Origin of the sequence: Mycobacterium decipiens (genome assembly GCF_963853665.1) — a bacterium.
Classification (GTDB): Bacteria; Actinomycetota; Actinomycetes; order Mycobacteriales; family Mycobacteriaceae; genus Mycobacterium; species Mycobacterium decipiens.
The window spans coordinates 3,912,799-4,028,141 of record NZ_OY970459.1; the positions used below are offsets into that span (position 1 = coordinate 3,912,799).

Genomic DNA, 115,343 nt, shown 5'->3' on the forward strand with positions numbered 1-115,343 from the left:
CTACGACGAGACGCTGTTCCTCGTCCTAAAGACCGTCAATTACGTCCCGCACGAATCGGTGGTGTTGGCCCGCGAGATCGTCGAAACCGGTGAAATCATGATCTTCGTCGGCAAGGACTTTGTGGTCACCGTCCGCCACGGCGAACACGGCGGGCTGTCCGACGTGCGCAAGCGGATGGATGCCGACGCCGAGCATCTGCGGTTGGGACCGTATGCGGTGATGCACGCCATCGCCGACTACGTCGTGGACCACTACCTCGAGGTGACCAACCTGATGGAGACCGATATCGACAGCATCGAGGAAGTGGCTTTCGCGCCGGGCCGCAAGCTCGACGTCGAACCGATCTATCTGCTCAAACGGGAAGTGGTCGAGCTGCGCCGATGCGTGAACCCGCTGTCGACCGCATTCCAGCGAATGCAGACCGAGAACAAAGACCTCATTTCGAAAGAAGTGCGCCGCTACCTGCGCGACGTCGCCGACCACCAGACCGAAGCCGCCGACCAGATCGCCAGCTACGACGACATGCTCAACTCGCTGGTGCAGGCGGCGCTGGCCCGGGTCGGCATGCAGCAGAACATGGACATGCGCAAGATATCGGCGTGGGCGGGTATCATCGCGGTCCCCACCATGATCGCGGGCATCTACGGCATGAACTTCCACTTCATGCCCGAGCTGGACTCGAGGTGGGGTTATCCGGCGGTGATCGGCAGCATGGTCGTCGTCTGCTTGTTCCTGTATGGCGTTTTCCGTAACCGAAACTGGCTTTAGCTCGATCTGGCTCCGGCGGGGCCTAGCGAGGTTGTGCGGCCGGCCGATACGGATCCAGCACATCGACGCGATCGTTCTGCCACGCCTCTCGCATCGCGTCCACACCCTTGAGCCGCACCCAGGCCGCCTCGGTCGCTGTGATGGGCGTCGCGGACAGAAAGCGCACCGGGTCACCCGGTGGTTGCAGCGCTAGCTCAGGAATATCGCTGCGGCCCAACAACACCGCGGTGAACGGCACCCGGCCCGAGTGCCGTGCCCAGAGCGGGGAGCCCAGGTCGATCAGCGCGTCCGGTGCTAGCACCACGCCATCGACGGCCGGTGTCGCCGCCAGTACCGCCAGGCTGCGCGCCAGCCCGGTGACCGGCCCGGGACTGCGTAGGCACAGCACAACCTCAGCACGGGGGCCACGTGCCCGGTCGGGGAGCATCTGGGTGGGATCGAGCATCGGGTGACGCGAGCAGCCCAGCGATACGTAGTGCACCAATCCGTCTGGCGCGGAGCGGAATCGCAGCACCTCGATGGTTTCGGCACCCAGGAAGGTCACGCTAGCGGACTCGGGCTCGGTGCCGAAGTGGTCGCGCAGGTGTGCGCGTACTTGGTCGACGGTCTGCGTCACTTCGGGGTGGGCGCAGCAACCGTCAGGTTTACGCCGGAGTCGGCGTCGAACACCGCAAGTTTGGCGGTGTCAAAAGCCAACTCGATCGATTGCCCGATGGCTGCCCTCGATTCAGCGGAAACCCGCGCCACGAACTGATTCTCGTGCGCCTCCGACTCCCCGTCCACACCAGCCAGTTCGTCCAACTGCGCGGCATGCACGGCACAACCCGCGGTGGTGAAGTACACGTATTTGTCGGAGCCCAGCGATTCGACCAGGTTGACCTTCACCTGGAAGACCAGCGCCCTGATGCGCTGGTACGCGTCGATCAATGCTGCGTCCTGGATACGCTCCGGCCGCACCCCGACGATGACGTTTTCCGGTTTCGGGTGCCCGGCGATCACCTCCCGGATTTCCGGCGCCAACGTCACCTCGCCGAACGGCAGGTTCAGTCCGATCGAGTTCAGCGTGGCTGGGAAGAAATTCATGGCCGGCGAGCCGATAAAGCCCGCGACGAATAGATTGGCGGGCCGCTCGTAAAGCTCTTCAGGCGTGCCGATCTGCTGTGCGACACCCCCGTGCATCACCACCACGCGATCACCCAACGTCATTGCCTCGGTCTGGTCGTGAGTGACGTAGACGGTGGTGGTGCCCAGTCTCCGCTGCAGCTGGGCAATCTCGCCGCGCATCTGTACCCGCAGTTTTGCGTCCAGGTTGGACAGCGGCTCGTCCATCAGAAACGCCTTGGGATGGCGCACGATAGCCCTGCCCATCGCGACCCGCTGTCGCTGGCCACCCGACAATTGCGAGGGCTTGCGGTCCAAAAGAGCGGTCAGGTCGAGGATTTTTGCAGTCTCGGAGACCTTCTGCGCAATATCAGCCTTCTTCATCTTCGCCAAGGTCAGCGGGAACGCGATGTTCTGCCGCACCGTCATATGCGGGTACAGCGCGTACGACTGGAACACCATTGCGATGTCGCGGTCCTTTGGCGCCTTCTCGTTTACCCGCTCGCCGCCGATCCGCAGTTCTCCCGACGAGATATCTTCAAGTCCAGCAATCATATTCAGTGTCGTGGTCTTGCCACAGCCGGAAGGGCCAACCAGGATCAGGAATTCGCCGTCGGCGATGGTGATGTTGAGGTCGCGCACCGCTGAGTGACCGTCGGGGTAACTCTTGTTGACGTGCTCAAGCACAATTTCGGCCATCGCGCTATCCCTTCACAGCGCCAGAGGTCAACCCGGCGACAATCCGTCGTTGGAAGATTAAAACGAAGACGATGATCGGGATCGTAATCACGATCGCACCGGCCGCAATCGATCCGGTCGGCTCCTCGAATTGCGAACTGCCGGTGAAGTTGGCGATGGCCACCGGCGCGGTGATCGCCGCCTTGGTGGCGGTCAGCGATAACGCAAGCAGCAGGTCGTTCCAGGCGAAAATGAACACCAGGATCGCGGCGGTCACCAAGCCCGGCGCCGCCAGCGGCGCAATGACCCTACGGAAGGCCTGACCGGGCGTCGCGCCGTCCATCTTGGCCGCCCTCTCCAAATCCCACGGGATTTCCCGGAAGAACGCCGACAGCGTGTAGATCGCGAGTGGCAGCGCAAAGGTGATGTACGGCAAGATCAGCCCAGGCCAGGTGTCGAACAGGCCGATGGCACGTTCGATGTTGAACAACGGTGTGACCAACGAGATCGCCGGAAACATCGTGATCAGCAGGGTGGTGCCGATCAGTAGCCGCTTGCCCGGAAACTCCAGCCGGGCAACCGGGTAGGCCGCCATCGCGCCGAGCACCACCGCGATCAGGGTTGTGATCAGACCGATGCCGATGGAGTTGATCAACGCCGAGCTGAACAATTCGCCCCGGAAGATGCCGCGGTAGTTGTCGAAAGTTACCGTCGACGGAATCAGCTTGCCGTCTTTGACCGTTGACGTCGGCTTGAGTGACAGGCTGAAAATCCACAGCACCGGGAGCAACGCGTACGCCACGATCAGGGTGTCGACAACGGCCCAGTATGTGACGCGTCGCGCGCCTGCCTGCTCAGCGCCCATTTGCCGCACCTCCGGGCGCCGCAGCGCCGAACAGCTTGATGAAGATGAACGCAATGATGGCGACACAGCCGAAGATCAGCACGCTGATCGCCGAACCAAGGCCCACATTGAACCCCTTGAACAGGTTGTCATAGCCCAGGATCGACACTGACTGGGTGCTGTTGTTGCCCCCGGTCAGCACATAGATGTTGTCAAAGATCCGGAATGCGTCCAGAGTCCTGAAGAGCAGAGCAACGACGATCGCCGGCTTGATCATCGGCAAGATGATCTTCGTCAAGCGTCGCCAAGCGCCGGCCCCGTCGACCTGCGCGGCCTTCAGCAGGTCCTCGGGGACCAGCGCCAACCCCGCCAAAAGCAGCAGCGACATGAATGGCGTCGTTTTCCAGACCTCGGCGATCACGACAATGCCCAACGACGGGATCTGTTGCGTCAGTGGCGCGCTACCTTGCGGCAGCAGGTTGGCGAGATACCCGGTGCCAGGCGTCCAGGCGTAGTACCAGCTGTACGACGCGACCACCGTGACGATCCCGTACGGAATGAGCACCGCGGTGCGCACCAACCCCTTCCCGATCAGCGTGCGGTGCATCGCCAGCGCGAGCGCCAGGCCCAATACGAACTCGATCGTCACCGAAACCACCGTGATCGCCAGCGTCACCGCTAGCGCCGTCCACCAATACCGGTCGGTCAGGATCGTTTGATAGTTGTTCAGGCCGATGAACGCGGTGTCGTTCGGGGTGGCCAGGTTGTTGCGCTGCAGGCTCAGCCACAGCGCGTAACCGATCGGATAGGCCGTCACCGCCAGCATCAAGATCACCGCGGGTGCGACCAGAATGAACGCCAGTCGCCTTTCGGCCCTGCGGTTCCCGGTGCGGGAAAGGACCGGGATAGCGGTCCGCTGTCCAACGGAGGTCACGGAAGCAGGCCCCTGCCGTCGATGGCTTTCTGCGCCTGTGCGGCGAGTTTGTCCGCCGTGGACTCCGGGTCGATCGCGGTGATCGGGCTCAGCGCCGCCGCAAGCCGGATGGACAACGCCTGGTACACCGGCGTCGCCGGCCGCACCGCGGCGTCGGTGAGCTGCCGCCGAATGACGGAGTGCATCGGATATTTCGCCTGGAATTGCGGATCGGAGTAGAGCGATCCCCGCACCGGGGGCAAACCCCCTTCGAGCGCGACGTACTTCTGATTCCGCAGGTCACGCAGGCAGCGCACCGCCTCGAATGCCTCCGCTCGATGGCGGCTCGTCTTGGCCACCGCCAGGTTCAACCCCCCGATCGTCACCTTGGCCGGCTGGCCCGGCTGCACACCCGGATAGGGCGCGAAACCGAACACCTTCCGGCTGGCCGCATACGCGATGCGGAACTGCTCGTCGCTTGGGGTGAACGTCCCGACGTCGTTGATGCTGTCGGCTAGCTCCGGAATCCGGTTGAGCGGCAGGAAGGGCACACCGCCCTTCACCGCGTTCTCGAGCATGGACGCCAGCACGAACGGCCAGTTGACTTCGAGCGCGGCCTTACCCTGTTCGAAGGCCAACCGCGCGCTGCCCTCTTCGGTCCGGGTGATCGACGGGTCGGCTCCAGGCGCGGTGGCCACCGACTTCAGGATCTGCAGTGCGCCGACCGTCGCCGCCCGGTGTGCGGGGGTATCGGTCAAGGTGACGTGCCGGCCATCCTCAGAGAGGACCGCTCCACCAGCGCTCACCAGCAGCGTGTTGAACCACACCACCAGGCCCTCGCCCTGACTGCCCTGTACCCCGAGCCAGCTGGGCTTTCCCGCCGCGTGCAGCCGGGCCGCCTCAGCGACCATGCCGTTCCAGTCGGTTGGCGGGTCATTCAACAAATCTGGCCGGTACCAGAGCAATTGAGTATTCGTGGTGACGGGTGCCCCGTACAGCTTGTGCTTCCAGCGGGCCGTCGCAAGCGGGCCCGGCAGGGTATCGGCGGTGGCGTCACTCTCGGCCAGCCCCGCTGGGTCGTCCGACAGCGGCAGCGCCCACCCCGCTTCGGCGAATTCCGCCGTCCACACCACATCCAGGGCCATCACGTCAAGGGTGTGGTCATTGCCGGTCAGCCGCCGGGCCAGTTGCAGCCGCTGCTCATTGGGAGCTCTGGGCAAACTGACCTGCTTAACCGTGAACCGGCCACCGAACTGCTGGTTGCAACGCTGGGCAACTGCGGTGAACGCCGCGCCCTCGTTGGCGGGCGTGTAGAAGCTAATCACCAGCCCGTGGCCGCGGGACCCGCACGCCGACGACACCACCGCAGTAGTCAACGCGGCCAGCACGACAGCGCTCAGCCGCCGCATCGGCCCGCGACTCATGACCACACTTGCCTCTCGTCCGGCGTCAGATCGCCAGTCGTGCCAGCAGATCCCGCGCCTTTTCCGCGTTTTGCGGATCACAGAGTACGTCGTAGCGACCGGCGACCAACTGCATGGTCGAACTGAAATCCCTTGTGCCGCGGGCCATTGCGTACGGCACCGCGGAAGTGATCAGCCCGAAGAACACCCCGGCGACCAGACCGGTGACCAACGCGGACCATGGATTGGGGCTGAAGAACCCGAGCACCAAACCGATGAACAGGCCCAACCAGGCGCCGCTCAGCACACCACCGCTAAGCACCTTGGGCCATGTCAGCCGGCCCGTAACCCGCTCCACCTGCATGAGGTCAACGCCAACAATGGTCACCTGTTGGACCGGGAACTGCTGTTCGGAAAGATAGTCGACCGCGCGCTGCGCCTCGGCGTAGGTGGGATACGACCCGACCGGCCAACCTTTCGGCGGGGTGGGCAGTCCGGGCACACCACGGCGACCCGCGCCTGCGGCTGCGGATGTTGAACCAGGAACCTGTCCGGGCTGGAATGGGCTAGTCATCGGTTGTAATTCTCCTCCGCCCTTATTTCGAGGGCCATCGTTTCATGTCCGGTCAGGTCCAGCTACTTCCGTCACACTATCGACGCAACCCGCAAGCAACCGAGGCGTGGTGGATTGCCCACCTCCTCAGCCCGCCGTCCGGCACGCATCGTCGGCGGGCTAGACCCAATTGCCCACCTCCTCAGCCCGCCGTCCGGCACGCATCGTCGGCGGGCTAGACCCAATTGCCCACCTCCTCAGCCCGCCGTCCGGCACGCATCGTCGGCGGGCTAGACCCAATTGCCCACCTCCTCAGCCCGCCGTCCGGCACGCATCGTCGGCGGGCTAGACCCAATTGCCCACCTCCTCAGCCCGCCGTCCGGCACGCATCGTCGGCGGGCTAGGTTGATCAGCATGACTGCTCCCGGCGGCTCCTCCGGCGAGAGTGCGCACGATGCCGCGGCCACACCGCGTCCAGCCGGTGAGCAACCCCCCGAACAGCCACTTTCTGACGCTCCCTGGGCGCCGCCGGCATCTTCGCCGGTGGCCGATTACCCGCCGTCCGGCTCCCCGCCTAGCTACCAGCCGGGGTATCCGCCCGACTATCCAACACCGATGCCACCCGGCGGCTACGCACCGCACGGATACCAGCCCTCTGCCGCGTCTTCAGAGGGCTACGGTGGTGCACCGTTTCCGCCCATGCCGCCGCCATATGGGGGATCGCCGGGCGGCTACGGACCTGCCTCCTATCCGGATCCGGGCGCATATTCCGGCGGCTACTACCCGGGACCCGAATATCCGGGCGGCTACGGGCCATCGCAGCCCGGCATGAACACCATGGCGATCGTCTCGCTGATCTCGGCGTTCGTCGGCGTGTTCTGCTGCGTCGGCTCGATCGTCGGCATCGTGTTGGGCGCGATCGCCATCAACCAGATCAAGCGGACTCGTGAAGACGGCTACGGCCTGGCGGTGACCGGCATCGTGATTGGCATCGCGACCCTGCTGGTCTATTTGATCGTGGGGATCTTTACCATCCCTTCGCATTAGCGACGTTGGGTAACCGTCGGTTGATCCGGCAGGCAGCTGCCTAGGCTCTCAACCATGGGATCGGTCAACAGGGTGTACCTGGCGCGGCTCTCGCGGATGGTGGTGTTGGGACCGCTCGGCGAATCGTTCGGACGCGTTCGCGACATCGTGATCAGCATCAGCATCGTCCGCCAGCAACCGCGAGTGCTCGGGCTGGTGGTCGATTTGGCGACCCGCCGCAAGATTTTCGTACCGATCCTGCGGGTCGCCGCGATCGAGCCCGATGCGGTGACGCTGCGCACCGGTAACGTGTCACTGCGGCATTTCGAGCAGCGGCCGGGCGAAGCGCTGGCTCTGGGCCAAGTGCTCGACACTCCGGTGAAAATCAACGATCCCGAACTGCCGGAGCTGGCCGGCGTCGAGGTCGTGATCACCGACCTCGGTATCGAGCAAACCCGAACTCGCGACTGGATGGTGACCAGGGTCGCCGTCCGTACGCAGCGTCGGCTGGGACGGCGCGGTCCGGTGCGCGTCGTGGACTGGCACGACGTGCAAGGATTGACGCCCTCGGCCTTGGCGATGCCGGGTCAAGATGTGGCACAGCTGCTGGACCAGTTCGAGGGGTGGAAGGCGGTGGACGTAGCCGACGCCATCCGCGGGCTACCGCCGAAGCGCCGCCACGAGGTGTTCAAAGCGCTCGGCGACGAGCGCCTGGCCGACGTCCTGCAGGAGCTGCCCGAGCAGGATCAGGCCGAGGTGTTGTCGCAACTGGGCACCGAACGCGCGGCCGACGTGCTGGAGGAGATGGATCCGGACGACGCCGCCGACCTGCTGGGGGTCTTGAACCCGACCGATGCCGAGCTGTTGTTGACCCGGATGGACCCCGGTGACTCCGGGCGGGTACGACGGCTGCTGACGCACTCTCCCGACACAGCGGGCGGTTTGATGACTTCCGATCCGGTGGTCCTGACCCCGGACACCTCGATTGCCGAGGCGCTGGCCCGGGTACGCGATCCCGATCTCACCCCAGCGCTGGCGTCGATGGTGTTCGTCGCGCGCCCGCCGACGGCCACGCCCACCGGGCGCTACCTCGGCTGTGTGCAATTGCAGCGGCTGCTTCGCGACCCGCCGGCCGAGCTGGTCGGCGGAATCGTGGACACCGACCTGCTCACCCTGACTCCGGAGACCCCGCTGGCCGCGGTGACTCGCTATTTTGCCGCCTACAACCTGGTCTGCGGTCCGGTGGTCGACGATGAGAACCACCTGTTGGGAGCGGTGACCGTCGACGACCTACTCGACCACCTGCTGCCGCATGACTGGCGCGTGGATATGCAGGAGCTCGACCCCGTCGGCAGACAGGACAGACCCGGAGGATCACTGTGAGCAAAACCTTCGCGCCGCGCCGTCTGTACACCCCACGAACATCGCGCGCGCTCGGCCCGCGGCTGGACCCCGAGGCCGTCGGGCGGACGACCGAATCCATCGCACGGTTCTTCGGAACCGGTCGTTACCTGCTGGTGCAGACGCTTTTCGTGTTGACGTGGATCATGCTGAACCTGTTCGCGGTCAGCCTGCGCTGGGACCCGTACCCCTTCATCCTGCTCAACTTGGCTTTCTCCACTCAAGCCTCCTACGCCGCCCCGCTGATTCTGCTCGCCCAGAACCGCCAGGAAAACCGTGACCGCACGGTGTTCGAAGAGGATCGCCGGCGGGCCGCACAGACCAAGGCCGACACCGAGTACCTAGCCCGCGAGTTGGCCGCGCTGCGGCTGTCCATCGGCGAGGTCCCGACACGCGACTACCTGCGTCACGAACTGGACAGCCTGCGCACCTTGTTGGCTGATCTACAGCCGATAGATCTGGGTGCGGGGCAGCCGCGGGCGGCTGACGAGGCGGAGCGGCGCCCAAAGAAATCGGGCTGATTACCGACTCCGCCCATTGCGCTACTCCCGTGACAAGAGTTATGTATGGTGATCTAGTTCACGAAGCTAAGAAAGAAGCTAGGTAGACGTAAGTTCCCGACAGCTCACACACTGAGGACGGTCGAGTGCGCATAGGGGGACGCTGGGGTGCACGCCCGGCCGTCGCAGCGGTGCGGCAGGGAGCACGTCGCGTAACGCGGACGCCGGCATTCGGCGTGGCTGCGATCGCTCCATTGGTATTCGCCAGTGCTGTCGGCGGCGCGGCTCCCTCGTTCCCCCGACGAACTCCGCCGGTGCACGCTGCCATCACCCCGGTGGCCGCGGTCGCCCCGTCGGATACTGATCTGTCCGGTCCGACCGTTATCGCCATGAAGCGCCCGCCGACCAGCTTCCGGGTCGCGGTGGCAACCCTATCGGCGCCGCCACCACCGATGATCGTGAATTCACCTGGTGCGCTGGGGATTCCGGCCATGGCACTGTCCGCCTACCGCAACGCCGAACTGAAGATGGCCGTTGCTGCCCCCGGCTGTGGCGTCAGTTGGAACTTGCTGGCCGGGATCGGGCGCATCGAGTCGATGCATGCGAACGGCGGTGCCACCGACGCGCGTGGCACCGCGATACAGCCGATCTACGGCCCAGCGCTGGACGGCACCCTGCCGGGCAACGAGATCATCATCCAAAGCAGCGTCGGCAATCGCGTCACCTACGCCCGCGCGATGGGACCAATGCAGTTCTTGCCCGGCACTTGGGCTCGGTACGCCGTCGACGGCGACGGTGACGGCATAGCCGACCCGCAGAACCTGTTCGACTCCACGCTGGCCGCAGCCCGCTACTTGTGCAGCGGTGGACTTAACCTGCGCGACCCGGCCCAGGTCATGGCCGCGCTCCTGCGCTACAACAACTCGATGCCCTATGCCCAGAACGTGCTGGGCTGGGCTGCCGGCTATGCCACCGGGGTGTTCCCGGTCGACCTGCCCCCGATCACCGGGCCGCCACCGCCCCTCGGCGACGCGCACCTCGAGAATCCGGAGGGACTCGGCCCAGGTTTGCCGATGAACATCAACGGCCTGACCGTCGATGGCCCCATGGCACACATGCCGCTGATCGACTTGAGCCCACCCCCGGCCGTCCTCAATCCACCGCCGATGTTCCCGTGGATGGCACCCCCTCCATCGGCGCCGATGCCCGGCTGCACGCTGATCTGCGTTGGTTCACCGACCCCGCCGGTGGGCGGGCTGCCCTTCGCGCCGGCCGCTCCCCCGGCGCCGTTCCCGCCGGCCGCTCCCCCGCCGCCGTTCCCGCCGGCCGCTCCCCCGCCGCCGTTCCCGCCGGCCGCTCCCCCGCCGCCCGATCCACTGGCCGGCCCGTCGGCAACCAACGCACCGGTGACCAACGGCCCGGCGCCCGCTCCGGCTGGCTGACCACGCGGGCGGCCCGCCCGGCCGAGAGCCGAGCCGCCTACACTCGGCGGTGATGTCCGCAACTCGTGATGGCGACCTGACCGCGGCGATTCGCACCGCGCTGGCGAAGGTTATCGACCCCGAACTGCGACGCCCCATCACCGAACTGGGCATGGTCAAAAGCATCGAGGTCGGCTCCGACGGGAGCGTGCACGTCGAGATCTACCTGACCATCGCCAGCTGTCCGAAGAAGTCCGAAATCAGCGAGCGGGTCACCCAGGCGGTAGCCGACGTGCCCGGTACCGGAGCGGTGCAGGTCAGTCTGGACGTGATGAACGACGAGCAACGCACCGAACTGCGCAAGCAGTTGCGCGGTGACGCCCGTGAACCCGTCATCCCGTTCGCCCAACCCAACTCACTGACCCGGGTGTACGCGGTCGCCTCCGGCAAGGGCGGGGTCGGAAAGTCCACCGTCACGGTCAACCTGGCCGCGGCGATGGCCGCCCGCGGCCTGTCGGTCGGGGTGCTGGACGCGGATATCCACGGCCACTCCATCCCGCGGATGATGGGCACCACCGACCGGCCGACCCAGGTCGAGTCGATGATCCTGCCGCCCATCGCCCACGAGGTGAAGGTCATCTCGATCGCCCAGTTCACCCAGGGCAACACCCCGGTGGTGTGGCGCGGCCCGATGCTGCACCGGGCATTGCAGCAGTTCCTGGCCGACGTGTACTGGGGCGATCTGGACGTGCTCCTGCTCGACCTGCCGCCCGGCACGGGCGACATCGCCATCTCGGTGGCTCAGCTGATTCCCAATGCGGAAATCCTCGTGGTGACCACGCCGCAGCTGGCCGCCGCCGAAGTGGCCGAACGCGCCGGCAGCATCGCGCTGCAGACCCGCCAGCGCATCGTCGGCGTGGTGGAAAACATGTCGGGTCTGATCCTGCCGGACGGGACAACGCTGCAGGTATTCGGCGAGGGCGGCGGCCCGCAGGTCGCCGAACGGCTGTCCCGCGCCGTCGGCGCCGACGTGCCGCTGCTGGGTCAGATTCCGCTGGACCCCGCGCTGGTCGCCGCCGGGGATTCGGGCCACCCCATCGTGTTGAGCGCGCCCGACTCGGAGGTGGGTAAAGAACTGCTCAGCATCGCCGACAGCTTGTCCGCAAAACGGCGCGGGCTGGCCGGCATGTCTCTGGGTCTCGACACCACGCGGCACTAGGCTCGCGCACCTCGACCCCGACCGCGTGTTCGGTTTCCGTTGGGCCATGCTCAGATGATGGGACGTGCAACCGGCCCGACGGAAAGCCAGCTCGCACTCGCCGAACCGGCGCACCCACCCAGCAGCCAGGCGCCACTGATGTGGGCGCTGTCCGCGTTGCTGAGTTGGGTCATCCCGGTGATCGCACAAGTGGTGTGGTGGGCGGTGTATGCCCGGCCGCTGTGGCCACACCTCGTGGTGGCCGCTGCCACCGCGGCGCTGATGGTATTGCACATCGCGGTGGTCCCACTGTGGCGCTATCGGGTACACCGCTGGGAGATCAGCCCGCAGGCCGTTTTCACCCGCACCGGGTGGTTCGTACAGGAGCGCCGCATCGCGCCGATCTCCCGCGTGCAGACCGTCGACACCTTCCGCGGCCCGTTGGACCGGCTGTTCGGGCTGGCCAACGTCACAGTCACGACGGCCTCGTCGGCGGGGGCCGTGCACATCGAGGCCCTCGACAGCGACGTCGCCGATCGAGTGGTGGCCCAGCTGACCGACATCGCCGCGCTGCGTGGCGAGGACGCGACATGATCGAGCGGCCGGAAGAATGGCACCGTCTTAGCCCCCGCATGTTGCTCGTGCATCCGGTTCACGAGATGCTGCGCCAGCTGCCGGTGCTCGTCGGCTCCGTCGTACTGGGCTCGGCAACCGGCAACGCGGCCTGGCCGTTGGCGGCGCTCGGGGTGACGGTCGTGTTCGGCGTGCTGCGTTGGTTTTTCACCACCTACCGCATTGACGACCAGAACGTGTCGCTGCACACCGGTGTGGTGCAGCGCCGTCAGATTGCGGTACCGCGCAACCGGATTCGCTCGGTGCAGACCGAGGCGCGGCCACTGCATCGGCTGCTTGGGCTGACGGTGCTGCGGGTGGGTACCGGTCAGGAGGCGCGGGGTGAAGCTGCCTTCGTTCTGGACGCGGTCGAATCGGCACTGGTACCGCAGCTGCGTGCGTCGCTGCTGGCCGGGTCGCCAACCCCGGCGGACGCGGACGCTGGAGACACGGCGCCCGGCGGCCGGGTGCTGGCCCGCTGGCAGCCGTCCTGGTTGCGGTACGCGCCGCTGAGCTTTTCGGGCCTGGTGATGATGGGAACGGTGATCGCACTGGGCTATCAAACAGGGCTGGCCGTCGGACTGCCGAATTCCGGCTTCACCAGGTCCGCGGTGGACGCTGCGCAACGCACCGGGGTGGTGCTGACAGCGATGATTGTGGTGGGGTTGGTGGTCGCAGCGGCGGCGCTGTTGGCGGTGCTGTTCTCCTGGCTAACCTATGGCAATTTTCTCTTGCGCCACGACACCGGCCCACAAGGAGGGGTGCTGCACTTGCGGCACGGGTTGCTACGGATCCGCGAGCACACCTTCGACATGCGCCGGCTGCGCGGCGGCACGTTGCGGGAACCACTGCTAGTGCGGGCACTGCGCGGCGCCCGCCTCGATGCGGTGATGACCGGGATACACGGCGAGGGTGAGTCGGCAGTCCTGCTGCCGCCATGCCCGTCGGGGACCGCGGTGGCCGTGTTGGCGGACCTGATCGGCAACCGTGCCGCCGCGACGGGCCCGCTAAGGCGGCATGGCCCGGCCGCCACCCGCCGCCGGTGGACCCGAGCGCTTCTGCTGCCAGCGGTGGCCGGATTTGGGTTGGTTGCAGCGGCGTCGACGGTCGGCACGCCGAGTTGGGTGTGGCCAGTGTGGGCGGCACTGACCGCGTGCTGTACCGGCCTGGCCGTCGATCGCGCCCGATCGCTTGGCCACCGCGTCGCCGACGGCTGGCTGGTTGCCCGCGCCGGCAGCCTTCAACGTCGCCGTGATTGCGTCGCGTGCGTCGGGGTGATCGGCTGGACGGTACGCCAGACGCTCTTCCAGCGCCGGGCAGGCGTGGCGACCCTCGTTGCGGCCACGGCCGCGGGCCGCAAGGGTTACCGGCTGATCGATGTGCCCGCGGAGCTGGCGTGGTCGCTGGCTGGTGCCGCGTCGCCCTGGGTGACCGACAGCATCTGGGCGCGCCGCGCGGTGGCGCCATGACGCCGTCGGGCGTGCTGTTCGACATCGATGGTGTCCTGGTGCTGTCGTGGCGGGCCATTCCCGGCGCGGCCGAGACCGTGCAACAACTGGCCGATCGGCGCATCGCCTGCGCGTATCTGACCAACACCACCACCCGCACCCGCCGGCAGATCGCCGATGCGCTGGGCGCCGCGGGGATCACCGTCGCCGCCGACGACGTGATCACGGCGGGGGCGCTGACGGCCGAGTACCTGCGGGGCAGCTATCCCGGCGGGCGGTGCTTCCTGGTCAACAGCGGCGACATCAGCGAGGACATGCCCGGCATCGACCTCGCCCTATCGACCGACTTCGGACCGGACGACCGCCCCGATACACCCGACGTCGTGGTCCTCGGCGGCGCCGGCCCGGAGTTCGACCACCGCACGCTGAGCCGGGTCTACGAGTGGATGGTCGACGGTGTGCCCGTGGTCGCGATGCACCGCAGCACGACGTGGGCCACCGACAACGGCATCCGCATCGACACCGGTATGTATCTGATCGGGCTGGAGGACGCGTCCGGGCGCACGGCCATCGCCGTCGGCAAGCCGTCGGCCGCTGGGTTCCTGGCGGCCGCGGGCAGCATCGGGGTCGACCCGCAGCGGATGGTCATGATCGGCGACGACTTGCACAACGATGTGCTGGCCGCCCAGGCGGTGGGCATGACCGGGGTGCTGGTGCGCACGGGCAAGTTCCGTCAGGACACGCTGGACCACTGGCTGACCGGCGCCGACGCGACGCGGCCCGATCACGTGATCGACACGGTGGCCGAACTGCCCCAGCTGCTCGGGCTCTAGCTGTCGCGACGACGGGCTACCGGCACTCGCACGTCGCTAGGTCGCGTCGCTGTCAAAAGGGGTCGGACCGTCGGGGAACTGTCCACCGGCCGGCTCCACCGGTTTGGTAGGGGTTGCGGGATTGCCGGCGGCCGGCTTGTCGAAGTTTCCGGTGAACAGGGAGTCATCGCCGTCGAGTAGGTGCTTGGTCAGAGCCGCACGCGGAGTCATCCCCCGCAGCTTGTGCAGCTCGCTCAGCTGTCCACGCAGATCGTCGAACTCGGGTCCGATGTCCTCGCGCAGCTGGCCAGTCACCCCACTGAGGTAGTCGCGTGCCTGCCGCAGGGCGCCCGCCGTCCAGCGGATGGCACCCGGGAGCCGCTCCGGGCCAAGCACTACCAGCCCGACCATCACGAGGACGAGCATTTCCCCCCAACCGATGTTGGCGAACACCTAGCTGGTATCGGGGTCGGGTTTCACGGTCAACGTGACGTGGCGGCCCTCGCGGACCACCTCGATCGGGGCGTCCTGGCCGATGGTCAGTTGGCGCACGGCGACGACGAACTCGTCGGAGTCGGCGACCGTGCGGTTACCGACCTTGACGATCACATCGTTTTCCAGGATTCCACCCTTCTGCGCGGGACTTCCCGCCTTCACATTGGCCACCTGCGCGCCCGACGCGATCGCATTGCTTACCGACCGGGTACTGATGCCCAACGTCGGGTGCACAATCTTTCCGTCTTTGATCAGGGAGTTTGCGACCACTTTCATCTCGTTGACCGGGATCGCAAAGCCCAGCCCGCTCGCGCTGTCGGACAGTGACTTGCCGGCGGTATTGATGCCGATCACCTGGGAATCCATGTCGATGAGCGGACCACCGGAGTTGCCGTGGTTGATCGAGGCGTCGGTCTGGATCGCGTCGATGACGGTGTCGGTGTCCGAGCCCTCCCCCGACAACGGGACCGGGCGGTGCAGCGCGCTGACGATGCCCTGGGTCACCGTGCTGCGCAGCCCCAGCGGGGCACCTACCGCGAGGACCTCGTCACCGACCCGTACCTTGGCGGAATCACCGAGTCGGGCCACGGTCAGATTGTCCACGTTGTCGACCTTGAGCACGGCCAGATCGGTCTTGGGGTCACGGCCCACCAGGTTGGCGGGCACCTCCTTGCCGTCGTTGAACACCACGGTCGTCTTGAACTGGCTGGGATTGTTGGCCGCCTCGGAAATCACGTGATTGTTGGTGACGATGTAGCCGCGGCCGTCGACGATGACGCCGGAACCCTGCATGCCCTCCTGGTCACTGACCGACTCGATGGTCACCACGGAATCGGCTACCGCGGCCGCCACCTTGGTGAACCTGCCGGCCGGCTCCTGGGCATTACCACTGGTCGACAGGGTCACCTTCGACGTGGTGAACGCATCGACGACTTCGGCAGTCTTGCGGCCGATCACACCGCCGATACCGCCGATCACCAGTGCGATCAGGACCAGGATGCCCAGCGCCAAGTAGGACACCTTGCCGCCGAACAGCACGTCGCGCACACCGAGTTTGCCGCTGCCGGCCAGCCCGCTGCGCGGAACCGGCGGGGCCAGCGCCGGGTTCCCCAGCCCGGCCGCGGCCGCGGGGTCGCGCCACGGATCGTCGGGTTCGTCCCGGTCGGCACCATCTTTCTCGGCTGCCAACGCTCCGGCATCGATGGGGTGGCGCTGCAGCGATTCGGCACCGGCGAAGGGACGGCCGAACGCCTCCTCCAACACCGGATCGGCAGGCTGATCGGCGTGTCTGAAGTCAGCCTGGTCCTGATACTTCTGCGGGCGGACGCGCTCCGCCACAAAGGACCCTTGGACCCCGGACGGACGTCCGAACGCTTGACGCGATGCGGGGTCGACCGGTGGCCGAGAAACTGGGCGCGGCGCCAGCCGGTCTCCGCCGTTAGGGCCGCCGTTGTTGCCTTGGTCGGAGGTCACGTCATCCTCTTCTGAATCCTGTTCTGAGCGCTAGAGACACGGCCTTGTGCAGGCCGACATGCGGGCATCGGATTGTCTGTGTCCACCCTAGTATCCACGGATCCCGATCGGTCGGCATGAACTCTCACACAGCAACCGACCCGCCATGCGCTCCAGCAGGCAGGTGGCAAGCTAGCGACGCTTCCCCGGGTTACCAGCGTCGCCGTCGGCGAACCGGTCGGAGAGGGCCGCCGCCGCGTCGTCGGGCCGGCCCTCCGGTGGGCCTTCAACAGGACACCGTGGGATTTCGGATAGCAATCCGAGCAGTGAGCTGGGGATGCGGATCGGGTGGGAGTCGCGGAGCGCGGAGCGCGCCCGGCTCTGGTCGTCCACTTCGGCCGCGCATTGGGGGCACAGCGAAAGGTGATGCGCGGCCCGCAGGTGTGCGTTCATCCGCAGCTCACCATCGACGAAGGCCGCGATGGCCTCGATGGACAGATGCTCGGTGGAACGGAACTGCCGCGGCGCACCGACCGGCGCGTCATTCTGAGAGGCAAATTGTGCGGGGAGCCACGAGAACGCGCGCCGGAACACATGTCCTCGGTCGGCCATCACCAGCTCCTCTCGCGCCTTCCAAGATCTTTCGAGCGTCTTGTCGAGGGTCTTTTAAGCCACCCGGTAACTCGAATGTAGCGCGGCGCGGTGCCTGATAACCATCGCTAGCCGGTAAAGCCCCAGGATTTGGGACCGATTGGCAACCATCCGGTAGCCGAACCGACTGGTTCGGCCCCGGCAAGCTCAGCTGGCGGAGCTGACGTGCAATGCGCGCTCACCATGTTCGGGGTGCGCGGCCAGATAGTCCCGCAGTGCCTGGCGTCCGCGGTGTATCCGGCTGCGAACGGTCCCAAGCTTCACGCCCAGGGTGGCACCGATCTCCTCGTACGACAGACCCTCGATGTCACACAGCACAACCGCGGCACGAAACTCCGGCGGCAGCGAATCCAGCGCAGCCTGCAGATCAGGCCCCAACCGGGAGTCGTGGTAGATCTGCTCGGGGTTGGGCTCGTCGGCGGGCACCCGGTCATAGTCCTCTGGCAACGCTTCCATCCGGATCCGGGCCCGGCGGCGGACCATGTCGAGGAACAAGTTGGTGGTGATGCGGTGCAACCAACCCTCGAAGGTTCCCGGCTGGTAATTCTGCACCGACCGGAACACCCTGATGAAGGTTTCCTGGGTCAGGTCTTCGGCGTCATGCTGGTTGCCGGAGAGCCGATAGGCCAGCCGGTACACGCGATCGGCGTGCTGACGGACCAACTCATCCCACGACGGCATGGTGGCCTTGTCGCCGGTGGCGTCGAATATGGCCGTGCCCTGCAATTTGTCAGACGGTTCCACCCACTGGTCGTCGGGGACCTGTTGGGGATGCGACATGCTGGTCGGACACAAGGTCGTGATGGTCGTGATGGCGAGATCCTTCGGATTTGCACTGCTATCAAGGGTGGGCTTGTCGTCACAGGCGGCAACGCGAAGTTGCGATTCGGTATTCCCTGTGTTCCCGGTGCGGCGTCCTCCGAGGAGTTCCATGGGGATAACCGTCGCGTACCGGCGTATGGGGCATATATGAGCAATCTGAGCTTTGGCTGAGAAACAATACCGTTACCGGCGTTGTCCAGGGAATATCTATTTGGGGTGAACTTCGTCGCGTCCCGCGCGCCGGGCGTGTCGCTTCCGACCGCGTTGCGCCGTCGCTGCGCTTGGGCTTGGTAGTTCGAACCAGGCGCGCCTGCCCAACGACGTCGCAAATTGGACATACGCTGCGGGCATGAGCGGCACCCCTGATCACGAGGCCACCCCTGGCCAGCAGGCCCCCAGTCGAGCCGAATCACTCTGGGCACACGCCGAGACGTCGATATCCGAAGACGCGATCCTGGCGAGCGCCCGCGAACGCGCAACGGACATCGGGGCTGGGGCGGTAACTCCCGCGGTGGGGGCGCTGCTGAGCCTGCTGGCCAAGCTCAGCGGAGGCAAGGCGGTCGCTGAGGTGGGTACCGGGGCCGGCGTCAGCGGACTGTGGCTGTTGTCGGGCATGAGCGACGACGGCGTCTTGACCACCATCGATATCGAGCCCGAACATCTACGGCTGGCCAAGCAGGCCTTCGCCGAGGCGGGCATCGGGCCGTCGCGCACCAGGTTGATCAGCGGCCGCGCCCAAGAGGTGCTAACCCGGCTCGCCGACGATTCGTATGACTTGGTGTTCATCGACGCCGACCCGATCGACCAGCCGGATTACGTCGTCGAGGGGGTGCGGTTGCTGCGATCCGGCGGAGTCATCGTCGTGCACCGGGCGGCCCTGGGGGGACGGGCCGGCGATCCCGCGGCGCGGGACGCCGAGGTGACTGCGGTCCGCGAGGCGGCCCGGCTCATCGCCGAGGACGAACGGCTCACTCCGGCGCTGGTGCCGCTGGGTGACGGCGTGCTGGCAGCCGTCCGGGACTAGTTGCGGCCAAGTTCAGCTCCCGCGTTGCGCCGGGCGTCTCTTGACCCCGACTGAACGTACGTTTAGCATCCTGAACATGCGTTCAGTTGACCTGACCGCAGCCGCCCGAATCAGAGACGCGGCCATCGAGCAGTTCGGTCAGCACGGCTTCAATGTTGGGCTGCGTACCATCGCCGAGGCCGCGGGGGTGAGCGCCGCCCTGGTGATCCACCACTTCGGCTCCAAACACGGTCTGCGCCGAGCCTGCGACGACTACCTCGCCGAGGAAATCCGCAGCAGCAAGTCCGAAGCACTCAAATCCAACGATCCGGCCACCTGGTTCGCACAAATGGCTGAAATCGAGTCCTACGCACCACTGATGGCCTATCTGGTGCGCAGTATGCAATCCGGCGGCGAACTAGCGAAGATGTTGTGGCAGAAGATGATCGACAACGCCGATGAGTACCTCGAGGAGGGGGTAAGAGCCGGCACCATTAAACCCAGCCGCGATCCGCACGCCAGGGCCCGGTATCTGGCAATCACCGGGGGCGGGGGCTTTCTGCTCTACCTGCAAATGCATGAAACCCCAACCGATCTGCGTGCCGTACTACGCGACTATTCGCGCGAAATGATGCTGCCTTCCCTCGAGGTCTACACCGAAGGCCTGCTGGCGGACCGCACCATGTACGAGGCCTTCCTGGCCGAAGATAACCAAGGAGAATTCCATGCCAGCTGACAACCACCAGGCGCCCATCGAAATTCGCGGTCTGACCAAGAACTTCGGTGCAGTGCGTGCGCTCGATGGTCTCGAGCTGACGGTGCACGAAGGAGAGGTGCACGGCTTTTTGGGACCGAACGGAGCCGGAAAGTCGACGACCATCCGCATCCTGTTGGGACTGGTGAAGGCCGATAGTGGAAGCGTGCGGTTGCTGGGTGGCGACCCGTGGACCGACGCGGTCGACCTGCACCGCCAGATCGCCTATGTGCCAGGCGATGTCACACTTTGGCCATCACTGACCGGCGGCGAGACCATCGACCTGCTGGCCCGCATGCGCGGCAGTATCGACCAGAAACGTCGGGCGGAGCTGGTCGAGCGCTTCGACCTGGACCCGCACAAGAAGTCGCGCACTTGCTCGAAGGGAAACCGGCAGAAGGTCTCCCTGATTTCGGCCTTCTCGTCGCACGCCGGACTTCTGCTCTTGGACGAGCCGAGCAGCGGCCTGGACCCGCTGATGGAGAACGTGTTTCGGCAATGCATCGGCGAAGCACGAGACCGGGGCGTGACGGTGCTGTTGTCTAGCCACATTCTGGCCGAAACCGAAGCGCTGTGCGAACGGGTGACCATCATCCGGGCCGGCAAAACCGTCGAAAGCGGCTCGCTGGACTCCATGCGTCACCTCAGCCGCACCTCGATCAAGGCCGAGATGATCGGTGACCCAGGGGATCTCACCCGGATCAAGGGAGTAGAGGACGTCAGTATCGAGGGCACCACCCTGCGCGCCCAGGTCGACAGCGAAAGCCTTGGCGAGCTCATCCGGGTGCTCGGCCACGCAGGCGTCCGCAGCCTGGTCAGCCAACCGCCCTCGCTCGAGGAGCTGTTCCTTCGCCACTACCGCATTAGCAGCGACGCCGGGACCGGCGACCGCAGCCAGACGGGTGTAGCGGCGAGATGAGCACCACAGTCCTGGATCGCCCTAGTCCCACACCTCACCACGGGCCGCAACGCGGTTCGAATTTCGCCGGCACGTTCGGGTTGTTGCGGCTGTACCTGCGCCGCGACCGCGTGGTGTTGCCGCTGTGGGTGTTGCTGCTATCGGTGCCGTTAGCCACCGTGTACGTCGGCAGTGTCGAATCGGTCTACCCCACCGACGCCGATCGCGCCGGGTTGGCGGCCTCCATCATGGCCAGCCCAGCCCAGCGTGCGCTGTTCGGGCAGATCTACAACGACAGCCTCGGCGCGATCGGAATCTGGAAGGCCGGGATATTCCATGCACTCATCGCGGTGGCGGTCATCCTCACGGTGATCCGCCACACCCGCGGAGACGAGGAGACCGGACGTGCTGAACTGATCGACTCCACCGTGGTCGGCCGGTACGCAAACCTCACCGCTGCGCTGCTGTTGTCCTTCGGTGCGTCGGTCGCCACCGGCGCAATCGGCGCGGCGGGACTACTCACCACCGATGTGGCCCCGCCCGGATCGGTCGCGTTCGGCGCGGCGCTGACCGCCTCCGGTCTGGTCTTCACCGCCGTGGCCGCCGTAGCCGCGCAGCTGTCGCCGAGCGCTCGGTTCGCCCGCGGCGTCGCGTTCGCCGTCCTGGCCACCGCGTTCACCTTGCGCGCCATCGGTGATGCCGGCTCCGGCGCATTGTCCTGGCTCTCGCCGCTGGGGTGGTCGCTGCAGGTCAGGCCGTATGCTGGCGAGCGCTGGTGGGTGCTGCTGTTGCATCTGGCGACGGCGGCCGTAGTCAGCCTGCTGGCCTATCGACTGCGTGCCGGCCGCGATATCGGCGCCGGACTCATCGCCGAACGCGCCGGCCGCGGCACCGCCGCGCCTTCGCTGGGCAACGTATTCGGGCTGGCATGGCGGCTTGACCGCGGCGCGCTGCTGCTGTGGACCATAGGCCTGTGTCTCTACGCCTTGGTAATGGGCAGCGTGGTGCACGGCATCGACGACCAGGTGGGCGACAGCCCCGCGGTACGTGACATCGTCGCGCGGATGGGAGGCGCCGGTGCACTGGAACACGCCTTCATTGTCTTGGCCTTCACCATGATTGGAATGGTTGCCGCCGCATTCGCCATCTCGCTGTCCCTACGACCACACCAGGAAGAGACGGGGCACCGAGCCGAAACCCTGCTCGCCGGGGCGGTTTCACGGACACGTTGGCTGTCAAGCCATCTGGTGATCGCCCTGGCCGGATCGGCGCTGGCCAACCTGATCTCCGGGGTGGTGGCCGGACTCGCCTACGGCATGGCCGTCGGCGACGTTGGCGGCAAGCTGCCGACCGTTGTCGGCACCGCGGCGGTGCAACTACCCGCCATCTGGCTGCCCGCCGCGGTGACCGTCGCATTGTTCGGCCTGGTACCGCGATTCACCCCGGTGGCGTGGGGCGTGCTGGTCGCATTCGTCGCCTTGTACCTGCTTGGTTCGTTGGCGGGATTCCCGCAATGGTTGCTCAATCTGGAGCCGTTTTCACACATCCCACACATCGACGACTTCAGCGTCGTGCCGTTGCTGTGGCTGCTTGCCATCGATGCTGTGTTGATCATCCTGGGCGCCATGGCTTTCCGACGACGCGATGTGCGGTGCTGACTCAGCCGCTGGCGAACGTAAGGAGGGGCGATGAGAACTGGTTCGCGAGCAACGGTGTCGACCGTAGCCGGACTTGTCGTGCTCGGCTTGATCCTTTTCGTGCCGGCCGGCACACTGAACTATTGGCAGGCATGGGTTTTCATCACCGTTGCCACCCTCGCGACGATCATCCCGAGTATCTACTTGGCACGGACGGACCCGGCGGCCCTGCGGCGACGCATGCGTGGCGGCCCACGGGCGGAGGCCAGAACGGTTCAAAAGTTCATCATCGTCGGAGCCTTTCTCGGGCTGTTCGCGATGCTGGTACTGAGCGCACTCGACCATCGTCTTGGTTGGTCATCGGTGCCGGCCGGGGTGTCGCTGCTCGGCGATGTCCTGATAGCGGCGGGAATCGGTATGGCCATGCTCGTGGTCGTCCAGAACAGCTATGCGGCCGCCACGGTCACGGTTGAGACGGGCCAGAAAGTGGCCACCACCGGCCTCTACAGCTGGGTGCGGCACCCGATGTACGCCGCAAACGTGATCATGATGTTGGGCATACCGTTGGCGCTCGGCTCCTACTGGGGGCTTCTGCTCGTTCCCGCGGCTTTGCTCGTGCTTGTCTTCCGTATCCTCGACGAGGAACAGCTGCTCAGCCAGGAGCTGGACGGATATCCTCAATACATGCAGCGGGTTCGCTATCGGTTGGTTCCGCATGTGTGGTAAGCCCCGATAGGCGCGTTCTAGGGTATCGGCGTGGCTCGAAACCCGACACCCGCCCTGGACCGGCCGTGGCGGCGTCCCGGCGCCCTCCGATACGCACTGGAGCGGGTTCGCGCCGTCGCCAAGCCGCCGATAACGGTCACCGACCCACCGTCCGACATCGTCGTGCAGCGTGACGTCGAGGTGCCAACGCGCGACGGAACGGTGTTGCGGGTCAACATTTTTCGTAGGGCTGATGATGAGTCCCGGCCCGTTATCGTGTGCATCCACCCCTACGGCAAGGACGCTCTGCCGCGTCGGCGGGGCGGGCGGTGGACGTTCTCACCGCAGTACCGGGTCATGCGCCAGCCCAACCCGCTGACCTTCTCGGCACTGACCGGCTGGGAGGCACCCGACCCGGCCTGGTGGACGGCACAGGGCTTTGCAGTGGTCAACGCCGACTCGCGCGGCTGCGGCCGTTCCGAGGGCACCGGCAAGCTGTTGTCGCACCAGGAGGCCGAAGATACTTACGACCTGGTGCAGTGGTTGGCCGGCCAGCCGTTCAGCGACGGCCGGGTCGTCATGCTGGGAGTGTCATACCTGGCTATCAGCCAGTACGCCGTCGCCGCCCTGCAACCGCCGGCGCTGCGGGCGATCTGCCCGTGGGAGGGCTTCACCGATGCGTATCGCGACCTGACGTTTCCGGGTGGAATTCGGGAGTCCGGCTTCACCCGGCTCTGGTCACTGATTGTGAATCGCCGATCGCGGCAGACCTACGCCCTCGGGCCGATGCAAGAGGAACACCCGCTACGAGACGACTTCTGGCGCTCGCTGACACCCGACCTGTCGGCAATCAAGGTGCCGATGCTGGTCTGCGGCAGCTTCTCGGACAACAACCTGCACAGCCGCGGGTCGTTTCGGGCTTTCACACGTGCCGGCTCCACCCACGCCCGCCTCTACACCCATCGCGGCGGCAAGTGGGACACCTTCTACTCCGAAGCCGCGCTGGCCGAACAGCTCACGTTCTTCCGCGGTGTCCTGGACGGCGATCCCGGTTCCCGCAGCGTTCGCCTTGAGGTGCGCGAGGATCGCGAAACCATCACCGCGGTACGCGAAGAAGGCCAATGGCCCCTCACCGGCACGCGTTGGCGGCCACTGTATCTCGCCGGGCCCGGAACGCTGGCCACTCAGCAGCCAGCCACCGCGGGCAGCACGACGTTCGAAACTCATTCTCGTGCAGCGGCATTCACTTGGAACATACCGGACAACATCGAGCTGACCGGCCCGATGGTCGCCCGGCTTTGGGTGCAACTGGACGGGTGCGACGACGCCAACTTGTTTGTCGGCGTGGAGAAGTGGCGCGATGGACGGTACGTCGGATTCGAAGGCTCCTACGGCTACGGCCGCGACCGAGTGAGTACCGGGTGGCAGCGGGTGTCGCTACGCGAACTTGACCCCGAGCTCTCCCAGCCGTGGGAGCCGGTCCCGGCAGCCATCCAGCCGCAGCCGGTGCCCGTCGGCGAGGCGGTCGCGGTAGATGTTGCGCTGGGCCCCTCGGCGACCCTGTTCCGCGCCCGCGAGCAGCTGCGGCTGGTGATCGGCGGGCGCTGGCTATGCCCACGCAACCCGCTTACCGGCCAGTTCCCGGCAGCCTACCCACGCCCGCCGCGCGGTCGCGTCACCCTGCGTTGGGGCCCGCATTGCGACGCGCATCTGCTGATCCCGGAGATCCCCGGCTGATCAGGTGCCACACAGACGCCACCGGGTGAATAGCGACCCGTCAGCGGTCCCTCCGAAACAGGTGGATCTGGCGAACATCGGCTCGACACTGTGCACTGCCACGTCGGCCGCGGCGGCCCCGACCACCGCGGTGCTGGCGGCCGGTGCCGATGAAGTGTCGGCGGCGGTGGCGTCGCTGTTTTCCGGGCACGCCCAGGCCTATCAGGCGCTCGGTGCCCAGGCGACGGCGTTTCGTCAGCAGTTCGTGTACGCCCTGACCAGTGCTGGCGGGGTCTATGCGGCCGCCGAGGCGGCCAACGCCTCGGCGGCGCAGAGCGTGCAGTAAGGCGTGCTGGCTGCGATCAATGCGCCTACCCAGGCGCTGTTGGGCCGCCCATTGATCGGCAACGGAGCCGACGGCGGCCCCGGACAAAGCGGTGCGGCAGGCGGATTGTTATTCGGCGGCGGCGGTAACGGCGGGGCCAGCACGACCGCCGGGGTGGCCGGCGGCAACGGTGGCGATGCTGGGCTGATCGGCAACGGCGGGGCCGGCGGTGGGGGCGGGGCCGGCGCGGCCGGCGGTCGCGGCGGCGCGGGCGGGTGGCTGTTTGGCGATGGCGGTGCCGGCGGGGCCGGCGGGGACGCCGGGCTGTGGGGGGCCGGTGGCGCCGGCGGGCTCGGCGGCAACGGCGCAGCGGGAACGGCCGGCCTGGTCGGCGGCGGCGACGGCGACGGCGGCACCGGCGGCACCGCCGGCCACGGCGGCGCTGGCGGGCAGCTGTTCGGCCAACCCGGGACGCCAGAGCCCTAGCCGGCGGGCCCCACCGCGCCGAGCAGACACAGAATCGCCCATTTCGGCACGAAGTTGGGCGATTCTGTGTCTGCTCGCGCCACTAGCCGGACCTAGATCCAGACGCCCTTGCCCACCGCAACCACCCCGCCGGCGCTCAGCGCGAAGCGTTCCCGGTCCTTCTCTAGATCCACCCCGACCATTTCGCCGGGCCCAACGACGACGTTCTTGTCCAGGATCGCGTGGCGTACCACCGCACCGCGACCGACCCGAGCGCCCGGCATGATGACGCTGCCCTCCACGATCGCGCCGTCGTCGACGACCACGTTCGACGAGAGCACCGAGTTGCGCACGGAGGCCGCCGAGATGATGCTGCCGGCACCGACCACCGACTCCTGTGCGGAGCCGCCGTTGACGAACTTGGCCGGCGCCAGGTTCTCCGACTCGCCGCGGATCGGCCAGCGCTTGTTGTACAAGTTGAACACCGGATGCACCGATACCAGGTCCATGTGCGCGTCGTAGAACGCATCCAACGTCCCCACATCACGCCAGTAGCCGCGGTCGCGCTCGGTAGCGCCGGGCACCTCGTTGTCGCTGAAGTCGTAGACCGCGGCCATTCCGTCGTCCACCAGCCGCGGAATGATGTCACCGCCCATGTCGTGGTCGGAGTGGTCATCGTCGGCGTCGGCGCGAATCGCGTCGATAAGCACCTTCGTGGTGAAGATGTAATTGCCCATGGAGACGAACGTGGTGTCGGGGTCGTCGGGGGTTCCGGGCGGCTCCAGCGGCTTCTCCAGGAAGCCTCGGATCCGGCCGGACTCGTCGGCGTCGATGCAACCGAACGCGGTCGCATCGGCACGTGGCACCCGGATGCCGGCTACCGTCGCGCCGGCGCCGGTGTCGATGTGGAACCGGACCATCTGTTCGGGATCCATGCGGTACACGTGATCGGCACCGAAAACGACTATGTAGTCAGGATCTTCGTCGTAAATCAAGTTCAGCGACTGATAGATCGCATCGGCGGAGCCGGTGTACCAGCGCGGGCCGAGACGCTGCTGCGCCGGCACCGGGGTGATGTACTCGCCGGCCAGGCCGGACAACCGCCAGTTCTGCGAAATATGGCGGTCCAGTGAATGCGACTTGTATTGGGTGAGGACACAGATCCTCAGGTACCGGGCATTGACGAGATTGGAAAGTACGAAATCGATCAACCGATAGGCGCCGCCGAAAGGAACCGCCGGTTTGGCCCGGTCCGCGGTCAGCGGATATAGCCGCTTACCCTCACCGCCGGCCAAGACTATGCCCAGCACGTGCGGCGCTTCCCTCATGGCTCAAACCTATCGGCAGCCGCAAACCGCTGCTAGGGGGAATCCCCACTGGCCACTGTGCTGACGGGCTGTCCGTCAAGGTATTTGACCCGTTGGACAGGGACCTTGCGCCGCTTCCCGCCGGCTCCTCCCGGCCCGACAGACGGGCCGCATCGTCGCCGAACTACGGTGCGGGGTATGCGGGTGGCGATGTTGACTCGGGAATACCCACCGGAGGTCTATGGCGGGGCCGGAGTACATGTCACCGAGCTGGTTTCCCACCTACGCCGACGGTGCGCGGTCGACGTGCACTGCATGGGCGCACCCCGCCCGGGCGCGCTCGCCCATCTGCCCGACCCGCGGCTGCACAACGCCAACGCAGCGCTGTCCACCTTGTCCGCAGACCTGGTGATGGCCCACGCCGTCAACACGGCCACCGTCGTACATTCACACACCTGGTACACCGGCCTGGCCGGGCATCTGGCCGCGATGCTCTACGACATCCCGCACGTTCTTACCGCGCATTCGCTTGAGCCGCTGCGGCCGTGGAAGAAGGAGCAACTCGGCGGCGGCTACCAGGTGTCGACCTGGGTGGAGCGGACGGCAGTGTTGGCCGCCAACGCTGTCATCGCGGTCAGCTCTGGGATGCGCGACGACATGTTGCGGGTCTACCCCGCCCTGGATCCGAGCCTGGTGCATGTCATCCGGAGCGGGATCGACACCGAGCTGTGGTATCCGGAGGCGCCCGTCCATAGCGGGTCGGTGCTCGGCGAGCTCGGGGTCGATCCGAACCGGCCCATGGTGGCGTTCGTGGGGCGGATCACCCGGCAAAAAGGAGTCGTCCACCTGGTGGCAGCCGCGCACCAGTTCAGCCCGGACGTGCAGCTGGTGCTCTGCGCCGGCGCTCCCGATACTCCGGAGATAGCCGACGAAATGCGGGCCGCGGTAGCCGAACTGGCCCACGATCGCACCGGCGTGTTTTGGATCCGAGACCAGCTTCCCATCGGAAAGCTACGAGAAATACTTTCGGCAGCAACAGTTTTCGTTTGCCCGTCGGTGTACGAGCCGTTGGGGATCGTAAATCTGGAAGCGATGGCCTGCGCAACCGCCGTGGTAGCCTCCGACGTCGGCGGGATTCCCGAAGTGGTCGCCGACGGGATCACCGGGTCGCTGGTGCATTACGACGCCGACGACGCAGCCAGTTATCAGGCCGAGTTGGCCGAGGCGGTCAATGTCCTGGTCGCCGACCCCGCCACAGCCCAGCGTTACGGTCAGGCAGGACGCCAGCGATGTATCCAGGAATTCTCGTGGGCCTACATCGCCGAGCAGATCCTGGACATCTACCGGAAGGTGTGCGCATAACGCCGACCATTGGCCGTTCGGCTGGTCTTAGCTAGTAACACCTTTGAGTTCGTCACCCAGTGCGGCGGCTTCGTCGGGCGTCAGCTCGACGACGAGGCGACCGCCACCCTCAAGTGGTACCCGCATCACGATGCCGCGCCCCTCCTTAGTCGCTTCCAGAGGACCGTCACCGGTCCGGGGCTTCATCGCCGCCATTAAGTGCTCCCTCCAGATTCGGGCTGGCTCGCTTCCGCGAGCCTGGTCGGCGCCGAGCACGCCCCGCCAATGGAATTCCAGCCATACCCGACATTGAACTGCCAAATCACCCCCCTATTGTTCCCTATTCGGGCCAACTGGGTGCACAAGACCCGGCTCTGAGGCCTCACCGGCCCGCTGTTTCACCGCCCGGCTTCGCAATGGGCCGCTCTGCAGGCACCCAGCAGGCTTGGATGTGGTCGTCGACCATGCCGGTCGCCTGCATCAACGCGTAGGCAGTGGTTGGCCCGACGAAGCGGAACCCGCGCCGCTTCAATTCACCCGCCATAGACTTCGATTCCGCACTGGCTGAAGGGATTTCGGATCCGTCGATGGGCCGGGGCCGGGGCGGTGGAGCGAACGACCACAGCAGCTCGGACAGGTCTTCATGCGATCCCAGGTCTTCAGCCGCCCGCGCATTGGCGATCGTCGCCTCAATCTTGGCCCGGTTTCGGACGATTCCGTCATCGGCGAGCAGCCGTTGCACATCGGCATCGGTGAAGCGCGCGACCTTGTCGATGTCGAACCCGCAGAACGCCCGTCGGAAATTCTCTCGCTTGCGCAGGATGATCAACCAGGACAGGCCGCTCTGGAAGGTCTCCAGGCTCAGCCGCTCGAACAGAGCCTGCCGTCCATGCAGCGGTCGTCCCCACTCGTTGTCGTGATAGTTGCGGTACAGCTCGGCATCGGGCCCGGGGCGAACTTCCGCCCACGAGCAACGAACCAGCTCGTCGCCGCTCACGCGGGGTCCCAACGCTGGTGCGCGTCGCTCTGGCCGTCCGGAGGGCTTGACGCATCGGACTCGGCCTCAGCGGCCGGCGAGGCGTGGATCGCCGCGAGCTGACTGCGCAACGCCTCGAGCTCGCGGCCGAGCCGGTCCAGCACCCAATCCACCTCGCTGGTCTTGTACCCGCGCAGCACCTGCGTGAACTTGACCGCGTCGACGTCGGCGCCGGTGACCCCGGACGCGGGCAGCACCGTCGCCGTCGTCGCCCGCGGCAGGGGCGGTAGCTGCTCGCCACGGCCGAACAGCAGGCTCGCCGCGCCAAACAACACAATCGCCACCAGGACCAGCACCACCAGGTACAGCAATACCAACGCCACGTGGTCGATATTGCCCTATCGCATCGACACTCCGGTGATCAGCGTGGCCTGAGCACGTTCATCGGCGGCCGGTCTACCAGCGACACCGGCCAAGTCTGCTGGGTGTATCCAGTTCCGTCGGGCCCGGCGGCGCAGAACTGGGTCAACCCGACGCCGGAGTCGGGGATTCCGCAGCGGGACAGCAGGGTCGCGATGACCTGGCGGCTCATCGCACCGAGCTCGTCCAGCGGTCGGTTACGGTGCGCCCGCACACCCAAGTTGACCTGGGCGATCGCGTCCAGGCCCAACCGGTCGAGGGTGTCTACCAACAGGCCGATCTCCACGCCGTAGCCCGGGGCGAACGGCAGCGATGTCAGCAGCTCCCGGCGCGCCGCATACTCGCCGCTCAGCGGTTGCAGCACATTGCCTAGCTCGGGCCGCAGCGCGGCTAACAGCGGCCGCGCCACCAGCTCGGTGACCCGCCCGCCGCCGGTGGCGCCCGCCCCGCCATTCACGTCACTGACCTTGAGCGGCCGTCGGTAGAAGCTCTTGACCAGATGAATGCCGTCCCCGGTGAGCAGCGGACCGAGAAGCCACGGCACGAACATCGGGTGCGGGTTGATCAAGTCGGAGTCGACGAACACCACGATGTCGCCGCTGGTGGCCGCCAGCGAACGCCACAACGCCTCACCTTTGCCGGGCCGGGTCTGCACCTCGGGCAACGCCTGTTCGCGGCTGACGACGCGGGCGCCGGCGGCGATGGCCCGGATCTCGGTGTCGTCGGTTGAGCCGGAGTCCAGCACGATAAGTTCGTCGACCAGGCCATCGACCAGCGGGGAAATGCTGTCGATCACCGATTCGATGGTTTTCTCCTCGTTGAGGGCCGGCAGCACCACCGAAATCGTCCGTCCGGCCTTGGCCGCTTCCAACTCCCCAATCGTCCAACTGGGACGGTGCCAAGTGCGGGTGTCTCCGGGCAGCGCGGCGCGGACCCCGTCACTGGTGAGATCGCCGGCGACCAGCTCCGATGCTGTCATGCGAGTCCTCTCACCGTGCGCGTCGGCGGGCGGAGCCCCTGGATCGAGGCCACCATTTCCAGCACCCGCCGGGTGGCGGCGACCTCATGCACCCGAAACACGCGCGCTCCGGCGGCCGCCGCCCATGCGGTGGCTGCCAGTGTTCCCTCAAGCCGTTCGGTCAAATCCACGCCCAGAGTCTCCCCGACAAGATCCTTGTTACTCAAAGCCATCAACACGGGCCACCCGGTCATAACAAGATCGGCCACGTGTCGCAACAGGAGCAGCCCATGGAAGGTGTTTTTGCCGAAATCGTGGGCCGGGTCGATCAGCACCCGGTCGCGGGCCACTCCGGCCGCGACTGCCCGCTCAGCGGCGTCCGTGACCTGGCGAATCGCGTCATCCACCACACCGCGGGTAGTCGTGCCGTAACTGACCCTGAAGGGTCGCGTGCGGGGCAGCGCGCCGCCGGTGTGCGCGCACACCAGGCCCGCGCCGAATTCAGCGGCCACCTCGGGCATCGCCGGGTCGACGCCACCCCAGGTGTCGTTGATCAGCTCCGCGCCCGCCATGCAGGCCTCCCTGGCCACCTTTGCGCGCCAGGTGTCAACGCTGATCAGCTGGTCCGGGTAGGCCCCGCGCAGCCATTCGATGAACGGCACCAGCCGCGCGATCTCGGTGTCGACATCCACGCTTTCGCCCGGGCCGGCCTTAACGCCGCCGACGTCGATGACATCCGCACCATCGGCGACGGCCCGGTGGACCGCGTCCCTGGCAGCCGCGTCGCCAAACGTCGCACCCTTGTCATAGAACGAATCCGGGGTGCGGTTGATGATCGCCATGATCAGCGGGCGATCAGCTGCGACCGGGCGGCCGCACAGCGTTGAAGGGCCGGCTGACGCCGGCGGTGTTGCACGCACGTATCCATAGTGCCTGGTTACCGCCCAGCCCCCGGTGCGGGTATCGAGACCGCTTTCAGGGCTGCCCGACGTTCGGGCGGACGCACGCTGCGCGCCGTTTCGACGCCATCGGCGCAGACTCGATGAAACCGAGCCCGGTGGGGAGGCGGAAAGCCGCTCCCCGGGGCCGCTCCCCCAGGACCGCTAGCCCTGCGGTCGCTTGCCGGTCGCTACCTCCTCGGGGTAGTCGGCGTAGTAGGGCACATATCCTTCGTCGCGGCCGGCCAGTACGTACAGCGGGTCCTCGACGTCGGCGCCATAGGCCTGGTTGCGCAGGTCCACCTTGCGGCTCTTGAATGTCGTGGTGTGCGCCAACGACTCCACTACCCGCACGAAGAGCGGAAGCGCATAGCCGGGCAGCTGACCATAGACCGTGCGGGCCAGCGCCTGGCCGTCAAACTCGGCGCCGTCACGCAACTTGATGGCGGCCATCCCAGCGCGGCCGCCGGTGCGTGGAATCTGGACGCCGTAGACCGTGCACTCCTCGACGACCGCTACGGCCGCCAGAGCCGCTTCGACCTGCGTGGTCGCGACATTCTCGCCCTTCCAGCGGAAGGTGTCGCCCAGCCGGTCGACGAACGCGGCATGACCCATGCCCTGCGGGCTCATCACGTCACCGGTGTTGAACCAACAATCGCCGTCCCGAAAAGCGTTGCGCACCAACTTCTTTTCGCTGGCAGCCGAGTCGGTATAGCCGTCGAACGGCTGCAGCCGGTTGACCCGGCTGAGCAACAGGCCGGGCTCTCCGTCGGGTACCCGACGCACCCGCCCGCTCTCGTCCCGCAGCGGTTCGCCGGTGTCCGGGTCGTACTCCACATAGGCAAGCGGCATCGGCGATACCCCGGCGGTCCTGGGCACATTGAAGATGTTGATAAACGCCGAATTGCCTTCGCTGGCGGCGTAGAACTCGCACACCCGCGCGATCCCGAAGCGGGCAGTGAACTCATCCCAGATCTCCGGCCGCAGCCCGTTGCCACAGATCACCCGCACCTGGTGGGCTCGGTCGGTCGGCTTGGGCGGCTGGTTGAGCAGATACCGGCAGATCTCGCCTATGTAGATGAACGCGGTGGCCCGATTGGCGATCACCTCGTCCCAGAACCGCGACGCCGAGAACGACTTGCCCAGCGCCAGGGTCGCCCCGGAATTGATCACCGACGACAACGCGACCGTCAACGCGTTGTTGTGGTACAGCGGCAGGCAGCTGTAGAGCGTGTCGGATCCCTTCAGCCGCAGCCCCATCCCGCCGAAGGTGGCCAGTGCCCGCAACCACCGCTGATGCGTCATCACGCTGGCCTTGGGAAATCCGGTCGTGCCCGAGGTGAAGATATAGAAGGCCGTACTCTTGGCCTGCACCGCCGACACCGACGCCGGGTTGGTGGCGGGCGCGGTCGTGGCGAATCGCTCCAAGTCTTCGACGGTGAGCACGTCGCCCGCTATGGGGACCGCCGAGGCGCCACATTCGGCCACGGCGCTGACCAGGTCGGACTCCGCGATCAGCACCTTTGCGTCCAGCAGACCCAGGCTGTGGGCCAGCACCTCGCCGCGCTGGTGGTAGTTGAGCATGCCGGCGATGGCGCCGCACTTGACCGTGGCCAGCATTGCCAGCACGGTGTTGGGCGAGTTGCGCATCATGATCCCAACGACGTCGCCGGGGCCGACACCGCGGGCGGCCAGCACCGCGGCGTACCGGTTGGCGGTGGCGTTGGCGTCGCGGTAGGTCAGCTGCTGGTCGCCGAACTTCAGGAAGACTCGGTCGCCGTAGCGGGCGGCCCGGTCCTGGAACACCGTGCCAATCGACGCCCTGGAGTTCGGCCCGGCCAGCAGCCCGGTCATCGCCCCGCGCACGATCGACGGCGTGTCGGCCAACACTCGCGGCACCCGAGCTGCGAGATCGGTCAGCCTGACCGTCGTGCGTGCGCCACCGTCATGATCGGACACTTAGCCCTCGATTCGTTCGGAAAAGTCGAATTGGTTGCCAACCAACCTCAGGCCGGTGCGCAGGCCCGAAGCGCGTCATCAACGTTATCGACCACCACCAAGCGCTCCATCGCCGCATCTGAGACATAGCCGGTGTCGTTCAGCCGGCACAGCCATGCCCGAAATCCGTCGTAATGCCCCCAAGGATCCAACAACACGATGGGTTTCTCATGCACCCCGAGGTATCCCTCGGTCCACGCGTTCAACAGCTCGTCCAGGGTGCCGACACCACCTGGCAGCGTAATGAACGCGTTGGCGCGATCCTCCATAATCTGCTTGCGCTCCCACATCGTGTCGGTGACGATCAACTCGTCGGCGTCGTGGTCGGCCAGTTCGCGGTAGACCAGCATCTTGGGGATCACGCCGACGGTCCAGCCGCCGCGGGCCCGGGCACCAGAGGCAACCGCCCCCATCGCGGAAACGTGACCACCGCCCCACACCAGCGTCCAGCCACGCTCGGCAATGGCCTCGCCGAGCGTAGCGGCGAGTTCCAGTAGTTCCGGATGCGTCGGCGCGGCCGCGCAGTACACAGCCACAGTCCAATCACCAGTCAAGTCGCTCGTCGCCGACATACACCAGAACGTAGACCAACGGCGCGGACGCCGTACACATTTGCCCATCGCTCCGCCCAAATGTCCCTGGGCCGAAGCGCGCCATAAAATCCGGCGATGCGCTGGGTAGCTGCTCCGAACGAAGCCGTCGTGAACCGAGTGGAGGCCGCCGTCGAGAGTCCGGACTGGTCCGGGGTGGTGCTCGTCGGGCCGGACGGCGTCGGCAAGACGCTGCTGGCACAACTTGTTTCCGAGCGGGTCATGGCCAGGGTCGGCCGGGCTCGCTGGGTCGCGGGCACCGCGCCAGGGCGGGCCATCCCGTTCGGCGCCTTCCGCCATTTGATTGGCCTGCCCTCTTCCGGGACCGATATCGGGCGGCCCGCTGCCCTGCTGCGGGCGGCGCGCAAACACCTGACCGGCGACGCTGGCGATCTGCTCCTGATGATCGACGACGCACACGACCTGGACACACTGTCGGCCACCTTGATATACCAGCTGGCGCGGGCACGAGCGGCGCGGCTGGTGGTCACCGTGCGGTCGGGGGCCAAGCTACCCGACGCAGTCGCCGCGCTGTGGTCTGACTATCTGCTCACCCGGGTCGACATCGAACAGCTCGATAGGGCCCAGACCACGGCGTTGGTGGAGTCAGCGCTGGACGTGACGCTGAACGTCGCCAATGCCGACGAGGTCTTCCGGCGCAGTCTGGGCAACCCGTTGTATTTGCGGCATCTCGTCGTCGGCGGCGGTTTGGAGTACGTCGACGGCCAGTGGCGCTGTCGGGGCGAGGATCGGCTACCGCTATCCGGCCTAGTCGACGAATACCTAACCGCCCTGTCCGAACCGGCCCGCACCGTCGTCGACTACCTCGCCATCGCCGGACCATTGCCGCGCGCCGACCTGGTTGCCCTGGTTGGTGGCGGGGGCTTGGACGCGCTCGGGCAAGCCGAAGCCGCGGGTGCCGTGCGCTCCGCTCCCAACGGCGAAACCAGCGACATCTTTGTTGGCCATCCGCTGTACGCCGATCGCTCCCGCGGCATGCTCACCGCCGACAGGGCACGTGCGCTGCGCACATCGGTGGTCACCCAGCTGGCCAAGCACCCGTGCGACCATGTCAGCGATCAATTGCGACTGTCCGTGCTGGCCACCGATACCCCAGCCATCCCCGCGCCGGACACGGTCGCGGATGCGGTGACAGCGGCCGCGCAGGCACTGCGGCTTGGCGACGTGCAGCTCGCCGAGCGGTTGGCCCGAGCGGCGCTGGACCGATCGGACACGCTGGCGGCACGCCTACCCTTGGCGTACGCGCTCGCTTGGCAGGGCCGTGGTCGCGAAGCCGGTGCGGTGCTAGCGGCGGTGGATCCCGCCACATTGACCGAGACCGAGCTGATGGCCTGGGCGATACCGCGGGCGGCGAATCAGTTCTGGATGCTCGACGAGCCCGAGCGCGCCACCGCGTTTCTGCAGACGACCCGAAACCGCGTTACCGAACCCACAGCCCGCAGCACCCTCGACGCCCTGACGGCCACGTTCGCCATGAACTCCGCAAACTTGCCGCGGGCCATCAGACTGGCCAGTGACGTGCTGTCCGGACCGGGCGCCGGGGACATGGCCGTGGCTTGGGCCGCCAGCGCCGCCGCCTTGTCCTCGGCGCGAATGGGCCGGTTCGGCGACGTCGACCGGCTGGCCGAACAGGCGGCGGCCGCCGAACATCCGGGGCTGCTGCGGTTTACCGTGGGCCTGGCTCAGGTCACGTCGTTGCTGATGGCAGGCGACGTCGCGCAGGCGCACACGCTGGCCCAGCGGTTCACCGACTTCGCCGAGCTGCAGCAACCCGGCCGGGCCATCGGTGAAGTGCTACTGGCCTACGTGCTGATCGTCAAAGGCGAATTCGGCGTCGCGGCATCGATGCTGGAGCCGGCCGCCGCCACGCTGGAACGAACCGGCTACTCGTGGGGTCCGCTGTCGCTGATGCTGTTGGCGACGGCTATCGCACAGCAAGGCGACATCGCCGAGTCCGCAAAAGCGTTGCGACGCGCTGAAACTCGGCACGGAACCAAGTCCGCGTTGTTCGCGCCCGAGCTCGGTCTGGCTAGGGCCTGGACCAGAGCGGCCGCCCGGGACACGACGGGGGCGATCGCGGCGGCCCGTGAGGCGGCCCGCACAGCCGCGCGTGCCGGGCAGTCGGCAATAGCGCTGCGCGCCTGGCATGACGCCGTTCGGTTGGGCGACATCCGCGCAGTGGACCCGGTGACCCATCTGGCCACCGAAATGGACTGCACGGTAGGAAATGTCGTCGTCAAGCATGCCCGTGGCCTAGCCGACGGAGATGCGGCCGCCCTGACGGCGGTGGCTGCCGAGCTGGCTGGGATCGGGATGGCTGCCGCGGCAGCCGACGCGACAGAGGCGGCCGCGCGGTTCGGGCGACGGGAGCGCTAGCCGCCCAAGTAGCGGCGCAGCACGTCGACGGCCGCGGTAATCTTGCCGATCGGCACTCGTTCGTCGCGGCAGTGCGCCAGATTGGGATCACCCGGCCCGTAATTGACCGCCGGAATGCCCAAGGCGGCGAATCGCGACACGTCGGTCCAGCCGAATTTGGCCCGCACCTGCCCGCCGGCGGCCTCCACCAAGGCCTTCGCCGCGGGCTGGGACAGACCGGGCAGCGCACCCGCCGCGGCGTCCGTCTGTTCGATCCGCACGTCGAGCCCGTCGAACACGTCATGGACATGTTGCAATGCCGCGGCCACCGACCGGTCCGGGGCAAAACGGTAGTTGACCGTGACCGAGGCCGCATCGGGAATCACGTTGCCGGCGACGCCACCTGCTACACGCACCGCCGAAAGGCCCTCACGGTACGTGCAACCGTCGATGTCAACGCTGCGCGCCCGGTAGGCCGCCAACCGGTCCAGCACAGCGCCCAGTTTGTGGATCGCGTTGTCGCCCAACCAAGAACGCGCCGAATGCGCGCGAGTTCCGGTCGCGCTGAGGACGACACGCAATGTGCCCTGGCAGCCGGCCTCGATGCAGCCGGCGGTGGGCTCGCCCAAGATGGCGACGTCCGCGGCCAGCCAGTCCGGCAGCTCGCGCTCAATACGGCCCAAACCGTTTGCCGCCGAATCGATTTCCTCGCAGTCGTAGAACACCAGCGTCAGATCGTGCGCCGGCTCGGCCACCGTGGCGGCCAGATGAAGGAAGACCGCGTCGCCGGATTTCATGTCAGCCGCACCGCAGCCATGCAGCTCGTCATTCTCCCGCCGGCTGGGCAGGTTGTCGGCCGCCGGCACGGTGTCCAGGTGTCCGGCCAGCAGCACCCGAGAGGGCCGGTTCAGCCGGGTCCGCGCCAGCACGGCGTTGCCGTTGCGAATGACCTCGAACCCCGACGCCTGAACGCGCAACGCAGCTTCCACTTCGTCGGCGATGCGCGCCTCATTCCTCGACTCGCTAGGAATATCAACGAGCGCCGCCGTCAGCTCAACGGGATCCCCGCGCAAGTCCAGCACAACACCAACCCTAGTTCGCCGAGCAGACACGGAATCGCACCACCGGAAGCTTTGGGATGCGATTCCGTGTCTGCTCGGCGACCAAAGTAACCTGACCGTCGTGACTGGAGCTGCAGGCATCGGGCTGGCGACCCTCGCCTCTGACGGGTCGGTCCTCGACGCCTGGTTTCCCACCCCCGAGCTGACCGCATCGGGCACCGGCGCGACATCGCGACTGGCTCTATCCGACGTTCCCGCCGAGCTGACCGCGCTGATCGGCCGCGACGACGACCGAAGCACCGAGACCATTGCGGTCCACACGGTCATCGGCTCGCTCGATGATGTCGCCGCCGACGCTTACGACGCCTACCTGCGGCTCCACCTCCTGTCCCATCGCCTGGTCGCGCCGCATGGGCTGAACGCCGACGGCTTGTTCGGCGTATTGACCAATGTGGTGTGGACCAATCACGGACCCTGCGCCATCGACGGTTTCGAGGCGGTGCGGGCGCGGCTGCGCCGCCGCGGACCGGTGACGGTATATGGCGTCGACAAGTTTCCCCGGATGGTCGACTACGTGGTACCCACCGGCGTCCGCATCGCCGACGCCGACCGGGTGCGGTTGGGCGCTCATCTGGCTCCGGGCACCACCGTGATGCACGAGGGCTTCGTCAACTACAACGCCGGCACCCTGGGCGCCTCGATGGTGGAGGGCCGCATCTCGGCGGGCGTGGTGGTGGGTGACGGCTCCGATGTCGGCGGCGGAGCGTCGATCATGGGTACGCTGTCCGGCGGCGGGACGCAGGTCATTTCGATCGGCAAGCGCTGTCTGCTCGGCGCCAATTCCGGCCTCGGCATCTCACTGGGTGATGACTGCGTGGTGGAGGCCGGGCTCTACGTCACCGCCGGCACCAGGATCACCACGCCCGACGGCAGCTCGGTCAAGGCGCGTGAGCTCTCCGGGAGCAGCAATCTGCTGTTCCGCCGCAATTCGATGACCGGTGCGGTCGAGGTGGTGGCCCGCGACGGTCGGGGTATCGCCCTCAACGAGGATCTGCACGCCAACTAACCCAAGGTTGGCGACGGGTTCTGACCCGTCGCACTGGCTGATTCCATTGCCGACCGACGGCACCTTTGCCGGACATCGGCCAATAAAACCAGGGTGAACAAAACTCCCCGACCTCCTGCGCCGGCTGACGGTGGTAGGTCCATCGCGGCTTGCGCGAAGCGCGGGTCGGCATCATGGTCATGATTTTGGGAAGTTCGCCGCGCCGCCGATGGTAGCGAACAGGCTTGCCGGTGCCGTTCCACGATGAGCCCGTAGAAGCCGCTGGTCCCGGTGGCCGGTAGGCGGTGCAGCGCCAAGTCGGTGGCGATGTGCAGCTTCCCGCGGTGCAGTTTGCACATCCCGGCTTCGTATCTGCCGTCCAGCGGTTGCTCGGCTTCCCGAACTCATTGTCGAACGGGCTTGCCGAACGCAAGACCAGACCCGTCAACCATCGATTCGGCCGGGCATGGCCTGCCGACTGCCAATATTCTTACCGCCTGCAACTGTTGCCGTTACCTACTCTCGTAGGCTGCAACTCCCGCGCGGGGCAGTTCTTGCAAGCGACAGCTCTATTCGATGACTAGGTAGGCCGGTGAGCATCAATCCGTTTGACGACGACAGCCGCTTCCTCGGTTTGCTCAACAAGGAGGAACAGCACATCCCAGGCGAGCCGGCTCGCGCTGGGTGCCTGGACTATATCGAGCGGAACTGGGCCGACATTCGGCCGCAGCGTCTGCGCGAGAAGCTGGCGCAACACCGGGCTTGCGACGCCTAGACCGTCTGGGTTGTAGCGGCCGGATGAAGCTTGACGAGGGGGCGCTGGCGCTGACGCGTGGGCAACTGGGCATATGGTTTTCGCAGGAAACTGGTTATTCGGAGACGGACTGGCAGCTTTGCTGGTTCGTGGTGATCAGGGGTGCGGTAGATCCCGATCTGATTGAGCGAGCGATCCGCCACGTGGTGGGTGAGGCCGAACCACTTAGGGCCGGCTTCTATGAGGTGGATGGTCAGGTTTTCCAAAGGAAAATTGATGACCCGAATGTTGAGATTGCCCGCTATGACCTCAGGTGCTCGCAGGATCCCGTCCGGGAGGCCTATCAGCTGGCCTCATCGATGCAACGCACGCCGATGCCGTGGGCCGGTCCACTGATTAGATTCGCGTTGTTTCGCACGCGACCAGCTGAATTCCGCTTGTTCATATGCGCCCACCATATAGTCATCGACGGGTTCGGCTCTGCGCTAATCACCAATCGGATCGCCGCTGTCTACTCTGCGATTGTTTCGGATGCACCGGTACCCCCTGCCTTCTTCGGCTCACTACAGGACCTGATTTCCTGCGAGTCAGAATACGAGGCATCCAGCGATTATTGGGAAGACCGCGCGTATTGGAGCGAGAACCTTCCGCTGGAAACCGGTCCGGATTATCGGTTGGCGCAAGTCGCGCCGGGGCGTGATTCGTTTTCGGCTGCTGCGCCAGTTCAGTTGGACCCTTCGCTGGTGGGTCAAGTCGACGCGTTGTGCCAGGTGTTGGGGGTGCGTCGATCGTCAGTGATTGCCGCGGCGTGCGCGCTATTGGTACGTGGGTGGTGTGCTGGCGGGTCAGAGGTGGTGCTGGATTTCCCGGTCAGTAGGCGCATCAATGCGCAGTTAAAGACGTTTCCCGGGATGGTTACCGGGATCGTGCCGCTGGTGTTGACGGCGTCGCCGGGGTCGACGGTCACCGGCTTTTGTGAGCACGTTGACACGCGGATACGAGAAGTTCTGCGGCATCAGAGGTTTCCCGTCCAAGCCTTGGAGAACAACGGCGGCCGGCGAGGCGCACGGCAACCGACGGGTAGGGTCGCGGTCAATTTGTTCCCGTCGATCACTATTTCGCCTTTCGATACCGCTCCAGCATCGGTGGTCTACACGACTTTTGGCCGTGTGGACCACTTTGGCCTGTTCTTCATTAGAGACGGTGATCAACTATTTCTGAGCACCGCGGGCGCCGGTCAGCCTTTTTCGGATTTTGATACCTCCGATTTAGCGCGACGACTGCAGAAACTGTTGGTGGCGATGACAGCCGATCCTGGGCAGCGGTTGTCCTCGATCGATGTGCTCGATACCGCCGAGCACACCCACCTGGACAGGATCGGTAACCGGGCGGTGCTGCGCGCTAGCCAGCCAGCATCGGCATCGATACCGCAGCTGTTCGCCGCCCAGGTCACGCGCACGCCCGAGGCGATCGCGGTGACGTTCAACGGTGAACAGATCAGCTACCGCGATCTCGACTCGGCCGCCAACCAGCTCGCGCAGCTGCTGGCCGGTCATGGTGTGGGCCCCGGCGATGTGGTGGCGCTGCTGGTGCAGCGCTCCATCCAGGCCATCACCGCGATCCTGGCGGTACTCAAGACCGGGGCCGCCTACCTGCCGATCGACCCCACCCACTCCGCCGCCCGGATCGCGTTTATCGTCCACGACGCCGCCCCGGTGGCCGCGGTCACCACCACCGACCTGGCCGAGCGGCTGGCCGACCACCAACTACCGGTACTCGCCGTCGATGACCCAATCCTCGACACCTACCCAAGCGCAGCACTGCCCCATCCCACACCCGAGCACCTCGCCTACATCCTCTACACCTCGGGCACCACCGGAGTCCCCAAGGGCGTGGGGATCACCCACCACAACGTCACCCAACTATTCGCATCGCTTGACACCAGCCTGGTCCCGACAACCGGGCAGGTGTGGAGCCAATGTCATTCCTATGCATTCGATTTCTCGGTCTGGGAGATCTGGGGCGCACTGCTACACGGCGGACGCCTGGTAGTGGTCCCCGAAGCCGTCGTGCGCTCACCGGAAGAGCTACACACCCTGCTCGTCTGCGAACACGTCGACGTCTTAAGCCAAACCCCATCGGCGTTTTATGCGCTGCAAACCGCCGATGCGCTGCGACCCGAGCTGGCACGTCGGCTGAAACTTCAGACCGTGGTGTTTGGCGGCGAAGCGCTAGAACCCCACCGCCTTCGTGCTTGGCTGCACAACCACCCGGGGTCACCGCGCCTGGTCAACATGTATGGCATCACCGAGACCACCGTGCATGTCTCCGTTCGCGAGATCCTCGAGCGCGACACCCGCAGCAGCGCCAGCCCAATCGGGGAACCATTGGCCAATGTTGGCTTGTTTGTGCTGGATGGGTGGCTACGACCGGTCCCGGCCGGGGTGGCCGGCGAATTGTATGTGGCCGGCGCCGGGGTGGGGTGTGGGTACTGGCACCGACCGGGGTTGACCGCAACACGGTTTGTGGCATGTCCATTCGGCGGGACCGCAACCCGCATGTATCGCACCGGAGACGTGGTGCGCTGGCGCACCGATGACCAGTTGGAATTCCTCGGACGCACCGATGACCAAGTCAAAATCCGCGGCTATCGCATCGAACCCGCCGAAGTGGCCGCCGCACTAACCCAGTTAGACGGAATCGACCAGGCCGTGGTCATCGCCCGCCAGGACCGCCCCGGCGACAAACGCCTCGTCGGCTACATCACCGGCACCGCCGATCCAGCCACCGCCCGCGCCCAACTAGCAGACCGACTACCCAGCTACATGATCCCAGCCGCGCTGGTAACCATGCAGCAACTACCACTAACAATCAACGGCAAACTCGACACCCGCGCCCTACCCACCCCCGAATACCGCGACACCGACCGATACCGACCCCCCACCACCCCCACCGAAGAAATCCTGGCCACCATCTACGCCCACGTACTGGGCACCGACCACGTCGGCATCGACAACTCATTTTTCGACCTCGGCGGCGACTCACTATCGGCGATGCAGGTCATCGCCGCAGCGAACAAGTCCCTGAATACCCACCTGAGCGTGCGCGCCTTGTTCGACTCGCCCACGGTGAGCCAGCTGGTCACCCATATCGGAAGGGGTGATGGCGCGCGTGCGCCGTTGGCGCCGGTTGATGCCCGACCCGCGGTGATCCCGCTGTCGTTTGCCCAAAGCCGGTTGTGGTTCATCGACCAGCTTGACGGACCCTCCGCGGTCTACAACGTACCGGTGGCGCTGCGGTTGAGCGGGGAGTTGGATGTCGAGGCGTTGCGCCGGGCGTTGGTTGATGTGGTGGGCCGTCATGAAAGCCTGCGCACGGTGTTTGTGGCGGTCGAGGGAATACCGCAGCAAGTGGTCGTGCCTGCTGAACAGGCAGACATGGGATGGAGCGCGCTCAACGCGGCCGGATGGTCACCCACCCAGCTGGACGAAGCACTCACCGCCGCGGCACGCTACACGTTCGATTTGGCATCCGAAATCCCGTTTCGTGCACAACTTTTCATCGTTGGTGAGCACCAACACCTGCTAGTGCTCACCATGCATCACATCGCCGCTGACGGTTGGTCGTTGGCCCCGCTGGCCGCCGATCTGGGCGCGGCCTACGCCAGCCGATGCGCCGGACACGCCCCCGACTGGGCCGAATTAACGGTCCAGTATGTCGATTACACGTTGTGGCAGCGCCAGCAGCTAGGCGATCTAGCCGATCCAAACAGCGGCATCGCCGGCCAACTGACGTATTGGCACAACACCCTGGCCGGGATGGCTGAACGCCTGCAGTTGCCCACCGATCGGCCCTATCCCCAGCTGGCCGACTATCGCGGCGCCAGTGTTGCGGTCCAGTGGCCGGCAGAGCTGCAACAGCGGGTGACGCGGATGGCCCGCGAACATCATGCGACCAACTTCATGGTGGTCCAGGCGGCCCTAAGCGTGTTGCTATCGAAGATCAGCGCCAGTTCCGATGTGGCGGTCGGGATCCCGATCGCCGGCCGTGCCGACCCCGCCCTGGATGAGTTGGTGGGCTTTTTCGTCAACACCGTGGTGTTGCGGGTCGAGGTGGTCGGCGACCCCAGTTTCGCCGAGCTGTTGGCCCAGGTCCGAGCGCGCAGCGTGGAGGCTTTCGAGCATCAGGACGTGCCATTTGAGGTGGTGGTAGATCGGCTCAACCCAGCCCGGTCATTGACCCATCACCCCCTGGTCCAGGTGGCGCTGGCCTGGCAAAACACCAGCCCAGCCGCGCCGGTGCTGGGTGATCTACACATCACAACCCTGCCCATGCACACCCAAACCGCCCGCATGGACCTAACGTTTTCTTTGGCCGAACGCTTCACCGACACCGATGAACCCGCCGGCATCGGCGGCGCGGTGGAGTATCGCACCGACGTGTTCGACCAGGCCAGTATCCACACCCTCATCGACCGGCTAGAGCGGGTACTGGTGGCGATGACAGCCGATCCTGGGCAGCGGTTGTCCTCGATCGATGTGCTCGATACCGCCGAGCACACCCACCTGGACAGGATCGGTAACCGGGCGGTGCTGCGCGCTAGCCAGCCAGCATCGGCATCGATACCGCAGCTGTTCGCCGCCCAGGTCACGCGCACGCCCGAGGCGATCGCGGTGACGTTCAACGGTGAACAGATCGGGTCAGCGGGTCGCCGCCCAGGTCACGCGCACGCCCGAGGCGATCGCGGTGACGTTCAACGGTGAACAGATCAGCTACCGCGATCTCGACTCGGCCGCCAACCAGCTCGCGCAGCTGCTGGCCGGTCATGGTGTGGGCCCCGGCGATGTGGTGGCGCTGCTGGTGCAGCGCTCCATCCAGGCCATCACCGCGATCCTGGCGGTACTCAAGACCGGGGCCGCCTACCTGCCGATCGACCCCACCCACTCCGCCGCCCGGATCGCGTTTATCGTCCACGACGCCGCCCCGGTGGCCGCGGTCACCACCACCGACCTGGCCGAGCGGCTGGCCGACCACCAACTACCGGTACTCGCCGTCGATGACCCAATCCTCGACACCTACCCAAGCGCAGCACTGCCCCATCCCACACCCGAGCACCTCGCCTACATCCTCTACACCTCGGGCACCACCGGAGTCCCCAAGGGCGTGGGGATCACCCACCACAACGTCACCCAACTATTCGCATCGCTTGACACCAGCCTGGTCCCGACAACCGGGCAGGTGTGGAGCCAATGTCATTCCTATGCATTCGATTTCTCGGTCTGGGAGATCTGGGGCGCACTACTACACGGCGGACGCCTCGTAGTGGTCCCCGAAGCCGTCGTGCGCTCACCGGAAGAGCTACACACCCTGCTCGTCTGCGAACACGTCGACGTCTTAAGCCAAACCCCATCGGCGCTGGCAATGTTGTCGCCGAACGGGCTGGGATCGGCGACGCTGATCGTGGGCGGTGAGGCCTGCCCCGCCGAGGTAGTGGACCGATGGGCGCACCAGCGCGCGATGGTCAACCAATACGGCCCAACCGAAACCACGATGTATGTGGCGATGAGCGCCCCGCTACGACCGGGGTCGGGCATTGCCCCGATCGGCTCCCCAGTGCCAAGGGCAGCATTGTTTGTGCTGGATGGGTGGCTACGACCGGTCCCGGCCGGGGTGGCCGGCGAATTGTATGTGGCCGGCGCCGGGGTGGGGTGTGGGTACTGGCACCGACCGGGGTTGACCGCAACACGGTTTGTGGCATGTCCATTCGGCGGGACCGCAACCCGCATGTATCGCACCGGAGACGTGGTGCGCTGGCGCACCGATGACCAGTTGGAATTCCTCGGACGCACCGATGACCAAGTCAAAATCCGCGGCTATCGCATCGAACCCGCCGAAGTGGCCGCCGCACTAACCCAGTTAGACGGAATCGACCAGGCCGTGGTCATCGCCCGCCAGGACCGCCCCGGCGACAAACGCCTCGTCGGCTACATCACCGGCACCGCCGATCCAGCCACCGCCCGCGCCCAACTAGCAGACCGACTACCCAGCTACATGATCCCAGCCGCGCTGGTAACCATGCAGCAACTACCACTAACAATCAACGGCAAACTCGACACCCGCGCCCTACCCACCCCCGAATACCGCGACACCGACCGATACCGACCCCCCACCACCCCCACCGAAGAAATCCTGGCCACCATCTACGCCCACGTACTGGGCACCGACCACGTCGGCATCGACAACTCATTTTTCGACCTCGGCGGCGACTCACTATCGGCGATGCAGGTCGTGGCGCGGGCCCGCGCTGCCGGTGTGGTGTGTCGCCCGCGCGACATTTTCGTCGAGCGGTCCGTGGCTGGGGTGGCCCGGGTAGCCACCTTTGCCGGTGCCGGGGATGGTCTGGTTGATGAGGGTGTCGGCGAGGTGGTGGCCACACCGATCATGTGCTGGCTGCGAAGTGTTGACTGCGCCGTGGAGCAGTTCAACCAGACGATGGTGTTGCGGGCTCCGGCGGGGGTGACCGACGCCGACGTGGTGCAGTTGGTGCAGGCGCTGTTGGATCGGCATGCCATGTTGCGGTCGCGGGTCATCGATAATGCCGCGATTGGCGGGGATTGGTTGCTGTATGTGCCGGAACCGGGTTCGGTGCAGGCGCACGACTGTGTGCGGTGTGTGGCGGTGCCCTCCGATGATGCATTGGTGGCCGCCCGCCACCGATTGGACCCCGCAGCGGGGCTGATGGTCAGCGCGGTGTGGGTGTCCTCGACGGCTGAGCTGGTGTTGGTGATTCATCATTTGGCCGTTGACGGGGTCTCGTGGCGGATTTTGGTTGATGACCTGAATACTGCGTGGCAGCAGCGGCAGGCAGGACAGCCGATAGCGTTGCCGGTGGAGGGGACGTCGTTTCGCTCCTGGGCCGCGACGCTAGCTGAGCACGCGCGCAGCCCCGCGGTGGTCGATCAGTTGGCGGCGTGGCAGCGCATTGAGGCGGCCGCGGCGGTGACCGAAGTTCTGGCGCCGGTCGAGTCGACGGTGGATACGTATGTCACCGCCGGGCATCTGTCGGTGACGTTGGATGTCGACACCACACGCCTGCTGCTGGGCGAGGTGCCTGCGGCGTTTCACGCCGGGGTGCACGACATTCTGTTGATCGCATTCGGACTGGCGTGGACGGAATTCCTGGGTTGCGCCGGTGCTCCGATCGGCATCGATGTGGAGGGTCATGGCCGCCAGGAGGATCTGGACCCCAACATTGACCTGTCGTCCACGGTGGGGTGGTTTACCAGCAAATACCCGGTTGCGGTGGTGGTGGATGGACCCAATTGGCAGCAGGTGCACCATGGCGCGCCGGCGTTGGGGGCGGTGGTCAAAGACGTCAAAGAACAGCTCCGAGCCGTTCCTGACGGCCTGAGTTATGGCTTGCTGCGTTATTTGAACACCGAGGTGGATCTGGCCGGACCTGATCCGTTGATCGGTTTCAACTATCTGGGTCGTCTGGGCGTTGTGGCTGATCCGGCGGTGCCCGGCACTGCGTGGCAGATCGCGGGCGAGGCGACGGTGTTCAGTGATCCGGCGCGCACCGCGATACCTGTGTCGCTGATGCATACCGTCGACCTCAACGCGGTCACGATCGACACCGCAATCGGTCCGCGGCTGCACGCCAACTGGACGTGGGCGTCCGCCAAGCTTGATCGTGTCCAGATCGCCCGGGTTAACCAGCTCTGGTTCGAGGCCCTAGCCGGCATCTGTGCCCATGTGCAACGTGGTGGGGGCGGGTTGACCCCCAGCGATGTCGCCGGCACCGGGCTGAACCAACAACAGATCGACGAACTCGAAGCACAACACGACATCGCCGACATCTTGCCGCTGACCTCACTGCAGCACGGCTTGCTGTTTCACACCAGCCACACGGATGAGTACGGAAAGGGCGCTGCCGATCCGTACGTGGTGCAGAGCAGCATCGGGCTGGCCGGCCGGCTTGACCCCCACCGTTTGCGTGCTGCCGTACAGACGGTCATCAACCGTCACCCCAATCTTGCGGCTCGATTCGTTGTCGATCATCTCCACCAACCGGTGCAGGTTATTCTGGCCGATCCGGCGTTGCCGTGGCGCTATATCGACCTAGCCGACGATCCGGGACAGGCCGGCGGTCAAATCGAACAAATTTGCGCTGATGAGCGCGCTGCGCTGAGCGAGCTTGCGCGCGCCTGTCCGCTGCGGGCGGCCCTCGTCCGCACCGCAGCAAACCGATATCGGCTGGTGCTGACCAAGCATCACATAGTGTGTGATGGCTGGTCGCTGCAGATCCTGCTGCGGGAGATATTCGCCAGCTACGACGGGCTGCCGTTGCCCGCCCCTGCACCGTATCGCAGTTTTATGTCCTGGCTTGCCACCCAAGACCACGCCTGCTCCCACACCGCCTGGCGCCGTGTGCTGCGCGGCGTGAAGACACCAACTCTGGTGAGTAGGCGTGACCCGTTCGAGCTGACCGGCAAAGACGTCGCATCCTTTGTGCTGCCCGAAGCAGTGACGGACGCGCTCACCCGACTGGCGCGTCAACACCACACCACCGTCAGCACCGTGCTGCAAGCCGCGTGGGCCTGCCTATTGAGCTGGCAAACCGGTCAACACGACGTGGTGTTCGGAACGACGGTCTCTGGGCGGCCGGCCGATCTGGCCGGGGCGCAAACAATGGTGGGTCTGTTCATCAATACCGTGCCGGTGCGTGCCACGCTGACGGTCGCTACCACCACGGCACAGCTGCTCGACCAACTGCAAAACGCCCACAACATCACCCTGGAACACCAACACCTACCGCTTACCGATATCCACCGCATCACCGGCCTCGACAGGCTGTTCGACACCCTGTTCATCTACCAGAACTATCCCGCTGACACCGCCCCCCTGGACAACCAAGGCCCGGCGATTACCGAGATCTCCGGCTACGAATTCACCCACTACCCGTTGGCCTTGACCGTCGTACCAGGCCGAGAACTGGAACTTCGCGTCGAATTCGCCACGAATGCTTTCGATGCCGCCAGCATCCGCGCGCTGGTCGACCGGGTGCAGCTGCTGCTGGAAGCGATGACAGCTGACCCTGGTCGGCGGTTGTCGTCGATCGATGTGCTCGACAAGGCTGACCACGCCCTTCTGGACCTGGTTGGTAACCGTGCCGTACTGGCGGCCGCCCCAGCGGCGGTGGGGGTGTCAGTTCTGCAGTTGTTCGCCGCCCAGGTGGTGCGCACACCCGAGGCGATCGCGGTGGTGTTCAACGGTGAGCAGACGACATATCGCGGGCTGGACGAGGCAGCAACCCGGCTGGCTAACCTGCTGGTTGGTTATGGCGTGCGGCCCGGGGATGTGGTGGGGCTGTTGGTGGAGCGCTCGGCTCAGGCCATTGCCGCGATCCTGGCCGTGCTCAAGACGGGCGCCGCGTACTTACCCATCGATCCAGCCCACCCCGACGCCCGGATCGCGTTCCTGCTCAACGATGCCGCCCCGGTCGTGGTGGTGGCCACCACCGGGTTGCGTTCTCGGCTGGACGGTCAAGACGTGGTGGTCATCGATGTCAATGATCCGGCCCTTGAGCGCTGCGATCCGGATTACCCCTTGCCCTACCCGCACGCCGACGACCTGGCCTACATCCTGTACACCTCGGGCACCACCGGGGCCCCGAAAGGGGTGGGGATCACCCACCACAACATCACCCAGCTTCTGGCAGCACCGACTTCGTTCACGCCTACGGCGGGGCAGGCAGTTACCCAGGTTCATTCGTATGGCTTCGACTTCTCGGTGTGGGAGATCTGGAGCGCGTTGTTGCATGGTGGACGGCTGGTGGTGGTGTCCGAAACCGTGGCCCGCTCCCCGGCAGATCTGCATGCGTTGCTGGTCGCCGAACGGGTCGACGTCTTGACCCAAACCCCGTCGGCGGTGGGGGGGTTGTCGGCGCAGGGGTTGGAGTCAACGACTCTCGTGCTTCTCGGCGAGCCGTGTCCGGTCGAGCTGGTAGACCGGTGGGCGCCTGGGCGGGCGATGATCAACTCCTATGGCCCGACCGAGGCCACGATATTTGTGACGGTGAGTGCGCCGTTGCGACCGGGTAAGGGGATTGCGCCAATCGGCTCGCCGGTGCCGGGGGCGGCGTTGTTTGTGCTGGATGGGTGGCTACGACCGGTCCCGGCCGGGGTGGCCGGCGAGTTGTATGTGGCCGGCGCCGGGGTGGGGTGTGGGTACTGGCACCGACCGGGGTTGACCGCAACACGGTTTGTGGCATGTCCATTCGGCGGGACCGCAACCCGCATGTATCGCACCGGAGACGTGGTGCGCTGGCGCACCGATGACCAGTTGGAATTCCTCGGACGCACCGATGACCAAGTCAAAATCCGCGGCTATCGCATCGAACCCGCCGAAGTGGCCGCCGCACTAACCCAGTTAGACGGAATCGACCAGGCCGTGGTCATCGCCCGCCAGGACCGCCCCGGCGACAAACGCCTCGTCGGCTACATCACCGGCACCGCCGACTCGGCTGGCGCGCGCGCGTTATTAGCCACTCAGCTGCCCGGCTATATGGTGCCGGCCGCCGTAGTGGCGGTTCCTGAGCTGCCGTTGACGGTCAACGGCAAACTCGACGTTCGTGCCTTGCCGGCCCCTGAGTATGGCCACGTTGACCGGTATCGGGCCCCGACCACGCCCACCGAGGAAATCCTGGCCGGCATCTATGCCCAGGTGCTCGATGTCGAGCGTGTCGGAGTCGACGATTCGTTTTTTGACCTGGGTGGTGATTCTTTGTCGGCGATGCGGGTCATCGCCGCGGTGAACGCGGCCCTGGCGACTGACCTGAGCGTGCGCGCGTTGTTCGAGGCGCCGTCCGTGAGCGGCCTCAGCTCGCTCATGCGGGAACCCAGCCCAGCGGCCCCATCAAGCCATGCGGGTATGGTCGCCCCCGTTGAGGTGCTTCACCACGGTTCTGGATCTCCCCTGTTTTGCATCCATCCCGCCGGCGGCGTTAGCTGGCCGTATCGCATTCTGGGTTCCTATGTGGGTTGTCCGATTGTCGGTATTCAGCAGGCCACTCGAAATGGCGGTCAGGAGCCCGAATCGATTCGCGCCCTGGCAATGAATTACGCCCAGCGGATCGAAGAGTTTCACCCCGGAGGCGCATATAACCTTCTTGGCTGGTCCTTCGGGGGAAATGTGGCCCACGAGCTCGCCATTGAGCTCGCTCGTCGTGGGCACGTGGTCCAACGTCTGATAATTTTGGACGCCGCACCTAGCCACGATGATGCGTTAGCCATTTATGGTGAAAATGCCATTGACGAAGCTTTGGCGCTAAACGACTACCTAAAACAAGCGTTGCGATACGATGACTTCACCATCCCCGAACAATCTGATTCAGAAACTCATCAGCGGGCATCGGTATTGATCAAACAGCTAAACGCACCCGACACCCTTCCGTTCACCGACCTGCTAGAGGTTATCGTAAAAAACGCCGACGCCAATATGCAATGTGGTTCGGAACACAAAGCTGGGGTTTTCAATGGTGATATGACCATATTCTCCGCGGTCCGGAGCGCGGCGAGTGGAGCACTTGCACAGAGCTGGCGTCCATATGTCACGGGTGAGATCACCGACCATCCGGTTGATTGTGCCCATCACGAAATGTTGACCCCCGAAGCGGTTGAACTGTTTGGCGACCGACTCAAGGCGGTATTAGAAAGCTGAAATAGAACGACCGTGAGGTTTTTCCACCCGCCGTGGGGTTCGGAAAGCGATTTTGTCTGAGTTGGAGGAGGCATCCATGAAGGTCGGGGTCATTGGGGCCGGCCCATCCGGGCTGACGACCATTAAGCAGCTGCGCGACGAGGGACACGACGTCGTGTGCTTTGAGAAAAGCGCCGACATCGGCGGCATCTGGTATCGCCACGCCAACGATGGCGACTCCATGAAAGCCTTCGATGAAATGTACCTCACCATCTCCATGAAGCTCATGTCCTTCTCGGATTTCATGGTGGAGGACCGAGTCTTCGCGGATCGTGAAGGCTACCTTCGATACTTGCAGACCTACGCCGACAAGTTCAATTTGCGGCAATGCATCATCTTCAATTCGACGGTCGAATCCGTAGCGAGAATTGGCGACGATTGGCAGGTTTCGGTTACCACGAACGGGCAACAAGAGCACCACACGTTCCAAGCACTGGCCATCTGCAGCGGTCCCTTCCGGACGCCGGCGACCAACATCTCCTACCTCGACCGGTTCTCCGGTGAAGTGATCCATTCCTCTCGGTACAGGAACAACCGCGAGTTTCGCGGCAAGCGCGTGCTCGTTATCGGCCTCGCCGAATCTGGCGCCGATATCGTCAGGCAGATCTCGGGGGTCTCGGCCGAATGCACGCTGGCCATCCGCTCGCGTTCCTTTCTGGTCCCTCGTCTTCATGACGGACGATATTCGACAGACAGCCAGACGGTCCGAGCTCATCACTATGAAATGTATGCCCGCTCGTCGGAGCAGCCCTTCCGCATGCGGGCATTCTTCCACGACGAGACAATGTCAAAAGCCTCCTTCATGGACGCCGTCCGATACCATGGCATGCAGGCGGCAATGACGAAGACTGCAAGCTTGTTCGATCTAGAATCTTTCGGAACGAATCTCTTGAGCGACGCCAGCAAAAATCCCGCAACCGCTGTATCCGATGCGGTAGCCAAGGCGATACTTGCGGCGCCGACGGCCGGCGCCGACGACCTCGACCCAAGGAACAGCCTGGGCCAGCCTTTATATCCTCCGAAACTTGATTTGTTCACCGAGGCAACGAAGGAGACATTCGATTACATCACCGAGTGGAATCGGAAGTCTCACAAGGGACAAGATTCTTACTCCCAACGCGTCATCTTTTGCAAGAACGTCTCATTTGTACCCAACGTCCTGAACGGGAAGATTCAGGTAAACGACAGCGGCATCGAGACCATCGAAGGCAACACGGTGTACTTCAAGGATCACACAGTGAAGGAATTCGATTGCATAGTTCTCTGTACCGGGTTCGAGCACGATTTCTCACTCCTGCGCGGTGTGGAGATCCAAGACAATAACGTTCGTCATCTCTACAAGCACGCATTCCATCCCGACCACGGCGGGCGACTTGCGCTAATCGGGTTCGTTAGACCATTCAGCGGTGGGATTCCTATCTGCGCCGAGATGCAGGCTCGGTACTTCGCCCTCCTGTGCAGCGACAAGCTCGAGTTGCCCGCAGACATCCATGCCCGAATCCGAGAGGACAAAGCGTGGGAGGAGAAGTGGACCGAGCTGAGTCCACGCCACTACGAGGCGGTGCCGTCGCTGCTCTTTTTTCTCGACTCGATCGCCAAAGAGATAGGGTGCCTGCCCACCTGCAAAGAACTAGTTGAAGAACCGGAGCTCTTGGTGACGCTCTGGTTTCATTCATTCAACCAGTTGTGCTACCGCCTCATCGGCCCCCACAGCATGCACGATGACGCGAGGAAATCTCTCATGAACGAACAGCTGCCGGGCGGCAGCCTGCTCAGCATGTTCTACTTCATGGCGAGCTCGCTGTGGCCACACGGTACGCGCCCCAAAGATTTGCCGTTGAACCCAAATCTGTGGAAGACGTCAACCTAGCGCGAGCGGTTGTTGGATTCTGACTCAGTCGCGAGCAGGGCTATGCCGGTGGTTTCGGGCAGCCGATAGGTGCATACCAGGCTGGTCAGCGCGAGGCTGGCCAGCATGGCGCCCATCGCCCAGCTGCCATAGGTTGCCAGCAGCGTGCCGGCAATCAGCGGCGGCACAGCGCCGCCGGCGATGCCGGCGAGGTTCACCGCCAACGCGGTGCCCGTGTATCTGTAGCGAGTAACGAACAGTTCTGGGATGAACGATGCCATAGGTCCGAAGGCGAACGCGGCGACCGCATACATGCCGATGACAGCGATCGCGAACAGACTGGGATTGCCGGAATCGATCAGCGGCATGACCAAGAGCGCCCACGGAAGAGCCGCCGTCCACCCAACCAAAATGAGGCGCCGGCGACCGAATTGATCAGAAAGACCGGCCGAAAATGCCGTGAACGCGATGGACGTCAACCCGCCCAGCACACCGTCGAACAAGATGCTGCCGCGCGAATACCCCAGGTGGGTGTGGGCGTAGGTGGCGAAATAGGTGCTGGCCAGATAGACGAAGCCGAAGCAGGTGACCGAGCTGCCCGCGGCCAGGATTATCTCGCGCCGCTGCCGGCGCAATACTTCGGCGATCGGCGTTCTGGTTGCCCCGGAAGAGGCCGTTTCAGCTGCCCTTTCCCTGGCGAACACCGGGGTCTCGTCGATGTTGAGCCGCACATACAGGGCAATGGCGATCAACCCCGCACTGATCAGAAACGGTATGCGCCACCCCCACTGCAGAAACAAGGGGCTGCTCTCGCCGATGGTGTAGTTCACGCCCAGAAAGGTCAGGCTGCTGAAGACCAGGGCGATGCCGCCGCCGACGATGGTGAACATGCCGTACCGGCCACGTTTGGCGACCGGCGCGCATTCCGCGCTCAGCAGCGCTGACCCGGCCCACTCCCCTCCGACGGCAAACCCTTGCAGCAGCCGCATGGCCGTCAGGATCAGTGGCGCAGCGGCACCGATGGCCGTCGCGGTGGGAACCAGCCCGACCGTGACCGTTGACAGGGCCATGATCAGCAGCGTGGCCACCAGGGTCTTCTTGCGGCCGAGGCGGTCGCCGAAGTACCCGAAGACGGCCGCGCCGAGCGGCCGGGACACAAACGCGGCGGCAAATGTACCCATCGAGGCGACCGTGGCCACCGCCGGATCGAGGTGCGGGAAGAACACGGTGGGAAACACCAGTGCCGCCGCGGTGCCATAAATGAGGAAGTCATAGAACTCGATTGCCGAGCCGACAAGGCACGCCAAAGCAATCCGCTTCATCGGTGTCACCGGCGAGCTTACTTCGATCAACCCGGCACCCGTCACAGCCAGGCTGTTTGTGTACACGGCGACGACGTTAGGTGACGGTGTCCACTCTTGCTCCAGTCAAGTCCCGGGAAAACGCTGTCAACATCCTGCGAAACTCCGGACGAGCGCCGTCGGGTTTCACCACAGCTTGGGGGCGCGGTACGGGTTGGCCGGATCGAACTCCGTTGTCCCCCGACAGACTTCACCAACCGCATCCAGCGCCCGGTAGAGCTCGCCGAGGCCGTCGTCGCCGATGCGCGCGCGGATCTCCCGGTCAAGCTCGGCTGCCGCGCTCAGGCGCGCCGTCACGTAATCGATTGCCTTCGGAGTGAGCTCGACCACCTTCTCGCGCTGGTCGGTGGTCGACGCGGCGGTGTGCACGTAGCCGCGATCGCGTAGTTCGGCAACGATCTTGCTGGCCGCCTGGCGACTGACGTCGAATTGTCGTCCCATCTCCGAGATGGTCATCGGCCTTGGTTGGGCATACAGGGCAAATACGTAATTCATCGCATAGCGCCGCTCCGGGAACCCGACCGACTCCATCTCGGTATCGAGCCGAAGGAGATAGCTCCACCACGCGATTCGCAGTGCTTGGCCGAGGTCTGTCTGCGGCGACCGGAACCCAGGTCCGTCAATCATGATTGACAACAATAGGCGGACCCCGCCCGCGCCGTGAGCACCGTCGGCACAGACCCGTGCGCTATCCGGCGGCCGGTGTTCGGGGCATCACGTAGGCGCGCGGAGCGACTCTGAGCACGTTGCTCACCGTAGGGCCGGCGCCGGTGCCCAGGTGCCCTCCGGGCAACCCGCCGAGCACATGTTCGGGAGCGCCCTGCGGGACACCGATCAGGCTGTTGACCGGCACCGCTCGAGCCACCGGGAGGATCGCCTGGTTGGCCCCGGGCCAGCTTTGCGGAACGGACAACATCCCCACCGAAGGCGCCCGGCCCAAGCCGGCGGCCACCGCCGAACTTTCTGGGCCGAGTGCCCCTCCCACCGAGACCAATTCGCCGCCCACTGCCTGCCCCAACGCGCCGGCCTCGCCGCCCACCGTCTCTGCAAGCCCCAGTGTCGCGTCTTCGAGACCGCCGGCCGCGGGGAACAAGCTGGCCAACATCGAACTCACCGTGTCGGTCATGGACAGCAGCGTGTCTTCCATCGAGATGTGGTTGTCGAGCACGGACACCAAATCGCCGAACGGCGAGATGGTCTGCAAAAAGGCCTGCAGCTTCCCGGGGGGGTGATGTATTGGGTCGGCGCCGCAAACCCTTGCAGCGCCTGGGGCACGTTGTTCATCAACCGGGTTGCCGCAGCAACGCCGGTTGCCTTGGCGACCACGACGGCCTGGTCGGCCAGCCCCACCGCGCTGGTGATCTCCGGCGCTTCCTCGAACGGCGTCAGCGTCGACGCGGCCGCAGCAGCACCGGCGTAGCCGTACATCGCTGCGGCGTCTTGGTCCCACATCTCTTCGTAGGCCGCCTCGGTGGCAGCGATCGCGGCAGTGTTTAGCCCGAAGATGTCGGCCGCGATCAGCGTCATCAACAGCGAGCGGTTGGCCTCGACCTGCTGTGGGGGCACCGTCATCGCGAATGCGGCATCGTATGCGGACGCCGCCTTGGTGGCCTGAACAGCGGCCTGTTCAGCCACTGTCGCGGTGCGGCTCAACCATGCCACATACGGCGCGCACGCAGCCACCATCAACGCGGATGACGGACCCAGCCACGGCCCCGCCGGCAGCCATGAAATCACCGATCGATATGACTCCGCCACCGAGTACAAGCCGGCAGCCAGCCGGTGCCAAGCCGCCGCGGCTGCCAACAGCGAGCCCGCACCCGGACCGGAATATATTCTCGCGGAATTGATTTCCGGCGGTAACGTCCCAAAATCCATTTCGCGTTACCTTCGTGCTCCAGTGCGGTCCGTGCAGTTAGGTGGCCGCCATCGTGATGGCGGCCTCGATGACCGCAGACAAGCCGGCCGGGCCCCAGGATAGAGTCCTTGCCGGTTGCCGAGCTACCCGGGGTTTGGTGTTAAGCCCAGCTGGAGCCGACGGCGCTATCGGTTTGGGCCATGTTGCTGCCGGCGGCCTGCACCTTCTGGCCGTGGGTGTTGGCCTGTTCGTAGATCACTTGGAAGTTGCGGCCCAACTGGCTGATGAACTCCTGGCAGGCCACCGAACCGGCGCCACCCCAAAAGTCGCCGGCGGCCAACACATCTCGAACGATGGCCTGGTGCTCGGCCTCCAACGATGCGGCCTGGGCACGGATGGTCGCACCGTGGGTGTCAACATCGCCGAACTGGTAATTGATCGTCATATCGGTACCGTCCTGTCGAGGAATCGGGTCAGCTGCCCAGCACCTGCTGGGAAGCCTGCTCTTGCTGCTCGTAGTGGTTAGCGTCGCGAACCAACCCGTCGCGCACCCCGTGCAACATGTTCACGATGTTGCGAAACGCCTGATTCATCTGGCCCATGGTGTCCAGCGAGGTCGCCTCCGCCATACCGCTCCAGCCCGCACCCGAGATGTTTTGCGCCGACGCCCACATCCGGCGGGCCTCGTCCTCGACCGTCTGGGCGTGCACCTCAAAACGGCCCGCCATATCCCGCATCGCATGCGGATCCGTCATAAAACGTGTGGCCATCTGACTTGTCTCCTCTTATATCTGCGTGACGTTGTGGGTCGGATCCCTGGGTGGGTGTTACCCGGCGGCCGGGATGCGTGGCATCACATAGGCGCGTGGTGGCACCCGCAGCACGTTGCTGAGCCCACCGCCGCCGGCGCGCGCGCCCAGCTGCCCAACCGGCAGTCCGCCCAGCATCTGCCCGGGTCCGGTTTCGGCGGCGCTGGCCAGGCTGGCCAGCGGCAACGCCCGCGCCGCCGGTGTAACGGCCTGGTTGGCCGCGGCCCAGGCCTGCGGCACCGACAACGAGCCGACCGACGCCGCCCGACCCAGGCCCGCGGCCACGCCACCGCCCAGGCCCGACGAACCCAGCTCGGCGCCCAGCGAACTCATCGCCCTCGCCCCGCCTTCCACCGCCGCGGTTTGCACCGCCGCGGCAGCCGCCGCCGGAACAAACCCCTTCATCATCGAGCTCACGGTGTTGGTCATCGACACCCCCGAGTTGGCCATCGACACGTGGTTGCTGACCATCCCCACCATGCTGCCGACCGGCCCCATGTGCGGCGAGATGCCCTTCCACAGTTCACCCAGCTTCGACGAGGGCGCGCCGCCCTGGGTGGGCTGGGCCAGCTGCTGCAGCGCCTGGGGCGCATTGTTCATCACCTGATTGGCCGCGGCGGTGTCGGTGGCCTCCTCGACCACGGCGGCCTGCTCGGCGAGCCCACCCGCGCTGGTCATCTCCGGGGCCTCCTGGAACGGCGTCACCGTCGCCGTCGCCGTGGCCGCCGCAGCCGCATAACCAAACATCGCGGCCGCGTCCTGGGCCCACATCTCCCCGTATTCGGCCTCGGTGACCGCGATCGCCGGGGTGTTCTGCCCGAAGATGTTGGTCGCGACCAGCATCATCAACTGGGTGCGGTTCGCTGCGACCAGCGGCGGCGGTACCGTCAGCCCAAACGCCGCCTCAAAGGCCGTCGCCGCAACCCTGGCCTGGTTGGCGGTCAGCTCGGCCTGACCCGCGGTGGCGCTCATCCAGGCCACGTACGGCGAGGCCGCAGCCATCATCAACCCCGACGACGAACCTATCCACGGCCCCACCGTCAGTCCCCAGACCACCGACTGAAACGCCGACGCGGCCGAATACAGGTCAACGGCCACACTGTCCCACACCTCGGCGGCCACCAGTATCGAGCCCGAACCCGGACCTGTGTACATCCTCGCGGAGTTGATCTCCGGCGGTAACGCCCCGAAATCCATGCTTCTCGTCCTTATATCTGGTGTCGACTGGTCTTGACTCAGCCGGCCGCCGCCGCATTGGCGACTTCGGTGGCCGCATACGAGCCAGCGCTGGTGGTAAGGGTGCTTACAAACTGTTCATGAATCGCGGCAGCCCGAGCGCTCACGGTCTGAAACATCGCTGCGTGCGCGGCGAAGTGCGCTGCAGTCAGCGCCGACACCTCATCCGCGGCGGGTGGCACCACCCCAGTGGTCGGGGCGGCCGCAGCGGCCGCGCTGGCCACTGTGGTAGCGCCGATGCTCTGCAAGGTGCCGGCCGCCGCCGCCAACATCTCTGGTTGTGCCATCACGAAGGACACGCGTTTTCCTCCTCAAATGAGCCCGAGCATTCGCCGGGGAACGATCAGGGACTGTTAGCAGTCAAGCGATCTGGTCGCTTACGTCCTGTCACCGATTCGTCCACGGTGACGAACTGCAGCCAATAATGGCGCCTCCGCACGGGCGCCAATAGGTCAAAAAGTTTCAATCAGCCTGATTCGAAGTGCAATCTGCACCAATCGCTCCCGCCGGCGGGTAAAGATCCCCGATCGGCGTCGACCTGATGTGCAAAATGCACCCGGCGCACATTTCCGATGCCGTTCGACGCGACAACGACGACTAGCCGCGCTACTATGCCCGGTCGTCGGACGATTCCGCAAATTGCGCTGTGTCACAAGCTATTCGACGCGTTCGACACACCGCACATCTTCGCGATCGCGGGTCGCTCGGGACGCCCTACCGGAATCGACGTTGCCGAACGCAGAAAATACATGTCCTGTTTACCTGTTGGCCATTTTTTTGTTGTTTAGGTCGACCCAAGCCCCGATCTCGCACATGCCAGGGGCCGTGCGAAATGAACTCCTGCCCAAAAGTGCGAACGGGGAGTGCAAACTGCATCCGCCGGCCCTAAAATCGGCCCGTGGCATGGCAACAACCCTCGCCGCGAATTCGTGACCTGATCCGCGAGGGAGCACGCATCGCCCTCAATCCAACCCCAGAGTGGATCGAGGAACTTGACCGCGCCACCATTGCGGCCAACCCCGCCATCGCCAACGATCCGGTGCTCGCGAAGGTTGTCAAGACGGCCAACCGCGCCAACCTTGTGCACTGGGCCGCTGCCAACCTGCGCGACCCCGGCGCTCGGGTGCCCGCCAATCTGGGCACCGAGCCGCTGCGGATGGCCCGAGACCTGGTGCGCCGGGGACTGGACACGTTGGCGCTGGACATCTATCGAATCGGGCAGTACATCGCCTGGCGGCTCTGGATCGACATTGCGTTCGATCTCACCTCCGACCCTCAAGAGCTACGCGAGCTGCTCGACGCGTCCGCCCGCTCCGTCAACGACTTCGTCGAGGCCACGCTGGCCGGCATCGCCGCCCAAGTGCAGACGGAACACGACGAGCTGACCCGCGGCACCTACGCCGAACGCCTCGAAGTGGTAGGGCTCATTCTCGACGGTGCCCCGATCACCCGCGAGCGCGCCGAAGCGAGATTGGGCTACCCGCTCAATCGGGCCCATACCGCCGCCATCATCTGGAGCGACGAGCTCGACGGTGATCACAGCTACCTGGACCGGGCCGCCGACGCGTTCTGCCACGCCGTGGGATCGACACGACCACTGACCGTGGTTGCCGGCGCGGCCAGCCGCTGGGCGTGGGTGACCGACGCCGTCGGACTCGACATCGACACGGTTCAGGCGACGGTGGACAGCGCACCAGCGGCGCGCATCGCCATCGGGACAACCGGAAGCGGGGTCGAAGGGTTCCGGCGCAGCCACCTCGAAGCGCTCGCCACCCAACGCACCTTGTCACGGCTACAGTCGAACCAGCGGGTCGCGTTCTTCTCCGACGTCAAGATGGTTGCGTTGATCACCCAAAATCCAAATGCTGCAAGCGAATTCATTACAAGCACGCTTGGAGACCTTGAGTCAGCGAGCCCAGATCTACAGACGACCCTGCTGACGTTCATCAACGAACAGTGCAACGCCTCCCGCGCCGCGAAACGCCTCTACACTCACCGCAATACGTTTCTGCGCAGGCTCGAGTCCGCTCAACGGCTGCTGCCACGACCGCTCGACCATACCTCCGTCCACGTTGCCGTCGCCCTGGAAGCCTTACGGTGGCGCGGCAACACGGCGAACGGGGTAACCCCGTCGGGCAGTCAGAATAGCAGCGTGCCAGCCTAACTACTCAGTGGTACAAGGCATTTCGCTGTAGCTCAGTGTTCCGACAGCAACTGCTTCTTGAGGACCTTCCCCAACGCATTGCGCGGCAGCGCGCCCACGATCCGCACCTCGCGTGGGCGCTTATGCACCGAAAGTTGTTGGGCAACAAAGTTGATAAGCCCGTCGGCGTCGACATCGGCTGAGCACACGACGTAGGCAACAATCCGCTGGCCCAGATCCTGGTCGGGCAGCCCGACGACCGCCGCCTCCGCCACGTCCGGATGTCCAAGCAGCACCGTTTCGATTTCACCTGCGCCGATGCGGTACCCACCCGACTTGATCAAGTCGACCGATTCCCGTCCCACGATGCGGTGCATCCCGCTACCGTCGACTACCGCGACATCGCCGGTACGGTACCAGCCGTCAGCGTCGAACGCCTCGGCGGTGGCATCCGGTCGATTCAGGTAGCCGTCGAACAGTGTCGGGCCACGAACCTGAAGTTTCCCGACGGTTTCCCCATCGTGGCCGACCTCATCGCCGCTGTCATCCACCAAGCGGGTCTGCACACCGGCCAGCGGCGCGCCCACCCAGCCTGGGCGACGTTCACCATCAGCCCGCGTCGACAGGGTGATCAGCGACTCCGAGGCGCCGTACCGTTCGATGGGGCGGTGCCCGGTGAGCTGCTCCAGCTTTTCGAACACCGGCACCGGCAGTGGCGCGCTCCCGGACACCAGCAGCCGCGCCGGTTTGAGCGCCTCGGCGGCCGCCCGGTCAGCCACCACTCGTGACCACACCGTCGGCACGCCGAAGTAGAGCGTGCCGCCCGCCGCACCGTAGCCGGCCGGCGTCGGTTTGCCGGTGTGCACGAAGCGATTTCCCACCCGCAACGACCCGAGTAGGCCCAACACCAGTCCGTGAACGTGATACAGCGGCAAACCGTGCACCAGCACATCGTCGGCGGTCCACTGCCAGGCCTCTGCCAATGCATCCAGGTCGGCAGCGATCGCTCGCCGGCTCAGCTGCACGCCTTTGGGCGGCCCGGTGGTGCCCGACGTGTAGACCACCATCGCGACCGCATCGGGCGACGGCTCGGGATAGCGGTGCCAGGACCGGGCGTGCATGCGCACCGGGATATGCGGCAATCCCTCGGGATCGTCGGGCATCGGGCCCAACCACGCCTGGGCGCCGGAGTCGGTGAGCATGTGTCGTCGTTCGGCGACGCCCACGTCGGCGGGCACCGGAACGACCGGCACGCCGGCGATCAGGCAGCCGGTGACCGCCAGCACCGTCGATGCCCTCGGTGTGGCCAGCACGGCGACGCGGTGTGCGCCGGCGACCCGCTCCGCCACCGACGTTGCCGCGCCGACCAGGTCTCCACGGCTCAGCACGTCGCCGTCAATGCGCACCGCGTCGGCGATATCGGTGCCGGAGACGACAGCAGGGTTCAGGGAGGCGAGCAGCATGTGAGCGACGCTACCCCGAGGCCGTGGTCGACCGCCGCGCTAGGCCGGGCGGGTCTGGGGGTCGGTGACCGCCGCTGGCGGTGCGTCCGGTCGCGGAAACAACGGCCGCAGCACCGCCGGAGGTTGGAACGGAGCCCAGGCGCCGAGCGGCTGCGCAAGCCGGTCGGCGATGGCCCATATCGTGGCCGGATGGTGGCCGTAGCCGATATGACTGCTTAGCACAGCGATGTTTTCCGCACGCTCCGACGGCGCGTCGATGCACGTCTGCCAGGCGACCATGCCGTCGTAGCGGGAGTAGATCGAGGTCGCCGGCACCGGCATGGGCTCGGTTTCGATCTCCAGCGGAAACCCATGACGCTCGACATGTAGGGGTGCCAAGAGCTTGAAGCTGGCCGTGGCGCGGGATTGGGACTCGTGACCGATGCGGTACGGGCTGCCGAGGGTGATCACCTGGCGCACCGCGGACGGATGACGACGGGCCATGGTGCGCGCGAAGATGCCACCGAGGCTCCAGCCGACCAGGCTGACCGGAGCGTTGTAGCGGGTGTGCAGTTCTTCGAGGCGATCGGCCATCCCGGCCACCGCTTTGGCGGTCGGGCCGATGTTCCAACCGAGCTTCCAGCCATGCGCCCGGTATCCGAGACGACGCAGCAGTCGCCGCAGGGTCCAGGTGGAGCCGTCAGGCGCCAGCAAACCGGGCAGCACCAGCACCGGATGACCGTCGCCGACCGGCAACGCCCGCTGCAGCGGCAGCAAGGCGACCAACTGGCCGTACTCGGCTACCGCACGCGGAATATCGGAGAGGTAAAGGCCCAGTGTGGGCGGGGCCGCGGGGCCGTCCACAATTTCAGCTACAGGCATCGGTCTCCTCGTCCCAGATCTTCATCATGGTAGCCAGGATCTCCTCGCCGCGGCCCAGCCCGGCGAGATGACTTTCGCCGGGCAAATGCAGCAGCTCGGCGTCGGGCAACCGGGAAACGACGTGCTCTGCGTGGGCGAACGGGACGATGTGGTCGTGGTCACCATGCCACCAGCGGATCGGAACTTTCACCTGGTCGAGCCGGAATCCCCAGTCGCGGGCAAACACGATGACGTCGGCGAACGGCGCGGCCAGCTGCTTGCGGCTGCCGTTGAGCAGATCGTCGAGAAACATCGCCTTGAACTCGGGACGGGCCAGCAGATGCCGGTCGGCCTGCGGTGACAGCAGACCGTACACGTCGAGGGCCGGCGAAGCGACCGGGCGGGCCATCCGGATCAGCATGCTGGCGCCCAGCCGCAATGGCGTCCCGCCGATTCGCAGCAGCGGCGCGACCCGCACACCCAGGTCCATTAAACCGCCCCCGATTGCGTCGGGGCCCTGCGTCGGTGCCACGCCACCGAGCACTCCGGCCGCCACCACCCGGTCCGGCAGCCCGGCGGCGCAAGCGAGGGTATACGGGCCTCCACCGGACAGGCCGACGACGGCCATCTTGCCAATCCCGAGCGTGTCCGCGATGGTGCGCAAGTCGTCGGCGAACGCGACGATGGTCTCGTACTGGTGCGGTGTCGACGAGCCGATGCCGGGCCGATCGACGCCGATCAAGCGGATGTCCCGCTGTTCGGCGTAGACCCGGGCCTCGGTGGGGATCTGCCGGCGCGCCCCTGGGGTGCCGTGCAGCCAGAACACCGCACGCCCCTGCGGGGCGCCAAACTCGGCGAAGCCGATCTGGCGGCCTTCGCCGACTGCGATGTTTCCTTCCAGCTTGGGTCGGGCGATCGCGGCGGCCATGTCCGGCAGTTTTTCATGTGCCGACGCCGCGGTGCACCTTTTTGGCGGGTCCGGCGCGGCGTCGTGCGCGGATCGGTGCCCACCGGGAGCCCGCCGAGCTGCGGGGTTCCGGCGCTATTGGCGCGAATCACGAGCGATCGATATCACATGCGATGCTCGCTTTGGCGGTTCACCACACGACGTTGCAAGCGGCGCTGGCGTGGCAGATGTGACTATTGGGGAATTCCGATGGCCTTCGGCTCCATGTACCGATGCAAACCGCCCATCCCGCCGCCCTCCCGGCCGAACCCGCTCAGTTTGAAGCCGCCGAATGGCGCGTCGCCCGGACCGCAACCGTTGATCGCGATCTGTCCGGTGCGAATGCGGCGAGCGACCGCCACGGCTCGGTCCACGTCGGCTGCCCACACCGCACCGGAAAGTCCATAGCGTGAGTTGTTCGCGATCGCAACCGCGTCGTCGTCGTCGCGGTAACGCAGCACCGTCAACACGGGCCCGAACACTTCCTCCTGCGCGATGGTCGAATCGGGGTCGACCTCAGTGAGGATCGTCGGTTCGAAGTAGAAGCCGACGTCCAACCCGGCCGGCCGACCGCCACCGGTGACCAGCTTGGCTCCGTCGTGCACCGCCCCGGCGACGTGCGCCTGAACCCGCTGCAGCTGCGCCGCGCTGATAAGCGGGCCCATCCGCACCGCGGGATCCGTGGGATCGCCGACCTGCACGGCACGGGCGAGCCCGACGAGCCGATCGACGACCTCGTCGTGTTTGGATTCGGGGAGAAGCAGCCGGCTGTGCAGGATGCAGGCCTGTCCGGCATGCAGTGAGCAGCAATCGAATAGCAGCTGTTGGAGCATTTCGTCGGTTACGTCCGTGTCGTCGAGCACGATGCTTGCCGACTTCCCGCCGCACTCCAGCAAGATCCGCTTCATGGTGTCGCCAGCGGCTCGCATGACCTCACAGCCGACTACCGAGCTGCCGGTGAAGCTGACCATGTCGATGCGCGGATCGGTGGTGAGCAGTTTGGCGGCCTCGACCCGCGAAGGCGTGACCACGTTGACCACTCCCGGCGGGAAGTCGGTGTGCTCGTCGATGAGTTTGGCGAGCGCCAGTCCGGCAAGCGGGGTGAGCGGCGAGGGCTTGAGCACGACGGTATTGCCCGCGGCCAGTGCGTTGTTCACCTTCATGACGTTGAGGCAGTGCGGGAAGTTCCACGGCGTGAGAACCGACACGACGCCAAGGGGCTCATGGCGCAGCAACGTCGTTCCGGCACCGATTCCGCTGATCGGCTCGTCGATCAAGTTCGCGGCCAGCTGGGCCGCCCGCATGGACATGTACGCGGCGCCGTCGATCTGCATCACGCGCTCATTGGCGATGCAGCCCCACTCCACTTGCGACAGCGCGAAGAACTCGTCGGCATGCTCGCGCAATGCGTCGCCGAGCTGGGTGAGGCAGCCCACTCGGTCCGCAGGGCTCGTGCTGCCCCACGGCCCGTCGTCGAAAGCCCGCCGGGCTGCTGCGATCGCGTCCCCTACCTGAGTCAGGCTTGCATCGGGCGCTGTGGCGATGGCCACCTCGGTGGACGGACAGATGTCGTCATACCGGCCATCCTGCGGCTCGACCCACTGCCCATCGATGTAGAGCCGGTAGGTGTCAACCAGGGTTGGCGAAACAGGTCCCGCGGGTTGCAGCTCGGCCATCGCTTCCTCACCCAAACGTCGGTCATCTAACCACCCCGGTGTACACCCGCCGGCCTTCGGCGTCAATCGGCGCAACCATGAATTACCGGATGCTTCATTAATGTTGCGCCGATATTGACAGCAGTCAGCGGCACGGAGTAGACACTACTCATAGGACAAATCGCGTCAATGTGTCGGATCTCGTGTTTGCGAGAGGGGCTCGCCGTGCACACCACGTTCCCGCTGCACTCCCCCGATTTCTACGCGGGCGACCCGTATCCCGCCTACCGGGAGCTGCGCGCGACGGAGCCGGTGTGCTTCAACGATGTCACCAACTTCTGGGCCCTGCTGAAGTACGAAGACATCCGGTTCGTATCCAGCAATCCGGCCATGTTCTCCTCGACCGGGGGCATCACCATTCCAGATCCGGTGATTGCCAACCCGGTGCAGGAAGGCAGCCTCATTTTCACCGACCCGCCGCGGCACCGGCAGTTGCGCAAGCTGATCAACTCGGGGTTCACCCGGCGGCAGGTGGGCATCTTGGAGCCGACAATCCGCCGGATCGTGCGCGGAATCCTCGACGGCGTCGAACCCGGTTCCACCCACGAATTCGCCGAAGAGATCGCCGCTCCGCTGCCCACCCGCATCATCGCCGGGCTGCTCGGCGCCCCGACCGAGGACTGGGAGCAATTCCGCATCTGGTCGGACGCGACCACCGGGATTGCCGACCCCGAGATCGAACTGGACACCTTCGTGGCCATCGGTGAGCTGGCCGAGTATCTCCAAAAGCTGATCGTGGCCCGGCGCCGCGAACCGCGCGAGGACATGCTGTCAATCCTGGTCAACGCCGAGATCGACGGACACCGGCTCACCGACGATGAACTGGTCAACTTCGCGTTTCTGTTGCTGGTGGCCGGCAATGAAACCACGCGCAATCTGATCGCGCTGGGCACTCTCGCCTTGATCGAGCATCCCGACCAATGCCGCCTGCTGGCCGACGATCCTGCGCTGATCCCGGGGGCCGTGGAAGAGATGTTGCGGTGGAACAGCCCGGTGGTCCACATGGCGCGCACCGCGACAACCGACGTCGAGATCCGCGGTCAACCGATCGCCGATGGCGACGTAGTGGTGATGCTCTACGGGTCGGCCAACCGTGATGAGGAGATCTTCGGTTGCGACTCAGAAGAATTCAAGGTGACCCGTCACCCCAACCCACACATCGCGTTCGGGTGCGGTGAACATGCCTGCCTCGGCGCACAATTGGCACGCCTCGAGGCGTGTTTGCTCTTCGACGAGCTGCTGCGCCGCTTTCCCACCCTCGAACTGGCCGGTGAGGTCGAGCGGGTGCGGGCCACCATGGTGCCCGGGGTGAGGCGCATGCCGGTAAGGCTGGGGACTGAGGCATGGAATTCGAAGACTCGCCGTCTGGCGTCAGGAGGACAGTCCACGTGACCGACCCAGAGATTGCGGCCAAAGTGCGAGCGCTCGTCGGCCAACCCACCGGTGGCACCGGAAAACCCTCGGTAGCACCGGATCCCGTTAATCAACCGATGATTCGACACTGGGCGCACGCGCTGGACGACATGAACCCGGTCTACCTCGACCCGGAGTTCGCGTCCTCGTCTCGGTTCGGCGGAATCGTGTCACCGCCGGTCATGCTGCAAACCTGGACGATGCCGGCACCGCAACTGGAAGGTATCAGGGAACGAGGCGGCGCCCCCACCGAAATCAAAACCAACCCAACGGAATTCCTCGATGAGGCCGGCTACACCAGCACGGTCGCCACGAACTCGGAGTTCGAAATCGAACGGTATCCGCGGTTGGGCGACGTCGTCAGCGCGAGGACGGTCTACGAATCCGTCTCCGACGAGAAGAAGACGGCGCTGGGGACGGGCTTCTTTCTGACCTGGTTGACGACCTACACCGATCAGGATGGTGAGGTGTTGGGGCGGCAGCGATTCCGGGTGCTGCGGTTCAGGCCGGAGCGCTGATGGCGATCTGGATTGAGCAGCAGATATTCGGAAGGACTTTGATGAGCACCCGTACCAGCACGCTGCGCGCCGACGAAATCGACATCGGTGATGAGGTCGCTCCCCTCGAGATCGCGATCACCACAACGATGATCGTCGCCGGCGCGATCGCATCACGTGACTTCATGCCGGTGCATCATGACCGTGACTACGCCAACAAGCAGGGCTCGCCCGATCTGTTCATGAACATCTTGACCACCAATGGGTATTGCGTGCGGTTTCTCACCGACTGGGCAGGACCCGAAGCGATGGTCAAGAATCTATCGATTCGCCTCGGGGTGCCGTGCTTCCCCAATGACCCGCTCCGGTTCACCGGCAGCGTGACCGGCAAGTCGCACGGCGAAGGCCCCGAAGGTCCGCAGCACTTCGTCGAAGTCACCTTCCAGGGGGCCAACAGCTTGGGTAACCACGTGTCTGGCACCGCGGTTCTCAGCCTGCTCGACGGAGCCGGCGCGTGAGTCGCTCGCTGCCGCGCACCGCGCCCTCGCGGGGATCGGGCAGACCGCGATGACACAGGCATCCGCTTTGACCCACGCACCGGATACCCGCGAGCTCATCGTCGAGTCCGCGTACATGTGTTTTCGCAAACACGGAATGCAGAAGACGACGATCGTCGATATTGCCAGGGTGGCCAACGTGTCTCGGAGCACGATCTACGAGTACTTCAGCGACAAGGGCGCCATTCTCGAAGCCTGCGCGGAGCATGCCTCCGAGCACTTCTACCGGGAGATGTCGACAGCCATGAATCGGGGCGGCTCACTGGAGGAAAAGCTCAGCTACGCAGCCGTATTCGTGACTCAGGCGAGACGGGCGATCGCTTCGGAGAGGTACTTCGACGAGGATGCCATCAGCTTGTTGCTGACCAAGGACGCCGGCATGTTGCTGCGCGAATGCGTCGACTTCTTTGCGCCCCATCTTCTAGCGGCCAAGCTCACCGGCGAGGTGCGCAAAGACCTCGATGTCCAGGCAGCCGGCGAATGGTTCGCTCGGATACTGTTCTCGTTGTTCAGTACCCCGTCGTCGACACTGGATATGGATGACGCTGACGTAGTCGTCGAGTTCGTCAGAGCGCACGTCGTACGCGGCTTTGCCAGCGATCGGTCGCGGCCGCGGCGGGCTCAGTGATCGCGCTGTGCCAGCGCTCGGGCGAAGAACGCCAGGTTGGCCGGGCGTTCGGCCAGCCGCCGCATGAAGTACCCGTACCACTGGGTGCCGAAAGGCACGTATACCCGCACACAATTGCCGGCGCCGGCGAGTCGCCGCTGCTCACCGTCCCGGATGCCGTACAGCATTTGGTATTCGAAATCACCTTCGCTGCACCCTGATTCGCTGGCCAAGACGTGCACCGCTTCGATCACCACCGGGTCGTGTGAGGCGACCATGGGATAGCCCGAGCCGGCCATCAGCACGCGCAGGCACCGAAGATAGGAGTCGGTGACCTGGCCGCGGTCTCGGTAGGCCACCGATGCGGGTTCTTCGTAGGCGCCCTTGCACAACCGGACCCGAGCTCCAACAGCGGCGAGCTCCTGGCAATCGCCCAGCGTGCGCCGCAGGTAGGCCTGCACGACGGTGCCCAGCCAGCCGAAATCGACACGCAGGTCACCGGAGATCGACAACGTCGAGTCGGTGGTGGTGTGGTCTTCGGCGTCGACCGTGACCCAGACACCCACCCGCTGGGCCCGCTCGCAGATGGTGCGAGCGTTGTCCAGTGCGATCTTTTGCCCGTCACGATCCAGTGCCTGCCCGAGCGCCGACAGCTTGAGGGAAACTTCGAGCGGCCGCACGCCTTCGGCTACCGTGTCGACCCGGCGGCCCAGCGCGTCGAGAAGGTCAAGGTATGCCCGCACGGTGGCGGCCGCATCGTCGGCGTCGGTGACATTCTCCCCCAGATAGTCGATGCTGACATAGCGGCCCGAATCTCGCAGCGCGGTAACGACAGCCAGGACATCGTCCAGTGTTTCTCCTGGCACAAACCGGCGCACCACTCTGCGGGTGAGCGGTGAGCGTTCGACGGTACGCCGCAACCTAGATGACCGGCTGGCCGCAAGCATGGCCGGCCGTACCGTGTGGGCGAACAACCCGGACATCAGTCGGACGCCATGTGCGGGTAGGTGTGGTCGGTGGCCGGCACAAACGTTTCCTTGATGCTGCGCGCCGAGACCCAACGCGTCATGTTCAACACCGACCCGGCCTTGTCGTTGGTGCCCGACCCGCGCGAGCCGCCGAACGGCTGGCGCCCGACCACCGCCCCGGTCGGCTTGTCATTGACGTAGAAGTTCCCCGCCGCGAACCGCAGCCGCTGCTGTGCGGTCAACACCGCGTCGCGGTCGTCGGCGATAACGGCACCGGTCAGCGCATAACGGGAGCCGGTGTCGATGACATCCAGGATCCGCTCGTACTGCTCATCGGGGTAGACGTGCAGCGACAGCACCGGGCCGAAGTACTCGGTCGCGAAGGACTCATCGGTCGGGTCGTCGGAGAGCAGAACGGTGGGGCGGACGAAATAGCCCACCGTATCGTCGTATTCGCCGCCCGCCGCGATAGTGACACCGGCTGCGCCTTTCGCCCGTTCGATGGCTTTGACGTTCTTGTCGAAGGCGCGCCGGTCGATCAGCGCCCCGCCGAAGTTGGACAGGTCGGTGATATCGCCGTAGCGCAGTTCGGCAGTCGCGTCCAGAAAGTCGTCACCCATCCGCTGCCACACCGAGTGCGCGATAAACGCCCGCGATACGGCCGAACACTTCTGTCCCTGGTAGTCGTAGGCGCCGCGAATCAACGCGGTGCGCAACACGTCCGGTCGCGCCGAGGAGTGCGCGACGACGAAGTCTTTGCCGCCGGTCTCGCCGACCAGCCGCGGATAGCAGTGGTAGCGGCCGATATTGGCGCCTACCCGCTGCCACAGGTGCTGGAAGGTTGCCGTGGATCCGGTGAAGTGGATTCCGGCCAGCCGCGGATCGGCCAGGGCCACATCGGAAACCGCAAATCCGTCGCCGTTGATCAGGTTGATCACCCCGGGCGGCAACCCGGCGGCCTCGAGCAGCTGCATGGTCAGATAGGCCGCCAACGTCTGGGTGATCGACGGCTTCCATAGCACGGTGTTGCCCATCAACGCCGGTGCGCTGGGTAGGTTCGCGGCGATCGAGGAGAAGTTGAACGGGGTGATCGCGTAGACGAAGCCGTCCAGGGGGCGGTAGTCGGTCCGATTCCATTCCCCTTCGACGCTGATCGGCTGCTGTTGAAGGATCTGGCGGGCGAACGCGACCTCGAACCGCCAGAAGTCGACCAGCTCGCAGACCGCGTCGATCTCGGCCTGGTACACCGACTTGGACTGGCCAAGCATGGTCGCGGCGGCGATCTTTTCCCGCCACGGCCCGGCCAGCAGATCGGCGGCGCGCAGGAACACCGCGGCGCGCTCGTCGAACGGCAGTGCCGCCCAGCCGTTCTTCGCGGCGGTGGCGGCCTCGATCGCGGCGCTGGCATCGGCGGTCACGGCGTTGGTCAGGGTGCCCAGCTTCGCGGCGTGCCGGTGCGGCTGGACCACGTCGATCGGCTCGCCGTCGCCCATCCGGTGCTTGCCGCCGATGATGTGCGGGAGGTCGATCGGATCACCGGCCAGCCCGGCCAGCTCGGCTTGCAGCCGGCTGCGTTCGGGGGACTGCGGCGCATAGTGGTGGAGGGGCTCGTTGGCCGGCACGGGCACCTGGGTAATCGCGTCCATGCAGCCAGGATCCCTGGTCGGACCCCACAATCGTTTGGCTGATCAGACAGGATCATGCGGGCTTGCTAGTAGGATCGGACAACATGCGGATAGTTGGAGTCGGGCTCGGCCAGTTGCTGCTGGCGCTGGACGCGACCGTGGTCAGCCTGGTGGACGCCCCGCGCGGCCTCGACCTACCGGTGGCGTCAACGGCGCTGATCGATTCCGACGACGTGCGGCTGGGCCTGGCGGCCGCGGCGGGCTCGGCCGATGTCTTCTTCCTGCTGGGTGTCACCGACGACGAGGCGGTGCGATGGATCGACGGGCAGGCACGCAAGCGCGCGCCGGTAGCGATCTTCGTCAAGGAACCGGCCGAGACCCTGGTGGCGAAGGCCGTCCGCGCCGGGTCAGCGGTGGTAGCCGTGGAGCCGCGGGCCCGCTGGGAACGCCTGTACCACTTGGTCAATCATGTCTTGGAGCACCACGGCGACCGAGCCGACCCCACCGAAGATTCGGGAACCGACCTGTTCGGCCTGGCACAGTCCCTAGCCGACCGCATCCACGGCATGGTCAGCATCGAGGACGCCCAGTCACACGTGCTTGCCTATTCGGCCTCCAACGATGAAGCCGACGAGCTGCGTCGGTTGTCCATTCTGGGCCGCGCCGGGCCCCCCGAGCATCTGAAATGGATCGGTCAATGGGGCATCTTCGACGCGCTTCGGGCCAGCGGTGAGGTGGTGGCAGTGGCCGAGCGCCCGGAGCTGGGCCTGCGTCCGCGGCTGGCGATCGGGATTCGTCAGCCCGCGGTCGGTGCGGGGCGGCCGCCGGTGTTCTCCGGCACCATCTGGGTCCAGCAGGGCTCACAGCCGTTGGCCGACGATGCCGAGGACATGCTGCGGGGAGCGGCGGTGCTGGCTGCCCGGATCATATCGCGACTGGCGGCCCGGCCCAATACGCATGCGCAGCGTGTACAGCAACTACTGGGCCTGGCCGAGGAGGCACCCACGGCGCCCGTCGACGCATCCGTCATCGCCGGTGAGCTCGGTGTTCCCGCCGACGGCAACGCCACGCTGATCGGCTTCGACACCGCCGAAAGCCGGGACACCGCGGCCCGCCAGGCACACCTGGCTGACGTCATGGCATTGAGTGCCAGCGCTTTTCGTCATGACGCTCAGGTCGCCGCGAACGGCTCGCGGATCTATGTGCTGCTGCCCCAGACCACGACGAGCCGGTCGGTCACCTCATGGGTCCGCGGCACGATCAGCGCGCTGCGTGCCGAGCTGGGCATCGGGCTGCGGGCTGCCATCGCCGCGCCGATCGCGGGTCTGGCCGGAGTCACCGCGGCACGTGTCGAGGTAGATCGCGTGCTCGAAAGCGCTGGGCGCCACCCGATCTCGATCGGGCAGGTGACATCGCTGGCCGAAGCCCGCACCACCGTGCTGCTCGACGAGATCGTCACCCTGGTCGGCGCCGACGAACGGCTCGTCGATCCCCGGGTACGTGACCTGTGCGCCCGGGATCCGGTGTTGGCCCAGACCCTGCGGGCCTACCTGGACGCCTTCGGTGATATTGGCGCCGCCGCACAGTCACTGCAGGTGCATCCCAACACCGTTCGGTACCGGGTGCGGCGGATCGAGAAGCTGTCGTCGACCTCGCTGGGCGATCCCGATGTGCGGCTGCTGTTTTCGCTGGGGTTGCGGGTCATCGAGCGCTCGGCTTGGCAGTCCGGCAAAGCGATGGCCGATCGGATGGTCACACCGTCACCGTCCGGCCCCGTAGCCGGCGTTGGGTGACTGGTCGGTGACGATTTCTTCCCGGAGCGGCCAGCCCCCTAACGCACGCTGCTTTCCCAGTCGGCAGCCATGGCTAGGGTGAGCTCCCGTGGAGCCTCGTCGAGATCTTGAGTCGCGGGGCTTCGCCGGCACCTGGCGGGCATATCAGCGGCAAGCGTTGGACGCGTTCGACGCCGATATCGCGGCCGGGGACAACCGGTGCTATCTGGTGCTGCCGCCTGGGGCGGGCAAGACGATCATCGGGCTCGAAGCGGCGCGCCGGTTGGGGCGCGCGACGTTGGTGTTGGTGCCCAACACGGCGGTGCAGACACAGTGGGCTGCGACGTGGGATAGCAGCTTTGCGTCGCCGGACCCGTCGGCGTCGCGGTGCGGAACCGAGCGTGACTTGACCTCGGCGATGAACGTGCTGACCTATCAGTCTCTGGCGGTAATCGACGCCGAAACGGATTCGACGGTCCGGCGCGCGGTCCTGCGCAGCCGCGACCAGGAAGCATTGTTGGCGCTGCTGCACCCCAACGGCAGGGCGTTGATCGACCGGGCTGCGACACAAGGCCCGTGGACGCTGGTGCTCGATGAGTGTCATCATCTGCTAGCGACGTGGGGTGCGCTGGTCAGTGCGCTGGCGTCGGTGCTCGGGCCGCAGACCGCGCTGATCGGGCTCACCGCCACCCCGGCGACGGAGCTCACCGGATGGCAGCACACCCTGCACGATGAGCTGTTCGGCACCGCCGACTTCGTGGTCCCGACACCCGCATTGGTAAAGGAAGGCGACCTCGCGCCCTATCAAGAGTTGGTCTACCTGACCGAACCGACGCCCGAGGAGCAGTCCTGGATCGCGACCCACCGGGCTCGTTTCGCCGACCTCATGCTCGCGCTCATCGACCAGCAGGTGGGCAGCATGTCGCTGGCCGCGTGGCTGCACACCCGGATCGTGGACCGATCGACGCGTGCGGGCAACCAGATCGCGTGGTCGACGTTCGAACGTGCCGAACCCGACCTCGCGTGCAGCGGGCTGCGCTTCGCCAATGACGGCCTGATTCCGCTGCCCGACGGAGCGCGCCTGCGCGAGCAGCATCGCGTTGCGCCCGATGCGCAAGATTGGGTCAATGTTTTGACCGACTTCAGCATCGGGCACCTGCAACAAAGTACGGATCCCCGCGATGCGCAGGCGCTCACCGCGATCAAACGGGTGCTGCCCGGCCTGGGCTACCGACTGACCAGTCGCGGTGTGCGCGTTGCGACCTCGCCGGTAGACCGAGTGTGCGCGTTGTCCGAGTCGAAGGTCGCCGCAACCGCGCACATCCTCGACACCGAGGACGCCGTCCTTGGATCGCGGTTGCGAGCGCTGGTGCTGTGCGACTTCGAAGCGATGACCGGCACGCTTCCGACCTCGCTGAGGGGAGCTCCCGTCAGCGAGCAGTCGGGTTCGGCCCAGCTGGTCACCGCCATGCTCGCCGTCTCCGACAGCCGGCGCAGCACGCCGCTTCACGCCTTATTGGTGACGGGTCAAACCTTCGCCTGTCCGGCCGCGGTGGCAGATGACCTGATCGCCTTCTGCGCCGAGCGCGGCGCGCTCGTCACAGCCGAGCCGTTCGACGCGCACCCCCTGCTGCGGGTGGTGCGCGGCAGCGGCGGCGGCTTCACCCCCCGAACCTGGGTCGCGCTGGCGACGACATATTTCCTGGCCGGACGCGCCCGCGTGCTGGTCGGCACCCGCGCACTGCTCGGCGAAGGATGGGACTGCGCGGCGGTCAACGTCAACATCGACCTGACCAGCGCAACCACCCACGCGGCCATCACGCAGATGCGTGGCCGCGCAATTCGCAAGGACCCCACCGACGGTGACAAGGTGGCGGACAACTGGTCGGTCTGCTGTATCACCGCAGACCACCCGCGCGGTGATGCCGACTACCTGCGCCTGGTGCGCAAACACGACGGGTACTACGCGGCAAGCCCGCAGCAGCTCATCGAATCGGGTGTGACGCATTGCGATCCGTCGCTGTCGCCCTACGGTCCACCGGTCGCCGAGGCTCACGCCATCACCGCGCGAGCGCTGCAGCGCGCCGCCGAACGAGCCCGGGCAAGGGCCTGGTGGCGAATCGGTGAGCCCTACGAAGGAATCGACGTCGCAACCATCCGCGTCCGATCGCGCCACTCGCTTGGCGTCGCCGCGCCCCGCATCCCGGCGTCGGCACTGACCCCATCCGTGCCGGGACGCCTCAGCCCCCTCCACCTGGCAAGGGGCGCACTCACCAGCCTGTCCCTGGTCAGCGCCGGCGCCGGCACCGCGTTCGCCGCGACCGGTCTCGGCCCACTGGCCGGTGCCGCCACAGCCGGCGGCATCGTCGCGGCCAGTGCGGGGCTGCTGGCAACCGCCGCCGCAGCCGAAAGCCGCCGGCTGGCCAAGGCCCCCAACGCCCTCGAACAATTGGCCGCGGTCGTCGCGGATGCGCTGTACGACGCGGGCGGCGCCCAACGAGGAGCCGATGCACTTCGTCTCACGTCCGATCCCGACGGCTGGATCCGGTGCGAACTCGCCGACGTGCCCACCGAGCAGTCGCAACGCTTCACCGGGGCCCTCGACGAGCTGCTCGCGCCACTTGCCGAACCGCGCTACCTCATCGGACGCAAGATCCTGACGCCGCCCGCGGCGCGTATCGCGCGAGGCGTGTTCGCGGCCCGCGCCGTCGTCGGGCTGCCGCTGCCCGGGGCGATAGCCTGGCATGCGGTACCGCGCTGGTTCGCGCGCAACAAGGATCGACGGCAACGGCTGGCACGGGCATGGCGACAACACATCGGCCCACCCCGGCAACTGCCGGCCGACTCGCCGGAAGGCCAAGCCATCCTCGATCTGTTCCGCGGCGACAACCCGCTCTCGGTGACCACCCAGCTCCGCACGACCTGGCGGTGAATCGGCCGCTTAGCCCAACCTCCGGACCGCGGCGGCGACCCGTTCATCGGTAGCGGTCAGCGCCACCCGCACGTGCCGGACGCCGCCCGGGCCGTAGAACTCGCCGGGCGCTACCAGGATGCCGCGCCGCGCCAACCACGCGACACTGTCCCGGCACGGCTCGCCGCGGGTGGCCCACAGATACAACCCGGCTTCCGAATGATCGACAGCAAGACCCGCGGAACGCAGCGCCGGCAACAGTGCGGCCCGCCGGCGTGCGTAGCGCTCCCGCTGCAGCTTTTCGTGGGCGTCATCATCCAGCGCGGCCACCATGGCGGCCTGCACCGGCGTCGGCACCATCATCCCGGCGTGTTTGCGCACCGCCAGCAGCTCCGCAACCAGATCCGGGTCACCGGCAACCAAGCCGGCCCGGTACCCGGCCAGCGACGAACTCTTCGACAGCGAATGCACCGCCAGCAGCCCGGTGTGGTCACCGTCGCAGACCGAGGGATGCAGCAGCGACACCGGCTCGGCATCCCAGCCCAGCCCCAGATAGCACTCGTCGGAGACCAGGAGAACGCCCCGGTCGCGGGCCCACTCGACCACCTTGCGCAGGTGGTCGACGCCGAGTACCCGTCCGGTCGGGTTACTCGGGGAATTCAGGTAGACCAGCGCCGGGGACTGCGGGCCCAACTGGGTCAGCGAATCCGCCCCCAGCACCTGCGTTCCGGCCAGCCGGGCGCCGATGTCATACGTCGGATACGCCAATTCGGGCACCACCACCAGATCCGCGCCGCCCAGGCCCAACAGCGTCGGCAACCAGGCGATGAGTTCCTTGGTGCCAATCACCGGCAGCACGGCCGCCTCGGTCAGCCCGGTGATGCCGTAGCGGCGGGCCAGGGCCGCCACCGCGGACTCCCGCAGCCGCGCGGTGCCCGCGGTTGCGGGATAGCCCGGCGCGGCACTGGCCGCCGCCAGCGCCTCTTGGATCAGCGGCGCGACCGGGTCAACGGGAGTGCCGACCGACAGGTCGACGAGGCCGTCCGGATGGGCCGCGGCCAGCGCTTTCGCCTCGGCCAGGGTGTCCCACGGGAAGACGGGCAGGGACGCCGATACGAGCCGGCCCATCCCCAGCTCCTTCAGCACCGGCCCACTCAGTCGCCTTCGCCTTGCGGCGGCAGATCCTTGACCACTTGCGGGTCGTTCTCGGTCATGCCGACCTTGGCCGCACCGCCCGGCGATCCCAGCTCGTCGAAGAAATCGGCGTTGATCTGGGTGTAGTGGCCCCACTGGTCGGGCACGTCGTCTTCGTAGTAAATCGCTTCGACGGGGCAAACCGGCTCGCAGGCCCCACAGTCGACGCATTCGTCGGGATGGATGTACAACATCCGGGCACCCTCGTAGATGCAGTCGACCGGGCACTCCTCAATGCATGCCTTGTCCTTGATGTCGACGCAAGGTTCGGCGATCGTGTACGTCACGGACGTCTCCTCAAGGTGTCCTCCAGGTACTGCTCGAGTGTGGGCTGGCGTTTGCCTCGTCAAGGCTTCTTCCGGGCCCCCTCGTAGGCAAAACGTTCGGTTACTGATACTAGACGTTGCACATACACGTAGACCACTTGGCACATCCGTCAATACACGCCAGTCTTATGCACCTAGTTGCATAACGGTCTGGGTTGCCGTCTATGCTGCCCGGATGGCGCTACGCCACGCGATCTTGGTGTCGCTGTGCGAACAGGCCGGCTCGGGTTACGAGTTGGCGCGCCGATTCGATCGCTCCATCGGTTATTTCTGGACCGCGACCCATCAGCAGATCTACCGGACCCTGCGGGTGATGGAGGACAACGGCTGGGTGCACGCGACAACCGTGGCCCAACAAGGCCGACCCGATAAGAGGGTGTACGCGGTCTCCGCGTGCGGCCGGGCCGAGTTGGCCCGCTGGATCGCCGAACCGCTGAGTTCGACCAGACCCGGCCGGGGCAGTGCACTCACCGACAGCGCCACCCGTGACATCGCCGTCAAGCTGCGGGGTGCGGGGTACTCAGACATTGTCTCGGTGCGTACCCAAGTCGCTGCGCTGCGCGCCGAGCGCGTCGAATCGCTGGACACCTACCGCGGAATCGAGAAGCGCACCTTCCCCGATCCGTCGGCGCTCCATGGCGCCGCACTCCATCAATACCTCGTGCTGCGCGGCGGCATCCGAGCCGAAGAGAACGCGATCGACTGGCTCGACGAGGTAGCTGACGCACTTCAGGAGAAAACATGACCAGTGGTCCATACCCAAATCTGCTGTCCCCGTTGGACCTTGGGTTCACCACGCTGCGCAACCGGGTCATCATGGGTTCGATGCACACCGGGCTGGAAGACCGGGCACGCCATATCGATCAGCTCTCCGACTACTTCGCCGAACGTGCCCGCGGCGGTGTCGGGCTGATCATCACCGGCGGCTACGCGCCCAACCGGACCGGTTGGCTGCTGCCGTTCGCCTCCGAACTCGTCTCCTCGACCGAAGCCCGACGCCACCTCCGCATCACCAGGGCGGTCCACGACTCAGGCGCCAAGATCCTGCTACAGATTTTGCACGCCGGACGCTATGCATACCACCCACTTTCGGTCAGCGCATCGTCAATCAAGGCGCCGATCACCCCATTTCGGCCACGAGCACTATCGTCTCGCGGGGTCAAAGCAACCATCTCGGACTTCGTCCGCTGCGCCCAACTGGCCCGTGATGCCGGCTACGACGGGGTCGAAATCATGGGCAGCGAAGGGTATCTGCTCAATCAGTTCCTGGCGCCGCGCACCAACAAGCGCACCGACCGCTGGGGCGGCACACCGGCCAACCGCCGCCGATTCCCGGTCGAGATCGTGCGACGCACCCGCGCCGCCGTGGGAGCCGACTTCATCATCTGCTACCGGATGTCGATGGCCGACTACGTCGAGGACGGCCAAAGCTGGGACGAAATCGTAGCGCTGGCAACCGAAGTGGAAGCAGCGGGCGCAACCATAATTAACTCCGGCTTCGGGTGGCACGAGGCCCGGGTGCCGACGATCGTCACCTCGGTACCCAACGGTGCGTTCGTCGACATCAGCAGCGCCGTCGCCGAACACGTCAATATCCCGGTGGTGGCATCCAACCGGATAAATATGCCGCAGGCCGCCGAACGGATTTTGGCCGAAACCCAGGTGCGGCTGATATCGATGGCCCGGCCGATGCTGAGCGACCCGGAATGGGTGCTCAAGGCGCAGGCCGACCGGGTTGACGAGATCAACACCTGCATCTCCTGCAATCAGGCCTGCCTGGACCACGCATTTGTCAGGAAAACGGTGTCGTGTCTGCTCAATCCACGCGCCGGGCGCGAGGCGCGGTTGGTGCTGTCCCCGACGCGGCGGGCCCGCTCGGTGGCCGTCGTCGGTGCCGGACCCGCCGGGCTGTCCACGGCGGTCAACGCCGCCCAACGGGGGCACCGGGTCACCCTGTTCGAGGCCAACGATTTCATCGGCGGCCAGTTCGACATGGCCCGGCGCATTCCCGGCAAAGAGGAATTCAGCGAGACCATCCGGTATTTCTCGACGATGCTGGCCAAGCACGACGTCGAGGTGCGACTGGGCACTCGGGTGACCGCCCACGATTTGACCGGGTACGACGCGGTCGTGTTGGCCACCGGCGTGGTGCCGCGCATTCCGGCCATCCCCGGCATCGACCATCCCATGGTGTTGACCTACGCCGAGGCGATCTCCGGTGTCAGGCCGCTCGGGCGAACCGTGGCCGTCGTCGGAGCCGGGGGCATCGGGTTCGACGTCACCGAACTCCTGGTCACCGAATCCTCACCCACCCATGAACCGCAAGGCCTAAAAGAATGGAAAGCCGAGTGGGGCGTCGCCGATCCGCAAGAGTCCCGCGGCGCCTTGACCACTCCCCTGCCGGCGCCGCCCGCCCGGGAGGTGTACCTCCTGCAGCGCACCAAGGGCCCGCAGGGCAAGCGGCTCGGTAAGACCACCGGATGGGTCCACCGGGCGTCGTTGAAGGCCAAAGGGGTCCATCAGCTGTCCGGGGTGAACTACGAGCGGATCAGCGACGACGGCCTGCATATCAGCTTCGGCCCGGACCGGCAGCGGCCACAGCTGCTGGCGGTGGACAACGTGGTGATCTGCGCCGGCCAGGAGCCGGTGCGGGATCTGGAGGGGGAATTGCGGCACCGTGGCATCGACCCGCACATCATCGGTGGTGCCGCCCTCGCCGCCGAGCTCGACGCCAAGCGCGCAATCCAACAAGGCACCGAACTTGCGGCCAGGCTTTAGACTCATTTGACGGAACGTAAAACAACGCCGTTTTATGCGGCTGACCTGCAGATTGTTACGGCGGGACAGCGTCGTCCGATAACCTGTTTGATACAAGCAAGCCCACGGCGCCTGGTAACCTCGATCACAGACGACAACCGCTGGGCAGATGTCGTCGCCGTCTTTTTCGGCGGTGCAATAGTTGGGGAAGGTGTCCATAAATGAGGCTGTCGTTGACCGCGTTGAGCGCCGGTGTTGGCGCCGTGGCATTGTCGTTGACCGTGGGGGCCGGGGTCGCATCTGCAAGTCCGCTGGATGCGGTGATTAACACCACCTGCAACTACGGCCAGGTGATAGCAGCGCTCAACGCGCAAGATCCTGGAGCTGCGGCCCAGTTCAACTCCTCGCCAATGGCGCAGACTTACTTGCGCAATTTCCTCGCCGCGCCGCCACCTCAGCGCGCGCAGATGGCCGCACAATTGCAGATCGTGCCGGGCGCTGCCCAGTACATGGGCCTCGTCGAGTCGGTTGCCGGCTCCTGCAGCAACTACTGAGCCTGGCCCGCGCGCGACTTCTATTCCGTTAGGCGGCCAACGGAGCGTACGTGGTGGTGCGCTGGCGCGCGGGGCGGCCTATGCCCGCCGCGATGGCGATCAGCTCGGCGACGGTTTTGGCCGACCCGTGTTCCGAACCGGCCATCCGTGAGATGGTCTCCTCCATCAGCGTGCCGCCCAGGTCGTTGGCGCCGCCGACCAGCATCACCTGCGTGCGCGCAACGCCCAGCTTCACCCAGCTGGTCTGAATGTGCGAGATGCGGCCGTGCAACATGATTCGCGCCAGGGCGTGCACGGCCCGGTTGTCGCGATGGCTTGGCCCGGGGCGCGCCGCGCCGGCCAGGTATAGCGGCGAACTCTGGTGCACGAACGGCAACGGCACGAACTCGGTGAAGCCGCCGGTACGGTCCTGGATGTCGCGCAACACGTTGAGATGGGCGACCCAATGCCGCGGGCTGTCGACGTGGCCATACATCATGGTCGACGAGGATCGCAGGCCGACCTCATGAGCGGTGGTCACGATCTCCACCCATAGCGACGTCGGCAACTTGCCCTTGGTGAGCACCCAGCGCACTTCGTCGTCCAGGATCTCGGCGGCCGTTCCGGGGATGGTGTCCAGCCCCGCCTCGCGCAGGCCGAGCAGCCACTCGCGAATGCTCAGCCCGCTCTTGGTCACACCGTTGGCGATCTCCATCGGGGAAAACGCGTGCACGTGCATGGCTGGCACCCGGGCCTTGATGGCACGGACCAGGTCGGCGTAGCCCGTCACCGGCAGCTCGGGGTCGATACCGCCCTGCATGCACACCTCGGTGGCACCGGCCAGGTGGGCCTCCCACGCACGGTCGGCGACATCAGCGGTTGACAGCGAGTACGCGTCGGCATCGCCCTTGCGTTGGGCGAACGCGCAGAATCGGCAACCGGTGTAGCAGATGTTGGTGAAGTTGATGTTGCGGTTGACCACGAAGGTCACGTCATCGCCGACGGCATCGCGGCGCAACGAATCCGCTAGTGCCGTCACGGCTTCCAGCGCGGGACCGTCGGCGGTGGCCAACGCCAGGTACTCGTCGTCGGTGCAGCCGCCGGGGGCACGTTCCGCCGATCGCAGGGCGGCAAGCACATCGGTGTCGATGCGTTCCGGAGCGCGGGCAGCCAGTTCGTGCACCTGCGAACGGATCGAATCCCAGTCGCCAAAGGCGCTGTCGACGTCGCTTCGAGCGTCGCCGCTGCGACCCTCGACGTCGATCGCCGCGTTGAGGTCCACCCTGCCGCCGGACGCCAGGTCGTCGGGCTCCTGCCACGGTATGCCCACCGGGTTGACATCGCGCGCGAAGCCGGTCGCCGGATCGGCCAACGCCACAACATGTCCTCGCACGCGCGGGTCGATCCACGCGGCGCCTGCCTGCACATATTTGGGTTGCGCAGTCAGCCGCTGCACCAGGTCGTAGCCGGCCTCCGCGGTGACGGCGGCCAGCTCATCCAGAGCCGGCCAGGGCCGCTCGGGGTTGACATGGTCGGGTGTCAGCGGTGAAACGCCGCCCCAGTCGTCGACACCCGCGGCGACCAGCGAAAGGCATTCGTCGCGCGACACCAGGTTCGGCGGCGCCTGAATGCGGATGCCCGGGCCGAGCACCAGCCGCGCAACCGCTACCGTCGCCAGGTAGTCCTGGATCCCGGCGTCGGGCACGGCCGCCATCGCGGTGTGTTGCTTGGCCCGGAAGTTCTGCACGATTACTTCTTGAATGTGCCCGAATTCCTTGTGCAACTTGCGAATCGCGTGCAACGTGTCGGCGCGTTCGGCCAGTGTCTCCCCGATGCCGACCAGCAGCCCGGTGGTGAACGGGATGGAGAGCCGGCCCGCATCGGTCAGGGCACGCAGCCGCACCGCCGGGTCCTTGTCGGGGCTGCCGTAGTGCGCGAGCCCCCTTGTTTCGAACAACCGCCGTGACGTCGTCTCGAGCATCATGCCCATCGACGGCGCCACCGGCTTGAGCCGCGACATCTCCGACCATGTCATGACGCCGGGGTTCAAGTGCGGCAGCAGCCCGGTCTCCTCCAGCACCCGGATCGCCATCGCCCGCACGTAGGATAGCGTCGCGTCGTACCCTCGCTCGGCGAGCCACTGACGCGCCTCGGGCCAGCGATCTTCGGGACGGTCGCCAAGCGTGAATAGCGCTTCCTTGCAACCGAGTTCGGCGCCGCGGCGGGCAACGTCCAGAATCTGGTCGGCTTCCAGGTACATGCCGGCGCCCTGGGCGCGCAGCTTGCCCGGCACGGTGACGAAGGTGCAGTAGTGGCAATTGTCCCGGCACAAATGGGTGACCGGGATGAACACCTTGCGCGAATAGCTGATCGGCAGCCGGCCGCCCGGCCCGTAACGACCCGCCGAGGCCAGACCCGCGTCACGAACCCGCGCGGCGCTTACACATAGGTCGGTCAGATCGTCACCGCGTGCGGTCATCGCCACGGCCGCCTCATCCACGTTCAGCGCCACGCCGTCGCGGGCCCGCCGCAGCACCCGCCGCAGCGCCGAAGCATCGGCCCGCGGGGCGACCGCAGCCGACACGACGGGACTCGGCAGAGCGGTCGGCTCCCGACCCGGAGTCAGCGGCACGTTGGTGTAACTTCCCCGCGATCTGATTTCATCCCCGCCCCCCACCAGGTGAGACTCCGGCCAACCTTGGCGCCATACGCGCAACAGTAGCGCCAGACCAAGCTGGCCACGCGGTCGACCATCCTGCGCCAACGGCTGGATAGCCGTACACAGCGGTTCACCGCAGATCGCGATACCATCCTGGGGAGACTATCCAGTCCGAACAAGGCCGAGTGATAGCCCCCGTGTTGTGAACCTGGGAGAGGTACGAGATGTCGTTTCTGCTTACGGCGCCGGAGGCGCTGGCGGCGGCGGCTGCGGACTTGTCCGGTATCGGTTCGACCCTCAACGTCGCCAATGCGGTAGCGGCGGTTCCCACCACCGGGGTCCTGGCTGCCGCCGCAGATGGGGTTTCGGCGCAGGTCGCCGCGCTGTTCTCCGCGCACGCTCAGGGGTATCAGCAGCTCAGCCGGCAGATGATGGCGGCATTCCAGGATCAGTTCGTGCTGGCTCTGCGGGCGGGTGCGAACTCGTATGCGGCCGCCGAGGCCAGCGCCGCGCAGACCATGAACGCCGTGAATGCGCCCGCCAAAGCGTTGCTGGGGCACCCACTGATGGGCGGCGGCACCTCGACCGGCGGCATGGTTGCCAACGCCCTGGGCCGGGTCCAAAGCATGTTCCTGGGCACCGGCGGCTCGAGTGCGCTCGGCGGCAACGCGGCGACCAATGCCCTCGCCACCGGTGCGCTGCAGCTATCACCCACCGGTGGAGCCGGCGGGCTGTCCGCCGCCAGCGCGCTGCTACCGCGCGCCGGCACGGCCGCCGCCGCGGCACTACCGGCCCTGGCCTTGGGGTCGATCGGCAACGAGATAAAGTATCTCTACAACGCCCTCGAACCGTGGGTCCAGTACGGCTTCAACCTCACTGCATGGGCGGTGGGTTGGCTGCCCTATGTCGGAATCTTGGCGCCGCAGATCAACTTCTTCTATTTCCTCGGTGAGCCCATCGTGCAGTCCGTCCTGTTCAATACGATCGACTTCTTGGACGGAACAGTCACTTTCAGTCAGGCGCTGAACAACATCGGGACGGCCACCACGGCGTCGATCAACCAATTCATCAACACCGAGATCAACTGGATACGTGGCTTCCTGCCACCGTTCCCGCCGGTCAGCCCGCCGGGATTCCCATCTTTGCCGTAGCGCGGGCCCGTCCGGATTAGACCCGGCGCCGCCAAAGCACCCACGCCGGTGGCCCGACGCCCGCCGCAATGAAAACCGGCGCACCGTAGGCCAGCAGGCCCTGGCCGCCCAGAATGACGTCGTCGCCGGGGCCGCCGAAGCTCAGTACTGCCACCGTCAATAGCCAGGTCCACAGGGGCAGCGCGGCCACCCGCGCCGATGTGGTCCATCGCCCGGCCGCCCAAACCAGCGCGGCGTTGACCACTCCGCTGATCAAGGCGCTGACCGGAAATGGCACCGAGCCGATATACCAGGGCATCAAAAGGGCCCCGGCAAGTGCGGACAGGACCCCGTCGACAGCTAACAGGGCCAAGACCACCAAACGGATTGCAGGATCTGTCGAGCCGGTCTCGGCACCGGACTCGACGCGCGGCCTGGTTTCGGTCAGGTTGGGACGCTGTCGATCTGCGACAGTATCGATCCGATGACCCACTGCAGGCTGTCGAGTCGGTCCTGCCAATGCTGCAGATTAGGGTCCAGGTCGGGATCCATCCGAGTTCCTTCCGTGGCTGCCTGCTTGGCAGCCTACGTGCCGGACCAACTGAAGCCCAGTCCGGCGAGCAGATCTGTTTCCCAGCCACGCCCATCGCGCTCGCCCGCGGAGCCGGCGGCCAGCACGTAGTGCTCGTCGGCCAGGATGGGCAGGGCCAGGTTGTTCGACAGGGCGCAGGCCCGGCCGGTCGGCCCAACCACAACTTGGGTGGCATGCGCAGCCAGGGCCGCAACCTTGGCGCCGCGCGCCTGCTCGTCGGCCTCGACGACGGCGTCGATGCGTTCGTCGGAGTACCCGAACGCAATCTCCTCCGCCCGCGGCAGCACCCATTCGGGTCGAAGATCGTCGGGGGTCAGGGCCCGCGCGCCGGAAACGAACGCGCTCAGACCGAAGACCGTCCAGTAGAACTTCGGCACCGGCCACGGGTTACCGGGGTAGTCGACGGTGCCGGAGGCCATACCCGCAGCGGCCACCGCGGCGGTGGTAATGGTGTGGGTGCGCACGTGATCGGGATGGCCGTAACCGCCATCGGGGTCATAGGTCACCACGACATGCGGCCGCAGCTGGCGAATGGTCGCGACCAGCGTCCCGACCGTCTCCCGTTGGTCGGCATCGATGAATCTGCGCTGATTCCGCTGGTCAGTGCCGGCCATTCCGGAGTCACGCCAACGACCGGCGCCGCCCAGGTAGATGGGCCCGGCAACCCCCAACGCGTGCAATGCCGCGGTGAGCTCACCAATGCGGTAGCCACCGAGTTGGTCCGCATGATCGACGGCGAGTTGAGCCCAGCGGTCACCGATGACCTCGCCCTCCTCACCCAACGTGCACGTGACGACATGAACCTGTGCGCCGCGGGCGCTGTAATGGGCGATGGTGGCGCCGTTGCTGAGGCTCTCGTCGTCCGGGTGGGCGTGAACAAACAGCAGCCGCGGCGTCTCAGCCATGGCCGCACCCTACCGGCGCCGCTGCCACCCGCGGGGGGCGGCGCCGGGCGGGCAAAAAATTCCTCGGCGCAATAGCTACCTTTTCGCGACCAAAGCCGCTACGGTCAACACCGGATAGTGAACGACTACGTCTACAATGGGGTCGGCAATCGTCGCTGCCCCCGCCAGACGTCGAAATTGTTCGGCGCCCAAACCGGTTCGTGGAAGGAGATTCACGCGTGTCGTTCGTCACCACACCGCCCGAGATGTTGACGGCATCGGCCAGCAAGCTGCAGGGATCGGCGCGGCCATGAGCGCCAATGACGCCTCCGCGGCGCCGGATACCACCGGAGCCGTTCCCGCCGCCGATGAGATGTCGACGCTCACCGCCGCGTTGTTCGCCGCGCACGGCGAACTGTATGTGGAGGTCAACGCCTGGGCCCGTACGATCCATGACGTTTTTGTCTCCACACTGCAAGCCGGTGCGAGCGCGCTTGCGGCAACTGAGTCCGTCAACGCCACCATCGCCGACACGTAGCGCGACGAAGCAATGCCGCCACCCCTGATCGCGGCCAACCGTGCGTTGTTGTTGGCGCTCATCGCCGAGGATGAACACGACGCTGGCATGGCGCGAGACTCCGTCAGCACCAACGCATTTGGCTACTCAATCCAGCCACTCGCCAACCATACGCCGGAGGACGGTGCAATGCGGCTACCATCCCTGCCCTCGACGAGACGCTCATCACCGGCGAATCCGAAGCGCATCGTCCGCAGCGAACACCTCCGATCGGCGTCACTAGATCCCAACCAGCGCTACGCGCTGGTGGATCTTCTCTACGGTGTCTACAGCGAGACCTGCTACGGCCACACGCGCGACGAGTTCGCGGCGATGGTGTTCAGTGCCGGCGCTGGCCGCTTCGCGCTGTTCTACGATGCGGATCTCGAGTTCGCGGGCTTCTCCTATGCCGCCTTCGAATACCTGGAACACGACGGACGCAGGTACGCACTGCTAAACGCGGGCGTGTTCTTCCGGCCCGGATATCACGGCGGCACGCTCACCGGGCTCTTCGAGCTGCGCCAGGCCCTGCGGTTCAAGCTTCGCCACCCGCGCACCCCGCTGGTCTATGTGACCCGCTGCTCATCGCCGGCGGCCTACCGCCTGCTCGCCACGGTGCCGCGGATCTATCCGAGTCACAAGTTCGCGACGCCGGCCGACATCGACGCCCTGGCGCGCGCGGCCAGCGCTCAGCGACGCTACGTCCCGGTCGGCGAGGACCCCTGGATCGTGCGCTCGAACGCCATACCGTATGACGCCTCGCAGCTGCGCCTCCTCGACCACGATCCCGACGCACGGTTCTTTGCCAAGCTCACCCCTGCCTACGCCGAGGGGGAAGCGCTGCTGATCTGGCTGCCCCTTGACCTGGCTAACATCGCCGGCGGATTCGTTGGCCTGCTGCGCAGGCGGTTGGCCCGATAAGCACACCTACTACGCAGGGGGCACGCACCGCGTTAGTCGCACTGGCCGGGGGCGTAGCTCGCGGCGGCTGGGCCGCGTTGACCCACGGGCACTTGGGCGCGGAGGTGGCGCTGCGCGTGGGCTGCACGCAGGCAGCGGTGAGCGCGTCGACGACGCTGGTGCTGGCACTGGTGCTGGAACGACTGTTCCGCATGCCGTCGGATCCCGTGCGCGGCTTCTGGTTGGCCACCGTGGGGACGTCAATGCTGGCGACGTTGTGGCTGATTGTGGGCCACGCGCTCACCGGCACGCCGCACATCGCCGCGGCCTTCGCCCCGTCGGTGATCGTGGGTAGCACATTCAGCTTCGGCTACGCCCGCACCCTGCTGGCGCGCACCCGGCGAGGCAGCTGACATCGCGCTCAACGAGGGCGCCGGCCCTTGCCGCGGGCGCGCCGCTGCCACCCGCGAAGGGCGGCGCCGGGCGCGGCAAAAATATTTTCTCGGCAAATCGCTACCGTTTCGTGACCAAAGCCGCTATGGTGAAGATCACATAGTGAACGAGCCCGTCTACAACGCTGTGCCGGAACCGTAGCTCGTCGCTGTCCCCCGCCAGACGTTCGAAATTGCTCGACGCCTAACCACCTGGTTTTTGGAAGGAGATTTACGCGTGTCGTTCGTCACCACACAGCCCGAGATGTTGACGGCATCGGCCAGCAAGCTGCAGGGGATCGGCGCGGCCATGAGCGCCAATGACGCCTCCGCGGCGCCGGCTACCACCGGAGTGGTTCCCGCCGCTGCCGATGAGGTCTCGACGCTCACCGCCGCGTTGTTCGCCGCGCACGGCGAGCTGTATCTGGAAGTCAGCGCCCGGGCCCGCGCGATCCATGACTTTTTTGTCTCCACACTGCAAACCAGTGCGCGCTCGTATGCGGCAACCGAAACCGCCAACGCCACCATCGCCGGCGCGTAGAGAGGCTGAGCGACAATGGATTTCGCAGCGTTACCACCGGAGGTCAACTCCGGCAGAATGTACACCGGTGCGGGAGTCGGATCATGGCTGACCGCGGCCGCAGCCTGGGACAAGGTGGCCGAAGGCCTATACGCTGCGGCAAGTTCTTACGATTCCGAGATCACCGGGCTGACGTTCGGGTGGCTGGGGCCGTCGTCGCTGTTGATGGCGGCCGCCGCCGCGCCCTATCTGGCCTGGATCACCGCGACCGCTAGCCTAGCCGAGTTCGTCGCTACCAAGGCCAAGCTGGTGGCAGCCGCCTTCGAAATGGCCTTCGCGAAGACGGTGCCGCCTCCCCTGATCGTGGCCAACCGAGCGTTGTTGTTGGCGCTCATCGCGACCAACTTTTTCGGACAGAACACTCCAGCGATCGCGATTACCGAAGCCCACTACACCGAAATGTGGGTGCAGGATGCCGAAGCGATGTACGAGTATGCCGCCACCGCGTCAGCCGCATCACAACTGACGCCGTTCGCACCCCCGGCGCCGACGACCAACCCCAGCGGGCGGGCCGGCCAGCTCGCGGCGGTGGCGCAGGCTGTGGGCAAGGCCACCGTTACGCACGCCGCGGCGCGACCGTTGACGTCCCTCCACGAACTCATCGGTTCGGTGTCCGAGACGCTGCGGCTGGTCGCATCGCCCACGACGGGCAATCTGCCTGCGAGGCTGCAGGCGCTGCTGTCGGCGTTGCAGAAGGCTTCCTACCCCATGATGGCCATTCGAATCGCAACGGTACCCGTGGAATATGCACTGGCCATGATGGAGGGCTCCAACATGGGCCAGATGATGCAACGCTTCGCGTTGAGCAAGCTGCCGGCGCTGCTGCGCCTCGGCGCGCTGCGCGCCCCCTTGGAGGCGCTACACAACGCCGTTAGCCCGGTGTCGGCAGCTATCGGAAGAGCGGGCTCGATCGGGGGATTGTCGGTACCCCCTAGCTGGGTTGCGGACAAAGCGATCACCCCGTTGGCGAAAACTCTCCCGGTATCCGCGGCGGGGGGGCCCTCGGGAACCTCTTGGTCCCAACTGACGATGGCGGGCCTAGCCGGAGGTGCCGTGGGGGCCCTTGCGTCAAGGACCCGCTCATCCGTAGTACCTCGCTCACCCGCCGCCGGCTAGCACAACGGCCTCAGCTGAGGGCTCGGCGGCCCGACCGCAGCGAACGGAAAGCCCGTGTTGGCTACTATCGCAGCATGACGGTGAGCGCACCCTCGAAAACCAACCGATACCGGCGGCGAGGCGAGGTGCTGGAGCGTGCGCTATACGAGGCGACGCTGGCCGAGTTGAGGGCCGTCGGGTACGCCGGGCTGACCATGGAAGGGATCGCGGCGCGCGCCCAAACCGGCAAAGCCGCGTTGTATCGGCGCTGGGCCGACAAACGTGAACTGGCTTTGGCCGCGGTGCAATACGCCGTCCCGCCGGTGCCCGAACCGCGCGCTGACCGATCGGCGCGGGAGAATCTCCTGGCGGTGTTTACCGCCAACTGCGAAATCCTGGCCGGCAGAACCGCCCTCCCCAGCATGGAGATCGTCGGCCAGCTCCTGCACGAGCCCGAATTGCGCGCTATCTTCGTCAACTCCGTGTGGGCCCCGCGGCTGCGAATCGTCGAATCAATCCTGCAGGCCGGCGTACGCTCCGGCGAAATCGACCCCGCGATTCTCACGCCCATGACCGCGCGCATTGGGCCCGCCCTGCTGCATCAGCATGTGTTGTTCACCGGATCGCCGCCCGACCGCGAGCAACTCAGCCGCATCGTCGATGCCATGATCCTGCCGCACGTGAAAGCCAGCAGACCCAACTGACGATTCCGGCCGCGTGACCAGCGGCTATCGCCCGATCTTGATCCATTGGCCGGCGTCGGCGACGATGCCGACGGGTACCGCACCGGACAGGCTGACGTTCTGCACGCTCGGGCCGGCCGCGACGATCGTGGTGTCCTGCAAAATCGGCAACACCGTCGACATGTTCCACAGTCGCGGTTCGACCGCGGTGATCACGTCGTTGATGTTCTTGGTGCCGTTGAGGGCGGCATCGATGTTCGACTGGATGCTGCGGTCGCAGATGCCGGTGAGGTTCGAAGGCGCTTTCACCAGCGCACCAGGGTCGGGTGGGCGGCGCGGGGCCGTCGGCGTCGGCGTGGCAGTGTCGGGCGCGGCGGACGGCGTCGAGCCAGCGGGTCCAGAGGGTGCCGTCGTCGGCGCATTGGCGGCCGGGACCGTCGTCACCTGTAGTGCGGGGCAACCGTAACGAGAGGCCAACAGGGTCGCCAGGTTTCCGCCGGCCTGCCGCCAGCCCACGATGGCGTCCACCCGATTGTCGTTCAGCGCCTCGCGATAAAGCGTCGGCGGGTCCAGCGCCAACACAGTCGCGGCGATACCGACGTTGCGCAACTGGTCGGCGGCCGTGTTGGCGACGGCCACCGCGGTCGGGTCATTGGCGGCCACCCCGATGACCAGCGACAGTTGCTTGCCGTCCTTGCTGATCCGGCCGCGGATGACTTCCGGCGGCCCGGTGCTCACCGGCGTGGTCGTCGAATCGGGGCCCGCCGGCGCAGGCGATGCAAATGTGTTGCTCTCGACCTGGAATCCCGAGGCCTCCAACAGGCCCAGCGCTGTCGTGGTGCTCATCGCGGGAGGTGCGGTGGGTACGTAACCCGGGTCGCTCGGCGACCGGATCTGCGCTTGGTCCAGGGTGACGGTGTTGTCGGTGCCGGCGCCCACGGCGGCGAGCAGATCCACGTCAAGCAACCCCAAAATCGCCTTGCGAACCTGGTTGTCGGCCAGTTTGGGTACGTTTGCGCGCAACGTGAACTGCATGACTCGAGGGGTGACTATCCGGGCGGTCCGCACGTCGGGGATGGCCGACAACTGGGCGAATGCCGCCGAGCCGCCATGTACCTGAGCCACCTGGGTGTCCCCGTTACGTACCGAATCGGCCAGCGCGGCCGGCGCCCCGGCCCGGCGGAAGAGAATGAGGGCCGGTTTGGCCGGTGGCCCCCAGTAACGGTCGTTGCGGGCGATCAGGATTTCGTCGCGCTGCGGGTCGATGTTCTCCAGCCGGAACTGTCCACCCGTGACCGGCAAGGCCCGGGCCAGGCCGGCCGCGAAGCCGCCCGGGATGTCCTTCACGATGTGCGCCGGCAGGATGTTGCTGAACAACTCACGCCACGCGGGGTACGGCTGCGCGAAGGTGACGACCGCCTGCTTACCGCCTTCGAGTGACTGGACACTGGTGATCAGGTCGTATCCGGCCGGGTCGACGACGCCAGGCTGGGTGGCCATCTGCTGCCACAGGTACCAGAAGTCGTCGGCCGCGATCGGGGCGTTGTCCGTCCACTGCGCCTCCGGCCGGATCTTGTAGGTCACCGTGAACGGGCGTTCGTTGGTCACGTCGGCGGAAACCAACAGGGTCGGGTCCATCTCCCAGCGCGAACCGGTCGGCGTGTCGGGATCGGGAACCGGCCGGAACGCACTGGGCAACACCAGCGCGCTGATTGCCGCGTTCACCGGAGACAGGTCGGACAGCAGATGCGGGTTGAACCCGGGGCCGATCCAGTCGATGCCCATGATGATCTGGGTGGGACGCTGCGGCGGGGGCGGGGTGCTGCGCGGCGTATCGGTGCTCTGCGGCGCCGGCGGCGGGCTGACGGTACACCCCGACAACACCAGACCCAGCAGCGAGACCACGATGCCGATCGTCATGCAGACCTGGCGGGCTCGTTGCAGCACGAGCATCAGGGTAGCGAGCGCCTGACCGCCTCCGCGCCCCGCGAGCGTAACGCCGCTGCGCAAAACCGGGCCGGATCTCGCTGCACCGTTACGCTCGTGCGGTGTGGGCGGCACCTAGGCTAGCCCCGGGCCTTGGCGCGCGCCCGGCTGCGAGCCCGGGCGGTGCCAGCCAGCTCGACCTTGCGGACCCGCACGATCTCCGGAGTGACCTCGACGCATTCGTCGGGCGCGCAGAACTCCATCGCGCGCTCGAGATCGAGTTCGAGCGGCTTGGCCAGCGTCTCGATTACATCCGCGGTCGACGACCGCATGTTGGTCAGCTTCTTCTCCCGGGTGACGTTGATATCGAGATCCTCCGGACGGGGGTTGATCCCGACAACCATGCCCTCGTAGGTCTCCTGGCCGGGCTCGACGAAGAATTGGCCCCGGTCGGAGAGTTGGAGCAGCGCGAACGGCGTGATCGTGCCGGACCGGTCGGATACCAGGGACCCGGTGTGCCGGGCCCGGATCTCCCCCGCCCACGGCCGGTAGCCGTCGAACACGGCGTTGGCGATGCCGGTGCCGCGGGTGAGGGTGAGGAAGTCGGTGCGGAAGCCGATCAGGCCGCGGCTGGGCACGACGAAATCCATCCGGACCCAGCCGGCGGCATGGTTGGTCATCTCCTCCATGCGGCCCTTGCGACCGGCCATAAGTTGGGTGATGGCGCCGACGAACTCCTCGGGACAGTCGATCGTCATCGCCTCGAACGGCTCGTGGCGCTGGCCGTCGATCGTCTTGGTGACCACCTGCGGTTTGCCGACCGTGAGCTCGAAGCCCTCCCGGCGCATCGTCTCGACCAGCACGGCCAGCGCTAGCTCGCCGCGGCCCTGCACCTCCCACGCGTCGGGCCGGCCGATGTCGAGGACGCGGATCGAGACGTTGCCGACCAATTCGGTGTCCAGCCGGCTGCCGACCATGCGCGCGGTCAGCTTGTGCCCGGAAACCTTGCCGGCCAGCGGCGAGGTGTTGGTGCCGATCGTCACCGAGATGGCCGGTTCGTCGACGGTGATGCGCGGCAGAGCGTGGGCGTGGTCGGGATCCGCGAGCGTGTCGCCGATCATGATCTCGGGCAGCCCCGCTACGGCCACGATGTTGCCGGCGATCGCCTCGTCGGTGGCGCTGCGCTCGACGCCCTCGGTGGCCAGCAACTCGGTGATCTTGGCGCTGGTGATGACGGGCACCCCATCCACCTCGCGCATCCACGCCACCTGTTGACCTTTGCGCAGCTTGCCGTTGTAGATGCGGATCAGCGCCAGCCGACCCAGAAAGGCCGACGCGTCCAGGTTGGTAACCAGCGCCTGCAGCGGCGCGTCCGGGTCACCCTTCGGCGGCGGAACATGCTCCAACAGGACCTCGAACAGCGGGTCCAGGTTGGTGCCGTCGGGAACCTGGCCGTCCGGCGGCGCCGTGGTACTCACCACCCCCGCCCGCCCGGACGCGTACAGCGTTGGCAGGCCCAGCGCGTGTTCGGCGGCCGCGGCCGCCTCGTCGTCGAGGTCGCTGGCCACGTCGAGCAACAGGTCGTGGCTGGCGTGCACGACCTCGGCGATGCGCGCGTCGGGCCGGTCCGTCTTGTTGACCACCAGAATCACCGGCAGGTGCGCGGCCAACGCCTTGCGCAGCACGAACCGCGTCTGCGGCAACGGCCCCTCGGACGCGTCGACCAGGAGCAGCACCCCGTCCACCATGGACAACCCGCGCTCCACCTCACCGCCGAAGTCGGCGTGCCCCGGGGTGTCGATCACGTTTATGACGGTCACTGTCCCGTCACTGTGATGGCGGTGCACGGCGGTGTTCTTGGCCAGGATGGTGATGCCCTTTTCCCGCTCCAGGTCGCCGGTGTCCATCACCCGTTCCTGCAGCTCACCGCGTTCGTGTAGGGCGCCAGACTGCCGCAACATGGCATCGACCAGGGTGGTCTTGCCATGGTCGACGTGGGCGACGATGGCGACATTGCGGAAAGGCACGTCGGTGATTGTGGCAGCGGGGGCCTCACAATGGCGAACTGAGCAGCTTGTTGGGCCTCTTACCAGCCGCGGCGGCGCGGCGCTGAACCGATCAGCTCGTGTCTAGCCGCCACCTCGCGGCTGCGGTAGACGATGTAGGGCCGAAACAGATAGGCGACGGGCGCGCTGAACGCGTGTACCAATCGGGTAAACGGCCAGAGGGCAAACAGTGCGAGCGCGATCAGCGCGTGCACCTGGTAATACAGTGGCGCCTGCGCCATCAGATCCCCACGCGGCGCCAGCATCCAGATCGACCGGAACCAGACCGACACCGATTTCCGGTAGTCGTGTATGTCGCCTTCGTGCGTGCCGCCCATCAGCGTGCAGGCCAGACCGGCCACGATCGCGCACACCAGCACCAGGTACATCAGCTTGTCGTTACGGGTAGTGGCCAACCACACCGGTGTCTGGGTGCGCCGCCGATAGATCAGCAATCCGATACCGATCAGGGTGGCGAATCCGGCGGGCGCGCCGAGCAATAGCGCCTGCAGGTGGTACAGGTGATCGCTCATTCCGAACGCCTTGGTCCAGGATTCGGGAATGAACAAGCCCATGACGTGGCCCATGATCACCAGCAGGCTGCCGAAATGGAACATCGGGCTGCCGATCGACAGCAGCCGTGACTCATAGAGCTGCGACGAGCGGGAAGTCCAGCCGAACTTGTCGTGGCGATACCGCCACCAGGTGCCGACCACCGCGATCGCCAGAACGACGTAAGGCGCGTCGTCCCAGAAGATCTCAACCAGGTTCAGGTCGGCCAACGTCAGCCTGCCTCACTGCGCTTGGGCGGGACCGTCAAGGTAAACGGTTGCAGGCCAACGGCTTCCGCTGGCGGCCCGGCTTCCAGAAGATGGCCGGCCTGGCGCTTCGCACGACGCGCTTCCTGGTCGGAGGCAACCGGCAGCGTCGCGCAGACCGCGGCCACGGTGTGCTCATAGGGTGACTGGGCATCGGCCAGGGCCGCGCGCAACACGTCGATCGGAACACGGTGCTTGCTCAGCAGCCGGCGTCCGGCCGCGGGGTCGACGGTGGCGGCGAACTCGAGCACGACGGGCAGGTGATCGGGCGCCTCGTCGCGCGGTGGCTCGGCGCCGGCGTCCCGATAGGCGGTGGCGAACGCCAGCATCTCCCGGCCGCGATTGCGGGTGTCCCCGGCGGTCCAGTACGTCAGATACATCGTGGATCGGCGTCGCATGTCGAAGGTTTCGACGTACCGGGTCGCCGCAGCCATCGCCGGCATTGCCCGCAGTGCCGCGACCGTTTGTCCGAGCAGCGCCGCCGCCGGCCCGGTTAGGTGGGCCCGCAGCGCATCGACGGTGTCCAGCCGCTCGGCCAGCCCATCATCCGGATAGGCCAGCAGCAGCGAGGCCGACTGCCACACCAGCCGGTCCTGCATCATCGGTGCGCTGGAACGGTGCAGGACACGGGACAGCAACTTCATCGCTGCACCGCTTCGGGGCTGCGGCCGGACTCCGGGAATAGTCCGTCCGGCGCACCATTGCCATCCCAGTTGAGCAGGTTCACCCTGGATCGGCCGTCCGCCTCCCGCCCACCTGCCTGCCGGTGCTGCAGGGCGTGGAAGCTTTCCACGGCGATCGGCACCGGAACACCGCTGCCGTGGCCGACGGGACCGGACTCATACATGCCCGGTCCGCCATCGACCGACAACGAGCACCCCATCTCGTCGGTCATCGCCGCGGCGGGCAGATCCGCCGCGTACGATGTCGGAATGACGTAGCGGTCTTCGTATTTCGCCACAGCCAACAGTCGGTACATCTGGTAGATCTGTTCTTCGGTCATCCCGACGGCGTGCGGGATGTGCGGCTGGGTTTCGCGGCCCAGGTTGATATCGCGCATGTAGGACCGCATCGCCGCCAGCCGCCGCAGCACGCCGGCGACCACCTCGGTGTCGCCCGCGGTGAACAGCTCGGCCAGGTAGGCGATCGGGATGCGCAGCGCCTCGAGCGCGCCGAACAGGTTGCCCAGCTCCTCCCCGTCGTGCCCGTCGTGGCTGACCGCGTCCACCACCGGTGACAGCGGCGGGATGTACCAAACCATCGGCATGGTGCGGTATTCCGGGTGCAGGGGCAACGCCACCCGGTAGGTGCTGATCAGCGCGTACACCGGCGACCGTTGTGCCGCCTCGATCCACTCCTCGGCGATGCCTTCCGCTCGTGCGCCGGCGATCACCGCTGGGTCGTTGGGATCCAACAGGATCCGGCGCTGTGCCTCGTACAGGTCGGTGTCGTTCTCCACCGACGCGGCCTCAAGCACCCGGTCGACGTCGTAGAGCACCAGCCCGAGGTAGCGCAGCCGCCCCACACACGTTTCCGAGCACACCGTCGGTAGCCCTACCTCGATGCGCGGATAGCACAGCGTGCACTTCTCGGCCTTGCCGGTCTTGTGGTTGAAATACACTTTCTTGTAAGGACATCCGGACACACACATCCGCCAGCCGCGGCAGCGGTCCTGGTCGACGAGCACGATGCCGTCCTCGGTGCGCTTGTACATCGCCCCGGACGGGCAGGACGCCACGCACGACGGGTTCAGGCAGTGCTCGCAAATCCGCGGCAGGTAGAACATGAAGGTCTCTTCGAGCTTCAGCTTGACCTCGTCACTGACCTTCTTCAGGACCGGGTCGTTCGGCACGATCTCCGGCGATCCGGCCAGGTTGTCGTCCCAGTTCGATCCCCACGACACCTTCATCGGCTTGCCGCTGATCAGGCTTCGCGGCGCCGCCGTCGGAAAGGTGTCACCCGCCGGCGCCGATGTCAGGTTTTCGTAGTCATAGGTCCACGGCTCGTAGTAGTCGTCGATGGTGGGCAGCTTCGGGTTGGCGAAGATACGCAGCAGCTTGTGGACACGGCCGCCGTCGCGCAGCCGCAGCCGGCCCTTCTTGTCGCGCACCCATCCCCCGCGCCACCGTTGCTGATCCTCGTAGGTGCGGGGATAGCCCACACCCGGACGGGTTTCGACATTGTTGAACCACACGTACTCGGTGCCGTCGCGATTGGTCCAGGCCTGCTTGCAGGTCACCGAGCAGGTATGGCAGCCAATGCATTTATCGAGGTTCATCACCATCGCCATCTGCGCCATGACCTTCATCGTCTCGCTCCGCAAGCGTCGCTCGGGCCCTTCATTGATCAGTACCGCACTTCCTGGCTGCGCCGCCGCACCACGGTCACCTCGTCGCGCTGGTTGCCGGTCGGGCCGAGGTAGTTGAACGCGAACGCGTGCTGGCCGTAGCCACCGGCCAGGTGGCTGGGCTTGATGCGCACCCGGGTCAGCGCGTTGTGGTTGCCACCGCGTTTACCGTTGGTCTCGGTACGCGGTGTGTCGACGGTGCGCTCCTGCACGTGGTAGACGAACACCACACCGTCGGGCATTCGGTGCGAGACGATCGCCCGGCACACATAGACGCCGTTGGCATTGACCGCTTCTACCCAATCGTTATCGTGCACTTTAATTTTCGCTGCATCGCCAGGGCTCATCCACATCGTCGGTCCGCCACGGGACAGGGACAGCATGTATAGGTTGTCCTGGTATGTGGAGTGGAACGACCACTTGGAGTGCGGCGTCAGGTAGCGCACGGTGAGCCCGACGCCGTCGGAATCATCCAGGGTGGAGCCGAGTTCCGGCTGGTTGAACAGCCGCGCCATATCCAGCGGCGGCCGATAGACGGGCAACTGTTCGCCGAGCTCCTCAACCCAGTCGTGGGCCAGGTAGAAGTGCATTCGCCCGGTCAGCGTGTGGAACGGCTTGAGGTGCTCGATGTTGATCGTGAACGGGGCGTAGCGGCGGCCACCGGTCTCGCTGCCGGACCACTCCGGGCTGGTGATCACCGGGACCGGCCGCGCCTGGGTATCGGCGTAGGTGATACGGCGTTCCTCGCTGCCCTCTGCCAGGTGGGCCAGCCGCTGCCCGGTGCGCTTCTCCAGCTCGAGGAATCCTTCGACGGCGAGCCGCCCGTTGCATGTCCCCGACAGGGTCAGTATCACGTCGGCCATCCTCCGAGCCGTGGTGATGGCCGGACGGCCTACCGCCACACCGGAATTCATCACGCCGAACGTTGCGGCCAATTCACTGACTTCCCGGAAGGGATGGACGGTGTATCCCTTGGTGGTCACCCCGAACTGGTCGATGAGCGGTCCGAGGGTCAACCATTTGTCGTAGATTGCGGTGTAGTCCCGCTCTACCACGGTGAGCTTGCTCATCGTCCGGCCCGGTACCGGGACTTCCCCGTTCTGAAGCCAATCATGTTGGGTGCCGTCGGGATATGCCATGGCATCCGGAGTGTCATGCTGCAGCGCGGTCAGCACGACATCGGTGCGGGTATCCAGATGCCCCTTTGCCAGCGCACTGAAGGCACGCGCGATGGCGCCGAATGCGTCGAAGTCCGAACGGGTTTCCCAAGGCGGGTCAATCGCCGGACTGAACGAATGCACATAGGGGTGCATGTCGGTGCTGGACAGGTCGGCCTTCTCGTACCAGGTCGCGGCGGGCAGCACGACATCCGACACCAGCGTCGTCGACGTCATCCGGAAGTCGATCGACATCATCAGATCGAGTTTTCCTTCCGGAATCTCTCTGTCCCACACCACATCCCGGGGATGTACGCCGTCGGCGGGCGGGTCGGCCTGTACGTTGGAGTCGGTGCCCAGCAGATGCCGCAGGAAATACTCGCCACCCTTGCCCGACGAGCCGATCAGGTTCGCCCGCCAAACGGTGAGCACCCGTGGCCAGTTGACCGGATCGTCCGGATCGGTTATCGCGAGCTTCAGCTTGCGCTGGGCGAGTTGTTCGGTGACGTAATTGCCGATGTCGCGGCCCGCGGCCTGCGCCTCGTCGGCGACGTCGAGGCTGGACCGATCGAACTGCGGATAGAAGGGGCTCCAGCCCATCGCCGTGGCCGAGGTGAGCAGGTCCATGGTGTGCTTGCCGGTGAATCTGCCGCGGCCCACCGGGCTGGCCAGCTTGTCTGCCCCATATCCGTCGTAACGCCACTGGTCGGTGTGCGTGTACCAGTACGACGCGCCGGGCACCTGACGAGGTGGCCGCGACCAGTCGGTGGCCATCGCCATCGTCTGCCATCCCGTCAGCGGACGCACCTTCTCCTGGCCGACATAGTGAGCCCATCCGCCACCGTTGCGTCCCATCGAGCCGGTCAACAGCAGCAGCGCCAGCACCGAGCGGTACATAACGTCACTGTGGAACCAGTGACAGATGCCACCGCCCATGATGATCATCGAGCGCCCGCCGGATTCCTCTGCGTTGCGGGCGAACTCCCTGGCGACCCGGATCGCCTGCGCGGCCGGCACCCCGGTGATCGGCTCCTGCCAGGCCGGCGTGTTCTGCCGGGCGGCGTCGTCGTAACCGGTCGGCCATTCGCCGGGCAGCCCCGGGCGCGCCACCCCGTAGTGGGCCAGCATCAGGTCGAACACCGTGCACACCAGATGGTCGCCCACCCGGCGCACCGGGACCCCGCGCGACACCGTCTCACCATGGCCATCGACGGTGTCGAAACTGGGCAGCGCAACCAGTTCGGCACCGCGATCACCGTGGACAGCGTTGTCCATCTCCACGCTTAGCGCCGGCACCACCGAGCCCAGGTCCAGGTTCCACTTTCCGACGCCGTCTTCACCGAAACGGAACCCCAGTGAACCCTGCGGGACGACGACGGTGTCGGTGACCTCATCCAACAGCGCGGGTTTGAACGCTGCGTTCTCGATTTCTTCACCAATGTCGGCCGCGGTCAAGAACTTTCCGGGCACCAGCATGTCGCCGCGCCGTTCCAGCTTGATCAGAAACGGTAGGTCGGTGTAGCGGCGGGCATAGTCGGCGAAGAATCCGACCTGGTTACGTATGTAACATTCCGAGAGAATCACGTGGCCCATCGCCATCGCGAGCGCGGTGTCGGTACCCGCGGCGCAGCGCACCCACTCGTCGGCGAACTTGGTGTTGTCGGCGTAGTCGGGACTGACGACAACAACTTTGGCGCCGCGATAGCGGGCCTCCGCCATCCAGTGCGCGTCAGGGGTTCGAGTGATCGGAACGTTGGAGCCCCACATGACCAGATACGACGCGTCCCACCAGTCGCCGGATTCCGGCACATCGGTCTGGTCGCCGAACACCTGCGGCGAGGCCACCGGCAGGTCGGCGTACCAGTCGTAGAACGACGTCATCACGCCGCCGATCAGCTCGACGAACCGGGACCCCGCGGCATGGCTGACCATTGACATCGCCGGGATCGGCGAGAAGCCGGCAACCCGGTCCGGGCCGTATGTCTTGATGGTGTGCACGTGGGCCGCGGCTACCATCTCGCTGGCCTCGGCCCAGCTCACCCGGACCAGCCCGCCCTTGCCGCGGGCTTGCTGATAGCGGCGGCGGCGCACCGGATCCGCCTGGATGTCGGCCCACGCCAGCACCGGGTCACCCAGGCGGGCCTTGGCTTCCCGGTACATCGCAACCAGCACGCCCCGGGCGTAGGGATAGCGCACCCGGGTGGGCGAGTAGCTGTACCACGAGAACGAGGCACCGCGGGGACAACCTCGCGGCTCGTATTCGGGCCGGTCCGGGCCCACCGAGGGGTAGTCGGTCTGCTGGGTTTCCCAGGTGATGATCCCGTCTTTCACGTAGATCTTCCATGAGCAGGATCCGGTGCAGTTGACTCCGTGCGTGGAGCGGACCACCTTGTCGTGACTCCACCGGTCGCGGTAGAAGACGTCACCTTCGCGACCGCCGCGCCGGGTTACGGTGCGCAGGTCGGCCGAGGGCTCTCCCGGAGTGAAGAAGCGCCCGCTGCGCCCCAACAGCTCCTCGAGCGGTCCACCGACATGAGGTGTGGCAGTCAAAGAATGACCCTCCTCGTCATCAGCGGTGTGGGGCAGGGCTGTCGGCACTCGACCGCATTCGCAGGACGTTGCGAACCGGGCCATCACGCCGCTTTGGGCCCGTCGCTCCCCGGTCGGCTTGGCCGGGGATCCCTTTCGTCAAGCTGCCGCCACGGGTCCAGACAACCACCGTGGTCGCTACGGGTATGCAAACCCAAGTTAACGTTATGTCACGTTGTTCTAACCAAGTTGACGGCGGCGTTGTGGCTTTTTCGCAACGAAACCGTGGACGTCTTCGACAAGACCTCAGAGGGTTCGCGCCAGGTCTACAAGCCAGCCTCGGTCGGCCGGCACCCAGTCGACATCGTGCAGTTCGGCCGCCGTCACCCAGCGCAGCGCCCGGTGGTCATGGGCATGCGGTTCGCCGCGAAGCAGACGCACCCAATACGCCCGCAGCGTCGTCGTGTCATTCAGTGCGATATCGCCGCCAAGGCGCTCGCCCACCGCGAGGTCGGCCACCCCGAGCCCCAGTTCTTCGGCGAGCTCGCGGGCCAGTGCGGCGCGCTCGGTTTCGCCAGCGGCAACCTTACCGCCGGGAAGTTCCCAGCGGCCCGCCAACTCCGGTGGCCGAACGCGTTGCGCCACCAAGACCGTGGAGCCGCAGACGATGGCTCCGGCAACCACGATCTGGTTCGGCATGAGCTGTGACGGTATACCGTCGAGGTATGGCTGTGTTAACGGATGAGCAAGTAGACGCCGCACTGCCCGACCTGCACGGCTGGGAGCGCGCCGATGGTGTCCTACGCAGGTCGATCAAGTTTCCGACGTTTATGGCCGGTATCGACGCCGTGCGCCGGGTGGCCGAGCGCGCCGAGCAGGTAGATCATCACCCGGATATCGATATCCGTTGGCGAACAGTAACTTTCGCGCTGGTTACGCATGCCGTGGGTGGTATCACAGAAAACGACATCGCGATGGCGCGCGATATCAACGGAATGTTTGCGACCTGATCAGCTGTGCGTCTGGATCGAATTCGCGCGTGATGCTCGACGCGAGGCGGCGATCCAGCCCAAGGTCGCCAGCGTCGCTACTGCGTAGACCAGCCCGGCCCAGGCCAGATACCAGGGCCGGTGAATCTGCCAGATGCTCGGCTGGGCAAAGCTCAGCAACCAAGGCACGCCGATGATGGTCAGCGTCAACCAGCCCCAGCCCAAGACCCGGGCGCCCGCGCGTTCGCGCAGTGGCCCGTCGATCAGCCAGATCATCAGCGGCACCAGCCACACCCAGTGGTGCGTCCAGGAGATCGGCGAGAGCAGCAGGCCGAACAACTCGACCACCAGTAGCTTGCCCAGCCGATCGGACCTGTCGAGCGCCCGCCAGGCCAGGACGGCCACCACCGCGGTGATGGCGATCGCGGCCAGCACCAGCGGACCGAAACCGGCGTCGTGGCCGAGGATCCGCGAAATCGCGCCGCGCCAGGATTGATTGAACGAGGTGCCGATGGGCCCAACCCGGCCAGCGTCGCCCACCAGGTCGGTGAAGTAGTGGCGGGCCTCATCACCGACGACCAGTAGCGACACGCCGACGGTGGCAAGGAACACGACCACTGAGAATGCGGCGGCACGCAACCGCCGAACGCCGACGAGGTAGACGGCGGTGATCGCCGGCGTCAACTTGACACCCGTGGCCACCCCGACCAGCAGGCCCGATAGCCACCACCGCGTGGTGTAGGCGGCCCAAAGCGCCGCCAACATCAGCAGCACGTTGATCTGCCCGTAGTCGAAGGTGCTGCGCAGCGGCTCGATCCAGATGGCGATCGCCGTCCACACCATTGCGGCGTAATGACCAGTGCCAGGGGCAACCCCCATCAGGCGTTGGCTGATCCGAACCGCGCCGTACAGCGCGGCCATCGTCGCGACCTGCCACAGAAGAGCGACCAGGCCGAACGGCACCAGATGCATGGGGTAGAAGACGACCGCCGCGAACGGAGGGTAGGTGAACGGCAACGGGAAGTCTGGTGTCTGGTCCGCGTAGACGTAGCTGTACAGCGCGCCGGGATGGTCGAGGGACGCCGCTCCGCTCACGTAAACGTGCAGGTCGACGAAGTTTGCGCCGTTGGGCGCCAGGTATGTCCAGGCGAGTCTCGCACCAACGCTGAGGATTAGCAGCAGCAGCGCCGCGCGTGACTCCCGTGCCTCCGGCCAGATCGCGCGCCGCCGGGTGATGGTTGCCGCCGGGGCGGCCGAAGTGATGTCTATCTGCCCGACTTTAGCGACCACGGAGCGCACCGAGCCCGTCGATCGCGTTGTGGGCCCGTCACCCGGCCCCACGGTCACCACAACCACTCGTATCCATAACGATCGAGTAAATGCCACACGTGTCACTTGAGTCACATCCGTACCGCGATAGCTTCAGCGCGGGACCTGTCATCGCTACCTCAGGGAGAGTCATGCCAACCATCTGGACCTACGTACGGGCCGCCGCTGTCTTGGTCGGTTCGTCCGCCGCACTACTGACGGGCGGTATCGCCCACGCAGATCCGGCGCCGGCGCCGGCACCCGTGCCCAACATTCCGCAGCAGCTGATCAGTTCGGCGGCCAACGCGCCCCAGATTCTGCAGAACCTCGCGACCGCCCTCGGCGCGACCCCGCCGCTGGGCACCCCGCGAGCTCCAGAACCCGCTCCCGGGCTGACCGCTACCCTGCCCGGACTGACTCCGACCGCACCGGCGGCAGCCGCCACCGCGCCGGCGACGGCTCCATCCATTCCCGGCGTGAACGCCCCCATCCCGGGACTGACCCCAACCGCACCGGCGGCAGCCGCCACCGCGCCGGCGACGGCTCCATCCATTCCCGGCGTGAACGCCCCCATCCCGGGACTGACCCCAACCGCACCGGCGGCAGCCGCCACCGCGCCGGCGACGGCTCCATCCATTCCCGGCGTCAACACCCCGATCCCGGGGATTGCCGCGCCGGCAGCCGTCGCAGCTCCGGCGGCGGCCGCTGTCCCCGGCGTGCCGTCGGCGAAGCTCGATCTGCCGCAGTTGCCGTATCTTCCTCTACAAGTGCCGCAACAGATTTCGTTGCCAGCCGACCTGCCGGCGCTCGCGTCGGGGGTCATCCCGGGAGCGCCCCTGGCGGCGACTCCGCTAGCTCCTGGGGCAGCGGTGCCAGCGCTACCGCCTGGTCCGCCGTCGTTGCTCGCCGCACTGCCCTGAGCCGTCTGCGAGACGGCTGACCACCACCGAACACCGGGAGAACACCACCGTGGCAAGCACTTGGAGTCTGCCCAAAGGTTTGGCCGCTGTCGTCATCACATCGGCTGCCGCGTTCGCGCTTTGTCCGAACGCGGCAGCCGACCCGGCGACGCCGCAGCCCAACCCCACCCAACAGCTACCGGGCTTGCCGGCGTTAGCCCAGTTCAGTCCGATAATCCAGCAGGCGGCAATGAACCCCGCGCAGGCGGCACAGCTGCTGATGGCCGCGGCGTCCGCGTTCTCGGGTAATCCGGCCGTGCCCACCGAGTCCAAGAACGTCGCTTCCTCGGTGAACCAGTTCGTGGCCGAGCCGACCAATCCCACTCCCGGATCTCCGGCGTTGGGCGTGCCGGCCCCGAATGGCGTCACCGCGCCCGAAGCCTCCCCGGTGCCGCATGTACCGGCGCTGGGTGTGGAGCCCGGCACGCAGGCTCATCTGCCGACCGGCATCGATCCGGCCCACGCCGCGGGCCCCGCGCCCGCAGCTACCCCGCCGGTCGCCGTGCCGGCACCTGGGGTAGCCCAACCGGTTGCCGCACCAGCTCCGGCACCGGCGCCACCTGCGCCGGCCGCCGCACCGGCTCCAGCCCCGGGATTCGGCGCCGACGCTCCGCCCACCCAGGACTTCATGTACCCCTCGATCGGCACCAATTGCCTGACGGACGGCAGCAACTCCATCGCGACCGCACTGTCGGTAGCGGGGCCGGCCAAGATCCCGCTGCCCGGTCCCGGACCCGGCCAGACCGCCTACGTGTTTACCGCTGTGGGCACCCCGGGACCCGCCGACGTGCAGAGGTTGCCATTGAACGTCACTTGGGTGAACCTGACCACCGGCAAGTCCGGCAGCGCCACCCTCAAACCGCACCCCGACATCAACCCGGAGGGGCCGACCACGTTGACCGTCATCGCCGACACCGGTTCGGGCAGCATCATTTCCACGATCTTCGGTCAGGTCACCACCAAGGATCGGCAGTGCCAGTTCATGCCCACGATTGGCTCAACGGTGGTGCCGTAGCACCAGCGGCGACGGCCAATCAGTACGCCATGAACAATATGGAGTCGCGGTCGTACTCCAGGCCCGGATGAACGCTGGCAAGGTGGGCCTGGGTCAGCTCGACCAACTCGTCCTCGTCCTTGCCGGTGATGGCTTCGCCGCACGGACACGTGATGTGTGTCTTCACGTTGCCGCCTTTCCTGTCGCCTTGGCTGCTGCTTTCATCTGCTTCTTGTGCGACCGCACCTGCCCAAGCGACCGGGCGTCGACGATATCGGCGACGGATATGTACGTCCCCGGCTGGCCGAACTCCCCGGCCGCCGCCTGCCAACCCTTCGGCGTCACGCCGTACTGCTTGCCAAGCAACGCCAGAAAGATCCGGGCCTTTTGCTCACCGAAGCCGGGCAGCCCCTTGAGTCGTCGCAGCAACTCGGTCCCGTCGGGTTCACCGGCGGTCCACAATGCGGCCGCATCCCCGTCGTAGCTGTCCACGATGATCTGCGCAAGCGCCTGGATGCGCTTGGCCATCGACCCCGGAAAGCGGTGTATGGCAGGCTTTTCCGAGCACAGCGCGGCGAACTTATCCGGGTCGTAGTCGGCTATCTCACCGGCGTCGAAGCCACCCATCCGATCGGCGATCTTCTTTGGTCCGGCGAAAGCGGTCTCCATTGGCACCTGCTGATCGAGCAACATGCCCACCAGCAACGCGAATGGGTTGGCGTCCAGCAGCGCATCGGCGGCCGGATCTTGGACAAGCTGCAGGTTCGGCACTCACCCAGTGTAGAGCGGTGACCGCAACGCAACCGCTATGGCCGATGCTGTTGACCGGTGCGCCCGGGACGGCTGGGTAGGCATCCGGCTCGGATGCGTCTCCAGCGGCAACCCGAACGGGCTTAACCGCTCTTGCGGCGGAACTCCCGACGGTTCGCTACCGGACCGTGTGCCCGCGACTGTTTGCCGCCGCTGTCCTTGTGATCGGATCCGCTCGACGACTGCGCCATCTTGCGGTCGAGGGCTTCCCGGAACTTGCGTTTGGTCTCGTCCTCCGAGCTGGACTCTTGCGGGGACGTCGATTCACCCATACCGGTAGCCTAGCCCCGGCGACGATGCGGGCCGCAGGACGCGGCCCGCCGAGGAGCGGGGCAATCCAACCTAGCCCCGGCGACGATGCGGGCCGCAGGACGCGGCCCGCCGAGGAGCGGGGCAATCCAACCTAGCCCCGGCGACGATGCGGGCCGCAGGACGCGGCCCGCCGAGGAGCGGGGCAATCCAACCCAGCCCCGGGGTTACCGCATGCCCGGGGGCAGCCCATACACGTGCGAGATCGGCAGCGTCAGCAACACTCGCCGATCGGTGACCATCGCCTGCCGGTAGTCGTCCCAATCCGGGTGCTCGCCAGCGATGTTGCGATACAAGGCGATTAGCCCCTCCACGGTGCCGTCATCCGCCGCTGCCGCCGGAGGTGTCAGTTGCGCGGTGCCCTCAGCAACGGCGTATGACCATCCGTCGTCGGCGTCGACCAGGATCGAAGCCCGCGGGTCGCGGCGCAGGTTGCGGGTCTTCGCCCGCGGCTCGGTGATCGATACCTGTATCACCAGATTGCGCGGGTCGAAGTGATACTGCACGTTCGACAGCTGGGGACGCCCGTCCTGCTTGATGGTGGCCAGCACCCCGATGGAGTTCCCACTGATTACGGCCAGCAGCTTGTCGTCGAAGACTTGGCGTCCCATGCCAAAAGCCTACGTCCCCATTGCGTCATTCTTCGGCGCCCTGCTGGAATCGGAGCATGACCAAGTACGCGGTGTTTCTGCGCGGCGTCAACGTCGGCGGTGTCAGCCTCAAGATGGCCGAAGTGGCGACGGCGTTGACCGACGCCGGGTTCGCCAATGTGCGCACCATATTGGCCAGCGGCAACGTGTTGCTGGAGTCGGCGTCCGGTACCGCGGCGGTGCGCAAGAAGGCAGAAACCACGTTGCGCGACAGATTCGGCTATGACGCGTGGGTGCTGGCCTACAACGTTGATACGGTGCGCACCCTCGTCGAGGTATACCCGTTCGAACGCGAGGTCGATGGATACCAGTCCTACGTCACCTTCGTTGCCGAGGCCGCGGTGCTCGACGAACTGGCCGGACTGGCCGACGAGGCCGGCCCCGACGAGAAGATCAGCCGCGGTGACGGCGTCATCTATTGGCAGGTCCCCAAGGGCAGCACCCTGGACAGCACTATCGGGCAGACGATGGGCAAGAAGCGCTACAAGTCGTCGACCACAACCCGTAACCTGCGCACACTGGTTAAGGTGCTGCGGTGAACGCCCACCAGCCCGCAAAACAGCGAGTCGCCCTCACCGGAGTCTCCGAGACTGCCCTGTTGCCCCTGAACGCGCGCGCCCGGGAGGCCCGCCGCCGCGACTCGATCATCGACGATCCGCTGGCGGTAACCCTGGTCGATTCGATCGACTTCGACTTCGCGAAGTTCGGCCCCAGCGGCCAGGACTTCGCACTGCGGGCGCGGGCCTTCGACATCGCGGCGCTGCGCTATCTCGATCGGTACCCGTCGGCCACCGTGGTGGCGCTGGCGGAAGGCCTGCAAACCAGCTTCTGGCGTCTGGACGCCGCCCACCGCGACAGCCAATTCCGTTGGCTGACCGTTGATCTGCCGCCAATCGTCGATATTCGGGCGCGACTGCTGCCGAGCTCGCCGCGCGTCTCGGTCTGCGCCCAGTCGGCGTTGGACTACAGCTGGATGGAATCCGTCGACGCTGGCGACCCAGTATTCATTACGGCCGAAGGATTGCTGATGTATCTGCAGCCCGAGCAGGCGTTGGGGCTGATCACCGAGTGCGCCAGAAAATTTCCGGGCGGACAGATGATCTTCGATCTCCCGCCGCGCTGGTTCGCCAGGTGGAGCCGTCTCGGGATGCGAACCTCGCTGCGCTACAAAATGCCGCCGATGCCGTTCACCCTGTCCGTTGCGCAGGCCGCGGAGCTGGTGAACGAGGTGCCGGGTGTTATCGCGGTGCACGATCTGCAGCTGCCAAAAGGCCGCGGCCGGTTGTTCAACGCCGCGCGCTCGACCGTCTATCGACTGCGTGTCTTCGACCCGCTGCGTCCGTGCCTGACCTTGGTGGAGTTCAGTCGTCCGGCACGTTCGTGAGGTAGCGCATCGCGTCGGACTTGGTGAGCCCCAGCGCTTTGGCCACTTCGACATATTCTTTCGCCGCTGCCGCCATCGCGGCATCGGTCGGATCGAAGCGGGAGATGAAAGTGCCGAAGCGTCCCCGGGTTTCGACGATCGCGGCCGATTCCAGCTCCCGGTAGGCGCGGGCGACGGTGTTGGCCGCCACGCCCAGCTGCCCGGCCAGGTCCCGCACCGTCGGAAGCCGGCTGCCGGGCGGCAACGCCCCGGCTCGGACTCCGTCGATCACCTGGGTTCTGAGCTGGTCGAACAGCGGCTTACCCGCCTTGACGTCGACCCGTAACCAATCCCGCAGCTCCACAGTCCCAGTATCACCCAGTATCTGGGCGAGCACGGCTATGTTTGTGGGATGCGAGTGACGGTGCTCACCGGGGCGGGAATCTCCGCGGAGAGCGGCGTACCGACTTTCCGCGATGACAAGAACGGATTGTGGGCCCGATTCGACCCCTACGAGCTGTCCAGCACCCAGGGCTGGCTGCGCAACCCCGAGCGGGTCTGGGGATGGTACCTGTGGCGCCATTACCTGGTGGGAAAGGTGGAACCCAACGACGGGCACCGCGCGATCGCCGCCTGGCAAGACCATGCCGAGGTCAGCGTCATCACCCAAAATGTCGACGACCTCCACGAGCGCGCCGGCAGCACCCCGGTGCATCACCTACACGGCAGTCTTTTCGAATTCCGTTGTGCGCGTTGCAGTGTGCCCTACACCGACGCCCTGCCCGAGATGCCCGAGCCCGCGATAGAAGTGGAGCCGCCGGTCTGCGGCTGCGGTGGCCTGATCCGGCCCGACATCGTGTGGTTCGGGGAGCCGCTGCCCGAAGGACCGTGGCAGCACTCGGTCGAGGCGACGGAGCGCGCCGACGTGATGGTCGTGGTGGGGACCTCCGCGATCGTCTACCCAGCGGCCGGGCTACCCGACCTGGCACTGGCGCGCGGCACGGCCGTGATCGAGGTCAATCCCGAGCCCACTCCGTTGTCCGGGAGCGCCACGATCAGCATTCGCGAGTCGGCGAGCCAAGCGCTGCCCGGGCTGCTGGAGCGGCTGCCCGCCCTGCTGAGCTAGTCCGCGACCCCTCGAGCCTGCGGTCGCGGCGCCGGATCAGCGGTGTGCCATTACCCAGTCCACCAGCTGCGCAGATGTGGCGTCGGCGCCAACCAGACCAGCCACCATGTGGCCGCACAGCACCGCGCCCAGGACCCGGTCGGCGAAGACATCGACGTCGCCGAACGGCAGGTGCGGTTTGGCGATCAACAGGGCAGCCACCCCGTGCGCGGCGGTCCACAATTCCAACGCGATGGTGGTCGGATCGTCGGTCCGGTACACGCCTTCGTCCATGAGCGTCTGCACGGACGCGCGCATGTGCTTGAACGCCGAGCTGTCCAGGGCGATATCGACATTGCTGCCGGACCGCCACTCACCCATGGTGGCAAGCCGGTACAACTCCGGGGTCTGCAACGCGAATTGCACATATGCGAGACCTTGGGCTCGCAGCACCTCCACCGTGGTCGGTTGCCCAATGGCCACCCGCTCCATTGCCTGGTCGAGTCTTGCCAGGTAGCGCGCGCACACCGCGTCCAGCAGCGCGTCTTTGTCCTCGAAGTGCAGGTAGATCGACGGCGGCGTCACCCCCACGCGTTGGGCCACCGATCGAATTGATACCGCCCGGGCGTGCCCAGTGTCCAGCAGCAGCTCGGTGGTCGCGTCCAGGATTTCGTGACGTAGCCGATCACCCGAGCCGCGCCGCGCGCGAGGGCGCCGAACACCGCCCATCGGCACGTCAGCCACTACGCGTCACCGAGGCGTGGACCGACCGCTGATTGCGACGGGCCGCGTCGGCGTCGGCCCGGCCACGCCGGGCAACAGGCTGCTCCTCGAAGGCGCCAGCCTCGCTGATGCCGAACCGCTCGTGCAGCCACACCAGCGGCCTCGGTGCCCACCAATTCCACCGGCCCATCACATGCATGAACGCCGGTACCAGGACCATGCGCACCAGCGTGGCGTCGGCGGCCACGGCCAGTGTCAGGCCGAGGCCGAACATCCGCATGAACGACACGTGCGCGGCGATGAGTGCGGCGAACGACATCGACATCACCAATGCGGCCGCGGTAATCACCCGGCCGGTGCGGGCCACGCCGAGCGCCACGCTCTCGTCGTTGGCGGCGTGCGCCTGCGCTGGGGTCGGTCGTGCGGGTCGCACGGCGCCAGATTTCAGCCAGTACTCGCGGATCCTGGAAACCAGGAACACCTCGTAGTCCATGGACAACCCGAATGCGATGCAGAACAGCAGGACCGGCATATTCGCCACCAATGTCCCGCTCGGAGTCGTTCCGAGTGCACCGAGATGGCCGTCCTGGAAAATCCACACCAGTGCACCGAACGCCGCGGTCAGCGACAGCACATTGCAGACCAACGCCTTCGCGGGCAGCACCACGCTGCCGGTGAGCAGAAACAGCAGCACATAGGTGATGGCGGCCATCAGGCCCAGCACCATCGGAAGCCGGTCGGTCACCGCATCAACGCTGTCCCGGTTGACCTGCGCGACGCCGGCCATCGCGACCGATCGGCCGGCTGGCTCGGCCACCTCGTGCAACCGCTTGAGCTGGGTGTCGGAGGCTTGCGAAAACAGCGGCGCCGTGCTGCTCACGGTCAGGAACGCGCTGCCGTCAGCCAACCCGGTTGCCCCCCTCGGCGGCCCCACCCGGATCCCGCCCATGAAGGTGCCCCCCGGGGCGGTTACCGACGACACGTCGGTCACCGCAGACAAATCGGCGGCGTATGCGTCGAGGTCGGCCGGGCGCAGACCACGAGCGTCGGGCACGACGATGGGTATCTGCGTCGCAGGATCGTGCGCAAAGTCATTGCGCAGCACGTCACCGACTTGACGCGCAGACGCCGACTGCGGCAACACCCGGTCATCCGGGAAACCCCACTTCACCGAGAAGAACGGAAGCCCGAGCAGCACCAGCAGCGCGACGACGGCCGAACCGACGGGCAGCCAACGACGCATCACGAACTTGCTCGATCGGTACCAGAACAGCTGGTGGACCGGTTTGTGAACCGGTTCCGCGCGGCCCAGCACCCGACGCGCCAGCCGGCGGATATCAAACGCGTCCAGCCGGGGACCCAGCAGCACGATCGCGGCCGGGGTTATCACGATCGACGCGGTCGCGACGAAGGCCACGGTGGCCACCCCGGCGTAGGCGAACGACTTCAGGAAGTACATCGGGAACAGCGCGGTGGCCGACATCGACAACGCCACGGTGACCGCCGAGAACAGCACCGTACGCCCGGACGTGGCCATGGTCCGGATCAGTGCCTGGTCACGATCACCGCCCTCAGCGACCTCGTCACGAAAGCGGCTGATGATCAGCAGGGTGTAGTCGATGGCCAACGCCAGGCTCAACGCTGTGCTCAGGTTGAGCGCGAAGGTCGACACGTCGGTGGCAAACGCGACGAGTCGCAACACCGCCATCGAGCCGACGACGGCCAGTACGGCCTGGGCCATCGGTAGTCCGGCCGCCAACAGCCCCCCGAACACCCAGACCAGCACCAGGAAGCTCAGCGGAATCGCGATCATTTCCATCACCAGCAGGTCGTCCTTGTTCTGCTGGTTGATTTGGGCGTACTCCATCGCCGAACCACCGGCGCGCACGGTGACACCGTCGCGGTCGTGGACGACTTCGTCGGACAGGGTTTGGGCGGTGCTCTGCGCGTCGTCTTCGCCGCCTTTGACGTTGACCACGATCAGTCCCGATTTCCCGTCGGTGCTGACCAGGTCAGCGGCGGCGGACGACGGCACGGTCCACGGCGAGGTCACGTTGTATACCAGCGGCGACCGCTGCAGCTGGTCGACGATGTCGGTGCCGACCGTGCGGGCCTGTTCGCTGTCGGCGCCTGCGGGAGCTGTCACCAGGATCAGCATCTTCTGCCCGCTCTGGCCGAACTTGTCGGTCAACACGTTGATGGCCCGTGCCGATTCCGAGTGCGGATCCTGGAAACCCCCGGGCGACAGGCTGTCAGCCACCGGGATGCCGATGACCGCCGCGGCGATGAAGACCAAGACTGCAACCCCGATGATGCGGCGCGGCGCAGCGATGGCGAGTCGAGCGATCCTCTGCAGCATGTTGCGTCCCTCCGCAGCCGGCGCCGGTCGTCTGGACCCCACGATATCCGCGATAACTTATCGACGATAAGTTACAGGTGTCCAATAACACCTGCCCTACATACGGATGCGGGCGCCCGAGTGGTTCACCCGTTCCCATACCCTGCCACCGATGCCGCCAATCACCCCGAGTGCGACACGGGCCCAATACGTCGGCGACAGCACCCTACCGGCCGGTAATAATTGCCACGATTTTCCGAATCGTGACTCAATGATTCCTTAATGGCGACTCCTAGGCTCAGTGTCATGTGGATCGACGACTCGAGTGCTGACGTCATCAAGGCAGACTTCGATGCTCTCTACCACGGCGACATGCTGGTAGAAGGCGAGACCTCAGAGCAGCTCGAAGACTGGCACCCGCTGCCTACGGCGAGCTGAGCCACACCATGGGCATGCTTGCGCGGCTACTCATGGCCGAACCCGCCGTCAGCCGATGGTTTCGTCGATAACCTCGTCCTTGTAACCGATATCAGTCCCCCGCAACGCGGGGGACTTTTCTTTGTGCGGCCTAGCGGGGCGACATGCGGATGGCGCCGTCCAGACGGATCACCTCGCCGTTGAGCATCGGGTTCTCGATGATGTGCACGGCTAGCCCGGCGTACTCCTCCGGGTTGCCCAGCCGCGACGGATGCGGCACCTGTTGGCCCAGCGAAGCCTTGGCCTCCTCCGGCAATGAGGCCAGCAGCGGGGTGTTGAACAGGCCCGGCGCAATGGTGACCACCCGGATTTGCTTGCTGGCCAGGTCGCGGGCGATCGGCAGGGTCATGCCCACCACGCCGCCCTTGGACGCCGAGTAGGCGGCCTGGCCGATCTGGCCGTCGAATGCCGCCACCGATGCGGTGTTGATGATGACGCCGCGCTCCTCCCCGATCGGCTCGGTCTTGGCGATCCGCTCGGCGCCCAGCCGTAGCACATTGAAGGTGCCGACCAGGTTGATGTCCACGATCTTGCGGAATGCGGCCAGCGGGAATACGCCGTCACGACCGAGCACTCGAATCGCGTTGCCGGTGCCCGCGCAGTTGACGACGATGCGCAACGGACCGAGCGAATCCGCCAGATCGAGCGCGCTGGTGACGGCGGCTTCGTCGGTGACGTCGGCCGGCGCGAAACGCGCACGATCACCGAGCCCGCCAACCACGTCGTCGCCGCGGAGGTCCAGTACGACCACCCGTGCCCCGGCGTCCAACAGCCGCTTGGTGGTGGCCAGGCCCAGGCCCGATGCCCCACCCGTGACAACGGCCACGGTGTCTGTGATCTCCATGCAAGTCCCCTTCGTCGCTTGTGTTGGCCAACCTACTGGTTGGTTGGGACTATACCCAGTCGTCGAGTACCGCTTCGATGTCGACCGCGGGGGCGGGCGACGAGCCGGGCGTGCTCGGAACCGTGCGGGAGAACCGCGGCGCCGGCATCGGCTGCAGTCCCCCACCGACTTCATAGAAGGTGTTTCGCTCGGTGATGTGCGGCTCGTTGTGCACCTCGCCGAACGCCAGCACCGGCGTTACGCAGGCATCCGACTTGGCGAACACTTCGGCCCAGTGGTCCCGGTCGTGGCGCTTGAACGCCTGGCTTAGCAGCGCACGCAGTTCGGGCCAGCGGGCGCGGTCGTTTTGCGGGGGCAGCTCGGCGGCGTCTAGACCCAGTCCGGCCAACATGGCCGCGTAGAACTGCGGCTCAATGGCGCCGACGGCGACGTAACGGCCGTCGGCGCACTCGTAGGTGTCGTAATAGGGCGCGCCGCCGTCGAGCATGTTGGTGCCTCGCGCGTCGGTCCACATGCCCGTCGCCCGCATCGCCCACATCATCTGAATCAGCACGCTGGACCCGTCGACCATCGCGGCATCGACGACCTGGCCCTTGCCCGAGCTCTGCCGTTCCCACAGCGCGGCCAGGATCCCGACCAGCAGGAACATCGAGCCGCCGCCGAAGTCACCGACCAGGTTCAGCGGCGGCACCGGCCGCTCGCCCGCCCGGCCAATGGCGTGCAGGATGCCGTTCAGCGAGATGTAGTTGATGTCGTGACCGGCCTGCTGGCTGCGCGGGCCGGACTGGCCCCAGCCGGTCATCCGCGCGTAGATCAGCCGGTCGTTGACCTCTGCGCAGTCGACCGGTCCCAATCCCAGCCGTTCGGTGACGCCGGGACGATAACCCTCGATCAACACGTCGGCCTTGGCGACGAGTTTGAGCACCAGCTCGCGTCCCGGGTCGGACTTCAGATCGGCGGTCACGATGCGCCGGTTGCGCAACATGGCGTCTCGCGAGACACCGCCGGCACCGGCTGGGCCTCTGGAACTCTTGGGCGGACGATCGATTCGCACCACGTCGGCACCGAGGTCCCCCAGGATCATCGCAGCGTGCGGGCCCGGCCCGATGCCGGCCAGTTCGACAACTCGTAACCCGCTTAGCGGTCCCGCCATGATGTACCGGCCCTTCATCTGGGTTGACGCCTCGACCAATATCGATAAACGTGTCTCCGCAGCTCCGCAACCGCGTGGTCGCTGAGAGCTAGCCACAAGGTGAACTACGGGATCGACACCCGGACAATTCTCGCGGGTCTTGCTGTCAGGCTGACCGACGGGGTGCTGTCGGCAACGGGGCGGGCCGTTCGGCCCGGTCGGGCGCAGCCGCCGTCGCTGCCAGCCGACCTGATCCCTTAAGGTCGGTGTCATGCCGGATTGCGAAATCGACACGCTGGCACCGGTCGCAGGTCTGCGGGTCGCGCTGTCCGCCGACGGTGTGCTGTCGGTGACCATCGACCGCCCCGAGAGCCTGAACTCGCTGACGACGGCAGTGCTGGCCGGGATCGCCGATGCGATGGAGCGGGCGGCCACCGATCCGCGGGTAAAAGTGGTGCGCCTGGGTGGAACGGGCCGCGGCTTCAGCTCCGGAGCCGGCATGGG

The 115,343-nt window shown here is 66.1% G+C and carries 100 protein-coding genes and 2 pseudogenes (2 of these 102 only partly in view); 48 read left to right on the forward strand and 54 right to left on the reverse strand.

Annotation, left to right across the window (positions count from 1 at the left end; all coding sequences use genetic code 11):
* Positions 1–769 carry the 3' portion of a magnesium/cobalt transporter CorA gene (gene corA / locus AADZ55_RS17230; protein WP_085326921.1) on the forward strand. It extends 332 nt beyond the left edge of the window, so 769 of the gene's 1,101 nt are visible here — the last part of the coding sequence; the start codon falls outside the window, past its left edge; the stop codon is at positions 767–769.
* Between the two features lie 22 nt (positions 770–791).
* On the opposite strand, the gene AADZ55_RS17235 is transcribed toward corA, so the two are convergent.
* Genes AADZ55_RS17235 through AADZ55_RS17260 form a run of 6 tightly spaced genes read right to left on the reverse strand, consistent with a single transcriptional unit; the run spans position 792 to position 6,282 of the window.
* Positions 792–1,385, reverse strand: a complete 594-nt coding sequence (locus AADZ55_RS17235) for a suppressor of fused domain protein (protein ID WP_085326922.1) — start codon at positions 1,383–1,385, stop codon at positions 792–794.
* Positions 1,382–2,569, reverse strand: coding sequence for an ABC transporter ATP-binding protein (locus tag AADZ55_RS17240; RefSeq protein ID WP_085326923.1), 1,188 nt, complete (start codon positions 2,567–2,569; stop codon positions 1,382–1,384). Before AADZ55_RS17240 ends, AADZ55_RS17235 begins: the two co-directional genes overlap by 4 nt.
* Positions 2,570–2,573: 4 nt before the next feature.
* A complete protein-coding gene (sugB, locus tag AADZ55_RS17245) occupies positions 2,574–3,413 on the reverse strand; it encodes a trehalose ABC transporter permease SugB (protein ID WP_085326924.1) in 840 nt (279 codons plus the stop codon).
* Entirely contained in the window at positions 3,403–4,326 is a 924-nt protein-coding gene (locus AADZ55_RS17250) for a carbohydrate ABC transporter permease (protein ID WP_085326925.1), read from the reverse strand. The genes sugB and AADZ55_RS17250 overlap by 11 nt, the downstream gene beginning before the upstream one ends.
* Positions 4,323–5,735 (reverse strand): ABC transporter substrate-binding protein, encoded by a 1,413-nt coding sequence (locus tag AADZ55_RS17255; RefSeq protein WP_085326926.1) that lies wholly within the window; start codon positions 5,733–5,735, stop codon positions 4,323–4,325. The genes AADZ55_RS17250 and AADZ55_RS17255 overlap by 4 nt, the downstream gene beginning before the upstream one ends.
* A 19-nt stretch (positions 5,736–5,754) precedes the next feature.
* Positions 5,755–6,282 (reverse strand): general stress protein, encoded by a 528-nt coding sequence (locus AADZ55_RS17260; RefSeq protein WP_085326927.1) that lies wholly within the window; start codon positions 6,280–6,282, stop codon positions 5,755–5,757.
* Between the two features lie 393 nt (positions 6,283–6,675).
* Between AADZ55_RS17260 and AADZ55_RS17265 the strand changes: the two genes are divergently transcribed.
* The 8 genes from AADZ55_RS17265 to AADZ55_RS17300 all read left to right on the forward strand — a co-directional run bounded on the left by AADZ55_RS17265 (position 6,676) and on the right by AADZ55_RS17300 (position 14,700).
* The gene (locus AADZ55_RS17265; protein ID WP_085326928.1) at positions 6,676–7,308 is read left to right on the forward strand and encodes a DUF4190 domain-containing protein; all 633 of its coding nucleotides are present in this window, start codon (positions 6,676–6,678) and stop codon (positions 7,306–7,308) included.
* A gap of 54 nt (positions 7,309–7,362) precedes the next feature.
* Complete coding sequence (locus AADZ55_RS17270; protein WP_085326929.1) at positions 7,363–8,670, forward strand: magnesium transporter MgtE N-terminal domain-containing protein; 1,308 nt, start codon at positions 7,363–7,365, stop codon at positions 8,668–8,670.
* On the forward strand, positions 8,667–9,209 hold the full coding sequence (locus AADZ55_RS17275) for a DUF1003 domain-containing protein (protein WP_085326930.1): 543 nt from the start codon (positions 8,667–8,669) through the stop codon (positions 9,207–9,209). The genes AADZ55_RS17270 and AADZ55_RS17275 overlap by 4 nt, the downstream gene beginning before the upstream one ends.
* Before the next feature lie 125 nt (positions 9,210–9,334).
* Complete coding sequence (locus AADZ55_RS17280; RefSeq protein WP_341286216.1) at positions 9,335–10,630, forward strand: lytic transglycosylase domain-containing protein; 1,296 nt, start codon at positions 9,335–9,337, stop codon at positions 10,628–10,630.
* 52 nt (positions 10,631–10,682) lie between these two features.
* A complete protein-coding gene (locus AADZ55_RS17285; RefSeq protein WP_085327543.1) occupies positions 10,683–11,828 on the forward strand; it encodes an Mrp/NBP35 family ATP-binding protein in 1,146 nt (381 codons plus the stop codon).
* 57 nt (positions 11,829–11,885) lie between these two features.
* On the forward strand, positions 11,886–12,401 hold the full coding sequence (locus AADZ55_RS17290) for a PH domain-containing protein (protein WP_423202324.1): 516 nt from the start codon (positions 11,886–11,888) through the stop codon (positions 12,399–12,401).
* On the forward strand, positions 12,398–13,888 hold the full coding sequence (locus AADZ55_RS17295) for a PH domain-containing protein (RefSeq protein WP_085327545.1): 1,491 nt from the start codon (positions 12,398–12,400) through the stop codon (positions 13,886–13,888). Before AADZ55_RS17290 ends, AADZ55_RS17295 begins: the two co-directional genes overlap by 4 nt.
* Positions 13,885–14,700 carry an HAD-IIA family hydrolase gene (locus AADZ55_RS17300; RefSeq protein ID WP_085327557.1) on the forward strand — a complete coding sequence of 272 codons (816 nt, stop codon included), beginning with the start codon at positions 13,885–13,887 and terminating at the stop codon, positions 14,698–14,700. The genes AADZ55_RS17295 and AADZ55_RS17300 overlap by 4 nt, the downstream gene beginning before the upstream one ends.
* Positions 14,701–14,736: 36 nt before the next feature.
* Here the strand turns inward: AADZ55_RS17300 and tatB are convergent, their stop codons facing one another.
* From tatB to sigE, 4 genes are all read right to left on the reverse strand, one after another.
* Positions 14,737–15,132: a Sec-independent protein translocase protein TatB gene (gene tatB / locus AADZ55_RS17305; protein WP_085327546.1), complete on the reverse strand. Its 396-nt coding sequence runs from the start codon at positions 15,130–15,132 to the stop codon at positions 14,737–14,739.
* Complete coding sequence (gene htrA, locus AADZ55_RS17310) at positions 15,133–16,647, reverse strand: serine protease HtrA (RefSeq protein WP_085327547.1); 1,515 nt, start codon at positions 16,645–16,647, stop codon at positions 15,133–15,135.
* 171 nt (positions 16,648–16,818) lie between these two features.
* Positions 16,819–17,238, reverse strand: a complete 420-nt coding sequence (rseA, locus tag AADZ55_RS17315; RefSeq protein WP_085327548.1) for an anti-sigma E factor RseA — start codon at positions 17,236–17,238, stop codon at positions 16,819–16,821.
* Positions 17,239–17,424: 186 nt separating this feature from the next.
* Positions 17,425–18,210 (reverse strand): RNA polymerase sigma factor SigE, encoded by a 786-nt coding sequence (gene sigE / locus AADZ55_RS17320; RefSeq protein WP_085327549.1) that lies wholly within the window; start codon positions 18,208–18,210, stop codon positions 17,425–17,427.
* Between the two features lie 238 nt (positions 18,211–18,448).
* Here sigE and AADZ55_RS17325 point away from each other — a divergent pair, with 238 nt between their 5' ends.
* From AADZ55_RS17325 to AADZ55_RS17355, 7 genes and pseudogenes are all read left to right on the forward strand, one after another.
* Positions 18,449–19,123: an SAM-dependent O-methyltransferase gene (locus tag AADZ55_RS17325; RefSeq protein WP_085327550.1), complete on the forward strand. Its 675-nt coding sequence runs from the start codon at positions 18,449–18,451 to the stop codon at positions 19,121–19,123.
* Positions 19,124–19,199: 76 nt separating this feature from the next.
* Entirely contained in the window at positions 19,200–19,838 is a 639-nt protein-coding gene (locus AADZ55_RS17330; RefSeq protein ID WP_085327551.1) for a TetR/AcrR family transcriptional regulator, read from the forward strand.
* Complete coding sequence (locus tag AADZ55_RS17335) at positions 19,828–20,775, forward strand: ABC transporter ATP-binding protein (RefSeq protein ID WP_085327552.1); 948 nt, start codon at positions 19,828–19,830, stop codon at positions 20,773–20,775. Before AADZ55_RS17330 ends, AADZ55_RS17335 begins: the two co-directional genes overlap by 11 nt.
* Positions 20,772–22,412 (forward strand): ABC transporter permease, encoded by a 1,641-nt coding sequence (locus tag AADZ55_RS17340; RefSeq protein WP_085327553.1) that lies wholly within the window; start codon positions 20,772–20,774, stop codon positions 22,410–22,412. The genes AADZ55_RS17335 and AADZ55_RS17340 overlap by 4 nt, the downstream gene beginning before the upstream one ends.
* A gap of 30 nt (positions 22,413–22,442) precedes the next feature.
* The gene (locus AADZ55_RS17345; protein ID WP_085327554.1) at positions 22,443–23,117 is read left to right on the forward strand and encodes a methyltransferase family protein; all 675 of its coding nucleotides are present in this window, start codon (positions 22,443–22,445) and stop codon (positions 23,115–23,117) included.
* A gap of 30 nt (positions 23,118–23,147) precedes the next feature.
* Positions 23,148–24,833 (forward strand): CocE/NonD family hydrolase, encoded by a 1,686-nt coding sequence (locus tag AADZ55_RS17350; RefSeq protein ID WP_085327555.1) that lies wholly within the window; start codon positions 23,148–23,150, stop codon positions 24,831–24,833.
* A gap of 25 nt (positions 24,834–24,858) precedes the next feature.
* A pseudogene (locus tag AADZ55_RS17355) lies at positions 24,859–25,596 on the forward strand (PE family protein); the annotation flags it as partial.
* Positions 25,597–25,715: 119 nt separating this feature from the next.
* Here the strand turns inward: AADZ55_RS17355 and glgC are convergent.
* Positions 25,716–26,930, reverse strand: a complete 1,215-nt coding sequence (glgC, locus tag AADZ55_RS17360; protein ID WP_085327530.1) for a glucose-1-phosphate adenylyltransferase — start codon at positions 26,928–26,930, stop codon at positions 25,716–25,718.
* Between the two features lie 177 nt (positions 26,931–27,107).
* Between glgC and glgA the strand changes: the two genes are divergently transcribed.
* Positions 27,108–28,271 carry a glycogen synthase gene (gene glgA, locus AADZ55_RS17365; RefSeq protein WP_085327531.1) on the forward strand — a complete coding sequence of 388 codons (1,164 nt, stop codon included), beginning with the start codon at positions 27,108–27,110 and terminating at the stop codon, positions 28,269–28,271.
* A 27-nt stretch (positions 28,272–28,298) separates the two neighbouring features.
* Here glgA and AADZ55_RS17370 read toward each other — a convergent pair whose 3' ends face one another.
* From AADZ55_RS17370 to AADZ55_RS17400, 7 genes are all read right to left on the reverse strand, one after another.
* Entirely contained in the window at positions 28,299–28,466 is a 168-nt protein-coding gene (locus AADZ55_RS17370) for a DUF3117 domain-containing protein (RefSeq protein ID WP_003406247.1), read from the reverse strand.
* Between the two features lie 166 nt (positions 28,467–28,632).
* Positions 28,633–29,247, reverse strand: coding sequence for a DNA-3-methyladenine glycosylase I (locus tag AADZ55_RS17375; RefSeq protein ID WP_085327532.1), 615 nt, complete (start codon positions 29,245–29,247; stop codon positions 28,633–28,635).
* On the reverse strand, positions 29,244–29,609 hold the full coding sequence (locus AADZ55_RS17380; protein ID WP_085327533.1) for a DivIVA domain-containing protein: 366 nt from the start codon (positions 29,607–29,609) through the stop codon (positions 29,244–29,246). The genes AADZ55_RS17375 and AADZ55_RS17380 overlap by 4 nt, the downstream gene beginning before the upstream one ends.
* A 38-nt stretch (positions 29,610–29,647) precedes the next feature.
* Positions 29,648–30,625, reverse strand: coding sequence for a glucosyl-3-phosphoglycerate synthase (locus AADZ55_RS17385; protein WP_085327534.1), 978 nt, complete (start codon positions 30,623–30,625; stop codon positions 29,648–29,650).
* A complete protein-coding gene (folP, locus tag AADZ55_RS17390; protein ID WP_242670377.1) occupies positions 30,622–31,446 on the reverse strand; it encodes a dihydropteroate synthase in 825 nt (274 codons plus the stop codon). The genes AADZ55_RS17385 and folP overlap by 4 nt, the downstream gene beginning before the upstream one ends.
* A 261-nt stretch (positions 31,447–31,707) precedes the next feature.
* Positions 31,708–33,501, reverse strand: a complete 1,794-nt coding sequence (gene fadD6, locus AADZ55_RS17395; RefSeq protein ID WP_085327536.1) for a long-chain-acyl-CoA synthetase FadD6 — start codon at positions 33,499–33,501, stop codon at positions 31,708–31,710.
* Between the two features lie 47 nt (positions 33,502–33,548).
* Positions 33,549–34,112: a TIGR00730 family Rossman fold protein gene (locus AADZ55_RS17400; protein WP_085327537.1), complete on the reverse strand. Its 564-nt coding sequence runs from the start codon at positions 34,110–34,112 to the stop codon at positions 33,549–33,551.
* Between the two features lie 96 nt (positions 34,113–34,208).
* Here AADZ55_RS17400 and AADZ55_RS17405 point away from each other — a divergent pair, with 96 nt between their 5' ends.
* Positions 34,209–36,527: an AAA family ATPase gene (locus tag AADZ55_RS17405; protein WP_119185104.1), complete on the forward strand. Its 2,319-nt coding sequence runs from the start codon at positions 34,209–34,211 to the stop codon at positions 36,525–36,527.
* Here AADZ55_RS17405 and dapE read toward each other — a convergent pair.
* Positions 36,524–37,588 (reverse strand): succinyl-diaminopimelate desuccinylase, encoded by a 1,065-nt coding sequence (dapE, locus tag AADZ55_RS17410; RefSeq protein WP_085327538.1) that lies wholly within the window; start codon positions 37,586–37,588, stop codon positions 36,524–36,526. The two genes, AADZ55_RS17405 and dapE, sit on opposite strands and share 4 nt — an antisense overlap.
* A gap of 91 nt (positions 37,589–37,679) precedes the next feature.
* On the opposite strand from dapE, the gene dapD reads away from it, so the two are divergent.
* The 5 genes from dapD (at position 37,680) to AADZ55_RS17435 (ending at position 52,996) form a co-directional block, all read left to right on the forward strand.
* Positions 37,680–38,633: a 2,3,4,5-tetrahydropyridine-2,6-dicarboxylate N-succinyltransferase gene (gene dapD / locus AADZ55_RS17415; RefSeq protein ID WP_085327542.1), complete on the forward strand. Its 954-nt coding sequence runs from the start codon at positions 37,680–37,682 to the stop codon at positions 38,631–38,633.
* 571 nt (positions 38,634–39,204) lie between these two features.
* Complete coding sequence (locus AADZ55_RS17420) at positions 39,205–39,387, forward strand: hypothetical protein (protein ID WP_085327540.1); 183 nt, start codon at positions 39,205–39,207, stop codon at positions 39,385–39,387.
* Between the two features lie 23 nt (positions 39,388–39,410).
* The gene (locus tag AADZ55_RS17425; protein ID WP_341286217.1) at positions 39,411–44,129 is read left to right on the forward strand and encodes an amino acid adenylation domain-containing protein; all 4,719 of its coding nucleotides are present in this window, start codon (positions 39,411–39,413) and stop codon (positions 44,127–44,129) included.
* The gene (locus tag AADZ55_RS17430) at positions 44,113–51,087 is read left to right on the forward strand and encodes an amino acid adenylation domain-containing protein (protein ID WP_341286317.1); all 6,975 of its coding nucleotides are present in this window, start codon (positions 44,113–44,115) and stop codon (positions 51,085–51,087) included. Before AADZ55_RS17425 ends, AADZ55_RS17430 begins: the two co-directional genes overlap by 17 nt.
* A gap of 76 nt (positions 51,088–51,163) precedes the next feature.
* Positions 51,164–52,996, forward strand: coding sequence for a flavin-containing monooxygenase (locus AADZ55_RS17435; protein ID WP_085327611.1), 1,833 nt, complete (start codon positions 51,164–51,166; stop codon positions 52,994–52,996).
* Here the strand turns inward: AADZ55_RS17435 and AADZ55_RS17440 are convergent.
* The 7 genes and pseudogenes from AADZ55_RS17440 to AADZ55_RS17470 form a co-directional block, all read right to left on the reverse strand.
* Complete coding sequence (locus AADZ55_RS17440) at positions 52,993–54,297, reverse strand: MFS transporter (protein WP_085327612.1); 1,305 nt, start codon at positions 54,295–54,297, stop codon at positions 52,993–52,995. The genes AADZ55_RS17435 and AADZ55_RS17440 overlap by 4 nt on opposite strands.
* 165 nt (positions 54,298–54,462) lie before the next feature.
* The gene (locus AADZ55_RS17445; protein ID WP_085327610.1) at positions 54,463–54,963 is read right to left on the reverse strand and encodes a MarR family winged helix-turn-helix transcriptional regulator; all 501 of its coding nucleotides are present in this window, start codon (positions 54,961–54,963) and stop codon (positions 54,463–54,465) included.
* A 61-nt stretch (positions 54,964–55,024) separates the two neighbouring features.
* Positions 55,025–56,214, reverse strand: a pseudogene (locus AADZ55_RS17450) (PPE family protein).
* 140 nt (positions 56,215–56,354) lie between these two features.
* Positions 56,355–56,639 carry a WXG100 family type VII secretion target gene (locus AADZ55_RS17455; RefSeq protein WP_341286218.1) on the reverse strand — a complete coding sequence of 95 codons (285 nt, stop codon included), beginning with the start codon at positions 56,637–56,639 and terminating at the stop codon, positions 56,355–56,357.
* A 28-nt stretch (positions 56,640–56,667) separates the two neighbouring features.
* A complete protein-coding gene (gene esxJ, locus AADZ55_RS17460; RefSeq protein ID WP_341286219.1) occupies positions 56,668–56,964 on the reverse strand; it encodes a type VII secretion system ESX-5 protein EsxJ in 297 nt (98 codons plus the stop codon).
* Between the two features lie 57 nt (positions 56,965–57,021).
* Positions 57,022–58,200, reverse strand: coding sequence for a PPE family protein (locus AADZ55_RS17465; RefSeq protein WP_341286220.1), 1,179 nt, complete (start codon positions 58,198–58,200; stop codon positions 57,022–57,024).
* 38 nt (positions 58,201–58,238) lie between these two features.
* Positions 58,239–58,538 carry a PE family protein gene (locus tag AADZ55_RS17470; RefSeq protein WP_085325732.1) on the reverse strand — a complete coding sequence of 100 codons (300 nt, stop codon included), beginning with the start codon at positions 58,536–58,538 and terminating at the stop codon, positions 58,239–58,241.
* Between the two features lie 599 nt (positions 58,539–59,137).
* On the opposite strand from AADZ55_RS17470, the gene AADZ55_RS17475 reads away from it, so the two are divergent.
* Positions 59,138–60,403 (forward strand): PucR family transcriptional regulator, encoded by a 1,266-nt coding sequence (locus AADZ55_RS17475; protein ID WP_085325731.1) that lies wholly within the window; start codon positions 59,138–59,140, stop codon positions 60,401–60,403.
* A 32-nt stretch (positions 60,404–60,435) separates the two neighbouring features.
* Here the strand turns inward: AADZ55_RS17475 and AADZ55_RS17480 are convergent, their stop codons facing one another.
* From AADZ55_RS17480 to AADZ55_RS17495, 4 genes are all read right to left on the reverse strand, one after another.
* Entirely contained in the window at positions 60,436–61,845 is a 1,410-nt protein-coding gene (locus AADZ55_RS17480) for an acyl-CoA synthetase (RefSeq protein ID WP_085325730.1), read from the reverse strand.
* Between the two features lie 39 nt (positions 61,846–61,884).
* The gene (locus AADZ55_RS17485) at positions 61,885–62,706 is read right to left on the reverse strand and encodes an esterase/lipase family protein (protein WP_085325729.1); all 822 of its coding nucleotides are present in this window, start codon (positions 62,704–62,706) and stop codon (positions 61,885–61,887) included.
* Positions 62,693–63,613, reverse strand: coding sequence for an alpha/beta fold hydrolase (locus AADZ55_RS17490; protein ID WP_085325728.1), 921 nt, complete (start codon positions 63,611–63,613; stop codon positions 62,693–62,695). Before AADZ55_RS17490 ends, AADZ55_RS17485 begins: the two co-directional genes overlap by 14 nt.
* Positions 63,614–63,825: 212 nt before the next feature.
* Positions 63,826–65,307, reverse strand: coding sequence for an aldehyde dehydrogenase family protein (locus AADZ55_RS17495; RefSeq protein ID WP_085325726.1), 1,482 nt, complete (start codon positions 65,305–65,307; stop codon positions 63,826–63,828).
* A gap of 168 nt (positions 65,308–65,475) precedes the next feature.
* Between AADZ55_RS17495 and AADZ55_RS17500 the strand changes: the two genes are divergently transcribed.
* Genes AADZ55_RS17500 through AADZ55_RS17515 form a run of 4 tightly spaced genes read left to right on the forward strand, consistent with a single transcriptional unit; the run spans position 65,476 to position 68,441 of the window.
* A complete protein-coding gene (locus tag AADZ55_RS17500; protein WP_085325725.1) occupies positions 65,476–66,738 on the forward strand; it encodes a cytochrome P450 in 1,263 nt (420 codons plus the stop codon).
* Complete coding sequence (locus AADZ55_RS17505; RefSeq protein ID WP_085325724.1) at positions 66,735–67,277, forward strand: FAS1-like dehydratase domain-containing protein; 543 nt, start codon at positions 66,735–66,737, stop codon at positions 67,275–67,277. Before AADZ55_RS17500 ends, AADZ55_RS17505 begins: the two co-directional genes overlap by 4 nt.
* 41 nt (positions 67,278–67,318) lie before the next feature.
* Positions 67,319–67,774 (forward strand): MaoC family dehydratase, encoded by a 456-nt coding sequence (locus tag AADZ55_RS17510; protein WP_085325746.1) that lies wholly within the window; start codon positions 67,319–67,321, stop codon positions 67,772–67,774.
* Positions 67,775–67,823: 49 nt separating this feature from the next.
* Positions 67,824–68,441: a TetR/AcrR family transcriptional regulator gene (locus AADZ55_RS17515; protein ID WP_085325723.1), complete on the forward strand. Its 618-nt coding sequence runs from the start codon at positions 67,824–67,826 to the stop codon at positions 68,439–68,441.
* On the opposite strand, the gene AADZ55_RS17520 is transcribed toward AADZ55_RS17515, so the two are convergent.
* Together AADZ55_RS17520 and pruA are read right to left on the reverse strand one after the other, a co-directional pair.
* Positions 68,435–69,403, reverse strand: a complete 969-nt coding sequence (locus tag AADZ55_RS17520) for a proline dehydrogenase family protein (protein ID WP_085325722.1) — start codon at positions 69,401–69,403, stop codon at positions 68,435–68,437. The genes AADZ55_RS17515 and AADZ55_RS17520 overlap by 7 nt on opposite strands.
* On the reverse strand, positions 69,403–71,034 hold the full coding sequence (gene pruA, locus AADZ55_RS17525) for an L-glutamate gamma-semialdehyde dehydrogenase (RefSeq protein WP_085325721.1): 1,632 nt from the start codon (positions 71,032–71,034) through the stop codon (positions 69,403–69,405). The genes AADZ55_RS17520 and pruA overlap by 1 nt, the downstream gene beginning before the upstream one ends.
* Positions 71,035–71,117: 83 nt before the next feature.
* Here pruA and AADZ55_RS17530 point away from each other — a divergent pair, with 83 nt between their 5' ends.
* Together AADZ55_RS17530 and AADZ55_RS17535 are read left to right on the forward strand one after the other, a co-directional pair.
* Positions 71,118–72,806, forward strand: a complete 1,689-nt coding sequence (locus tag AADZ55_RS17530) for a PucR family transcriptional regulator (RefSeq protein ID WP_085325720.1) — start codon at positions 71,118–71,120, stop codon at positions 72,804–72,806.
* An 88-nt stretch (positions 72,807–72,894) separates the two neighbouring features.
* The gene (locus AADZ55_RS17535; RefSeq protein WP_085325719.1) at positions 72,895–75,717 is read left to right on the forward strand and encodes a DEAD/DEAH box helicase family protein; all 2,823 of its coding nucleotides are present in this window, start codon (positions 72,895–72,897) and stop codon (positions 75,715–75,717) included.
* Between the two features lie 9 nt (positions 75,718–75,726).
* Here the strand turns inward: AADZ55_RS17535 and dapC are convergent, their stop codons facing one another.
* Together dapC and fdxA are read right to left on the reverse strand one after the other, a co-directional pair.
* Complete coding sequence (gene dapC, locus AADZ55_RS17540; RefSeq protein WP_085325745.1) at positions 75,727–76,824, reverse strand: succinyldiaminopimelate transaminase; 1,098 nt, start codon at positions 76,822–76,824, stop codon at positions 75,727–75,729.
* A gap of 26 nt (positions 76,825–76,850) precedes the next feature.
* Positions 76,851–77,177 (reverse strand): ferredoxin, encoded by a 327-nt coding sequence (fdxA, locus tag AADZ55_RS17545; RefSeq protein WP_085325718.1) that lies wholly within the window; start codon positions 77,175–77,177, stop codon positions 76,851–76,853.
* 214 nt (positions 77,178–77,391) lie between these two features.
* Here fdxA and AADZ55_RS17550 point away from each other — a divergent pair, with 214 nt between their 5' ends.
* The 3 genes from AADZ55_RS17550 (at position 77,392) to AADZ55_RS17560 (ending at position 80,527) form a co-directional block, all read left to right on the forward strand.
* A complete protein-coding gene (locus AADZ55_RS17550) occupies positions 77,392–77,961 on the forward strand; it encodes a PadR family transcriptional regulator (RefSeq protein WP_085325717.1) in 570 nt (189 codons plus the stop codon).
* A complete protein-coding gene (locus AADZ55_RS17555) occupies positions 77,958–79,994 on the forward strand; it encodes an NADPH-dependent 2,4-dienoyl-CoA reductase (RefSeq protein ID WP_085325716.1) in 2,037 nt (678 codons plus the stop codon). The genes AADZ55_RS17550 and AADZ55_RS17555 overlap by 4 nt, the downstream gene beginning before the upstream one ends.
* Before the next feature lie 200 nt (positions 79,995–80,194).
* Positions 80,195–80,527, forward strand: coding sequence for a hemophore-related protein (locus AADZ55_RS17560; protein WP_085325715.1), 333 nt, complete (start codon positions 80,195–80,197; stop codon positions 80,525–80,527).
* 28 nt (positions 80,528–80,555) lie between these two features.
* Here AADZ55_RS17560 and AADZ55_RS17565 read toward each other — a convergent pair whose 3' ends face one another.
* Positions 80,556–83,138, reverse strand: a complete 2,583-nt coding sequence (locus AADZ55_RS17565) for a bifunctional FO biosynthesis protein CofGH (protein WP_085325744.1) — start codon at positions 83,136–83,138, stop codon at positions 80,556–80,558.
* Between the two features lie 251 nt (positions 83,139–83,389).
* Between AADZ55_RS17565 and AADZ55_RS17570 the strand changes: the two genes are divergently transcribed.
* On the forward strand, positions 83,390–84,316 hold the full coding sequence (locus AADZ55_RS17570) for a PE family protein (protein WP_085325714.1): 927 nt from the start codon (positions 83,390–83,392) through the stop codon (positions 84,314–84,316).
* 16 nt (positions 84,317–84,332) lie between these two features.
* Here the strand turns inward: AADZ55_RS17570 and AADZ55_RS17575 are convergent, their stop codons facing one another.
* Entirely contained in the window at positions 84,333–84,788 is a 456-nt protein-coding gene (locus AADZ55_RS17575) for a hypothetical protein (RefSeq protein WP_085325713.1), read from the reverse strand.
* A gap of 92 nt (positions 84,789–84,880) precedes the next feature.
* Positions 84,881–85,792 (reverse strand): N-acetyl-1-D-myo-inositol-2-amino-2-deoxy-alpha-D-glucopyranoside deacetylase, encoded by a 912-nt coding sequence (mshB, locus tag AADZ55_RS17580; protein ID WP_085325712.1) that lies wholly within the window; start codon positions 85,790–85,792, stop codon positions 84,881–84,883.
* 136 nt (positions 85,793–85,928) lie between these two features.
* Between mshB and AADZ55_RS17585 the strand changes: the two genes are divergently transcribed.
* The 6 genes from AADZ55_RS17585 to AADZ55_RS17610 all read left to right on the forward strand — a co-directional run bounded on the left by AADZ55_RS17585 (position 85,929) and on the right by AADZ55_RS17610 (position 90,037).
* Entirely contained in the window at positions 85,929–86,309 is a 381-nt protein-coding gene (locus AADZ55_RS17585) for a PE family protein (protein WP_423202325.1), read from the forward strand.
* A gap of 12 nt (positions 86,310–86,321) precedes the next feature.
* Positions 86,322–87,248, forward strand: a complete 927-nt coding sequence (locus tag AADZ55_RS17590) for a hypothetical protein (RefSeq protein ID WP_085325711.1) — start codon at positions 86,322–86,324, stop codon at positions 87,246–87,248.
* Positions 87,249–87,325: 77 nt separating this feature from the next.
* A complete protein-coding gene (locus tag AADZ55_RS17595) occupies positions 87,326–87,640 on the forward strand; it encodes a hypothetical protein (protein ID WP_242670180.1) in 315 nt (104 codons plus the stop codon).
* A gap of 256 nt (positions 87,641–87,896) precedes the next feature.
* Positions 87,897–88,199, forward strand: a complete 303-nt coding sequence (locus tag AADZ55_RS17600; RefSeq protein ID WP_085325709.1) for a PE family protein — start codon at positions 87,897–87,899, stop codon at positions 88,197–88,199.
* 15 nt (positions 88,200–88,214) lie between these two features.
* Complete coding sequence (locus AADZ55_RS17605; protein ID WP_085325708.1) at positions 88,215–89,354, forward strand: PPE family protein; 1,140 nt, start codon at positions 88,215–88,217, stop codon at positions 89,352–89,354.
* A 74-nt stretch (positions 89,355–89,428) separates the two neighbouring features.
* A complete protein-coding gene (locus AADZ55_RS17610) occupies positions 89,429–90,037 on the forward strand; it encodes a TetR/AcrR family transcriptional regulator (protein ID WP_085325707.1) in 609 nt (202 codons plus the stop codon).
* A 24-nt stretch (positions 90,038–90,061) separates the two neighbouring features.
* On the opposite strand, the gene AADZ55_RS17615 is transcribed toward AADZ55_RS17610, so the two are convergent.
* The 7 genes from AADZ55_RS17615 to AADZ55_RS17645 form a co-directional block, all read right to left on the reverse strand.
* Positions 90,062–91,969, reverse strand: coding sequence for an ABC transporter family substrate-binding protein (locus AADZ55_RS17615; protein WP_085325706.1), 1,908 nt, complete (start codon positions 91,967–91,969; stop codon positions 90,062–90,064).
* Between the two features lie 113 nt (positions 91,970–92,082).
* A complete protein-coding gene (typA, locus tag AADZ55_RS17620) occupies positions 92,083–93,969 on the reverse strand; it encodes a translational GTPase TypA (RefSeq protein ID WP_085325705.1) in 1,887 nt (628 codons plus the stop codon).
* Positions 93,970–94,028: 59 nt separating this feature from the next.
* The gene (narI, locus tag AADZ55_RS17625) at positions 94,029–94,769 is read right to left on the reverse strand and encodes a respiratory nitrate reductase subunit gamma (protein WP_085325704.1); all 741 of its coding nucleotides are present in this window, start codon (positions 94,767–94,769) and stop codon (positions 94,029–94,031) included.
* Positions 94,770–94,771: 2 nt separating this feature from the next.
* Entirely contained in the window at positions 94,772–95,449 is a 678-nt protein-coding gene (gene narJ / locus AADZ55_RS17630) for a nitrate reductase molybdenum cofactor assembly chaperone (RefSeq protein WP_207569108.1), read from the reverse strand.
* Positions 95,446–97,113 carry a nitrate reductase subunit beta gene (gene narH / locus AADZ55_RS17635; protein WP_085325703.1) on the reverse strand — a complete coding sequence of 556 codons (1,668 nt, stop codon included), beginning with the start codon at positions 97,111–97,113 and terminating at the stop codon, positions 95,446–95,448. Before narH ends, narJ begins: the two co-directional genes overlap by 4 nt.
* Before the next feature lie 38 nt (positions 97,114–97,151).
* Positions 97,152–100,859 (reverse strand): nitrate reductase subunit alpha, encoded by a 3,708-nt coding sequence (locus tag AADZ55_RS17640; protein ID WP_085325742.1) that lies wholly within the window; start codon positions 100,857–100,859, stop codon positions 97,152–97,154.
* Positions 100,860–101,144: 285 nt separating this feature from the next.
* Positions 101,145–101,537: a (deoxy)nucleoside triphosphate pyrophosphohydrolase gene (locus AADZ55_RS17645; RefSeq protein WP_085325702.1), complete on the reverse strand. Its 393-nt coding sequence runs from the start codon at positions 101,535–101,537 to the stop codon at positions 101,145–101,147.
* Positions 101,538–101,563: 26 nt separating this feature from the next.
* Between AADZ55_RS17645 and AADZ55_RS17650 the strand changes: the two genes are divergently transcribed.
* Positions 101,564–101,848, forward strand: a complete 285-nt coding sequence (locus AADZ55_RS17650) for a 4a-hydroxytetrahydrobiopterin dehydratase (RefSeq protein WP_085325701.1) — start codon at positions 101,564–101,566, stop codon at positions 101,846–101,848.
* Here AADZ55_RS17650 and AADZ55_RS17655 read toward each other — a convergent pair whose 3' ends face one another.
* Positions 101,849–103,168 carry a mannosyltransferase gene (locus AADZ55_RS17655; RefSeq protein WP_085325741.1) on the reverse strand — a complete coding sequence of 440 codons (1,320 nt, stop codon included), beginning with the start codon at positions 103,166–103,168 and terminating at the stop codon, positions 101,849–101,851.
* 119 nt (positions 103,169–103,287) lie between these two features.
* Here AADZ55_RS17655 and AADZ55_RS17660 point away from each other — a divergent pair, with 119 nt between their 5' ends.
* Positions 103,288–104,055 (forward strand): hypothetical protein, encoded by a 768-nt coding sequence (locus AADZ55_RS17660; protein WP_085325700.1) that lies wholly within the window; start codon positions 103,288–103,290, stop codon positions 104,053–104,055.
* The gene (locus tag AADZ55_RS17665) at positions 104,021–105,109 is read left to right on the forward strand and encodes a hypothetical protein (RefSeq protein ID WP_085325699.1); all 1,089 of its coding nucleotides are present in this window, start codon (positions 104,021–104,023) and stop codon (positions 105,107–105,109) included. Before AADZ55_RS17660 ends, AADZ55_RS17665 begins: the two co-directional genes overlap by 35 nt.
* A 19-nt stretch (positions 105,110–105,128) precedes the next feature.
* On the opposite strand, the gene AADZ55_RS17670 is transcribed toward AADZ55_RS17665, so the two are convergent.
* The 4 genes from AADZ55_RS17670 to AADZ55_RS17685 all read right to left on the reverse strand — a co-directional run bounded on the left by AADZ55_RS17670 (position 105,129) and on the right by AADZ55_RS17685 (position 106,818).
* The gene (locus AADZ55_RS17670) at positions 105,129–105,275 is read right to left on the reverse strand and encodes a DUF1059 domain-containing protein (protein ID WP_085325698.1); all 147 of its coding nucleotides are present in this window, start codon (positions 105,273–105,275) and stop codon (positions 105,129–105,131) included.
* The gene (locus AADZ55_RS17675; RefSeq protein ID WP_085325697.1) at positions 105,272–105,859 is read right to left on the reverse strand and encodes an HhH-GPD-type base excision DNA repair protein; all 588 of its coding nucleotides are present in this window, start codon (positions 105,857–105,859) and stop codon (positions 105,272–105,274) included. Before AADZ55_RS17675 ends, AADZ55_RS17670 begins: the two co-directional genes overlap by 4 nt.
* Before the next feature lie 122 nt (positions 105,860–105,981).
* The gene (locus AADZ55_RS17680; RefSeq protein WP_085325696.1) at positions 105,982–106,170 is read right to left on the reverse strand and encodes a DUF5302 domain-containing protein; all 189 of its coding nucleotides are present in this window, start codon (positions 106,168–106,170) and stop codon (positions 105,982–105,984) included.
* Between the two features lie 204 nt (positions 106,171–106,374).
* On the reverse strand, positions 106,375–106,818 hold the full coding sequence (locus AADZ55_RS17685; RefSeq protein ID WP_085325695.1) for a PPOX class F420-dependent oxidoreductase: 444 nt from the start codon (positions 106,816–106,818) through the stop codon (positions 106,375–106,377).
* A gap of 56 nt (positions 106,819–106,874) precedes the next feature.
* Here AADZ55_RS17685 and AADZ55_RS17690 point away from each other — a divergent pair, with 56 nt between their 5' ends.
* A complete protein-coding gene (locus AADZ55_RS17690; RefSeq protein ID WP_085325694.1) occupies positions 106,875–107,396 on the forward strand; it encodes a DUF1697 domain-containing protein in 522 nt (173 codons plus the stop codon).
* Complete coding sequence (locus AADZ55_RS17695) at positions 107,393–108,241, forward strand: class I SAM-dependent methyltransferase (protein WP_085325693.1); 849 nt, start codon at positions 107,393–107,395, stop codon at positions 108,239–108,241. The genes AADZ55_RS17690 and AADZ55_RS17695 overlap by 4 nt, the downstream gene beginning before the upstream one ends.
* Here the strand turns inward: AADZ55_RS17695 and AADZ55_RS17700 are convergent.
* Complete coding sequence (locus tag AADZ55_RS17700) at positions 108,219–108,584, reverse strand: GntR family transcriptional regulator (protein ID WP_085325692.1); 366 nt, start codon at positions 108,582–108,584, stop codon at positions 108,219–108,221. The genes AADZ55_RS17695 and AADZ55_RS17700 overlap by 23 nt on opposite strands.
* Positions 108,585–108,632: 48 nt before the next feature.
* Here AADZ55_RS17700 and cobB point away from each other — a divergent pair, with 48 nt between their 5' ends.
* Positions 108,633–109,346: an NAD-dependent protein deacylase gene (gene cobB / locus AADZ55_RS17705; RefSeq protein WP_085325691.1), complete on the forward strand. Its 714-nt coding sequence runs from the start codon at positions 108,633–108,635 to the stop codon at positions 109,344–109,346.
* Positions 109,347–109,382: 36 nt separating this feature from the next.
* Here cobB and AADZ55_RS17710 read toward each other — a convergent pair whose 3' ends face one another.
* Positions 109,383–110,054: a TetR/AcrR family transcriptional regulator gene (locus tag AADZ55_RS17710; RefSeq protein WP_085325740.1), complete on the reverse strand. Its 672-nt coding sequence runs from the start codon at positions 110,052–110,054 to the stop codon at positions 109,383–109,385.
* Positions 110,055–110,061: 7 nt separating this feature from the next.
* Entirely contained in the window at positions 110,062–112,407 is a 2,346-nt protein-coding gene (locus AADZ55_RS17715; protein ID WP_085325690.1) for an MMPL family transporter, read from the reverse strand.
* Between the two features lie 261 nt (positions 112,408–112,668).
* Between AADZ55_RS17715 and AADZ55_RS17720 the strand changes: the two genes are divergently transcribed.
* Positions 112,669–112,824, forward strand: a complete 156-nt coding sequence (locus AADZ55_RS17720; protein ID WP_165759410.1) for a hypothetical protein — start codon at positions 112,669–112,671, stop codon at positions 112,822–112,824.
* Between the two features lie 130 nt (positions 112,825–112,954).
* Here AADZ55_RS17720 and AADZ55_RS17725 read toward each other — a convergent pair whose 3' ends face one another.
* Positions 112,955–113,707, reverse strand: a complete 753-nt coding sequence (locus AADZ55_RS17725) for a 3-hydroxyacyl-CoA dehydrogenase (RefSeq protein WP_085325689.1) — start codon at positions 113,705–113,707, stop codon at positions 112,955–112,957.
* A 49-nt stretch (positions 113,708–113,756) separates the two neighbouring features.
* Positions 113,757–114,860: a CaiB/BaiF CoA transferase family protein gene (locus AADZ55_RS17730; RefSeq protein WP_085325739.1), complete on the reverse strand. Its 1,104-nt coding sequence runs from the start codon at positions 114,858–114,860 to the stop codon at positions 113,757–113,759.
* 250 nt (positions 114,861–115,110) lie between these two features.
* Between AADZ55_RS17730 and AADZ55_RS17735 the strand changes: the two genes are divergently transcribed.
* On the forward strand, positions 115,111–115,343 hold the start of the coding sequence (locus AADZ55_RS17735) for an enoyl-CoA hydratase (protein ID WP_085325688.1). 577 nt of this gene lie beyond the right edge of the window; 233 of the gene's 810 nt are visible here — the first part of the coding sequence; it begins with the start codon at positions 115,111–115,113; its stop codon lies off the right edge, out of view.

Excerpts from the sequence above, each read along its gene's own strand:
- AADZ55_RS17495 (WP_085325726.1), bottom strand. The coding sequence starts at position 65,307 with ATGGCCGAGCTGCAACCCGCGGGACCTGTTTCGCCAACCCTGGTTGAC.
- AADZ55_RS17285 (WP_085327543.1), top strand. The coding sequence starts at position 10,683 with ATGTCCGCAACTCGTGATGGCGACCTGACCGCGGCGATTCGCACCGCG.
- AADZ55_RS17445 (WP_085327610.1), bottom strand. The coding sequence starts at position 54,963 with ATGATTGACGGACCTGGGTTCCGGTCGCCGCAGACAGACCTCGGCCAA.
- AADZ55_RS17610 (WP_085325707.1), top strand. The coding sequence starts at position 89,429 with ATGACGGTGAGCGCACCCTCGAAAACCAACCGATACCGGCGGCGAGGC.
- AADZ55_RS17560 (WP_085325715.1), top strand. The coding sequence starts at position 80,195 with ATGAGGCTGTCGTTGACCGCGTTGAGCGCCGGTGTTGGCGCCGTGGCA.
- AADZ55_RS17440 (WP_085327612.1), bottom strand. The coding sequence starts at position 54,297 with ATGAAGCGGATTGCTTTGGCGTGCCTTGTCGGCTCGGCAATCGAGTTC.
- AADZ55_RS17345 (WP_085327554.1), top strand. The coding sequence starts at position 22,443 with ATGAGAACTGGTTCGCGAGCAACGGTGTCGACCGTAGCCGGACTTGTC.
- AADZ55_RS17690 (WP_085325694.1), top strand. The coding sequence starts at position 106,875 with ATGACCAAGTACGCGGTGTTTCTGCGCGGCGTCAACGTCGGCGGTGTC.
- sugB (WP_085326924.1), bottom strand. The coding sequence starts at position 3,413 with ATGGGCGCTGAGCAGGCAGGCGCGCGACGCGTCACATACTGGGCCGTT.
- AADZ55_RS17550 (WP_085325717.1), top strand. The coding sequence starts at position 77,392 with ATGGCGCTACGCCACGCGATCTTGGTGTCGCTGTGCGAACAGGCCGGC.
- esxJ (WP_341286219.1), bottom strand. The coding sequence starts at position 56,964 with ATGGCCACACGTTTTATGACGGATCCGCATGCGATGCGGGATATGGCG.
- AADZ55_RS17435 (WP_085327611.1), top strand. The coding sequence starts at position 51,164 with ATGAAGGTCGGGGTCATTGGGGCCGGCCCATCCGGGCTGACGACCATT.
- AADZ55_RS17325 (WP_085327550.1), top strand. The coding sequence starts at position 18,449 with ATGAGCGGCACCCCTGATCACGAGGCCACCCCTGGCCAGCAGGCCCCC.
- AADZ55_RS17715 (WP_085325690.1), bottom strand. The coding sequence starts at position 112,407 with ATGCTGCAGAGGATCGCTCGACTCGCCATCGCTGCGCCGCGCCGCATC.
- AADZ55_RS17730 (WP_085325739.1), bottom strand. The coding sequence starts at position 114,860 with ATGGCGGGACCGCTAAGCGGGTTACGAGTTGTCGAACTGGCCGGCATC.
- AADZ55_RS17530 (WP_085325720.1), top strand. The coding sequence starts at position 71,118 with ATGCGGATAGTTGGAGTCGGGCTCGGCCAGTTGCTGCTGGCGCTGGAC.
- AADZ55_RS17400 (WP_085327537.1), bottom strand. The coding sequence starts at position 34,112 with ATGTCGGCGACGAGCGACTTGACTGGTGATTGGACTGTGGCTGTGTAC.
- AADZ55_RS17480 (WP_085325730.1), bottom strand. The coding sequence starts at position 61,845 with ATGCTGCTCGCCTCCCTGAACCCTGCTGTCGTCTCCGGCACCGATATC.
- AADZ55_RS17725 (WP_085325689.1), bottom strand. The coding sequence starts at position 113,707 with ATGGAGATCACAGACACCGTGGCCGTTGTCACGGGTGGGGCATCGGGC.
- folP (WP_242670377.1), bottom strand. The coding sequence starts at position 31,446 with ATGGCGATCATCAACCGCACCCCGGATTCGTTCTATGACAAGGGTGCG.
- AADZ55_RS17650 (WP_085325701.1), top strand. The coding sequence starts at position 101,564 with ATGGCTGTGTTAACGGATGAGCAAGTAGACGCCGCACTGCCCGACCTG.
- narH (WP_085325703.1), bottom strand. The coding sequence starts at position 97,113 with ATGAAGGTCATGGCGCAGATGGCGATGGTGATGAACCTCGATAAATGC.
- AADZ55_RS17645 (WP_085325702.1), bottom strand. The coding sequence starts at position 101,537 with ATGCCGAACCAGATCGTGGTTGCCGGAGCCATCGTCTGCGGCTCCACG.
- mshB (WP_085325712.1), bottom strand. The coding sequence starts at position 85,792 with ATGGCTGAGACGCCGCGGCTGCTGTTTGTTCACGCCCACCCGGACGAC.
- AADZ55_RS17340 (WP_085327553.1), top strand. The coding sequence starts at position 20,772 with ATGAGCACCACAGTCCTGGATCGCCCTAGTCCCACACCTCACCACGGG.
- narJ (WP_207569108.1), bottom strand. The coding sequence starts at position 95,449 with ATGAAGTTGCTGTCCCGTGTCCTGCACCGTTCCAGCGCACCGATGATG.
- AADZ55_RS17330 (WP_085327551.1), top strand. The coding sequence starts at position 19,200 with ATGCGTTCAGTTGACCTGACCGCAGCCGCCCGAATCAGAGACGCGGCC.
- sigE (WP_085327549.1), bottom strand. The coding sequence starts at position 18,210 with ATGGAACTCCTCGGAGGACGCCGCACCGGGAACACAGGGAATACCGAA.
- AADZ55_RS17455 (WP_341286218.1), bottom strand. The coding sequence starts at position 56,639 with ATGACGATCAATTACCAGTTCGGCGATGTTGACACCCACGGTGCGACC.
- glgC (WP_085327530.1), bottom strand. The coding sequence starts at position 26,930 with ATGAGGGAAGCGCCGCACGTGCTGGGCATAGTCTTGGCCGGCGGTGAG.
- AADZ55_RS17720 (WP_165759410.1), top strand. The coding sequence starts at position 112,669 with ATGGCGACTCCTAGGCTCAGTGTCATGTGGATCGACGACTCGAGTGCT.
- AADZ55_RS17555 (WP_085325716.1), top strand. The coding sequence starts at position 77,958 with ATGACCAGTGGTCCATACCCAAATCTGCTGTCCCCGTTGGACCTTGGG.
- AADZ55_RS17590 (WP_085325711.1), top strand. The coding sequence starts at position 86,322 with ATGCCGCCACCCCTGATCGCGGCCAACCGTGCGTTGTTGTTGGCGCTC.
- AADZ55_RS17510 (WP_085325746.1), top strand. The coding sequence starts at position 67,319 with ATGAGCACCCGTACCAGCACGCTGCGCGCCGACGAAATCGACATCGGT.
- AADZ55_RS17270 (WP_085326929.1), top strand. The coding sequence starts at position 7,363 with ATGGGATCGGTCAACAGGGTGTACCTGGCGCGGCTCTCGCGGATGGTG.
- AADZ55_RS17335 (WP_085327552.1), top strand. The coding sequence starts at position 19,828 with ATGCCAGCTGACAACCACCAGGCGCCCATCGAAATTCGCGGTCTGACC.
- AADZ55_RS17300 (WP_085327557.1), top strand. The coding sequence starts at position 13,885 with ATGACGCCGTCGGGCGTGCTGTTCGACATCGATGGTGTCCTGGTGCTG.
- glgA (WP_085327531.1), top strand. The coding sequence starts at position 27,108 with ATGCGGGTGGCGATGTTGACTCGGGAATACCCACCGGAGGTCTATGGC.
- AADZ55_RS17680 (WP_085325696.1), bottom strand. The coding sequence starts at position 106,170 with ATGGGTGAATCGACGTCCCCGCAAGAGTCCAGCTCGGAGGACGAGACC.
- AADZ55_RS17500 (WP_085325725.1), top strand. The coding sequence starts at position 65,476 with ATGTGTCGGATCTCGTGTTTGCGAGAGGGGCTCGCCGTGCACACCACG.
- AADZ55_RS17260 (WP_085326927.1), bottom strand. The coding sequence starts at position 6,282 with ATGACTAGCCCATTCCAGCCCGGACAGGTTCCTGGTTCAACATCCGCA.
- AADZ55_RS17520 (WP_085325722.1), bottom strand. The coding sequence starts at position 69,403 with ATGTCCGGGTTGTTCGCCCACACGGTACGGCCGGCCATGCTTGCGGCC.
- pruA (WP_085325721.1), bottom strand. The coding sequence starts at position 71,034 with ATGGACGCGATTACCCAGGTGCCCGTGCCGGCCAACGAGCCCCTCCAC.
- AADZ55_RS17615 (WP_085325706.1), bottom strand. The coding sequence starts at position 91,969 with ATGCTCGTGCTGCAACGAGCCCGCCAGGTCTGCATGACGATCGGCATC.
- AADZ55_RS17490 (WP_085325728.1), bottom strand. The coding sequence starts at position 63,613 with ATGGCCGCCGCGATCGCCCGACCCAAGCTGGAAGGAAACATCGCAGTC.
- AADZ55_RS17515 (WP_085325723.1), top strand. The coding sequence starts at position 67,824 with ATGACACAGGCATCCGCTTTGACCCACGCACCGGATACCCGCGAGCTC.
- AADZ55_RS17570 (WP_085325714.1), top strand. The coding sequence starts at position 83,390 with ATGTCGTTTCTGCTTACGGCGCCGGAGGCGCTGGCGGCGGCGGCTGCG.
- AADZ55_RS17290 (WP_423202324.1), top strand. The coding sequence starts at position 11,886 with ATGGGACGTGCAACCGGCCCGACGGAAAGCCAGCTCGCACTCGCCGAA.
- AADZ55_RS17425 (WP_341286217.1), top strand. The coding sequence starts at position 39,411 with ATGAAGCTTGACGAGGGGGCGCTGGCGCTGACGCGTGGGCAACTGGGC.
- AADZ55_RS17385 (WP_085327534.1), bottom strand. The coding sequence starts at position 30,625 with ATGACAGCATCGGAGCTGGTCGCCGGCGATCTCACCAGTGACGGGGTC.
- AADZ55_RS17685 (WP_085325695.1), bottom strand. The coding sequence starts at position 106,818 with ATGGGACGCCAAGTCTTCGACGACAAGCTGCTGGCCGTAATCAGTGGG.
- AADZ55_RS17405 (WP_119185104.1), top strand. The coding sequence starts at position 34,209 with ATGCGCTGGGTAGCTGCTCCGAACGAAGCCGTCGTGAACCGAGTGGAG.
- AADZ55_RS17605 (WP_085325708.1), top strand. The coding sequence starts at position 88,215 with ATGGATTTCGCAGCGTTACCACCGGAGGTCAACTCCGGCAGAATGTAC.
- AADZ55_RS17660 (WP_085325700.1), top strand. The coding sequence starts at position 103,288 with ATGCCAACCATCTGGACCTACGTACGGGCCGCCGCTGTCTTGGTCGGT.
- AADZ55_RS17295 (WP_085327545.1), top strand. The coding sequence starts at position 12,398 with ATGATCGAGCGGCCGGAAGAATGGCACCGTCTTAGCCCCCGCATGTTG.
- AADZ55_RS17710 (WP_085325740.1), bottom strand. The coding sequence starts at position 110,054 with ATGGGCGGTGTTCGGCGCCCTCGCGCGCGGCGCGGCTCGGGTGATCGG.
- rseA (WP_085327548.1), bottom strand. The coding sequence starts at position 17,238 with ATGGCCGACCGAGGACATGTGTTCCGGCGCGCGTTCTCGTGGCTCCCC.
- cobB (WP_085325691.1), top strand. The coding sequence starts at position 108,633 with ATGCGAGTGACGGTGCTCACCGGGGCGGGAATCTCCGCGGAGAGCGGC.
- AADZ55_RS17265 (WP_085326928.1), top strand. The coding sequence starts at position 6,676 with ATGACTGCTCCCGGCGGCTCCTCCGGCGAGAGTGCGCACGATGCCGCG.
- AADZ55_RS17485 (WP_085325729.1), bottom strand. The coding sequence starts at position 62,706 with ATGCCTGTAGCTGAAATTGTGGACGGCCCCGCGGCCCCGCCCACACTG.
- AADZ55_RS17465 (WP_341286220.1), bottom strand. The coding sequence starts at position 58,200 with ATGGATTTCGGGGCGTTACCGCCGGAGATCAACTCCGCGAGGATGTAC.
- dapC (WP_085325745.1), bottom strand. The coding sequence starts at position 76,824 with ATGGGCCGGCTCGTATCGGCGTCCCTGCCCGTCTTCCCGTGGGACACC.
- AADZ55_RS17240 (WP_085326923.1), bottom strand. The coding sequence starts at position 2,569 with ATGGCCGAAATTGTGCTTGAGCACGTCAACAAGAGTTACCCCGACGGT.
- AADZ55_RS17370 (WP_003406247.1), bottom strand. The coding sequence starts at position 28,466 with ATGGCGGCGATGAAGCCCCGGACCGGTGACGGTCCTCTGGAAGCGACT.
- AADZ55_RS17585 (WP_423202325.1), top strand. The coding sequence starts at position 85,929 with ATGGGGTCGGCAATCGTCGCTGCCCCCGCCAGACGTCGAAATTGTTCG.